At 71.3% G+C, this 115,343-nt stretch carries 96 protein-coding genes, 1 tRNA gene and 1 pseudogene (2 of these 98 only partly in view); 51 read left to right on the top strand and 47 right to left on the bottom strand.

What is annotated here, in order from left to right:
• On the bottom strand, positions 1-745 hold the 5' portion of the coding sequence (gene glmU, locus ACFWJ8_RS07860; RefSeq protein ID WP_378810375.1) for a bifunctional UDP-N-acetylglucosamine diphosphorylase/glucosamine-1-phosphate N-acetyltransferase GlmU. It extends 716 nt beyond the left edge of the window; only the first 745 of its 1,461 coding nucleotides appear in the window; it begins with the start codon at positions 743-745; the stop codon falls past the left edge of the window.
• A gap of 1 nt (position 746) precedes the next feature.
• A tRNA-Gln gene (locus ACFWJ8_RS07855) sits at positions 747-818 on the bottom strand.
• A 117-nt stretch (positions 819-935) separates the two neighbouring features.
• Between ACFWJ8_RS07855 and ACFWJ8_RS07850 the strand changes: the two genes are divergently transcribed.
• Positions 936-1,475: a MarR family winged helix-turn-helix transcriptional regulator gene (locus ACFWJ8_RS07850; RefSeq protein WP_378810374.1), complete on the top strand. Its 540-nt coding sequence runs from the start codon at positions 936-938 to the stop codon at positions 1,473-1,475.
• 24 nt (positions 1,476-1,499) lie between these two features.
• Here the strand turns inward: ACFWJ8_RS07850 and ACFWJ8_RS07845 are convergent, their stop codons facing one another.
• On the bottom strand, positions 1,500-2,123 hold the full coding sequence (locus ACFWJ8_RS07845; protein ID WP_378810372.1) for a TetR/AcrR family transcriptional regulator: 624 nt from the start codon (positions 2,121-2,123) through the stop codon (positions 1,500-1,502).
• 85 nt (positions 2,124-2,208) lie between these two features.
• Between ACFWJ8_RS07845 and ACFWJ8_RS07840 the strand changes: the two genes are divergently transcribed.
• Positions 2,209-2,877 carry a DUF998 domain-containing protein gene (locus tag ACFWJ8_RS07840; protein ID WP_378810370.1) on the top strand — a complete coding sequence of 223 codons (669 nt, stop codon included), beginning with the start codon at positions 2,209-2,211 and terminating at the stop codon, positions 2,875-2,877.
• A gap of 80 nt (positions 2,878-2,957) precedes the next feature.
• Here the strand turns inward: ACFWJ8_RS07840 and ACFWJ8_RS07835 are convergent, their stop codons facing one another.
• Together ACFWJ8_RS07835 and ACFWJ8_RS07830 are read right to left on the bottom strand one after the other, a co-directional pair.
• Complete coding sequence (locus ACFWJ8_RS07835) at positions 2,958-3,440, bottom strand: SRPBCC domain-containing protein (RefSeq protein WP_378810368.1); 483 nt, start codon at positions 3,438-3,440, stop codon at positions 2,958-2,960.
• Entirely contained in the window at positions 3,437-3,769 is a 333-nt protein-coding gene (locus ACFWJ8_RS07830; RefSeq protein WP_378810366.1) for an ArsR/SmtB family transcription factor, read from the bottom strand. The genes ACFWJ8_RS07835 and ACFWJ8_RS07830 overlap by 4 nt, the downstream gene beginning before the upstream one ends.
• A 91-nt stretch (positions 3,770-3,860) precedes the next feature.
• On the opposite strand from ACFWJ8_RS07830, the gene ACFWJ8_RS07825 reads away from it, so the two are divergent.
• The gene (locus ACFWJ8_RS07825; protein ID WP_378810364.1) at positions 3,861-4,421 is read left to right on the top strand and encodes a nitroreductase family protein; all 561 of its coding nucleotides are present in this window, start codon (positions 3,861-3,863) and stop codon (positions 4,419-4,421) included.
• A 3-nt stretch (positions 4,422-4,424) separates the two neighbouring features.
• On the opposite strand, the gene ACFWJ8_RS07820 is transcribed toward ACFWJ8_RS07825, so the two are convergent.
• Positions 4,425-5,057: an HAD family hydrolase gene (locus ACFWJ8_RS07820; RefSeq protein ID WP_378810362.1), complete on the bottom strand. Its 633-nt coding sequence runs from the start codon at positions 5,055-5,057 to the stop codon at positions 4,425-4,427.
• 7 nt (positions 5,058-5,064) lie between these two features.
• Entirely contained in the window at positions 5,065-6,864 is a 1,800-nt protein-coding gene (locus ACFWJ8_RS07815; RefSeq protein ID WP_378810361.1) for an ABC-F family ATP-binding cassette domain-containing protein, read from the bottom strand.
• Positions 6,865-6,983: 119 nt separating this feature from the next.
• Between ACFWJ8_RS07815 and ACFWJ8_RS07810 the strand changes: the two genes are divergently transcribed.
• The 3 genes from ACFWJ8_RS07810 to ACFWJ8_RS07800 are packed head-to-tail and all read left to right on the top strand — an operon-like array spanning position 6,984 to position 9,150.
• Positions 6,984-8,666, top strand: coding sequence for an FAD-dependent oxidoreductase (locus ACFWJ8_RS07810; protein WP_378810360.1), 1,683 nt, complete (start codon positions 6,984-6,986; stop codon positions 8,664-8,666).
• A complete protein-coding gene (locus ACFWJ8_RS07805) occupies positions 8,663-8,953 on the top strand; it encodes a metal-sensitive transcriptional regulator (protein WP_378810358.1) in 291 nt (96 codons plus the stop codon). Before ACFWJ8_RS07810 ends, ACFWJ8_RS07805 begins: the two co-directional genes overlap by 4 nt.
• 32 nt (positions 8,954-8,985) lie before the next feature.
• Entirely contained in the window at positions 8,986-9,150 is a 165-nt protein-coding gene (locus ACFWJ8_RS07800) for a hypothetical protein (protein ID WP_378810357.1), read from the top strand.
• A gap of 6 nt (positions 9,151-9,156) precedes the next feature.
• On the opposite strand, the gene ACFWJ8_RS07795 is transcribed toward ACFWJ8_RS07800, so the two are convergent.
• From ACFWJ8_RS07795 to ACFWJ8_RS07785, 3 genes are read right to left on the bottom strand one after another with little or no spacing between them, the layout of a single operon-like run.
• Positions 9,157-10,533 (bottom strand): GNAT family N-acetyltransferase, encoded by a 1,377-nt coding sequence (locus ACFWJ8_RS07795; RefSeq protein WP_378810355.1) that lies wholly within the window; start codon positions 10,531-10,533, stop codon positions 9,157-9,159.
• A 41-nt stretch (positions 10,534-10,574) separates the two neighbouring features.
• On the bottom strand, positions 10,575-11,504 hold the full coding sequence (locus tag ACFWJ8_RS07790; protein WP_378810353.1) for a 4-(cytidine 5'-diphospho)-2-C-methyl-D-erythritol kinase: 930 nt from the start codon (positions 11,502-11,504) through the stop codon (positions 10,575-10,577).
• Complete coding sequence (locus tag ACFWJ8_RS07785; RefSeq protein ID WP_378810352.1) at positions 11,501-12,568, bottom strand: aldo/keto reductase; 1,068 nt, start codon at positions 12,566-12,568, stop codon at positions 11,501-11,503. Before ACFWJ8_RS07785 ends, ACFWJ8_RS07790 begins: the two co-directional genes overlap by 4 nt.
• A gap of 130 nt (positions 12,569-12,698) precedes the next feature.
• On the opposite strand from ACFWJ8_RS07785, the gene ACFWJ8_RS07780 reads away from it, so the two are divergent.
• Positions 12,699-14,288, top strand: a complete 1,590-nt coding sequence (locus ACFWJ8_RS07780) for a stealth conserved region 3 domain-containing protein (protein WP_378810351.1) — start codon at positions 12,699-12,701, stop codon at positions 14,286-14,288.
• On the opposite strand, the gene ACFWJ8_RS07775 is transcribed toward ACFWJ8_RS07780, so the two are convergent.
• Positions 14,236-15,156, bottom strand: a complete 921-nt coding sequence (locus ACFWJ8_RS07775; RefSeq protein ID WP_378810594.1) for a phosphodiesterase — start codon at positions 15,154-15,156, stop codon at positions 14,236-14,238. The genes ACFWJ8_RS07780 and ACFWJ8_RS07775 overlap by 53 nt on opposite strands.
• Positions 15,157-15,274: 118 nt before the next feature.
• A complete protein-coding gene (gene rsmA, locus ACFWJ8_RS07770; RefSeq protein WP_378810349.1) occupies positions 15,275-16,123 on the bottom strand; it encodes a 16S rRNA (adenine(1518)-N(6)/adenine(1519)-N(6))-dimethyltransferase RsmA in 849 nt (282 codons plus the stop codon).
• Positions 16,124-16,249: 126 nt separating this feature from the next.
• Here rsmA and ACFWJ8_RS07765 point away from each other — a divergent pair, with 126 nt between their 5' ends.
• Positions 16,250-17,713 carry a sugar porter family MFS transporter gene (locus ACFWJ8_RS07765; RefSeq protein WP_378810347.1) on the top strand — a complete coding sequence of 488 codons (1,464 nt, stop codon included), beginning with the start codon at positions 16,250-16,252 and terminating at the stop codon, positions 17,711-17,713.
• Between the two features lie 62 nt (positions 17,714-17,775).
• Positions 17,776-19,071 carry an MFS transporter gene (locus tag ACFWJ8_RS07760; RefSeq protein ID WP_378810345.1) on the top strand — a complete coding sequence of 432 codons (1,296 nt, stop codon included), beginning with the start codon at positions 17,776-17,778 and terminating at the stop codon, positions 19,069-19,071.
• Here ACFWJ8_RS07760 and ACFWJ8_RS07755 read toward each other — a convergent pair.
• The 5 genes from ACFWJ8_RS07755 to ACFWJ8_RS07735 all read right to left on the bottom strand — a co-directional run bounded on the left by ACFWJ8_RS07755 (position 19,068) and on the right by ACFWJ8_RS07735 (position 23,773).
• Entirely contained in the window at positions 19,068-19,619 is a 552-nt protein-coding gene (locus tag ACFWJ8_RS07755; RefSeq protein ID WP_378810344.1) for a GNAT family N-acetyltransferase, read from the bottom strand. The genes ACFWJ8_RS07760 and ACFWJ8_RS07755 overlap by 4 nt on opposite strands.
• Entirely contained in the window at positions 19,616-20,143 is a 528-nt protein-coding gene (locus ACFWJ8_RS07750) for an NUDIX domain-containing protein (protein WP_378810343.1), read from the bottom strand. The genes ACFWJ8_RS07755 and ACFWJ8_RS07750 overlap by 4 nt, the downstream gene beginning before the upstream one ends.
• A gap of 9 nt (positions 20,144-20,152) precedes the next feature.
• On the bottom strand, positions 20,153-21,082 hold the full coding sequence (locus ACFWJ8_RS07745) for a TatD family hydrolase (protein ID WP_378810342.1): 930 nt from the start codon (positions 21,080-21,082) through the stop codon (positions 20,153-20,155).
• Positions 21,082-22,662 (bottom strand): methionine--tRNA ligase, encoded by a 1,581-nt coding sequence (metG, locus tag ACFWJ8_RS07740; RefSeq protein ID WP_378810341.1) that lies wholly within the window; start codon positions 22,660-22,662, stop codon positions 21,082-21,084. The genes ACFWJ8_RS07745 and metG overlap by 1 nt, the downstream gene beginning before the upstream one ends.
• 97 nt (positions 22,663-22,759) lie before the next feature.
• Positions 22,760-23,773 carry a LacI family DNA-binding transcriptional regulator gene (locus tag ACFWJ8_RS07735; RefSeq protein WP_378810340.1) on the bottom strand — a complete coding sequence of 338 codons (1,014 nt, stop codon included), beginning with the start codon at positions 23,771-23,773 and terminating at the stop codon, positions 22,760-22,762.
• Positions 23,774-23,981: 208 nt separating this feature from the next.
• Here ACFWJ8_RS07735 and ACFWJ8_RS07730 point away from each other — a divergent pair, with 208 nt between their 5' ends.
• The 6 genes from ACFWJ8_RS07730 to ACFWJ8_RS07705 all read left to right on the top strand — a co-directional run bounded on the left by ACFWJ8_RS07730 (position 23,982) and on the right by ACFWJ8_RS07705 (position 36,781).
• Complete coding sequence (locus tag ACFWJ8_RS07730; protein WP_378810339.1) at positions 23,982-26,012, top strand: beta-galactosidase; 2,031 nt, start codon at positions 23,982-23,984, stop codon at positions 26,010-26,012.
• Positions 26,013-26,052: 40 nt separating this feature from the next.
• On the top strand, positions 26,053-27,288 hold the full coding sequence (locus ACFWJ8_RS07725) for an extracellular solute-binding protein (protein WP_378810338.1): 1,236 nt from the start codon (positions 26,053-26,055) through the stop codon (positions 27,286-27,288).
• 131 nt (positions 27,289-27,419) lie between these two features.
• On the top strand, positions 27,420-29,039 hold the full coding sequence (locus ACFWJ8_RS07720) for an ABC transporter permease subunit (protein WP_378810336.1): 1,620 nt from the start codon (positions 27,420-27,422) through the stop codon (positions 29,037-29,039).
• Positions 29,039-29,965, top strand: a complete 927-nt coding sequence (locus tag ACFWJ8_RS07715; protein ID WP_378810334.1) for a sugar ABC transporter permease — start codon at positions 29,039-29,041, stop codon at positions 29,963-29,965. Before ACFWJ8_RS07720 ends, ACFWJ8_RS07715 begins: the two co-directional genes overlap by 1 nt.
• A 113-nt stretch (positions 29,966-30,078) precedes the next feature.
• Entirely contained in the window at positions 30,079-32,268 is a 2,190-nt protein-coding gene (locus ACFWJ8_RS07710) for a glycosyl hydrolase 53 family protein (protein ID WP_378810333.1), read from the top strand.
• Between the two features lie 148 nt (positions 32,269-32,416).
• Complete coding sequence (locus ACFWJ8_RS07705; RefSeq protein WP_378810331.1) at positions 32,417-36,781, top strand: hypothetical protein; 4,365 nt, start codon at positions 32,417-32,419, stop codon at positions 36,779-36,781.
• Here ACFWJ8_RS07705 and rsmI read toward each other — a convergent pair.
• Complete coding sequence (gene rsmI, locus ACFWJ8_RS07700) at positions 36,754-37,572, bottom strand: 16S rRNA (cytidine(1402)-2'-O)-methyltransferase (RefSeq protein WP_378810329.1); 819 nt, start codon at positions 37,570-37,572, stop codon at positions 36,754-36,756. The genes ACFWJ8_RS07705 and rsmI overlap by 28 nt on opposite strands.
• A 60-nt stretch (positions 37,573-37,632) precedes the next feature.
• Between rsmI and ACFWJ8_RS07695 the strand changes: the two genes are divergently transcribed.
• Positions 37,633-39,216 (top strand): dolichyl-phosphate-mannose--protein mannosyltransferase, encoded by a 1,584-nt coding sequence (locus tag ACFWJ8_RS07695; protein WP_378810327.1) that lies wholly within the window; start codon positions 37,633-37,635, stop codon positions 39,214-39,216.
• 18 nt (positions 39,217-39,234) lie between these two features.
• On the opposite strand, the gene ACFWJ8_RS07690 is transcribed toward ACFWJ8_RS07695, so the two are convergent.
• On the bottom strand, positions 39,235-41,085 hold the full coding sequence (locus ACFWJ8_RS07690; protein ID WP_378810325.1) for a thioredoxin domain-containing protein: 1,851 nt from the start codon (positions 41,083-41,085) through the stop codon (positions 39,235-39,237).
• A 28-nt stretch (positions 41,086-41,113) separates the two neighbouring features.
• Positions 41,114-41,950: an aldo/keto reductase gene (locus tag ACFWJ8_RS07685; protein ID WP_378810323.1), complete on the bottom strand. Its 837-nt coding sequence runs from the start codon at positions 41,948-41,950 to the stop codon at positions 41,114-41,116.
• 67 nt (positions 41,951-42,017) lie between these two features.
• On the opposite strand from ACFWJ8_RS07685, the gene hrpA reads away from it, so the two are divergent.
• Together hrpA and ACFWJ8_RS07675 are read left to right on the top strand one after the other, a co-directional pair.
• Positions 42,018-45,947 carry an ATP-dependent RNA helicase HrpA gene (hrpA, locus tag ACFWJ8_RS07680; protein ID WP_378810322.1) on the top strand — a complete coding sequence of 1,310 codons (3,930 nt, stop codon included), beginning with the start codon at positions 42,018-42,020 and terminating at the stop codon, positions 45,945-45,947.
• 62 nt (positions 45,948-46,009) lie between these two features.
• Entirely contained in the window at positions 46,010-46,951 is a 942-nt protein-coding gene (locus ACFWJ8_RS07675) for a zinc-binding alcohol dehydrogenase family protein (protein ID WP_378810321.1), read from the top strand.
• Positions 46,952-46,973: 22 nt separating this feature from the next.
• On the opposite strand, the gene ACFWJ8_RS07670 is transcribed toward ACFWJ8_RS07675, so the two are convergent.
• The gene (locus tag ACFWJ8_RS07670; protein WP_378810320.1) at positions 46,974-47,828 is read right to left on the bottom strand and encodes a sulfurtransferase; all 855 of its coding nucleotides are present in this window, start codon (positions 47,826-47,828) and stop codon (positions 46,974-46,976) included.
• Between the two features lie 114 nt (positions 47,829-47,942).
• On the opposite strand from ACFWJ8_RS07670, the gene ACFWJ8_RS07665 reads away from it, so the two are divergent.
• A complete protein-coding gene (locus ACFWJ8_RS07665) occupies positions 47,943-49,349 on the top strand; it encodes an O-acetylhomoserine aminocarboxypropyltransferase/cysteine synthase family protein (protein WP_378810319.1) in 1,407 nt (468 codons plus the stop codon).
• Here the strand turns inward: ACFWJ8_RS07665 and ACFWJ8_RS07660 are convergent.
• Positions 49,322-50,659, bottom strand: coding sequence for a M20/M25/M40 family metallo-hydrolase (locus tag ACFWJ8_RS07660; RefSeq protein WP_378810318.1), 1,338 nt, complete (start codon positions 50,657-50,659; stop codon positions 49,322-49,324). The genes ACFWJ8_RS07665 and ACFWJ8_RS07660 overlap by 28 nt on opposite strands.
• 79 nt (positions 50,660-50,738) lie before the next feature.
• Between ACFWJ8_RS07660 and ACFWJ8_RS07655 the strand changes: the two genes are divergently transcribed.
• From ACFWJ8_RS07655 to ACFWJ8_RS07615, 9 genes are all read left to right on the top strand, one after another.
• A complete protein-coding gene (locus tag ACFWJ8_RS07655) occupies positions 50,739-51,731 on the top strand; it encodes a Gfo/Idh/MocA family protein (protein ID WP_378810317.1) in 993 nt (330 codons plus the stop codon).
• Position 51,732: 1 nt separating this feature from the next.
• On the top strand, positions 51,733-52,611 hold the full coding sequence (locus tag ACFWJ8_RS07650; RefSeq protein ID WP_378810315.1) for an NYN domain-containing protein: 879 nt from the start codon (positions 51,733-51,735) through the stop codon (positions 52,609-52,611).
• 62 nt (positions 52,612-52,673) lie between these two features.
• Positions 52,674-53,909, top strand: coding sequence for an ROK family transcriptional regulator (locus ACFWJ8_RS07645; RefSeq protein ID WP_378810314.1), 1,236 nt, complete (start codon positions 52,674-52,676; stop codon positions 53,907-53,909).
• 9 nt (positions 53,910-53,918) lie between these two features.
• Positions 53,919-55,031 carry a sugar ABC transporter substrate-binding protein gene (locus ACFWJ8_RS07640; RefSeq protein ID WP_378810313.1) on the top strand — a complete coding sequence of 371 codons (1,113 nt, stop codon included), beginning with the start codon at positions 53,919-53,921 and terminating at the stop codon, positions 55,029-55,031.
• A 16-nt stretch (positions 55,032-55,047) separates the two neighbouring features.
• Complete coding sequence (locus tag ACFWJ8_RS07635) at positions 55,048-56,007, top strand: ATP-binding cassette domain-containing protein (RefSeq protein ID WP_378810312.1); 960 nt, start codon at positions 55,048-55,050, stop codon at positions 56,005-56,007.
• The gene (locus ACFWJ8_RS07630; protein ID WP_378810311.1) at positions 56,004-57,251 is read left to right on the top strand and encodes a sugar ABC transporter permease; all 1,248 of its coding nucleotides are present in this window, start codon (positions 56,004-56,006) and stop codon (positions 57,249-57,251) included. The genes ACFWJ8_RS07635 and ACFWJ8_RS07630 overlap by 4 nt, the downstream gene beginning before the upstream one ends.
• A gap of 297 nt (positions 57,252-57,548) precedes the next feature.
• Positions 57,549-58,628, top strand: coding sequence for a sugar ABC transporter substrate-binding protein (locus tag ACFWJ8_RS07625; protein WP_378810310.1), 1,080 nt, complete (start codon positions 57,549-57,551; stop codon positions 58,626-58,628).
• Positions 58,629-58,719: 91 nt separating this feature from the next.
• The gene (locus ACFWJ8_RS07620) at positions 58,720-59,562 is read left to right on the top strand and encodes an ATP-binding cassette domain-containing protein (protein ID WP_378810308.1); all 843 of its coding nucleotides are present in this window, start codon (positions 58,720-58,722) and stop codon (positions 59,560-59,562) included.
• On the top strand, positions 59,559-60,830 hold the full coding sequence (locus tag ACFWJ8_RS07615) for a sugar ABC transporter permease (RefSeq protein WP_378810307.1): 1,272 nt from the start codon (positions 59,559-59,561) through the stop codon (positions 60,828-60,830). Before ACFWJ8_RS07620 ends, ACFWJ8_RS07615 begins: the two co-directional genes overlap by 4 nt.
• Before the next feature lie 66 nt (positions 60,831-60,896).
• Here ACFWJ8_RS07615 and ACFWJ8_RS07610 read toward each other — a convergent pair whose 3' ends face one another.
• From ACFWJ8_RS07610 to ACFWJ8_RS07590, 5 genes are all read right to left on the bottom strand, one after another.
• A complete protein-coding gene (locus ACFWJ8_RS07610) occupies positions 60,897-61,592 on the bottom strand; it encodes an NAD-dependent deacylase (protein WP_378810306.1) in 696 nt (231 codons plus the stop codon).
• Positions 61,593-61,624: 32 nt separating this feature from the next.
• Positions 61,625-63,166: an ATP-dependent DNA ligase gene (locus ACFWJ8_RS07605; protein WP_378810305.1), complete on the bottom strand. Its 1,542-nt coding sequence runs from the start codon at positions 63,164-63,166 to the stop codon at positions 61,625-61,627.
• Positions 63,167-63,199: 33 nt separating this feature from the next.
• Positions 63,200-63,970 carry an LLM class flavin-dependent oxidoreductase gene (locus ACFWJ8_RS07600; protein WP_378810304.1) on the bottom strand — a complete coding sequence of 257 codons (771 nt, stop codon included), beginning with the start codon at positions 63,968-63,970 and terminating at the stop codon, positions 63,200-63,202.
• Entirely contained in the window at positions 63,967-64,842 is an 876-nt protein-coding gene (locus tag ACFWJ8_RS07595) for an LLM class flavin-dependent oxidoreductase (RefSeq protein ID WP_378810302.1), read from the bottom strand. Before ACFWJ8_RS07595 ends, ACFWJ8_RS07600 begins: the two co-directional genes overlap by 4 nt.
• A gap of 82 nt (positions 64,843-64,924) precedes the next feature.
• Positions 64,925-67,492 (bottom strand): ATP-dependent Clp protease ATP-binding subunit, encoded by a 2,568-nt coding sequence (locus ACFWJ8_RS07590; RefSeq protein WP_378810300.1) that lies wholly within the window; start codon positions 67,490-67,492, stop codon positions 64,925-64,927.
• 190 nt (positions 67,493-67,682) lie between these two features.
• Between ACFWJ8_RS07590 and ACFWJ8_RS07585 the strand changes: the two genes are divergently transcribed.
• Positions 67,683-68,051, top strand: a complete 369-nt coding sequence (locus tag ACFWJ8_RS07585; RefSeq protein WP_378810299.1) for a VOC family protein — start codon at positions 67,683-67,685, stop codon at positions 68,049-68,051.
• Positions 68,052-68,107: 56 nt separating this feature from the next.
• On the opposite strand, the gene ACFWJ8_RS07580 is transcribed toward ACFWJ8_RS07585, so the two are convergent.
• Positions 68,108-68,572: a DUF3817 domain-containing protein gene (locus tag ACFWJ8_RS07580; RefSeq protein ID WP_378810298.1), complete on the bottom strand. Its 465-nt coding sequence runs from the start codon at positions 68,570-68,572 to the stop codon at positions 68,108-68,110.
• A gap of 66 nt (positions 68,573-68,638) precedes the next feature.
• Positions 68,639-69,070 (bottom strand): MarR family winged helix-turn-helix transcriptional regulator, encoded by a 432-nt coding sequence (locus tag ACFWJ8_RS07575; protein ID WP_378810297.1) that lies wholly within the window; start codon positions 69,068-69,070, stop codon positions 68,639-68,641.
• 23 nt (positions 69,071-69,093) lie between these two features.
• Here ACFWJ8_RS07575 and ACFWJ8_RS07570 point away from each other — a divergent pair, with 23 nt between their 5' ends.
• The 3 genes from ACFWJ8_RS07570 (at position 69,094) to ACFWJ8_RS07560 (ending at position 72,735) form a co-directional block, all read left to right on the top strand.
• The gene (locus ACFWJ8_RS07570) at positions 69,094-70,203 is read left to right on the top strand and encodes a methyltransferase (RefSeq protein WP_378810296.1); all 1,110 of its coding nucleotides are present in this window, start codon (positions 69,094-69,096) and stop codon (positions 70,201-70,203) included.
• 324 nt (positions 70,204-70,527) lie between these two features.
• The gene (locus ACFWJ8_RS07565) at positions 70,528-72,000 is read left to right on the top strand and encodes an NCS1 family nucleobase:cation symporter-1 (protein ID WP_378810593.1); all 1,473 of its coding nucleotides are present in this window, start codon (positions 70,528-70,530) and stop codon (positions 71,998-72,000) included.
• Between the two features lie 21 nt (positions 72,001-72,021).
• Complete coding sequence (locus tag ACFWJ8_RS07560; RefSeq protein ID WP_378810294.1) at positions 72,022-72,735, top strand: aspartate/glutamate racemase family protein; 714 nt, start codon at positions 72,022-72,024, stop codon at positions 72,733-72,735.
• Between the two features lie 70 nt (positions 72,736-72,805).
• On the opposite strand, the gene ACFWJ8_RS07555 is transcribed toward ACFWJ8_RS07560, so the two are convergent.
• From ACFWJ8_RS07555 to ACFWJ8_RS07540, 4 genes are read right to left on the bottom strand one after another with little or no spacing between them, the layout of a single operon-like run.
• Positions 72,806-73,999, bottom strand: a complete 1,194-nt coding sequence (locus tag ACFWJ8_RS07555) for a glycoside hydrolase family 1 protein (protein WP_378810293.1) — start codon at positions 73,997-73,999, stop codon at positions 72,806-72,808.
• Between the two features lie 52 nt (positions 74,000-74,051).
• Complete coding sequence (locus ACFWJ8_RS07550; RefSeq protein WP_378810292.1) at positions 74,052-74,945, bottom strand: carbohydrate ABC transporter permease; 894 nt, start codon at positions 74,943-74,945, stop codon at positions 74,052-74,054.
• A gap of 1 nt (position 74,946) precedes the next feature.
• Entirely contained in the window at positions 74,947-75,870 is a 924-nt protein-coding gene (locus tag ACFWJ8_RS07545; RefSeq protein ID WP_378810291.1) for a carbohydrate ABC transporter permease, read from the bottom strand.
• The gene (locus ACFWJ8_RS07540; protein WP_378810289.1) at positions 75,867-77,150 is read right to left on the bottom strand and encodes an extracellular solute-binding protein; all 1,284 of its coding nucleotides are present in this window, start codon (positions 77,148-77,150) and stop codon (positions 75,867-75,869) included. Before ACFWJ8_RS07540 ends, ACFWJ8_RS07545 begins: the two co-directional genes overlap by 4 nt.
• A gap of 163 nt (positions 77,151-77,313) precedes the next feature.
• Here ACFWJ8_RS07540 and ACFWJ8_RS07535 point away from each other — a divergent pair, with 163 nt between their 5' ends.
• The 4 genes from ACFWJ8_RS07535 (at position 77,314) to ACFWJ8_RS07520 (ending at position 81,609) form a co-directional block, all read left to right on the top strand.
• Positions 77,314-78,309 carry a LacI family DNA-binding transcriptional regulator gene (locus tag ACFWJ8_RS07535; RefSeq protein WP_378810287.1) on the top strand — a complete coding sequence of 332 codons (996 nt, stop codon included), beginning with the start codon at positions 77,314-77,316 and terminating at the stop codon, positions 78,307-78,309.
• A gap of 142 nt (positions 78,310-78,451) precedes the next feature.
• On the top strand, positions 78,452-79,486 hold the full coding sequence (trpS, locus tag ACFWJ8_RS07530; protein ID WP_378810286.1) for a tryptophan--tRNA ligase: 1,035 nt from the start codon (positions 78,452-78,454) through the stop codon (positions 79,484-79,486).
• A gap of 288 nt (positions 79,487-79,774) precedes the next feature.
• On the top strand, positions 79,775-80,722 hold the full coding sequence (locus ACFWJ8_RS07525; RefSeq protein ID WP_378810285.1) for a hypothetical protein: 948 nt from the start codon (positions 79,775-79,777) through the stop codon (positions 80,720-80,722).
• A 29-nt stretch (positions 80,723-80,751) separates the two neighbouring features.
• Entirely contained in the window at positions 80,752-81,609 is an 858-nt protein-coding gene (locus ACFWJ8_RS07520) for an aldo/keto reductase (RefSeq protein WP_378810284.1), read from the top strand.
• A gap of 121 nt (positions 81,610-81,730) precedes the next feature.
• Here ACFWJ8_RS07520 and nrdF read toward each other — a convergent pair whose 3' ends face one another.
• The 4 genes from nrdF to nrdH are packed head-to-tail and all read right to left on the bottom strand — an operon-like array spanning position 81,731 to position 85,558.
• Positions 81,731-82,705 (bottom strand): class 1b ribonucleoside-diphosphate reductase subunit beta, encoded by a 975-nt coding sequence (gene nrdF / locus ACFWJ8_RS07515; RefSeq protein WP_378810283.1) that lies wholly within the window; start codon positions 82,703-82,705, stop codon positions 81,731-81,733.
• A 30-nt stretch (positions 82,706-82,735) separates the two neighbouring features.
• Positions 82,736-84,868, bottom strand: coding sequence for a class 1b ribonucleoside-diphosphate reductase subunit alpha (gene nrdE, locus ACFWJ8_RS07510; protein WP_378810592.1), 2,133 nt, complete (start codon positions 84,866-84,868; stop codon positions 82,736-82,738).
• Between the two features lie 5 nt (positions 84,869-84,873).
• Positions 84,874-85,320 (bottom strand): class Ib ribonucleoside-diphosphate reductase assembly flavoprotein NrdI, encoded by a 447-nt coding sequence (nrdI, locus tag ACFWJ8_RS07505; RefSeq protein WP_345542822.1) that lies wholly within the window; start codon positions 85,318-85,320, stop codon positions 84,874-84,876.
• 4 nt (positions 85,321-85,324) lie between these two features.
• A complete protein-coding gene (gene nrdH, locus ACFWJ8_RS07500) occupies positions 85,325-85,558 on the bottom strand; it encodes a glutaredoxin-like protein NrdH (RefSeq protein ID WP_141893947.1) in 234 nt (77 codons plus the stop codon).
• A 349-nt stretch (positions 85,559-85,907) separates the two neighbouring features.
• On the opposite strand from nrdH, the gene ACFWJ8_RS07495 reads away from it, so the two are divergent.
• The gene (locus tag ACFWJ8_RS07495) at positions 85,908-87,116 is read left to right on the top strand and encodes an MFS transporter (protein ID WP_378810281.1); all 1,209 of its coding nucleotides are present in this window, start codon (positions 85,908-85,910) and stop codon (positions 87,114-87,116) included.
• Positions 87,117-87,236: 120 nt separating this feature from the next.
• The gene (locus ACFWJ8_RS07490; RefSeq protein ID WP_378810280.1) at positions 87,237-88,118 is read left to right on the top strand and encodes an intradiol ring-cleavage dioxygenase; all 882 of its coding nucleotides are present in this window, start codon (positions 87,237-87,239) and stop codon (positions 88,116-88,118) included.
• A gap of 6 nt (positions 88,119-88,124) precedes the next feature.
• Here the strand turns inward: ACFWJ8_RS07490 and ACFWJ8_RS07485 are convergent, their stop codons facing one another.
• Positions 88,125-88,529 (bottom strand): pilus assembly protein CpaE, encoded by a 405-nt coding sequence (locus ACFWJ8_RS07485; RefSeq protein WP_378810590.1) that lies wholly within the window; start codon positions 88,527-88,529, stop codon positions 88,125-88,127.
• A gap of 86 nt (positions 88,530-88,615) precedes the next feature.
• Here ACFWJ8_RS07485 and ACFWJ8_RS07480 point away from each other — a divergent pair, with 86 nt between their 5' ends.
• From ACFWJ8_RS07480 to ACFWJ8_RS07455, 6 genes are all read left to right on the top strand, one after another.
• Entirely contained in the window at positions 88,616-89,371 is a 756-nt protein-coding gene (locus tag ACFWJ8_RS07480; protein WP_378810278.1) for an alpha/beta fold hydrolase, read from the top strand.
• 27 nt (positions 89,372-89,398) lie between these two features.
• The gene (locus ACFWJ8_RS07475; RefSeq protein WP_378810276.1) at positions 89,399-90,571 is read left to right on the top strand and encodes an acyl-CoA dehydrogenase family protein; all 1,173 of its coding nucleotides are present in this window, start codon (positions 89,399-89,401) and stop codon (positions 90,569-90,571) included.
• A gap of 2 nt (positions 90,572-90,573) precedes the next feature.
• Positions 90,574-91,863: a DUF445 domain-containing protein gene (locus ACFWJ8_RS07470; protein ID WP_378810275.1), complete on the top strand. Its 1,290-nt coding sequence runs from the start codon at positions 90,574-90,576 to the stop codon at positions 91,861-91,863.
• A gap of 93 nt (positions 91,864-91,956) precedes the next feature.
• The gene (locus ACFWJ8_RS07465) at positions 91,957-92,853 is read left to right on the top strand and encodes an agmatinase family protein (RefSeq protein WP_378810274.1); all 897 of its coding nucleotides are present in this window, start codon (positions 91,957-91,959) and stop codon (positions 92,851-92,853) included.
• Entirely contained in the window at positions 92,850-93,320 is a 471-nt protein-coding gene (locus tag ACFWJ8_RS07460) for a SixA phosphatase family protein (RefSeq protein WP_378810272.1), read from the top strand. The genes ACFWJ8_RS07465 and ACFWJ8_RS07460 overlap by 4 nt, the downstream gene beginning before the upstream one ends.
• 164 nt (positions 93,321-93,484) lie before the next feature.
• Entirely contained in the window at positions 93,485-95,854 is a 2,370-nt protein-coding gene (locus tag ACFWJ8_RS07455) for a LamG-like jellyroll fold domain-containing protein (RefSeq protein ID WP_378810271.1), read from the top strand.
• A 53-nt stretch (positions 95,855-95,907) separates the two neighbouring features.
• On the opposite strand, the gene hutI is transcribed toward ACFWJ8_RS07455, so the two are convergent.
• The 3 genes from hutI to hutH are packed head-to-tail and all read right to left on the bottom strand — an operon-like array spanning position 95,908 to position 100,374.
• Complete coding sequence (gene hutI, locus ACFWJ8_RS07450; RefSeq protein WP_378810270.1) at positions 95,908-97,077, bottom strand: imidazolonepropionase; 1,170 nt, start codon at positions 97,075-97,077, stop codon at positions 95,908-95,910.
• Between the two features lie 4 nt (positions 97,078-97,081).
• Positions 97,082-98,785 carry a urocanate hydratase gene (gene hutU, locus ACFWJ8_RS07445; RefSeq protein WP_378810269.1) on the bottom strand — a complete coding sequence of 568 codons (1,704 nt, stop codon included), beginning with the start codon at positions 98,783-98,785 and terminating at the stop codon, positions 97,082-97,084.
• A 2-nt stretch (positions 98,786-98,787) separates the two neighbouring features.
• Positions 98,788-100,374, bottom strand: a complete 1,587-nt coding sequence (gene hutH / locus ACFWJ8_RS07440) for a histidine ammonia-lyase (RefSeq protein WP_378810268.1) — start codon at positions 100,372-100,374, stop codon at positions 98,788-98,790.
• Between the two features lie 79 nt (positions 100,375-100,453).
• Between hutH and ACFWJ8_RS07435 the strand changes: the two genes are divergently transcribed.
• The gene (locus tag ACFWJ8_RS07435; protein WP_378810589.1) at positions 100,454-101,278 is read left to right on the top strand and encodes an IclR family transcriptional regulator; all 825 of its coding nucleotides are present in this window, start codon (positions 100,454-100,456) and stop codon (positions 101,276-101,278) included.
• A 19-nt stretch (positions 101,279-101,297) separates the two neighbouring features.
• On the opposite strand, the gene ACFWJ8_RS07430 is transcribed toward ACFWJ8_RS07435, so the two are convergent.
• Both ACFWJ8_RS07430 and ACFWJ8_RS07425 read right to left on the bottom strand, forming a co-directional pair.
• A complete protein-coding gene (locus tag ACFWJ8_RS07430) occupies positions 101,298-101,813 on the bottom strand; it encodes an ankyrin repeat domain-containing protein (RefSeq protein WP_378810267.1) in 516 nt (171 codons plus the stop codon).
• Positions 101,813-102,286 (bottom strand): YbaK/EbsC family protein, encoded by a 474-nt coding sequence (locus ACFWJ8_RS07425; protein ID WP_378810266.1) that lies wholly within the window; start codon positions 102,284-102,286, stop codon positions 101,813-101,815. The genes ACFWJ8_RS07430 and ACFWJ8_RS07425 overlap by 1 nt, the downstream gene beginning before the upstream one ends.
• A gap of 220 nt (positions 102,287-102,506) precedes the next feature.
• On the opposite strand from ACFWJ8_RS07425, the gene ACFWJ8_RS07420 reads away from it, so the two are divergent.
• The 4 genes from ACFWJ8_RS07420 (at position 102,507) to ACFWJ8_RS07405 (ending at position 108,117) form a co-directional block, all read left to right on the top strand.
• Positions 102,507-103,592, top strand: coding sequence for a Glu/Leu/Phe/Val dehydrogenase dimerization domain-containing protein (locus ACFWJ8_RS07420; RefSeq protein ID WP_378810265.1), 1,086 nt, complete (start codon positions 102,507-102,509; stop codon positions 103,590-103,592).
• Positions 103,593-103,733: 141 nt separating this feature from the next.
• Positions 103,734-105,326 carry an AMP-binding protein gene (locus tag ACFWJ8_RS07415; RefSeq protein WP_378810263.1) on the top strand — a complete coding sequence of 531 codons (1,593 nt, stop codon included), beginning with the start codon at positions 103,734-103,736 and terminating at the stop codon, positions 105,324-105,326.
• A 79-nt stretch (positions 105,327-105,405) separates the two neighbouring features.
• Positions 105,406-106,188 carry a ZIP family metal transporter gene (locus ACFWJ8_RS07410; RefSeq protein ID WP_378810262.1) on the top strand — a complete coding sequence of 261 codons (783 nt, stop codon included), beginning with the start codon at positions 105,406-105,408 and terminating at the stop codon, positions 106,186-106,188.
• A gap of 33 nt (positions 106,189-106,221) precedes the next feature.
• A complete protein-coding gene (locus ACFWJ8_RS07405; protein ID WP_378810261.1) occupies positions 106,222-108,117 on the top strand; it encodes a heavy metal translocating P-type ATPase in 1,896 nt (631 codons plus the stop codon).
• A gap of 102 nt (positions 108,118-108,219) precedes the next feature.
• On the opposite strand, the pseudogene ACFWJ8_RS07400 reads toward ACFWJ8_RS07405, so the two are convergent.
• From ACFWJ8_RS07400 to ACFWJ8_RS07385, 4 genes and pseudogenes are all read right to left on the bottom strand, one after another.
• Positions 108,220-109,398, bottom strand: a pseudogene (locus ACFWJ8_RS07400) (MFS transporter); the annotation flags it as partial.
• Positions 109,395-109,988 (bottom strand): ArsR/SmtB family transcription factor, encoded by a 594-nt coding sequence (locus tag ACFWJ8_RS07395; RefSeq protein WP_378810260.1) that lies wholly within the window; start codon positions 109,986-109,988, stop codon positions 109,395-109,397. The gene ACFWJ8_RS07395 and the pseudogene ACFWJ8_RS07400, both read right to left, overlap by 4 nt.
• A 123-nt stretch (positions 109,989-110,111) precedes the next feature.
• Positions 110,112-112,142 (bottom strand): glycosyl hydrolase family 28-related protein, encoded by a 2,031-nt coding sequence (locus ACFWJ8_RS07390; protein ID WP_378810259.1) that lies wholly within the window; start codon positions 112,140-112,142, stop codon positions 110,112-110,114.
• 234 nt (positions 112,143-112,376) lie between these two features.
• Positions 112,377-113,630, bottom strand: a complete 1,254-nt coding sequence (locus tag ACFWJ8_RS07385; protein WP_378810258.1) for a glutamyl-tRNA reductase — start codon at positions 113,628-113,630, stop codon at positions 112,377-112,379.
• Between the two features lie 17 nt (positions 113,631-113,647).
• On the opposite strand from ACFWJ8_RS07385, the gene hemE reads away from it, so the two are divergent.
• Positions 113,648-114,706, top strand: a complete 1,059-nt coding sequence (gene hemE / locus ACFWJ8_RS07380) for a uroporphyrinogen decarboxylase (protein WP_378810257.1) — start codon at positions 113,648-113,650, stop codon at positions 114,704-114,706.
• Positions 114,699-115,343: the 5' portion of a protoporphyrinogen/coproporphyrinogen oxidase gene (locus tag ACFWJ8_RS07375; RefSeq protein WP_378810256.1), read on the top strand. It continues 573 nt past the right edge of the window; the window shows 645 of its 1,218 coding nt (coding positions 1-645); its start codon is at positions 114,699-114,701; the stop codon falls past the right edge of the window. The genes hemE and ACFWJ8_RS07375 overlap by 8 nt, the downstream gene beginning before the upstream one ends.

Raw genomic sequence — 115,343 nt, 5'->3', positions numbered from 1 at the left:
TGCGGGCGTTCAGCAGGCGCCCGACCTCGGCCAGCTGCGCACGGTCGTTGACGCCGAAGGTGACGGTGACGTCGTCGACGACGGATGCCGCCACCCGGCCGCCCTCCTGCCGCACGAGCCCCGCGACGTCGGTGAGGTACTTCTCGGCCTGCGCGTTGTCGGTGCCGATCGCGGGCAGGTGGGTGCGCAGCGTCTCGGCGCGGAACACGTACATGCCGGCGTTGATCTCGCGGACGGCGCGCTCGGCGGCGTCGGCGTCCTTCTGCTCGACGATGCGGGCGACGTCGCCGTCGGCGTCACGGATGATGCGGCCGTACCCGTTCGCGTCGTCGACGACCGCGGTCATGAGGGTCACGGCGGCGTCGGCGGCGCGATGCGCGGCGACGAACGACGCCAGCGTGTCGGCATCCACCAGGGGGCAGTCGCCCGAGAGGACCAGGACGTCGCCGTCGAAGCCTGCGAGCTGGGCGACCGCGAGCTCGACGGCCCGGCCGGTGCCGGGGATGTCGTCCTGATCGACGACGGACGCCTCGGGGTCGAGGTCGGCGATCGCGGCGGCCACCAGGTCGCGTTCGTGACGCACGACGACGAGCGTGCGCTCGGGGGTCAGCACGGCTGCCGCATGCAGCACGTGCCCGACCAGGGGCCGCCCGCCGATGCGGTGGAGGACCTTCGGGAGCGACGACTTCATGCGGGTGCCCTGCCCGGCAGCGAGGACGATGACGGCGAGCGCGGTATCGGTCATGCTCCGCCGCCAGGATTCGAACCTGAACCTCACAGCTCCAAAGGCTGTCGTGCTGCCGTTACACCACGGCGGAACGCGGCATCCGGTCGCCCGCAGGCCGCCCGTCAAGTCTGCCAGCCCTTCGACAGGCTCAGGAACCGGATGCGTGGTCGCTGAGCTCGTCGAAGCGTCCGCTCGCGATAATGGGGTCATGACGACACGGTCGACGGGCGGCGCACGGGCCGCGACGACGCAGGGCGACGAGGTCGACCGCATCGTCGAAGCGTGGATCACCCAGCGCCCCGACCTCGACTTCTCCCCGCTCGGCGTGCTGTCGCGGGTGGACCGGCTCTCACGCCACCTCGACCGCGCGCGGCGCGACGCGTTCCGGCGCAGCGATCTGGAGCCCTGGGAGTGGGACGTGCTGTCGGCACTGCGCCGCGCCGGCGAGCCGTTCCAGCTGAGCCCCAAGCAGCTTCTGCTGCAGACCCTCGTCTCCAGTGGCACGATGACCAACCGCATCGACCGGCTCGTCGGGCGCCGCCTGGTGCGGCGCGAGTCCGACCCCGCCGACGGCAGGAGCGTGCTCGTGACGCTCACCGACGAGGGCCGGATCCGGGTGGATGCCGCCATCACGCGTCTCGTGGACGCCGAGGCCGTGCTGCTCGAGTCGCTGTCGCGCGCCGACCGCGACCGGCTGGCCGCCCTGCTGCGCAAGCTCAGCCTCGGCTTCGACGCCGCCGGCGCCTAGCCGGTCGGGGCAGGACTCGGCCGGTCAGCGGCGATCGTACGCGGCCAGGAAGACGCGTGCACCCTCCCGCGCGTGTGCCCGAACCGTCGCAGGCCGCGGGACCCGGGTGCCGAACATCCCGCGGTCCATCTCCGCCCCCATGACGAGGAACGCGAAGTGCTCCGCTGCGAGGGTCGGCGATCCGACCTCCAGCAGCCCGCGCGCGGACAGGCGTTCGAATGCGCCCGCGAGGGCTCGCAGCACCGTGTCGGGTGCCCTGCGACGGTATTGCGCGACAAGGTCGGGGAACCGGGCCATCTCTCCGACGAGCAGCCGCCGCAGCGGAAGCACCGGGCCGAGCAGGACGTCTTCGGCGAGGCGCTCAGCCAGTCGCGGAAGCTCCAGCTGCACGTCCTCGAGTTCTTCGATGACCTCCGTCAGCTGATTCGCGAACTGCTCGGCGACGGCGATCGACCGGCCGAGGGCGGCACGGAAGAGGGCCTCTTTGTCGCCGTAGATGTTGTACACGGTCCGCTTGGCGACGCCGGCCCGCTCCGCGACGATCTCGACGCTCACTCCGTCGTAGCCGAACTCCAGGAATGCCGCGATCGCCGCATCCAGGATCAACGCGCGCGAGCGTGCGATCCTCGGGTCTTCCTCTCGAGCCATCCGTCCCCCTCTTGCGGCGCAGCGTCCGATGCATCTACTCTACCCACAAGTGCATTATTGCACTCGGGAGTGCAGGAGTCAGATGATGTCGACAGAACCCTCCAGCTTCGATCGAGGAGCCGCTGTCACCCGCAGCCTGCTGGGCTGGGGCGTCGTCGCCGGGCCGTTCTACGTCGTGGTCGGGGTGACGCTCGCACTGACGCGGCCGGGCTTCCACCTGTCCCAGCACGCGCTGTCGCTTCTGATGCTGGGTGAGTGGGGCTGGATGCAGCGAGTGAATCTCATCCTCACTGCGCTCATGGTGCTCGCCGCGGCATGGGGCTTCCTCCGCGCGATCCGCACCGGTCGCGGGCTCGCCATCGCCGTGCTCGTCGGCGCCTACGGGATCTGCCTCATCCTGAGCGCGATCTTCCCGCCCGACCCGGTTCCCGGCTTCCCGCCGGGGTCGGCGGGCGGCACCGCTTCACTGAGCGGAGTGCTGCACCTCGTCTTCGGAGCCCTCGGCTTCGCAGCCCTGGCCGCGGCCGCGTTCGCGTACGCCGGCTGGTGTCGTGTCATCGGCGCACCGCGACGCGCCGTCGGGGCGACCGTCCTCGGCGTGATCGTCCTCGTCGGCTTCTTCGGCGGAGCGGCGTTCGCGACGATCCCCCTCGGCGTGCTCCTTCTCTGGATCTCGGTGCTCGCCGGGCTCTTGTGGCTCGCCCTCGCATCGATCCACGTCTACGCCTGGTCGCCTCACCCCGTGCGCGCCTAGCGGACGCCCTCGACCGCGTGAGGGTTCCCGATCTCGGCCCGGGTGCCCACGCCGCCGGTGCATGAGCCTCTCACGTACGCTCAGCCCGCGCGGGATTCGGCGAGTACCGCCAGCGCCTCGGTCACGGCGCCCCAGCCGTCGTAGAAGCCCAGCTGCTCGTGACGGTCCCGCGCGGTCGGGTCGGCATGCCGAACGACCACGCGGTACTCGGTGCCGTCGGGATGCGCGTCGAACACGATCTCGGCGGTCATCGCGACGGGCTCGGGCGACGCGGGGTGCCAGCTGCTGTCGATCGCGTTCGAGAACACGAGCCGCGCGCCGTCGTCCACGACGAGGAAGATCGAGTCGGTGTGCGGCACGAACGCCGCGCCGTCGTCGCTCATGCTGGTGACGAACGCGCCGCCCGGACGGACGTCGAGCTTCTCGACGCGCGCGACGGTCGGCGCCGGCACCCACCACTGCGCCAGCTGCGCGGGGTCGGTCCAGGCTCGCCATACGACGTCGCGCGGGGCGCGGATCACGCGGTCGAGGGTGAGGTCGAGACGAGGATCGATGTCGGTCATGACGGCTCCTTGGGTTCGGTGACGAAGGCGGCGAGACGGTCGGTGCGCCCCTCCCACGCATGACGCTGCTCGGCGAGCCAGCCGTCGACCAGCGCCAGCCGGTCGCGGTCGAGTGTGCACATGCGCACACGGCCCGACTTCGCCGTGCGCACCAGCCCGGACGATTCCAGCACCCGCACGTGCTTGAGGAACGACGGCAGCGTGATCGCGAAAGGGCGGGCCAGCTCGCTCACGCTGGCGGGCCCCTCGCCGAGGCGCCGGATCACGGCGCGGCGCGTCGAGTCGGCGAGCGCGACGAAGACCTCGTCGAGCGCCTCATACTTAGCCATGAAGGAAAGTATGAGGCGCACCAATACTTAGCGCAAGGGCAAAGTGTTGAGGAACCGCCCCTGCGTCTCGCCGATGCTCCAGGATGAGACCGTGACCGAACCGCCCACGGACCTGCTGCCCGCCCTCCGGAGCCGCTTCAGCCCGGTGCTGTTCGACACCTCCGCCACGATCTCGCCCGCCCAGCTCGACGTGCTGCTGGATGCCGCCCGCCGAGCCCCGTCCGCGGGCAACTCGCAGCCGTGGATGTTCGTCGCGGGCGTGCGCGGCGACGCCGTGCACGCCCGCATCCTGCCGCACCTGGCGCGGAGCTCGTCCGCGTGGGCGCCCACCGCGTCGCTCCTCGTCGTCAACCTCGCGCACGTCGGCGTCGAGGGCGCACCGGAGTGGGAGTACTCGGAGTTCTCGCGCTACGACCTCGGACAGGCCGTCGCGTACATGAGCGTGCAGGGTCTGTCGATGGGTCTGCACGCCCACCAGTTCCGAGCCTTCGACCGTGCGGGCGTCGCCGCCGAGTTCTCGGTACCGGCGCACTGGGAGGTGACCTCGATGACCGCCTTCGGCGTGGCCGCCCATGCCCCGGGCGAGCTGTCCTCTCCCGGCACGAGCCGCGACCGCGCCGCCCTCGACGAGATCACCTGGGCACGCGCGTAGCCATCAGCCGTCGAGCACCGTCTCCAGTTCGGCGAGCGAGCCGATCCGCACGGCGTCGACGTCGGGCGGCAGCGCCTGATGGCCGCCCTCGAAGTGGACGAAGCGCGTGCCGAGCTCGAGGGCGATCTCGTGATCGTGGTTCGTGTCGCCGATGAGCAGCACGTCGCCGGCCTCATGCCCCGTGGCCCGCAGCCACGACGCGATGACGTCACGCTTGGACGCACGGTGCGGGTCGTCGATGCTGAGGATCGCATCGAACGCGGGCGCGAGTCCGTGGGGCCGCAGCTGCGCCTCGAGCAGGGGCGCCTGCGTCGCCGAGGCGAGCACCTGCGAGACCCCGCGCGACCGCAGCGCGTCGATCGTCTCTCGCGCGCCGGCATGCAGCGCCACGTCCGACACGTCGGCTTCGAGCAGTCGGAGGTACCGGTCGACGGCCGCGCGGTACTCCCCCGGTTCTATGCCGGCATCGGCATAGAACCGCTCCAACGGGAACCGGAACAGCGCACGGTAGGCGCCGGCATCCACGATCCCGGGACGGCCGAAGTCCGCCAGCATCCGGTTCATCACCCGCAGACACCGCGCGACGTCGTCGAGCAGTGTGCCGTTCCAGTCCCAGCACACCGCACGCACCGTCACGGTGGCGTCAGCCGATCTGCTCGGTGAGCTCGAACCAGCGCTCCTCGACCTGGTCGCGCTCCTTCTCCAGGTCGGCGATGCGCGACATCTCGGCCCCGAGACCGACGTAGTCGGACTGGTCATGGTCGGCGAGCGCGGTGCGGGCGCCGGCGATCTGAGCCTCGAGCTTCTCCAGGCGCCGTTCGAGCGCGGAGACCTCCTTCTGTGCGGTCCGCAGCTCGGCGCCCGCGAGCGAGGGAGACGTGGATGCCGCGGCCCCGGCATCCACGGTCCGCTCGTTCTTCTCCGCCAGCGATCGCGCCCGCAGGCGCAGGTACTCGTCGACGCCGCCCGGCAGGTGACGCAGGTGGCCGTCGAGGATCGCGTACTGCTGGTCGGTCACGCGCTCGATGAAGTAGCGGTCGTGCGACACGACGAGCAGTGTGCCGGGCCACGAGTCGAGGAGGTCCTCGATCGCGGCCAGCATGTCGGTGTCGAGGTCGTTCGTGGGCTCGTCGAGGATCAGCACGTTGGGCTGCTCCAGGAGGATCAGCAGCAGCTGCAGGCGGCGCTTCTGCCCACCGGACAGGTCCTTGACCGGGGTCGACAGCTGCGCGCTCTGGAAGCCCATGCTCTCCAGCAGCTGTCCGGGCGTGAGCTCCTGCGCCTTCGAACCGCTGCCGAACGTGTAGGTGGTGCGCAGCCGCGAGATGACGACGCGCACCGGATCGTCGAGGTGCTCCTCGAGCTCGTCGAGACGCTGCGTGAGCGTCGCGACCTTGACCGTCTTGCCGCGCTTGACGCGTCCCGCGGTCGGCTCGACGTCGCCGGCGACCAGGCCCAGCAGGGTCGACTTGCCCGCGCCGTTCACACCGAGGATGCCGGTGCGCTCCCCCGGCGCGATGCGCCACTCGACAGGATGCAGCACCTCGCGGCCGTCGTACGACACCGCGGCGTCGAGCAGGTCGACGACGTCCTTGCCGAGCCGTGAGACGGCGAGTGAGCGCAGCTCGGTCGCGTCGCGGATCTCGGGCACGTCGGCGATCAGCACGTTCGCGGCGTCGATGCGGAACTTCGGCTTCGATGTGCGGGCGGGCGCGCCGCGGCGCAGCCACGCGAGCTCCTTGCGGGCGAGGTTCTGACGACGCTGCTCGATGACGGCCGCCTGACGGTCGCGTTCGACGCGCTGCAGGATGTAGGCCGCGTAGCCGCCCTCGAAGGGCTCGACGATGCGGTCGTGGACCTCCCACGTGGTGTTGCACACCTCGTCGAGGAACCAGCGGTCGTGGGTCACGACCAGCAATCCGCCCTGATTGGCTGGCCAGCGCCGCTTGACATGGTCGGCGAGCCACGCGATCGCCTCGACGTCGAGGTGGTTCGTGGGCTCGTCGAGGAAGATCACGTCGTCGTCGCCGACGAGCAGCGCCGCGAGGGACACGCGGCGGCGCTGGCCGCCCGACAGGCCCGCGATCGGGCCGTCCCACGCGAGATCGCCGAGCAGGCCGGCGATGACGTCGCGCGTGCGCGCGTCGCCCGCCCACTCGTGTTCGGGGCGGTCCCCCACCACCGCCTCGCGGATCGTCAGCGCATCGTCGAGGGTGTCGGACTGGTCGAGCACGCCGACGCGGACGCCGCCGCGCACGGTGACGCGGCCTCCGTCGGGCTCGAGCCGCCCCGCGAGCATCGCGAGCAGACTCGACTTGCCGTCGCCGTTGCGGCCGACGACGCCGATGCGGTCGCCCTCGTCGATGCCGAGCGACACGCGGTCGAAGACGACCTTGGTCGGGAACTCCAGATGCAGGGCCTCGGCCCCCAGAAGATGTGCCATGTCGCCTTCCAGGCTAGGCGACGGCGCGGTGCTGCCCGGTCGCGATTTGTTGATGAATACCCCCTGGGGTATCGTGATGCTCGACGACAGATACCCCAGGGGGTATCGAGAGGAGAGTCATGAGGATCGTGATCGTGGGCGGAGTGGCCGCCGGCATGAGCGCGGCGGCCCGGGCACGTCGGCACGACGAGACCGCGGAGATCGTCGTGCTGGAGCGCGGTTCGGAGGTGTCGTTCGCGAACTGCGGCCTGCCCTACCACGTGAGCGGCGAGATAGCGGATGCCGCCTCCCTCCTCCTCCACACGCCCGCGTCGCTGCGCGCGGCGCTGAACCTCGACGTCCGCACCGAGCACGAGGTGCTCGCGCTCGACACCGGTGCGCAGACCGTGACCGTGCAGACGCCGGACGGCCTCGACACCCTCTCGTACGATGCGCTCGTGCTGGCACCCGGCGCCGTCGCCGCTCGTCCCCCGATCGAGGGCCTCGCCTCACCCCGCGTGCACACGCTGCGCACCGTCGCCGACGCCGTCGGTCTGCGCGAGCGCGTCTCGGGCGGCGACCGCCGCGCCGTGGTGCTGGGCGCCGGGTTCATCGGGCTCGAGGCCGCCGAGGCGCTGCGTCACGCGGGCCTCGACGTGCATCTCGTCGAACGCGCCGACCACGTGCTCCCGCCGCTCGAGCGCGAACTCGCCAGGCTCGTGCGCGACGAGCTCTCCGACCTCGGCATCCGCGTCCACGACGGCGCCGCGGCGACCCGGATCACGCCATCGGGCGACGCCGACATCGTGGAGCTCGACGACGGCACGCGCATCCCCGCCGATCTCATCGTGCTCTCGGTCGGGGTCACGCCCGACACCGGGTTCGCCCGGGCCGCCGGCATCCACACGATCCGCGGCGCCATCGCGGTCGACGAACGCGGACGCACGTCGGCACCGGGTGTGTGGGCCGCAGGCGACGCCACCGCCCGGCCGACCGCCGTCACCGGCGCGGTCGCTCCGGAGGCCCTCGCAGGCCCCGCCAACCGCGCGGGGCGGCTCGTGGCCGACGACATCTTCGGCATCGCCGACGCCCGGCCCGTCCCGGCGTCGCTCGGCACCGCCGTCGTGCGGGTCGGCGCGCTGACGGCGGCGCTCACCGGCGCGAACCGGGACGCGCTCGACGCCGCCGGCATCTCCTACCGCACGCTGCACCTGCACCCGAACCAGCACGCCGGGTACTTCCCGGGCGCGGCGCCGCTGCACCTCATCGTGCACGTCGCGGACGACGGACGCCTGCTGGGCGCGCAGGCCGTCGGCACCGACGGCGTCGACAAGCGGATCGACGTCCTGGCCACGGCCATGCGGGCGGGTCTCGCGGCCGCCGACCTCATCGACCTCGACCTCGCGTACGCGCCGCCCTACGGCCAGGCGAAGGATCCGGTCAACCTCGTCGGCATGGTCGCCGAGAACGTCGCCGCCGGGCGACTGCGCCTCTGGTACGCCGACGACCTCGACACCGTGCGCTCCGACGCGCTCGTCCTCGACGTGCGCTCCGCCACCGAGTTCGCCACCGGAGGCATCGCCGGCTCGCTCAACATCCCGCACACCGAGCTGCGCGACCGGCTCGACGAGGTGCGCGACGCCGCCGACGGACGGCCCGTGCGCGTCCTGTGCGCGGCCGGCGTGCGCTCGAACATCGCGCACCGCATCCTCGCGAACAACGGCTTCGACTCGGCGTCGCTGTCGGGCGGCATCCAGACCCTCCGCCACTGGTACGGTGCCGACGTCGACCGCATCCTCACCCCCGAAGGAGCCTCCGCATGATGATCACCGGCACCCCCGAAGAGCAGGCGGCGACGCGCAAGCGCATCGTCAACCGCCTCAAGCGCGCGCACGGCCAGCTGGCGGGCGTCATCGCCGCCGTCGAGTCCGACGCCTCGTGCCGCGACGTCGTCACCCAGCTGGCGGCGGTCACGAGCGCGCTCGACCGCGCGGGTTTCGCCATCGTGTCGACCGCGATGCGCGACTGCGTCGCCGACCCCGAGGGTGCCGCGAACGCCGAGGGCATCACCACCGACGAGCTCGAGAAGCTCTTCCTTGCGCTGGCGTGACGCCGCGCGAACCCCGACCGGAAGGAATCTCCATGTGCAGACAGGTCACGTGCTCCACGTGCGGCAAGGCGACGTGGGCGGGCTGCGGCCAGCACGTCGAAGAGGCGCTGGCCGGCGTCCCTGCGGCGCAGCGCTGCTCCGGCCATGAGGCCACGGCCACGCGCGGCGGCCTCTTCGGCGTGTTCAAGCGCCGCTGAGCGCCCTCAGTACCAGATGCTCAGCCGCGGCGCCGTGTGCCACCCGAGCACGCGACTCGCGGTCGCGACCGCCTCGGACGTGGATGCCGCGCCCTTCGCGTCCACGGCCACCCGGCCCGCGCGCACCAGCGTCTCGATCGACACTCCGCCGAGATACGTCGCCGACAGTTCGGCGATGCCGAGCGAGACGGTGACGGCCTCGACGGACTCCCCGTCGTCGAGCGCTCGCACGCGCGCGGACCCGTCGGCGGCGGCCTCCAGCAGGTAGCGCCCTGTCGACAGGCCGAGCGCGTCGTCGACGTCGAGCACGAGGCTGCCGGCCGCGCCGTAGCGACGGGTCTCGAGCGCGGCCACGACGTCGATGATCCGCACGTACTGGTGGTCGAACACGCTGACCTTCGCGGCCCGCTGGTCGGCGATCATCCACAGCAGCGGCTCGTCGACGGACAGCTCGTGCGAGCTCACCTCGGCGACGAGATCGAGCTCGAGCAGGAACCGCCACAGCGCCGCGTAGGCGTCGTCGTCAGCCGCGACGAGGTAGTGGACCGAGACCTTCGCCTTCGTGAAGTCGTCGTGGTCGGGATGCACCGCGTAGATCGCGGCGCCGCGCACCTCGCCCGCCACGTCGGTGTACTGCACCGCGCGCTTCTCACCGGCCTTCTCGGCCGTGGGCGTGGTGCCGGCGAAGTTGTCCCAGTGCGACCCCGGGACGTCGATCTCGCCTGCGGTGAGATGCCGGATGCCGTCGTGCAGCACGGGCATCAGCTCCCGGACGCGCTCGCGCGGGATGAAGTCGATGCGCCCGTCGGGTCGCGGTCCGATCCAGCCTGCCCGCTTCGTGTCGATGCGCCAGCCTGCTCGCCGCGCAGCGGGCGCGAAGCCGTAGCGGCCGTAGAGCGTCGACTCGCTGACCGTCAGCATCGCCACCGGGATGCCGGCGGCCTGCGCTGCGCGCAGCTCGCCCTCCAGCATCGCCCGGGCGATGCCGCGGCGACGGTGCGTGGGCGAGACGGTGACGGCCGAGATCGCGCACGACGGGATCAGCGCACCGCCGGGCACCGAGAGGTCGCCGAGCCACGACGCGATCGTCGACACCGGCACCTCGGGCATCGGCCCCGCCGGGTCGTACACCCCCGTGACGCGCCGGTAGCCGCTGCGCTCGCGGATCGACGCGATCTGCTCCGCGCTCCGCTCGCTGTCGAGGAAACCTCGCCCCACCGCCTGCAGCCACGACGCGAACTCGTCCTCGTCGATGGAGACCCGACGGTAGTCGAGGCCGTTCGCGGTCAGCCGCACCCTCGACTGCTCGTCGACCGGCCCGGCGCGGAATGCCGCGCGGTCGGACTCGCCCGCGCCGCCGGACGCCTTCTCGGACGTGGTCATGCGTCTCCTCAGTGTCGGAACAATCGTCTACGCCGGCCGATTCAGGCCGGCACCACCCGTGCACCCGCGACCGGTCCGTGCACGTGGAGCGCCTCGTACCCCGCCGCGGACAGCGTGATCTGCAGCTCCAGCGCAGATTCCGGATCGACGGTCAGGAACGCCAGTGTAGGACCCGACCCCGACACCATGCCCGCGAGGGCGCCGGACTCCTCGCCGAGCTCCAGCGCCTCGCGCAGCTCGGGGCGCAACGACAGCGCGGCGACCTGCAGGTCGTTGCGCATGTGCTCCGCGAGCGCGATCGGATCCCCCGCACGCAGCGCGTGCAGCACGCCCGCCGCCACCTCGGGCACGGCGCCCGAGGCCCCGATGTCGGGGCGCGTGCGCAACTCGTCGAGGTGCGCGTACACCTCGGGCGTCGACAGACCCGCGTCGGACGGCACGACGACCCAGTCGAAGCGTCCCTTGGCCAATGCCGGGCTCAGCTGGTCGCCACGACCGGTGCCGATCGCCGTCCCGCCCATGAGCGCGAACGGCACGTCGGCGCCGAGCCTCGTCGCGAGCTTGTGCAGCTCGGCCGTGCCGAGCTCCGCCCCCCACAGGGCATCGCACGCGACGAGTGCGGCCGCGGCATCGGCGGATCCGCCTCCCATCCCGCCCGCGACCGGGACGTGCTTGACGATGTCGAGGTGCACGCCGCCGGTGTGGCCGATGCGCTGGGCGACCAGCCGCGCCGCGCGCACCGCGAGGTTGCGATCGTCGGCCGGCACGCCCGAGACGTCGACGGTGCCCGAGATCGAGACCGTGAACTCGTCGGAGGGCGAGGCCCACACGTCCTCGAACAGCGAGACGGCCTGATAGGCCGACGCGACATCGTGGTATCCGTCGTCCTGCACGCCGCCGACCTCGAAGAAGAGGTTGAGCTTGCCGGGCGCCCGCACGCGGACGCCCTCGGCGGCGAGAGCCTGACTCACCGGTTCGCCGATTCCGCCCAGAGGTCCACGTCGATGCCGTCCGACAGTGCGTCGATCCGCTCCTGCTCCTCCGTCGTGAAGGCGGGGCCTTCGAGCGCCTTCAGGTTCTCGTCCAGCTGCGCGGGACGCGATGCGCCGATGAGCGCCGACGCGACCACCGGGTCGCGCAGCACCCACTGGATCGCCAGCTGCGCGAGCGACTGCCCGCGCTCCTTCGCGATCACGTCGAGGCCGCGGAGCGTCGCGAGCCCCTTGTCGCTGAGCGGGCCGGCCGGCAGCGATCCGCGCTGCTGGGCGCGGTCGGCGGTGCCGCCACCCAGGTACTTGTCGGTGAGCAGCCCCTGCGCGAGCGGGGTGAACGCGATGGCGCCCATCCCCTCCTGCTTCAGCACGCCGGTCAGGCCGTCCTCGACCCAGCGGTTGAGGATCGAGTACGCCGGCTGGTGGATCACGAGCGGGGTGCCGAGCGAGCGGGCCACCGCCGCGGCCTCGGCCGTGCGCTCCGCGCTGTACGAGGAGATGCCGACGTACAGCGCCTTGCCCTGGCGCACCAGCGTGTCGAGGGCGCCCACGGTCTCTTCGACGGGCACGTCCGGGTCGACGCGATGCGAGTAGAAGATGTCGACGTAGTCGATGCTCATGCGCGTGAGCGACTGCTCGGCGCTCGCGAGGAGGTACTTGCGCGAGCCGCCGTTGCCGTAGGGGCCGTGCCACATGTCGTAGCCGGCCTTCGACGAGATGATGAGCTCGTCGCGGTAGGGCGCGAAGTCCTCGCGCATCATGCGGCCGAAGTTCGTCTCGGCCGTGCCGTAGGGCGGGCCGTAGTTGTTCGCCAGGTCGAAGTGGGTGATGCCGCGGTCGAACGCGTGGCGCAGCAGCGCGCGCTGGTTGTCGAACGGGATGTTGTCGCCGAAGTTCCACCACAGGCCGAGCGACACCGGCGGCAGGGTCAGGCCCGAGGTGCCGACCCGGCGGAAGTCGGCTCCGACGTAACGATCGGCGGCGGCGGAATAGGGGCGGTGGAGGTCTCCGCCGCGGGACAGGTAGCGGTCGTCTTCGGTCACCGGTCCAGGCTATCGGCGCCGAGCGTCCGAGCGCAGGCGCGCGGTGCGAGGGCCGCGAAACGTCACCGTAACGGGACGGGCCTACTGTGACGGCATCGGAGCGAAGATCCGATGCGATGGAGGAGGACTCATGGTGGCACTCACCGCCCTTCCGCAGCCGGTCCACGCGTGGAACGGACTGCTCGAGCGGCCCGACATCGCCTGGGACGGCGGCATCCTGCACATCGTCCATGACGACGTGACGCCGCAGGAGGCGCGCACGGCGGATCTGCTGCTGGTGGCCGATGCGCTCGAGCGCGCCGGCGTGGAGGTCCTCCTCATCCGTCGCGACCACGCTGTGCCGGCGCTCGCCGTGGACGTCGCCGACCGGGTGGCGGCCATGGCCGCACTGGCGGCGCTGTGCGACACCGAACCGGTCTACGTCAAGGCCAAGGGCGCCGCCGCGGAACTGGCGGGCGTCCCCGCCGCCGCACTCGCGGCGATCCCCTCCGCGATCCGGGTCTACCGACCGCGGATCACCCGCACCGGGTCACTGCGCTACGGCGCGGGGCTCGGCGTGGCGATGGAGTTCTGGCGGTTCGGGGACGACCTCGTCGAGGCGCCGCGGGACAATGCCCTCACCCGGCGGCGGACGCCGACGGCCGACATCGCGTACGCCGCCGTGGAGCGGTACGGGCGCAGCTGGCGCACCCTCGAGAGCATGTTCGACCCGCAGCCGCACGAGTTCACCGATGAGGTGGACCTCGTCTTCTCGTGGGTGGACGGCTCCTCGAGCGACTTCCAGCGGGCCCGCGCGGCCCAGCTGGCCGAGTACGTGGTGGGCGACGGCGACGACGGGCCCGCCCGCTACCGCCACGTCGACGAGCTGCGCTACGCGCTGCGCAGCGTCCACATGTATGCGCCCTGGGTGCGCCGCATCTTCATCGCCACCGACTCCCCCGCGCCGTCCTGGCTGCGGGAGCACCCGAAGGTCACCCTCGTGCGCAGCGAGGAGTTCTTCGCCGACCCCTCGGTGCTCCCGACCCACAACTCGCACGCCGTCGAGGCGCAGCTGCACCGCATCCCGGGCCTCGCCGAGCACTTCCTGTACTCCAACGACGACATGTTCTTCGGCCGGATGATCGGGCCCGAGATGTTCTTCACCGCGGCCGGGGTCACGAAGTTCGTCGAATGCGACGTGCGCATCGGAGCCGGCGCGGCGGCGGCGCACCGCAGCGGCCACGACAACGGACTGCGCGTCAACCGGGCGCTGCTGAAGGAGCGCTTCGGGCGGACCATCGTGCGCGACCTCGACCATTGCGCCACGCCCCTGCGCCGGAGTGTCATGGCCGAGCTCGAAGAGACCCTGCCCGACGACTTCGCCCGGACGGCGGCATCCCGCTTCCGCTCGGCCACCGACATCTCGGTCACCAACAGCCTCTACCACTACTTCGCGCTCATGACGGGGCGGGCGGTCCCGACGCGCGAGCCCCGGGTGCGCTACGTCCAGACGACGATGACCGCGGGCATGCGGCGCATGGAGCAGCTCGCTGCGCGCACCGACGTGGACATGTTCTGCCTCAACGACGGCGGCAACGCCGAGGTGCCGGAGGAGCTGCGGGTGCGCAGCCTCCGCTCGGCGCTGGAGCGCATGTTCCCGGTGCGGGCGCCGTGGGAGCGCGTCGAGCTCAGCGCAGCAGAGGAATCGGCTCGGTCGGCGCATCCGTCCGCCCGGCACTGACGGGCACCACGCCCGCCTGGCGCAGGCGACGGCGCGCCTCATCGGGGTCGATGTACTCCAGCGGGTGCGGCGCCTCGACCGGCACGACCGAGTGCACGACGGTGTCGTCATAGACGTGCACGAGGTTGAACGCCTGTGCCCCGTCCTGCGGCCGCGTGCCACCCACGGGCACGGTGAGGTCCTGCGTGTAGCAGGTGGACGACGCGACCGACACGGGGATGCCGGCGAACGTGGCGAACGTCGAGTAGTGCAGGTGGCCGGCGATGATCGCGCGCACGTCGGTGCCGTGGAGCACCGCCGCCAGGCGTCGCTGGTCGCGCAGCTCGACGCTCGCGGCCAGCGGCAGCACCGCCGGCACCGGCGGGTGGTGCATCGCGAGGATCGTGCCCAGCGGCGCGGGAGCCGACAGCACGTCGATGAGCCACTCCAGCTGCGCGTCGCGCAGTTCGCCGTGGTGATGGCCGGGCACCGAGGTGTCGATCGTCACCACGCGCAGGCCGTCGAGCTCGTCGACGCGGTCGATCGGCCGGAGGTCGGATGCCTCGTCGAGCAGCGCGGTGCGGAACGCGCCGCGCTCGTCGTGATTGCCCATGACCCACAGCAGACGCGCGCCCAGGCGCTCGGCGACGGGCTCGACGAGCGCTCGCAGATCCGCGTACGCCCCAGGCTCGCCGAGGTCGACGAGATCCCCGGTGAAGACGATGGCGTCGGGGCGCACACCGCTGGCCTCGATGACGCCGAGCGTCCGCGCCAGCTGGACGGCCCCGTCCACGGCACCGAAGAGGCGGGGCGTCGCGGCCGCACGCAGGTGGGTGTCGCTCAGGTGCAGCAGGATTCGCTCAGGAGCAGGGTGCTCGGCGGGTCGCATGGCGGTCACTCCGGTCCGCCGCGAGGCGAGCTGCCCTGGAACAGGACGGCGGACCCTGAAATGTTACCGGCATGTTTCGTGGGGTCCGGCCCTCACGCGCGTGAACAGCCGCGGAACGTCACTTGACGGCGGCCTGGGCGATGCGCACGTAGTCGTCGACGGTCAGCTGCTCACCGCGCGCGGTCGGCGCGACCCCGGCGCGTTCCAGGACCGCGGATGCCTCGGCCGCCGTGCCGCCGAGCACACCGGCAAGCGCCTGCCTGAGCATCTTGCGACGCTGCTGGAAGGCGGCATCGACGATGCGGAACGTCTTCACGCGCAGCGCCTCGTCCCCGCGCGGCTCGGCGTCGCGGCGGAATCCGACCAGGACGCTGTCGACGTTCGGCACGGGCCAGAACACCTGACGCGACACGGTGCCGGCCAGGCGCCACGGTCCGTACCAGGCGGCCTTGACGCTCGGTGCGCCGTACGTCTTCGAACCGGGCGGGGCGGCGAGCCGCTCGCCGACCTCGGCCTGCACCATGACGACGCCGCGCTCCAGTCCCGGGAAGGTCTCGAGGAAGTGAAGCAGCACGGGCACGCTCACGTTGTACGGCAGGTTGGCGACGAGCACCGCCGGGTCGCCGGGCAGGTCGGTGACCCGCAGCGCGTCCGCGTCGACGACCGTGAGTGCGCCGGCCTCGACGCCGTGCGAGGCCGCGGTCTCGGGCAGCCGCTCGGCGAGACGGTGGTCGATCTCGACGGCGGTGACGGTCGCGCCCGCCTCGAGGATCGCAAGGGTCAGCGACCCGAGTCCGGGCCCCACCTCGACCACGCGATCACCCGGCTGCACCTCGGCGACATGCACGATCTTGCGCACCGTGTTGGCGTCCACGACGAAGTTCTGCCCGAGCTTCTTGGTCGGGGTGACGTCGAGGTCGGCGGCGAGCGCGCGGATCTCGGCCGCGCCGAGCAGTGTCACGGGCATGCCTCCACAGTACCGACGGGATGCCGGAGGTCGCGGCATCCACCGCTCATCCCGTGTGCACCGCACATGCCGACTCGCGCGCGCAAGCCCTCGCACGGGCTCCGGACGACCGATAGCGTGACGGACATGAACACGACCGGCACGATCCCGGCGGACGCCTTCTCGCTCCGCAGCCCCTACGGCCGTCGGGCGATCGGTCTGTCGGTCGCGGCCGCCGTGGGCGGATTCCTGTTCGGCTTCGACTCGTCGGTGATCAACGGCGCCGTCGACTCGATCTCGCAGGACTTCGCGCTCAACGACGTCATCACGGGCTTCGTGGTCGCGATCGCTCTGCTCGGCTGCGCCGTGGGCGCGATCATCGCGGGCAACCTGTCGGACCGCTGGGGGCGCCTGCGGGTGATGTTCCTCGGTGCGATCATGTTCTTCGTCTCCTCCATCGGCGCGGGCCTCGCCTTCTCGGCGTGGGACCTCGCCCTGTGGCGCGTCGTCGGTGGTCTCGGCATCGGCATCGCGTCGGTCGTCGCACCCGCGTACATCGCCGAGATTGCGCCCCGGCAGATCCGCGGCGGACTGGCCTCGCTGCAGCAGCTCGCGATCACCCTCGGCATCTTCGCGGCGCTCCTGTCGGACGCGCTGCTCGCCAACGCCGCCGGCGGCGCCGACGACGTGCTGTGGTTCGGACTCGAGGCCTGGCGCTGGATGTTCCTCGTCGGCGTCATCCCGTCGGCCGTGTACGGCATCCTGTCGTTCACGGTGCCCGAGTCGCCCCGCTACCTGCTCGCGAAGGGCCGTCGCGACGAGGCGCGCGCCATCTTCGCCCGTCTGATGCCGCCGGCCGACCTCGACCAGACGATCCGCGAGCTGCAGAACGCGATCGAGAGCGACCGAAAGAACGCCGGAGTGTCGATCCGCGGACCGGTGCTGGGCCTGCAGCGCATCGTCTGGGTGGGGATCATCCTGTCGGTGTTCCAGCAGTTCGTCGGCATCAACGTGATCTTCTACTACTCGACCAGCCTGTGGCAGTCGGTCGGGTTCGACGAGAGCGACTCGTTCACGATCAGCGTCGTCACGTCGATCACGAACGTGCTGGTCACGCTCATCGCGATCTTCCTGGTCGACCGCGTCGGCCGCAAACCGATCCTGCTGACCGGCTCGGTGATGATGACGGTGTCGCTGGGCCTCATGGCGCTGTCGTTCGTCTTCTCGACGACGGACAGCTCCGGAGCGGTGACGCTGCCTGCCCCGTGGGGGCCGATCGCGCTCGTCGCCGCGAACGTCTTCGTCGTCGGATTCGGCGCATCCTGGGGACCGCTCGTATGGGTGCTGCTCGGCGAGATCTTCCCGAGCCGCATCCGCGGCAAGGCGCTCGGCGTCGCGGCCGCTGCGCAGTGGATCGCGAACTTCCTCATCACGATCTCGTTCCCGGCCATGTCGTCCTGGTCGCTGCCGCTCACGTACGGCATGTACGCGCTGTTCGCGGCGCTCTCGTTCGTCTACGTCGCGTGGCGCGTGCCCGAGACCAAGGGCATGGACATCGAGCAGACGGAGACGCTGTTCGTGCACCGTAAGGATGCCCCGGCCGCGAGCTGACGAGGGCGCCGCGGACGCGGCATCCGCTCCTGCGCGTCCCACCGTTCGCCTAGGATGCTGGGATGCCCTCGCTCGGCGAACTGATCGCACCACGCCGCCTGGGGAGGGACTTCCGCTGGCTGCTCGCCTCGTCCTGGACGAGCAACCTGGGCGACGGCATCGCGCTGTCTGCCGCGCCGCTGCTCATCGCCTCGATGACGTCGTCCCCGCTGCTGGTGGCGTCGGGCGCCATGATGCAGTTCCTGCCGTGGCTGCTGTTCGGCCTGCTCGCCGGGTCCGTCGCCGACCATCACGATCGGCGACGTCTCGTCATGCTCGCCAACGGCATCCGCGCGGTCATCGTCGGCGCGCTCGTCGTGTTCCTCATCTCCGGCCACGCGACGGTGTGGATCGTGCTGGCGACCGCGTTCCTCTACGGGATCGCGGAAGTGTTCGCCGACTCCGCGGGCAGCACGCTGCTGCCCATGATGGTGCGCCCGGCCGATCTCGGCATCGGCAACGCCCGTATGCAGGCCGGCTACCTCGTCGCCAACCAGCTCGCCGGGCCGCCCCTGGGCGCCTTCCTGTTCGCGGTGGGGTCGTTCTGGCCCTTCCTGCTGCAGATCCTGTGCGTCGCCCTCGCGGTGCTGCTGATCTCGCGGATCTCGCGCACGCCGATCCCCCAGCCGGATGCCGCGGCCACCGACACCGGCGCCGTCGGCGCCGACGGCAGGCGGGTCAAGCCGCACCCGATCCGTGAGGGGCTGCACTGGCTGCGTCACAACCCCCCCGTGCGCACCCTGGTGCTGATCATCCTGGTGTTCAACGTGACGTGGGCCGCGCCGTGGAGCATCCTCGTGCTGTACGCGACCGAGCACCTCGGCATGGGCGCCGTCGGGTACGGCGCGCTCACGACGGCAGCCGCGCTCGGCGGCATCGTGGCGGTCGGCAGCTTCGGCTGGCTCGAGAAGCACGTGTCGTTCGCCACCCTCATGCGGGTGTGCCTGTCGCTCGAGGTGCTGATGCACCTGTCGTTCGCGCTCACGACGAACGGCGTCGTCGCCCTCGTCATCATGTTCGGGTTCGGCCTGTACGCGTTCGTGTGGGGCACGATCTCGACCACCGTCCGCCAGCGCCTCGTGCCGATCTCGCTGCAGGGGCGCATCGCCTCGGTCAACATGGTCGGCGTCTTCGGAGGGCTCGTGATCGGCCAGCTGCTGGGCGGCATCATCGCCCAGACGTGGGGGCTCACGGCGCCGTGGTGGTTCGCGTTCGCGGGGTCGGCGGTCACGCTCCTGCTGGTGTGGCGGCCGATCCGCAACATCGCCGCCGCGAAGCCGGTGCTGGAGGACCCCGCGCTGGAGCCCGACGCGGCCTAGGCCCGCTCCGCCGCGTCGAGGTGGGCACGCATCAGCAGGCCCACGCCGCCCTCGAACTCGATGCCCATCAGCCTCGGCGCACGCAGCACCTCGGTGAAGCCCCACCGGCGGTGGAGGTCGATCGAGGCGCCGTTGCGCAGGTTCACGACGTAGAAGGCATCGTCCGCGCGGGCAGCGATCCACTGCAGGCGGGCGTCGGTGAGCGCCGCGCCGATCCCGCGACGCCGCCACGGCGGGTCCACCGTGATGCCGCCGAGGTAGTGGCCGGGCGGAGCCTGGTCGACCGCCTCGACGTGACGATGCGTCTTGGCCCAGCCGGCGATCGAGCGTCGCCCGTCGTCATCCGCCTCGGCGACGAGGATGCAGCGCTGCGGGTCTGCGACGGCCCGCCGGTATCCCTCCGCAGCGCCGACGGAGCCCGCCGCACGGCCCGCCGCGACCTCGAGGCGCAGGATGCCGTCGACGTCGCCCCTCGTCGCCGGACGCAGCGAGACGGCCGCGGGCGTCCGGCCGCCGGCATCCGGCTCGTACGGGGCGAAGCCGGTCACCGCGTCGCCTCGTCGCCGCGGACCGCGGCGACGAGCGCGGGCCACAGCGTGTCGAGGCGGGCCACCCAGGGCTCGGCGAACTCGCCGGCCCGGTAGCGCACCCGGACGTCGTCCAGCGGCACCCATTCGGCGTCCGCGACCTCTTCGGGATCGAGCGTCAGCACCGCCGTGTCGAGGTCGTGCGCCACGTACAGGTCGAGCAGCGCCGACTCCTCGGTGAACCGCCCCACGAACGTCAGCGCGTCGCCCGAGGCCCGCAGTCCCGTCTCCTCCTGCAGCTCACGCACGGCGGCCTCGCGGCTGGTCTCACCGGCGAGCGCACTGCCCGCCGGGAACTCCCAGTCCATCGCCCAGTCCTTCACGGCCGCGCGCTGCGTGATCAGCACGAGCCCGTCGGCGCGCACGACGCACGCCGACGACACGACGTGGAACCGCCCCGTCGGAAAGTCCGGGTCGCCGCGCCGATGCGTGATGCCCTGGGGGATGCCGGCGGCATCCGTCACGTCCCACAGTTCGCCGTCCACGAACCGAACCTAGTCCTCGAAGGCCCCGTAGACCTCGAGGGTGTTCGCGGCGAGCTGCGCGCACAGCTCGTCGACCTCGATGCCGAGCTCGGCGGCCATGAACCGCACCGTCACGGGGATCAGGTACGGCGCGTTCGGACGGCCGCGGTGCGGCGCCGGCGTCAGGAACGGGGCATCCGTCTCGACGAGGATCCGCTCGCGCGGGATCACCGCGAGCGCGTCGCGGAGGTTCTGCGCGTTCTTGAACGTCACGTTGCCCGCGAACGACAGCCAGTAGCCACGCTCCCCCGCGATGCGCGCCATGTCGGCGTCGCCCGAGAAGCAGTGGAACACCGTGCGCTCCGGGGCGCCCACGCGCTCGAGGGTCTCGAGCACGGCGTCGTGCGCGTCGCGGTCGTGGATCTGCATCGCGATGGCGTGCTTCTTCGCCAGGGCGATGTGCGCCTCGAAGCTCTCGTACTGCGCCGGGCGCCCGTCCTCGTCGGTGCGGAAGAAGTCGAGGCCCGTCTCGCCGATCGCCCGCACGCGCGGCTGCGCCGCCAGCTCGTCGATGACCCCGATCGCCTCGTCCAGCCGCCCGGCCGCCGCGTACGCGGGCGCCTCGTTCGGGTGGATCGCGACGGCCGCGAGGACGCGGGGATGGGATGCCGCCGCCCACGCCGACCAGCGGCTCGACTCGATGTCGCCACCGGCCTGCACGACGCCGACCACGCCAACCTCGCCCGCGCGGGTGAGCTGCTCGTCGAGAGTGAGGCCGGTCCCTGAGCCCGTCGAAGGGCCGTCCTCGATCTCGAGGTGTGCGTGGTTGTCGTACACCGGCACCGCGAGGGGCTCGGGCGCGTCGGGATAGGTGACGTCGCGCGAGCCCTTCTCGCGGGTGCGCACGTACTGCGACGGGTCGGCCCCCTCGGCGGGGTACGGCACGGGCGCTTCGGTCATCACGCCGTCTGCTCGACCCGCGGGAACAGCGGCGCGAGGCCGTTGACCGACGTGCCGGGCTTCAGGACGCCCCATGCGCCCGCCTCGCGCAGCGGCTGGTCCTGCAGGCGGCCGACCGCCTCGGCGGCGCCCAGGGCGATCCACAGCTTCTCGGTCGACTCGGGCATCACCGGCGACAGGAGCACCGCGAGGGCGCGCAGGCCCTCGGCGGCCGTGTACAGCACCGTGCCCAGACGGGCGCGCTGCGCCTCGTCCTTGGCGAGCGCCCACGGCTCGTTCGCCGTGATGTACAGGTTCAGCGCGTCGACGATGGTCCAGATCGACGAGATCGCCTCGTCGATGCGGAAGCGCTCGATCGCCGCGTCGGCGGCGGCCTCGGCATCCGCCACCGTCTTCTGGATCGCGAGGTCGCCCTCGAGATACTCGGCAGGCGGCGGCACGATGCCCTCGAAGTACTTCTCGATCATCGCGGTGGTGCGCGACGCGAGGTTGCCGAAGCCGTTGGCGAGCTCCGCCTGGTAGCGGGCCGACAGGTCCTCCCACGAGAACGAGCCGTCCTGGCCGAACGCGATCGCCGACAGGAAGTAGAACCGGTAGGCGTCCGAGCCGAACACGTCCGTGATCTCGGTGGGCGCGATGCCGGTGAGCTTCGACTTCGACATCTTCTCGCCGCCCACGAGCAGCCAGCCGTGCGCGAAGACGCCGCGCGGCACCTCGAGACCCGCCGCCATCAGCATCGCCGGCCAGATGACGGCGTGGAAGCGCAGGATGTCCTTGCCCACGACGTGGTACGCGGGCCAGCGGCGCGCGAACTCCTCCGGGTCTTCGCCGTAGCCGACCGCGGTCGCGTAGTTGAGCAGCGCGTCGACCCACACGTAGATGACGTGCTGCGGATCCCACGGCACCGTGATGCCCCAGTCGAACGCCGAGCGCGAGATCGACAGGTCCTTCAGGCCGTTCTTGACGAACGAGACGACCTCGTTGCGCGCCGAGTCGGGGCGCACGAAGTCGGGCACGGTCGAGTACAGCTCGAGCAGCTTGTCCTGGAACTCGCTGAGCTTGAAGAAGTAGTTCTTCTCCTGCAGCAGCTCCAGCGGCTTGGAGTGGATGGCGCAGACCTTGAGGCCCTCGAACGCGCCGGTGCCGTCGACGATCTCGGACTCGGGCTTGAACTCCTCGCATCCCACGCAGTACAGCGCCTCGTACTCGCCCGCGTAGATGTAGCCGCGGTCGTAGATCGCCTGCACGAACTGCTGCACGCGCTCCTCATGGCGCTGCTGCGTCGTGCGGATGAAGTCGTCGTTGGCCACGTCGAGCGTCGTGAGCAGCGGGAACCAGGCTTCGGTGACGAGCTTGTCGACCCACTCCTGCGGCGTCACGCCGTTGGCGGACGCGGCGCGCATCATCTTCTGGCCGTGCTCGTCGGTGCCCGTGAGCATCCAGGTGTCGTCGCCCGCCTGGCGGTGCCAGCGGGCGAGCGTGTCGACCGCCACGGTCGTGTAGCCGTGGCCGATGTGCGGCACGTCGCTCGGGTAGTAGATCGGCGTCGTGATGTAGAAGGATTGGCGGCCGGAAGTCACCAGGAGAGTCTAGTTCGAGCGGATGCCGCCACCGGCGCTGTGACCGAGGCCCCTGGTTCGCCGGGCCGCGGCTGGCGGAACGTAACAGTCGGCCCGGCTAGGCGCTCGCGCGTACGACGAGAGTCGTGGGGAGCGTGATCGGCTGCGGGCGGCCGCCGTCGATGACCTCCAGCAGCAGCGAAACCATCTCGTCGCTCAGGCGGTCCCACGGCTGGCGCATCGTGGTCAGCGGCGGCTCGTGCGTCGCGGCGAGGCCCGAGTCGTCGAATCCGGCGACCGCGACGTCGTCCGGGACGCGCTTGCCGGCCTTCCGCAGCGCGGTGATGGCACCGGCGGCCATGAGGTCGCTCGCGGCGAAGACCGCGTCGATGTCGGGGGCGCGCTCGAGCAGCTTCGCCATGGCAACCGCGCCGGACTCCTGGCTGTAGTCGCCCGCTTCGACGAGGGCGGGGTCGAAGTCCTCGCCCATCTCCTCCTCGAACCCGACGAGGCGATAGCGCCCGCCCGGGGTGTCGTGGGGCCCGGCGATCATGGCGATGCGCCGGTGCCCGCGCGAGCGCAGGTAGCGCGTCATCGCACGTGCAGAGCCGATCTCGTCGACCGACACGGTGGGGACGTTCGCCTCGTGCCCGAGCGGGATGCCGCAGCACACGGTGGGGACGCCGGCCTCCAGCAGCTGCTCGACGAGCGGGTCGGCCTCGTGGGACGAGATGAGCAGCACACCGTCGACGTGGCCCGCGCCGACGAAGGTGGCCACGCCCGCGCGTTCGGCGGGCGTGCCGGCGACGAGCAGGACGAGCGTCATGGAGCGCTGCGCGAGCGCCTCGGCGGCTCCGCGCAGCAGGAGCGCGAACGTCGGGTCCTGGAAGAGCAGGTGCTGCGGCTCGGTGAGCAGGAACGCGAGAGAGCCCGCGCGACCGGTCGCGAGGCTCCGCGCCGCGTGGTTGGCGGTGTAGCCGGTGCGCCGGATCGCGTCCTCGACGGCGGTGCGCGCATCGGGCGACACCCAGTGCCCGCCGTTGATGACACGCGAGACGGTACCGCGGGACACCCCTGCGGCCGCCGCGACATCGCGGATCGTCGGCTTGCGCCGCGCGGTCGTCTCGTCCACGACGAGTGACTCTACCCCGCCCGGGGCCGCGAGGCGGCCGTCGACACGACGACACCCTGTGACCGGTCACAGTTGGGTAACGGTTGCCGGCCCGGCGGTGCGGTGCGGCATCCACTCGAGCAACACTGTGACCGGTCACAGTCGCTGTGGCCGACCGCCCCGGCCACGGCCCGGGCACGAGCCCTGCACCCGACCCGATGGAGCGTCCATGACCTCGCCCGACCGCTGGCCCGAGATCCGGGGAATCGCCTATGGCGGCGACTACACCCCCGAGCAATGGCCGAAAGAGGTGTGGCGCGAGGACGTCGCCCTCATGCGGGAGGCCGGGGTCAACCTGGTCAGCGTCGGCATCTTCGCGTGGGCCCTCATCGAGACCGACGAGAGGGTGTTCGACTTCGCGTGGCTCGACGAGCTGCTCGACCTGCTGCACGAGAACGGCATCGCGGTCGACCTCGGCACCCCCACCGCGTCGCCGCCCGCATGGTTCTTCGCCCGGCACCCCGACGCGCGCGTCGTCACGCGCGACGGCGTCACGATGGGCTTCGGCGCGCGGGGCATGGCCTCGCACGCGTCGCCCGCGTACCAGGAGGCGATCGTGCGCATCGCCTCTGCCCTGGCCGAGCGGTACGGCGAGCACCCCGCTGTCGTGCTGTGGCACGTGCACAACGAGTACGGCGTGCCCGTGGGCGAGGACTACTCCGAGCAGTCGGTGCGCGCGTTCCGTGGCTGGCTGCAGGACAAGTACGGATCGCTCGAGGGACTCAACGCCGCGTGGGGCACCACCTTCTGGGGCCAGCGCTACGGCGCGTGGGAGCACGTCGGCGCCCCCGCCGCCGCGCCCTCGGTCGTGAATCCCGCGCAGCGCCTCGACTTCGCGCGCTTCACCGACCACCAGCTGCGAGCGTGCTTCATCGCCGAACGCGATGCGATCCGCGCGCACGCGTCGCAGCCGGTCACGACCAACTTCATGGCCAACCAGAGCTGGACCACCGACATGTGGGCGTGGGCGCGCGAGGTCGACATCGTGTCGGACGACCACTACCTCGTCGCGGCCGACCCCGAAGGCGAGATCGGCCTCGCGATCGCCGCGGACCTGTCGCGGTCCGTCGGCGGCGGCAAGCCCTGGATCCTCATGGAGCACTCGACGTCGGCCGTCAACTGGCAGCCTCGCAATGTCGCCAAGCGTCCGGGCGAGCTCGCCCGCAACTCGGTGACCCACCTTGCCCGCGGCGCCGACGCGATCCTGTTCTTCCAGTGGCGCGCGTCACGCTCGGGCGCCGAGAAGTTCCACTCCGCGATGATCCCCCACGCCGGCACCTCGTCGCGCGTGTGGCGCGAGGTGGTCGAGCTCGGCGACGTCCTCGGCCGGCTGGACGAGGTGCGCGGCTCGCGCGTCGCGGCCGACGTCGCCGTGCTGTGGGACTTCGAGTCGTTCTGGGCGCAGGACCTCGAATGGCGCCCATCGGTCGACGTGTCCCACGCCGAGCGCATCCGGTCGTTCTACGAGCGACTGTGGCGCGACGGCATCACGGTGGACTTCGCGCTGCCCAGCCAGGACCTCTCTGGCTACAAGCTCGTCGTCGCTCCCGCGCAGTACATGCTGAGCGCCGCCGACGCCGCGAACCTCACGCGCTACGTCGAAGGCGGCGGCACGCTCGTGGTCTCGTTCTTCTCAGCCGTCGTGGACGAGAACGACGCCGTGCCCGCGGGCGGCTTCGTCGCCCCGCTGCGCGACGCGCTGGGCGTCGTGGTCGAGGAGTTCCTGCCGCTGCGCGAAGGCGCCCGCCACGCCGTGCGCTGGCACGGCGACAGCTCGACCGACGACGCGCCGCTGCTCCTGGCCGATGCGTGGCAGGAGGACGTCGTGCTCGAGGGCGCCGAGGCGCGCGGCACGTACGTCGACGGCCCCGGCGCCGGCGGCGCGGCCGTCACGCGGCACACGCACGGCTCCGGTGTCGGCTGGTACCTCAGCACCCGATTGGATGCCGCCGCCCTGCGCACCGTGATGGCCGAGGTGTACGCCGACGCCGGCGTCGCGCCGGCAGCGCACCCGGAGGGCCTCGAAGTCGTGGTGCGCCGCGGCGACGACGCCGATTTCGCTATCGCGGTCAACCACCGCGACGACCCTGCGGCATTCGCCGCGACGGGCGTCGATCTCATCTCCGGCGCCGCCGTGGACGGCACGCTCACGGTGCCGGGGGGCGGCGTCGCCGTCGTCCGCCTGGCCCGCACCCCCTGACCTGTACCTCCTGCATCACACCACCACCGAAAGGAACACCATGCGCAAGCAGATCGCATTCGGAGCGCTGGCGCTCACGGCAGCGGTCGTCCTCGCCGGCTGCGCCGGCGGCTCAGCCGGCAGCGGCGACGACGACAGCAGTGCCGACGGCAAGGGCGCCGAGCTCGTCATCTGGACAGACGAGGAGCGCCAGGCGGCCGTCAAGGACGCGGCCAAGGCCTTCGAGGACGAGACCGGCGCGACCGTCAAGATCGTCAAGAAGAACTTCGAGGACCTCCGCAACGACTTCATCGCACAGGTGCCGACGGGCAAGGGCCCGGACATCACCGTCGGCGCGCACGACTGGCTCGGCGCGCTCGTCGCGGCCGGCGTCGTCGACACGATCGACCTCGGCGACAAGACGTCGGAGTTCGAGCCCGTCGCCCTCGAGGCGATGACCTACGACGGCCAGCTGTACGCCCTCCCGTACTCGCTGGAGACGATCGCCCTCGTCCAGAACGCCGACCTGGTCGGCAGCGAGGCGCCGGCGACGTGGGACGAGATGATCCAGAAGGGCCTCGCGGCAGGCACCGAGCGTCCGTTCGTCATCAACACCAACGGCGAGACCGGCGACGGCTACACGATGTACGGCTTCCAGACGTCGTTCGGCGCCCCCGTCTTCGTGCAGGACGACTCGGGGTCCTACACGACCCAGGTCGGCATGGGCGGCGCAGCCGGCGAGGCATTCGCGCAGTGGCTCGGCGCCAACGGCAAGAACGGCACCGGCTACATCTCCACGACCGTCGACTACGACATCAACAACGAGCTCTTCAACTCGGGCAAGGCGCCGTACACGATCCAGGGCCCCTGGGCGATCAGCGCGTACCCCGACGTGAAGAACATCGTCGTGAGCCCGATCCCGTCGGCGGGCGGCCAGCCCGCTGCCCCGTTCGTGGGTGTGCAGGGCTTCTACCTGAGCTCGCAGTCGAAGAACAAGCTGCTCGCGCAGTCGTTCCTCGTCGACTACCTCGGCACCGAGGAGGCGCAGCGCGCCCTGTACGAGGCGGACCCGCGCATTCCGGCGTGGTCGACGCTGGCCACCGAGGTCGCCTCCGACCCGATCATCGCGGGCTTCCTCGCCTCGGCGCAGAACGGCGTGCCGATGCCGAGCATCCCCGAGATGGGCTCGGTGTGGGACCTGTGGAATGCCGCGCAGTCGCAGATCATCAACGGCGCCGACCCCGTGTCGACGTGGAACCAGATGGTCACCGACGTCGAGACCGCGGTCAAGGGCTGAGCCCCCTGATCCGCAGGACCGCCGGCTGACCCGACAGCCGGCCCCCGCTCCGGGAGGCGGGCGAGTGCCTCTCCCCGCCTCCCGGACTCCATTTCCGCCTCCGCACGACTTCCTTCGACAGGAGCACCCCCATGACGGTGGACGCACCTCCCTCACCGCCGGCGACGGTCGACGCCCCGCCCCGCGAATCGCACGCGCGCCGCTGGCGCGGTCCCGGCTGGGGCTTCGTCGTGAAGCTCGTGCTGATGGCGCTGGTCAATGCCTTCGGCGTCATGACGCTGCTGAGCGCCTTCCGCGCCGAATCCTGGGTCGTCTTCTGCGGCATGCTGGTGCTCCTGCTGGCCGCCGACATCGTCTACTTCACGCGGCGCGCGCTGCCGCTGAAGTACCTGGTACCGGGCCTGGTGTTCCTGCTGGTGTTCCAGGTGTTCATCTTCGGCTACACCGCCTACATCGCCTTCACGAACTACGGCACCGGCCACGCAGGCACGCAGGGGCAGGCCGTCGAGGCGGCCCTCATCCAGGGCGAGCGGCGCGTCGAGGACTCCCCCACCTACCCGCTCTCGGTGCTCCAGCGCGGCGATCAGCTGGGCTTCGCGATCGTCGGCGACGACGGCGACGTGCTCGCGGGCACCGCCGACGAGCCGCTCGACGAGGTGCGCGGCGCCGAGATCGGCCAGGCCGGGACCCCCTCCGAAGTCCCCGGGTGGACCGTGATCCCCAAGGCGACCGTGATCACCGACGCCGATCTGCAGGCGCAGATCGCGGCGCTGCGCGTACCGGTCTCGGACGACCCCAATGACGGCTCGATCCGCACGCGCGACGGCTCGACGGGTGCCGTGTACGAATCGACGCTCGTGTGGGATGCCGACGCCCAGACGATCACCGACACCACCACGGGCACCGTCTACACAGCCGACGACAGCGGCTCGTTCGTCGCCGCGGACGGGTCGACGCTGCCCGCCGGCTGGTATGTCAACGTGGGCTTCGCGAACTTCGTGCGCATCTTCACCGACCCGGCACTGGCCGGCACACTGCTCTCCGTCACCGTGTGGACGTTCGTGTTCGCGACGCTGTCGGTGCTGCTGCCCTTCGCCCTGGGCCTGGTGCTCGCGCTCATCTACAACGACGCCCGCATCAAGGGCCGCCGGTTCCTGCGGACGCTGTACATCCTCCCCTACGCCTTCCCCGCGTTCATGTCGGCGCTGCTGTTCCGCGGCATGTTCAACGCCGAGTTCGGCATCATCAACGACCTCTTCTTCTTCGGGGCGCACATCAACTGGCTGGGTGACCCGTGGCTCGCACGGGCCGCGGTCATCTGGGTGAACCTGTGGCTCACCTACCCGTACTACTTCCTGGTGTGCACGGGCGCCTTGCAGGCGCTGCCGAAGGACACGCTCGAGGCGGCCTCCATCGACGGTGCAGGGCGTGCCCGGCAGCTGCGCTCGATCATCCTGCCTCTCGTGCTCGTCGCGACCGCGCCGCTGCTGATCTCGTCGTTCGCGTTCAGCTTCAACAACTTCACGGTCATCTACATGTTCAACAACGGCGGGCCGTCGATCCCCGGCGCACCGTACGCCCTCGGCGCCACCGACATCCTGATCTCCGCGATCTACGACATCTCGGGGGTCTCCGGCGGCGCCGCCGACTACGGCCTCGCGAGCGCGCTGTCGATCCTCGTGTTCGCGGTGGTCGGGGGCATCTCGGCGATCGCATTCCGCCAGACCCGCAAGCTCGAGGAGTTCCAGTGATGTCCACCAACACGGCTGTCTCCGTCACTCCTGCCTCCACGGCTCCGGCCGCCGCCGGCCCCGACCCGCGAAGCGGCGCCCGCCGCCGCCGCTGGCTGCGGGAGGTCGGCTGGAAGTACCTGCTCGCCGTCGTGGTGATCTTCTACGCCGTGTTCCCGCTGGTCTACGTGCTGTCGGCCTCGCTCAACCCGCACGGAACGCTGGCGGCGAGCAATGCCCTCTTCAGCGTCATCGACCTGTCGAACTTCTTCGCGCTGGGTCAGACGCAGTTCTGGACCTGGGCGGGCAACACGCTGCTGATCGGCGGCATCTCGTCGGTGGGCGCCGTCCTCATGGGAGCCGCGGCCGCGTACGCGTTCTCGCGCTTCCGCTTCTCGGGGCGGCGTGCGGGACTCACCGGGCTGCTCATCATCCAGATGTTCCCGCAGGCGCTCGCCTTCGTCGCGATCTTCCTGATGCTGCTGACCCTCGGCGAGGTCGTGCCTGCGCTGGGCCTCAACTCCAAGATCGCGCTCATCTGCGTGTACCTGGGCGGTGCACTGGGCGTCAACACCTTCCTGATGTACGGCTTCTTCAACACCGTGCCGATCGAGATCGACGAATCCGCCAAGATCGACGGTGCGACGCATGCGCAGATCTTCTGGCGGCTGATCATGCCGCTCGTGACGCCGATCCTCGCGGTGGTCGCGCTGCTCGCCTTCATCGCCGCGTTCGGCGACTACATCATCGCCAAGATCGTCCTCGTCTCGGAGGAGAACTGGACGCTCGCGGTGGGCATGTACCAGTGGGTCTCGAACCAGCTGGCCTCGAACTGGGGGCTGTTCGCGGCGGGAGCGGTCATCGCCGCGATCCCCGTCCTCGTCCTGTTCCTGTCGCTGCAGCGGTACATCGTCGGGGGCCTCACCGCAGGATCCGTCAAGGGCTGAGCCCGCCGCAGCCGGGGCGCCCGGCATCCATCACCTCGTCGGCCCTGTGCCGACGACACCCCGCAGCGTCGCGGGAACCTCCGGCGACGCTGCCTCACGAGAGGAATGCGCACGTGCACCGATGGATTTCGAGGACCCGCAGGGCGGTGCTCGGCGCGGGTCTCGCGGCGACACTGGCCGTCGGTGCGACAGCGCCCGCCGCGTGGGGGGCCACGGGCGACGATCCCGTGGACGCCGGCATCTTCGTCGACAGGGTCGACGGCCTGGCCGCGGACTTCGCGATGGGGGTCGACGTCTCGACCGTCCTGTCGCTGGAGTCGAGCGGGGTGGTGTTCCGGGATGCCGCCGGCCGGCCGGCCGACGTGTTCGACGTGCTCGCCGACAACGGCGTGAACTCGGTGCGCATCCGGGTGTGGAACGACCCGTACGACGAGGCCGGCCGAGGCTACGGCGGCGGGACCGTGGACGTCGATCGCGCCGTCGAGATCGGACGACGCGCGACCGCCGCGGGCCTGGACGTCCTCGTCGACTTCCACTACTCCGACTTCTGGGCCGACCCTGCGCGCCAGCTCGCCCCGAAGGCGTGGGCGACACTCGACGACGCCGCGACCCTAGTCGCCCTGCACGACTTCACCGCCGATGCACTGCAGCGCTTCGAGGATGCAGGGGTCGACGTCCGGATGGTGCAGATCGGCAACGAGACGAACAACGCAGTGGCGGGGCACACGCGCGCGGGCCGGGCGATCGACGCGCAGTTCGCCGCGTTGGTGGCCGCCGGCAGCGCCGCCGTCCGCGAGGTGCTCCCCGACGCGCTGGTCGCCGTGCACTTCACGAACCCCGAGACGCCCGGACGCTACGCCGAGTACGCCGCGGGACTCGCGCAGTACGGCGTCGACTACGACGTCTTCGCGAGCTCTTACTACCCGTACTGGCACGGCACGCTCGACAACCTCACCGCAGTGCTGTCGCAGGTGGCTTCGACGTACGGCAAGGAGGTCATGGTCGCCGAGACCAGCTGGGCCCGCACCCTCGAGGACGGCGACGGCTACCCGAACGTGATCGGCGCCGGCGGCACCACGAGCCAGTACCCGGTGAGCGTGCAGGGTCAGGCCTGGGAGCTGCGCGACGTGATCGCGGCGGTCGCGGCCGTCGGCGACGCGGGTGTGGGCGTGTACTACTGGGAGCCGGCCTGGCTGCCGGTGGGACCGCCCGACCAGGTCGCTGCAAACCGCGTGCTGTGGGAGCAGTTCGGCTCGGGCTGGGCGTCGAGCGCGGCGAGCGGCTACGACCCCCTCCACGTCGGCGACTCGTACGGCGGATCCGCATGGGACAACCAGTCGCTCTTCGCGTGGGATGGCACGCCGCTGGAGTCGCTGCGCACCTTCGCGTATGTCCGCACCGGGGCCGTCGCGCCCCGCGAGGTCGTGTCGGTGGAGGACGTGACGCGCACGGTCGTCGACGGCGCCCCCGTCGCCCTGCCCTCGACGATCGTGGTCGCGTACAACGACCGCACCGTCGAGCAGCAGGCGGTGACCTGGAGCACCGCGGTCGACTGGATCCGAGGGCCCGGGCACTACGCGATCCCGGGACGCTCGGCATCCGGTCTCGCCGTCACGGCCGACGTGACCGTGGAGGCGGTGAACCACGTCGTCAACGGCGGGTTCGAGAACGCCGATATGAGCGCCTGGACGCTGACCGACCCGGCCGCGCGCCAGGAGACCGCTGACGCCGCAACGGGCGGCCACGCGGTCACGTTCTGGAGCGGCTGGGCGTATCGGACGTCGGCGTCGCAGACCGTGACCGGCGTGCCCGCGGGCACCTACGTGCTGCAGGCGACGACGCAGGGGACGAACAGTCCATCGGCGGACGCCCGCACGCTGACCGCCCGTACCTCGGCCGGCACGTGGAGTGCACCGCTGGAGTTCGCGGTGTGGAACGACTTCCACACCGCGACGGTCCCCGGCATCGTCGTCGGCGCCGACGGCGTGGTCGAGATATCGGCGGACTTCTCGCTGTCGGCCGGGGCGTGGGGCGTGCTCGACGACGTGCGGCTGATCGACGCCGCAGCGGCGGGCGCGGCACAGCCAGTGGACAAGACCGCCGTCGAGCGGGCGCTCGCGACCGCGGCGGCGATGGATCGGGCGCGATACACGGCGGCATCGCTGGCGCAGCTGGACGAGGCCATGGCAGTCGGCGAGGTCGTCCGCGCGGCTTCGCGAGCCACGACGCGCGACGTCAAGGATGCGGCAAAGCTCATCGACAAGGCCGTCCACCAGCTGAAGGCCGTGAAGAAGAAGGGCTAGCCCGTCACGTCCCCGGCGCCGGAACGCTCTCACCGGAAAGCGCCGACCCCTCGCCTTGGGGTGCAGGGCTCGGCTAGGGTCTGGAATCGCAACGCGCACGGGGGGTCCGCGGGGTCGCGGAGGTGCGCACGCAGTCGGGAGGATGTCGATGCGCAGTTCTCGTGTGTGGTCAGCGCTCGTGGTCGGAGTCATCATCGGTGCCCTCGTCGCGCCCTTCGGGCCGGCGGGCACGGCGACGGCAGCGACTCTGCAGCCCTCCGGGCTCGTGACGGGATTCCAGATCGACGGCGACAAGACCGGGGGTGCCCCACCCGCCACCTTCGACTGGAACTCCTTCCTCAGCGCACCGGCACCCGACGGCAGCTTCACCTTCACCCCCACCGGCGCCTACACCACCGCGGCGGGCCTGCCCTCGACCGGCGTGCTCAACGCGACCTTCGCCTGGGACAACGGAACCCTCGGCGCCGCCTGCTCCGGGCAGGATGCCAGCGGGTCGCCGGGCAGCCAGACGCCCAACACCATCCCCTGGGCGCCCGGCCCCGCCAACGTCAACGACAAGGGCAACCTGTGCAGCACCGCCTCGGCGTACGAGGTGGTCACCGACGCCACAGGCCGTCGCCACGCGATCCTCTACAACTATTGGACCCGCCTGGTCGGCAACGGCGACATGAGCGCCCTGCAGCTGCTCGAGGGTCCGGCGGCGGGCCGCTGCGACGACGTGCTGGTCGAGTTCGACTACGCGTCCAGCTCGAGCACGATGACCGCGGTCTTCCGGCGGTGGGCCCCGACCGCGAACGACGGCTGCGCGAATCCGAACGGCGCCGGCCAGTGGCTGCCGACGGGGCAGGCCGTCGACTTCTCGTGGGCGGTCGGCGTGCGCACGGAGGGGCCGCTCCCCGTCGGCAACCAGCCGCAGGCGACCTTCGGCGAGTTCGCCGTCGACCTGACGACCGCCGGCCTGTTCAACCCCGACACGTGCACCACCTTCGCGGTGTCCACGATGCTGTCGCGCACGGGCAACGACTTCACCGCCCAGACCGAGGACTACCACGCGGCGGACGACCCGCTGACGCTCTCCAACTGCGGATCCCTGACCGTCACGAAGGATGTCGTGCCCGCCGGGTACCAGAGCGCCGACCGGTTCCCGTACCTCGTCGACCGCACGAGCGGCGGCATCGTGCTCCCGGACGCCGACGCGACGCAGATCTCGGACGACCTCGGCATCGGCGAGACCGACTCGTTCTCGAACGTGCTCGCGGCCGCCGACTACCGCCTGGCCGAGACGGTCGCGCCGCCCTGGACCCTGCAGTCGATCGTGTGCACCACGAGACTGCCCGGGACGAATCAGCCGGTCGTGCGCGTTCTCAGCAGCCTGGCCGACACCTTCGCGGTCTACCCAGACACGACGACCGACTGCGTCCTCACGAACGCGACGTCCACGGTCACCGTGACGAAGCAGACCCTTCCGGACGGCTCACCGCAGCAGTTCGACTTCACGATCGGCGGCAACCCGGCCACGCTGTCCGACGGCGAGAGCGCCACGTTCGCGTTCGCACCGGGATCGACGGTCGAGATCCTCGAGACCTTCGTCGACGGCTGGGTCCGCCAACCCGACATCGTATGCACCGACGGCGGCGCGGTGATAAACGAGCCCGACGGTTACGCGCAGGTGACCACCGTCGCGGGGGCGGACGTGCAGTGCACATTCACGAACACGCAGCTCGGCAACATCTCGATCAGCAAGGAAGCCATCGGCACCGACCCGAACACCGCATTCGAGTTCACCGGGACGTGGCCCGGCGGCGAGAGCTTCTCGATCAACACCGAGGTCGGCGACGGTACGAACTACTACCAGAACTTCACCGGGATCCTGCCTGGGCACTACACGGTGTCCGAAACGGGCGACCGTCATGACACGCTCATCGGCTCGCTGATCTGCACGATCGGCGGCGTCGACACGGTGTTCCCGCCCGGGACGACGAGCGCCGAGTTCGACCTCGCGCCCGGTGACACCGTCACCTGCTACTTCGTCAACGTCGTGCCCGGCCACATCCTGGTGGTGAAGGAGACCGATCCGTTCGAGTACAACCAGGACTTCCCGTTCGCCTTCACGCCGGCCGACCAGAGCATCGACCCCCAGCAGTTCACCCTCAACCCGCTCCCGGGTCAGGCCACGTGGGACAGCCCGAACCTGCCAGGAGGCACCTACGACATCAGCGAGAACCTCGCCGGCGTCGACGGATGGACTCTGACCGACATCACGTGCGACGTGTCGGACGGCGGAACCTCGTCGATCGACCTCGACACGCTCACCGCCACGGTCGAACTCCCGGACGCCGGCATCGCCCAGTGCGTCTTCCACAACACCGCCGATGCGGCCTCGCTCGAGTTGGCGAAGACGGCGCTCGGCGTCGCAGACGGGACCCCGTGGTCGTTCGACTTCCTTCTGACGGACACCTTGAGCGGTGCGTCTCGAACCGTGACGGTGACATCCGACGCGCCATCGGCCGGGCTGTCCGATCTCGTGCCCGGCACGCCCTACAGCCTGACCGAGGTCGCGCAGACGGGCTGGGCGGGAACGCTCGAATGCAGCGTGACGGACGATGACCCCGAGACCGCCGGGTGGCAGTTCACGCTCACTCCGGGCGCCGGGGTGGGCTGCACCGCGGAGAACGCCGCGACGCCGGCATCCGTCTCGGTCACCAAGTCGGTGGACGGGGTGACCGACGACTACGAGTGGTCGTTCCCGTTCGCCCTCACCCCCACCGACGGCGTCACGCCGGCGGGCGGCATCCAGTCGCTCACGGGGACCGGCAACGCCTCCGACACGGCGGTCTGGACGGGACTGCTGCCCGGCGAGACCTACACGATCGCCGAACAGTCGGTACCGGGATGGATCCCCGGGGAGCTCGTCTGTGCGGGCGTCGAGGACACGAACGCGGACCCGCTCGCCGTCACGTTCGTCGCGCAGCCTGCGCAGGCCCTCGAGTGCGCGATCACGAACCAGCCTGCGCCGATCGACATCACCATCGCGAAGACCGCGCTCGGCGGCGACGGCACGTTCCAGTTCGTGCTCACGCCCATCGACCCTCCGGCCGAGGCGGTCGTCGGATCGACGGCCACGCAAGGAGGCCAGGGGACCGTCACGTTCGACGGACTGACCCCGCGCGGGCTCTATTCGCTCGCCGAACTCGACATGGACGGCTGGATCGAGGGCGCGCTGGAGTGCACCGTCACCCACGCCGACGGCGAGTCGGAGGCGCTGGACGTAACAGGCTTCCGCGTCGAGCCCGGGGACCAGATCGGCTGCGCCGTCGAGAACCTCGCGGTCGGGCGGATCGTGGTGGTCAAGAACGTCGATGGGACCGACGGCGTCTTCGACTTCACCGGAACTTGGCTCGACTCCGGCGAGTTCACGATCGACACGACGGAAGGCACCGGGTCGGCGACGTTCGACGACGTCGTCCCCGGCTCGTACGAGGTGTCGGAGACAGCGCCCGACGGCTACGACAACACCGAGCTGGTGTGCGTCGACGGCGACGCCGAAGGCACCGCGTCGGTCGTCGACGACCTCGTCGGGACCGTCAACGTCGACCCGGGCGAGACGGTGGTCTGCACGTTCACGAATACGCAGTGGGGCTCGCTGATCATCGACAAGTCCACGCTGCCTGCGGGCTCGCCGCAGGAGTTCGGGTTCGAGTGGGGTCCCGACGGCGAGGAGTTCGCCCTCACCGATGCGGCCGACCCGTATTCGACAGGGCTCATCGCCCCCGGTTCGTACACCGTGACCGAGACGAGCGAGCTCGAGCGCTGGCTGCTCGACGACATCGAGTGCATCGGGTCCGACACCGACCCCGTGACCGAGGGCGCGTCGGTGACGATCGGCGTCCCGCTGCAGACGACCGTCTACTGCACGTTCGTCAACGCCTTCCTCGCCCCGCTCGAGATCGCCAAGGCTGTCACCTCCGGGCCCACGAAGAGCGCCGACGGAACGGTCGCGATCTCGTACGAGATCACGGTCACCAACCCGGGCGCTCTCGCCGACACCTACGACCTCGACGACGAGCTGCGCTTCGGCGACGGCGTCGCCGTGGTGACGGCCGCCGTCACGTCCGCCGACGGCGTCCCGGTCAACGCAGGATGGGACGGCGTGTCCGACACTGTGGTGGCCACCGCCGTGACGATCGATCCGGGGATCACGCACACGTTCGAGGTGTCAGCCACCGCGCGGGTCGCCACGACCGTCACGGCCGAGCAGGCCGACTGCACCACGACCTCCGACGCCGAAGGCACGGGGCTGCTCAACGCCGCCACCGTGACCTTCACGGGCGGGGATGCCTCGGCCACGGCGTGCGCGCCGGCACCGCTGCCGCCTGTGCCCCCGCTTCCTCCGCTGCCGCCGACAGGCATGACCCTCGGCGGTCTGTGGCTCGGCGTCGCGCTCCTCGGCAGCGGAGTCGCGCTCGCGACCGTGCGGCGCAGGCGCTATCCGCGCACGGCCAGCGAGGCCTGATACAGCTCGCGGCTGGAGTGTCCGGTGAGTCCGGACACTTCGGCCGCGGCATCCTTCAGCCGCATCCCGTCCCGCACGAGTTCGAGCACCTGCGTCACCGCGTCGGGGAACGCGACACCTCGCGCGGGTGCGCCCGCCACGACGATCACAAGCTCGCCGCGGACGCCCGCCTCGGCCCACGAGACGAGCTCCGCGAGCGTGCCGCGAGCCACCTCCTCGTGGAGCTTCGTCAGCTCACGGCACACCGCCGCACGGCGGTCCGCCCCGAACTCCGCGGCCATGTCGGACAGCGAGGCCGCCACGCGGGACGGCGCCTCGAAGAACACCATGGTGCGAGGCTCGGCCGCGAGCGCCCGCAAAGTCGACGTCCGCTCCCCCGACTTGCGCGGCAGGAACCCCTCGAAGCTGAACCGGTCGGTGGGCAGGCCCGACACCGCGAGAGCGGTCACCACCGCGCTCGGGCCGGGGATCGCCGTGACCACGACGCCGGCCTCGGCGGCCGCGGCCACGACGCCGTAGCCGGGATCGCTCACCGTCGGCATGCCGGCGTCGCTGAGCACGAGGACGTCCTGGTCGCGCGCGAGCTCGACGAGCTCGGGCGCGCGGTCCTTCTCGTTGTGGTCGTGCAGGGCGATCAGCCGCGGCCGATTGGCGATGCCGAGGGCCGCCAGCAGCCGCTGCGTCGTGCGCGTGTCCTCCGCGGCTACGACAGTGGCCGCTTCGAGCGCCTCGACGAGGCGGCGGGACGCGTCCCCGAGGTTGCCGATGGGGGTGGCCGCGAGGATGATCACGTCCTCAAGCCTAGACTCGGCTCCCAGCTTCGCCAGAGGCCGCCGCCTAGACTGGGCCGGGTGACGGATGCCCCGCGGCTCGAGGCCGACCAGCCTGCCGCGTCCCTTCTGCCGCCCCCGCGCCCCAGCCTGTACGACCGGTTCACGGCGCGCGTGGCCGCGGATCCCCGGGCGCAGCGCCTCTACCGCTGGCTCGGACCCGCCCTCGTGGTGCTGCTCGCGGCCGTGCTGCGGCTGTGGAACCTCGGCGCGGCGCACGACCTGATGAACCAGTTCGACGAGACGTACTACGTCAAGGACGCGTGGTCGATGCTGCACCTCGGGTACGAGGGATCGTGGCCGTCCGACGCGAACGCGAGCTTCCTTGCGGGCGACCCGAACGTCTTCACGGCGAACCCCTCGTTCGTGGTGCATCCGCCGCTCGGCAAATGGATCATCGGACTCGGCATGCTCGTGTTCGGCCCCGACTCCGGCTGGGGCTGGCGCATCACCACGGCCCTCCTGGGCACCGCGTCGGTGCTGCTGCTGATGCTGATCGCCAAGCGCCTGACGCGCTCGACGACCTTCGCCGTCGTCGCGGGACTCCTCATGGCCGTCGACGGCCTTGCGATCTCGATGAGCCGCATCGCCCTGCTCGACACGTCGCTCACGTTCTTCGTGCTGCTCGCGTTCCTCTTCGTGCTGCGCGACCGAGAACACACGATGGCCCGCATCGCGGCGACCGTCGCCGCCCGCCACGACGGCGACGAGCCGCCGTCGTGGGGACCTCTCCTGTGGAACCGCCCGTGGATCATCGCGGCCGGGGCGGCGCTGGGTGCCGCGAGTGCCGTGAAGTGGTCGGGCGCCTGGGTGCTCGCCGGGCTCGGGGTGTACCTCGTCGTGACCGATGCGCTCGCCCGCCGCCGTGCGGGCGTGCTGTTCTGGCCGACGGATGCCGTGCGCCAGGGCCTCGCGACCTTCGTGCTCTTCGTGCCCGTGGCCGTCGTCGTCTACGTGGCCTCGTGGACGGGGTGGCTCGTCACCGACGGCGGCTACGACCGCGACTCGGGCGGCAACGCACTGGAGAGCCTGTGGCTGTACCACGAGGCGATGTATCGGTCGTCATCGCAGATCACCGCCGGCCACACGTACGCCAGCCCGGCGTGGCAATGGCCGCTCCTGCTGCGTCCGACGGGCGTGTACTGGCACCACGACGCGCTGGGCGTGAACGGCTGCGACGCCGCGAACGGGTGCGCGCAGGTGATCTCGACGATCCCGAACCCGCTGATCTGGTACGCGGGGGTGGCCGCCGTGCTCTACCTCGCCTACCGGTTCGTGGTGGTGCGCGACTGGCGGTACGCCCTCGTGCTCACGGGCGTCGCCGTGACCTACGTGCCGTGGCTGTTCCTCCCGACGCGCACCGTGTTCCAGTTCTACACGGTGCTCATCCTGCCCTTCATGCTGCTGGCGCTGACGTTCGCCCTGAAGGACATCGCCGGCCCACCGGGCGCCCCGGTGCACCGGCGGCTGACCGGCCAGCGGCTCGTGCTCGTGTTCCTCGGCGTCGCGCTCGCACTGTCGGCGTTCTGGTACCCGGTGATCTCGGCGATGAACGTCACGTACGACTTCTGGCACCTGCACGCATGGATGACGAGCTGGATCTGACGCGCCTCGCGCGCCCGCTCAGCGGGTGAGGGCGGCGGGGTCGGTGACCGGCAGCCGGCACGCGAAGTCCCGGCAGTCGTATGCCGTCGGCAGGCCGTCGCGCAGGCGCTTGTCGGCGAACAGCCCGAACCCCGACGCGGCCCACGCGTGCGCCTGCTCCGGCGTCACGACGGCGACGACGTCGGCCGGGATGGCCCGCGCCGCGGTGGCGAGGCCGGCCGCCGCATCCGGCGTCACGACGACGAGCTGGCGCGGCGCGACGACGAGCGTCGCGGCGACCCGCAGCAGCGCGCCGTAGGCGAGCGGCTGAGCCAGGGCCGCGCGCGCGTGAGCGGTGACGAGCCGCTCGGCCCGGTCACGGTATGACGATCCGGCGCCGAGCAGCCACAGCGCGGCGGCCGCGCCGGCGAGGGCGGCGGGACCGGACGGCTCGTCGGCGTCGGAGGCGTCGTCGGGCGCGCCGATGCCCTGCTGCGCGAGCACCGGGTCGCCGCCGCCCGGAGCCGTCGCCGCAGCATCGGCGTCGACGCACGCGTCGACGAGCTCCCGTGCACGCACCGCGTACGCGACCTCGCCGGTGGCGACGGCCAAGGCCGTGAGCCCGCCCGCGAGCTGGCCGTAGTCGGCGAGCGTGCCCGGCGAGCGCGACGGCACCTCGTCGAGCGAGGCGCGCACCAGCCGCCCGTCCGCGGCGATGTTCGTCTCGAGGACGGCGTCGGCGGCCCATCGTGCGGCCTCGATCCACGTCGGCTCGCCGAGGGCGGAGCCGGCACGGGCCAGCGCGCCGATCGCGAGTCCGTTCCAGCCGGTCACCACCTTGCCGTCGACAGCCGGGGTTTCGAGGCCGGCACGGCCGCCGGCATCCCTCGCGTAGTAGCCGCCCTCGCTGCGCGCGCCGTCGATCCACGACTCGGAGTCCTGCGCAGCCCCGAAGCCGCCGCCGGGCTGCTGCAGCACGTCGACGAGGAATCCCGCGATCCCGCGGACGACCTCGGGCCGCGCCGGCGTCGCGTCGAGGGCGACCTCGAGCAGCTGGGCGTTGTCGGTGAGCATGCGCTCGTAGTGCGGCACGGTCCAGTCGGGGCGCGTCGCGTAACGGAAGAACCCGCCCTCGACGGGGTCACGCAGCGAGGAGCCCGCCATCGCCGCGAGGGCCCGATCGGCGACGGCGGATGCCCCGGCCGCTCCTTCACGCACGACCCGCGCCTGCAGGAACCGGAGCGCGGTCGCGACGGGGAACTTCGGCGCGGCGACCGCCGGGTCGCCGAACCCGCCGTGGCGCGGGTCCTCGCGTGCGGCGAGCGTCTCGGCAGCGGCACGCAGGTCGTCGGCGGTCGGCGTCCGCATCGCGCCGTCGGGCGTCGCAGCCCTCGCCTCGGCGAGGGCTGCCGCGATCGCATCGGCGGTCTGGTCGATCTCGCCGCGGCGCTCGTTCCACGCCTCGTCGACCGCGGCCAGCACCTGCCGGAAGGCCGGCATGCCCGCACGGGGCACGGGCGGGAAGTACGTTCCGGCGTAGAACGGGCGCCCTTCGGGGGTCGCGAACACCGTGAGCGGCCAGCCGAGGTTCGGCGTGAACGCCGCCGCGGCCGCCATATAGGCGGCGTCGACCTCGGGATGCTCCTCGCGGTCGACCTTGACCGCCACGAACCCGGCGTCGAGCTCGGCGGCGGTCGCGGCATCCTCGAACGACTCCCGTGCCATGACGTGGCACCAGTGGCACGTCGAGTAGCCGATCGACACCATGACGGGCACGTCCCGCCGCCGCGCCTCGGCGAACGCCTCCTCGCCCCACGGGTACCACGCGACCGGATTGCCCGCATGGGCTCTCAGGTACGGGCTCGTGGCGTCCGCGAGGCGAGGGTTCACGGCATCCGCTCCGGCAGCGGGACCGGGGTCAGTTGACCTCGTCCGGGTGTGCGCTGACGCGTCCCGAGCCGTCGCCCGTGTCCATCGCGTCGATGGCGGCGATCTCGTCGGCGGTCAGTTCGAAGTCGAAGACGTCGAGGTTCTCCTGCAGGCGCTCGCGGCGCACCGACTTCGGGAAGACGATGTACCCCTTCTGCAGGTGCCACCGCAGAACGGCCTGCGCAGGCGTCTTGCCGTGGGCCGCGGCGGCCGCGGCGACGGGCTCGGCGCCGAACAGGTCGTACTTGCCCTGGCCGAGGGGTCCCCACGACTCGATCCGCACATCGTGTGCGGCGGCCCAGTCGGTGATGTCGCGCTGCTGGTACGCCGGGTGCAGCTCGATCTGGTTCACGGCCGGCACGACGCCGGTCGCGGCGACGATGCGCTCCAGGTGCGGCACGAGGTGGTTCGAGACGCCGATGCTGCGGGCGAGGCCCTCACCGCGCAGCTCGACGAGCTTCTCCCACGCGTGTACGTAGTTGTCATGCGCCGGCGCGGGCCAGTGCACGAGGTACAGGTCGACCTGGTCGAGTCCGAGCTTCTCGAGGCTCTCGGCGAGCGCGGCGTTCGGCTCGTCGCCGGCCTGCCGGTCGTTCCAGAGCTTGGTGGTGATGAAGAGGTCGCCGCGCGCGATGCCGCTCGCCGCGATCGCCGCTCCCACGCCCTCTTCGTTGCCGTAGATCGCCGCGGTGTCGATGTGGCGGTAGCCGACCTCGAGCGCTTCGCTCACGGCCCGCTCGGTGTCTGCCGGCGGCACCCGGAACACGCCGTAGCCGAGCTGCGGGATCTGGAAGCCGTCGTTGAGGGTCACGCTGGGGACTGTCATGCGTCCAGCCTAGGCTCCTGCACCAGGGCACGGACGGGTCGTCCGCGAGGCGATACGATCGAAGGCTATGTCTGTGCCCGCACCCGTCATCTCGTACCCGCCGGAGCTTCCCGTCAGCGCGGCGCGCGACGAGATCGCACGCGCGATCCGCGACCACCAGGTGGTCATCGTCGCGGGCGCGACCGGCTCGGGCAAGACCACCCAGCTGCCCAAGATCGCGCTCGAGCTCGGGCGCACGCGCATCGCGCACACGCAGCCGCGCCGGCTCGCGGCACGGACGATCGCCGAGCGCGTGGCCGAAGAGCTCCAGGTGCCGCTGGGCACGACCGTGGGCTACAAGGTGCGGTTCACCGACAAGGTGTCGGCCGACACGAGCATCGCGCTCATGACCGACGGCATCCTGCTCAATGAGATCCACCGCGACCGGCTGCTGCGCCGCTACGACACGATCATCGTCGACGAGGCGCACGAGCGGTCGCTCAACGTCGACTTCCTGCTCGGCTACCTGCGGCGCATCCTCACGAAGCGGCCGGACCTCAGGGTCATCATCACGAGCGCCACGATCGACCCCGAGAGCTTCGCGAAGCATTTCGCCGAGCCCGACGGCACCCCCGCGCCGATCATCGAGGTGTCCGGCCGCACGTACCCCGTCGAGATCCGGTACCGCGCGCCGGAGAAGCCCGCGAAGGGCGAGGAGGAGTCCGACGACGTCGACGGCATCACGTCGGCCCTGCGCGAGCTCGACCGGGAGCCCGCCGGCGATGTCCTTGTGTTCCTGCCGGGCGAGGCCGAGATCCGCGACGCCGCCGACGCCGTCCGGGGCCTGTACGCGCGGGATGCCGCCCCGACGGAGGTCCTGCCGCTGTACGGCCGCCTGTCGGCGGCCGAGCAGCACCGCGTCTTCGAGCCGTCGCAGGTCGCGGGCGTCCGCCGGCGCGTCATCCTGGCGACCAACGTCGCCGAGACGAGCCTCACCGTGCCCGGCATCCGCTACGTCGTCGACACCGGCACCGCACGCATCTCGCGCTACAGCAATCGCAGCAAGGTGCAGCGCCTGCCGATCGAGCCGGTGTCGCAGGCGTCGGCGCAGCAGCGGTCGGGGCGTGCCGGGCGCACCAGCCCGGGCGTCGCGATCCGCCTGTACGCCGAGGACGACTTCGTCGCACGGCCCGAGTTCACCGAGCCGGAGATCCTCCGCACGAGCCTCGCGTCGGTGATCCTGCAGATGCTCTCGCTCGGGTTCGGCGACATCTCGTCGTTCCCGTTCCTCACGCCCCCGGACTCGCGCGGCGTCAAGGCGGCGTTCGATCTGCTCGTGGAACTCGGCGCCGTGAAGACCGGCCGCGAGCACCACACGCTCACCGACCTCGGCCGCGAGATCTCGCGGCTGCCGATCGACCCGAGGTTCGCGCGGATGCTGATCGAGGCGCGACGCACGGGTGTGCTGCGCGACGTGCTCGCGATCGTCGCGGGACTGTCGATCCAGGACGTGCGCGAGCGTCCGGAGGAGCGGCGCGAGGAGGCCGACCGCTTCCACGCGCGCTTCACCGACCCGACGAGCGACTTCCTCAGCCTCCTGAACCTGTGGAACCACCTGCAGGAGAAGCAGGCGGAGCTCGGCTCCAGCGCGTTCCGCCGCCTCTGCCGCGCCGAGCACCTCAACTACGTGCGCGTGCGGGAGTGGGCAGACGTCCACCGTCAGCTCAGCACGCTCGTCGGGGCGCCGCGCTCCTCGACGCGGGCGGCGTCCGAGGGCGGCACCGCCGACCCCGACGACGTGCACAAGGCGATCCTCGCCGGCCTGCTCTCGCAGCTCGGCGTGCTCGACGAGCGCACCGCCGCGCGCACCGCGAACCGCGGTTCGTCCGGCGGCGAATCCAAGCGCCGCGCAGCGCCGGCGGAGTACCTGGGCTCGCGCGGAACCCGCTTCGCGATCTTCCCCGGCTCGGGACTGCGCAAACAGCGCCCGCAGGCGGTGATGGCCGCAGAGGTCGTCGAGACCAGCCGGCTGTTCGCCCGCACGGTCGCGGCGATCGACCCGGAGTGGGCCGAACCCCTGGCGGGAGACCTCGCCAAGCGGTCGCTGAGCGAACCGCACTGGTCCAAGACGACGGGCGCTGCGGCCGCATACGAGAAGGTCACGCTGTTCGGCCTGGAGATCGTGCCGAAGCGCCGCGTGCAGCTCGCCCGCTTCGACCGCCCGTTCGCGCGGGAGCTGTTCGTGCGCCACGCGCTCGTCGAGGGCGAGTGGGACTCGTCGCACCTCGACAAGCGCCTCACCGCCTTCGAACGGCGCAACCTCGAGCTGCGACGCCGGCTGGAGAAGATCGAGGAGCGAGAGCGCCGCCGCGACATCCTCGTCGGCGACGAGGCCGTGTTCCGCTTCTACGACGCCCGCCTGCCGCAGGACGTCTTCGACGCCCGCTCGTTCGAGGCGTGGTGGAGGGATGCCGCGACCCGCACCCCGCGGCTGCTCGACATGACCGAGGCCGACCTCGTGGACGAGGCCTCACGCGGCGACGAACGCGACTTCCCCGCCCGGTGGCATCAGGGTGACCAGGTGCTCTCGCTCGCCTACCGGTTCGAGCCCGGCGCCCCGGACGACGGCGTGACCGCGGTCGTGCCGCTGGCGCTCCTCGCCCAGCTGCGCCCTGACGGTTTCGACTGGCAGGTGCCGGGCATGCGCGACGAGCTCATCACGGCGCTCCTGCGCGCGCTCCCCAAGTCGATCCGGCGGCACGTCGTGCCCGCGGCCGACTGGGCGGCGACCTTCGCCGCCGACCTCGCCGGCCTCGGGCCCGAGGCGCACGGGGGCCTGCCGCCGACGGCGCTGCGCGACGCCCTCGCGGCCCGCATCCAGCGCATCGCGAACCAGCCCGTCACCGCGGCCGACTTCGAACTCGAGCGCGTGCCCGGATACCTGCAGGTGTCGTTCCGCGCCGTCGACGAGCGCGGTCGCACGGTCGGCTCCGACCGCGACCTCGCGACGCTGCAGGCCCGCCTGGCCGACCGGGCCCGCGCGTCCGTGTCACGGTCGCTGAACGCACCGGCGCGGCCCGCGAACGCCCCCGCCGGACCCGCGCGTCAGGCTCCCGTCGGTGCGCCCGCCGGCCCGGCGTTCACGGAGCGCACCGGACTCACCGACTGGACGTTCGACGACCTGCCCGAGGTCGTCGACACGAAGGTCGCCGGCGGTGTCGTACGCGGCTATCCCGCGATCGTCGACGAGGGCGCCTCGGTCGCGCTGCGCATCGAGGCGACGCCCGAGGCCGCGGCCCGCGCCACCCGCGCCGGCGTGCGCCGGCTCGTGCTGCTCGCGGTGCCCTCGCCGGTCGCCTACGTGCTCGACCACCTCACGTCGCCCGAGAAGCTCGCGCTGGCGGCATCCCCGTATCCCTCCGCCAAGGCGCTCGTCGAGGACTGCCGCTCGGCGGTGGCCGATGCCGTGATCGCGCGCACCACGCCCGGCGGCGCGACGGGGATCGTGCGGACGAAGGCCGGGTTCGAGGCCGTGCGCGATGCGCTGTCGGCGGTGGTGGTCGACGAGCTGTTCCAGACGGTGTCGCTGACCGCCCGCATCCTCACCGCCGCCCGTGAGGTCGAACGCCGCATGCGCGACGCGAACTCGCTGACGCTTCTCGGGGCGCTGGGCGACGTCAAGGCGCAGCTGGCCGGGCTCGTCTTCCCGGGCTTCGTGTCGCGCACCGGCACGGCGCGACTCGCACACCTGCCGCGATACCTGCGCGGCGCGCTCGACCGGGTCACGGCGCTGCCCGACAACCCCGGACGCGACCGCCAGCGGATGACCGAGTTCGAACGCGCAGCGGCCGTGTACGCCGAGGCAGGCGGGACCATCCCGCCGGATGCGGACGCGCCGACGGCGATCGTGCACACGCGCTGGCTGCTCGAGGAATATCGGGTGAGCCTGTTCGCGCAGGGGCTCGGAACGGCCGAGCCGGTGTCGCTGCAGCGCATCGGCAAGGCCCTGCGCGAGTAGCCCGCACACGTCACGAAGCGTCACACGGGAATGATCGGCGACGCCGGAGGGATTCACACGACATGACCAGAGCGATCGCGTACACCGAGTTCGGGGGCCCGGAGGTCCTGCACGAGATCGAGGTGCCCGACGTCGCGCCCGGTCCCGGAGAGGTCGCGATCCGCGTCGAGGCGGCGGGTGTCAACCCCATCGACGCGAAGCTGCGCGCGGGCCTTCGCGCATCGGCGGCCATCGTCGAGCCCCGACGGGTGGGTTCGGACGGCGCCGGCGTCGTCACCGCAGTGGGCGACGGGGTCGACGGCTTCCGTGTGGGCGATGCCGTCGTGTTCGGCGCGGCGCACGGCGCCTACGCCGACGAGGTCGCCGTACGTGCCGAGAACGTGCACCCGCGCCCCGCCGACGTCAGCGCGGCCGAGGGCGCCGCGCTCGGCATCCCGGTCGGCACCGCGTATCAGACGCTGCGGTCGCTCGCCGTGGCCACCGGCGACACGCTGCTCGTCCACGGTGGATCGGGGGCCGTGGGGCAGGCCGTCGTCCAGTTCGCGGTGCTGTGGGGCGCGACGGTGATCGCAACCTCCTCCCCCGCCCGGTTCGAGCGGCTGCGCCGGCTCGGTGCGACGCCGGTCGAGTACGGCGACGGCCTCGCGGACCGCGTGCGCGCCGCCGCACCGCAGGGCATCACGGTCGCGATCGACGCCGCCGGCACCGACGAAGCCCTGCACACGTCGTTGGAGCTCGTGCCCGACCACCGCCGCATCGCCACGCTCGTACGGGGAGCGGATGCCGCGGGCCTCGGCATCCGCGCGTTCTCGGGCGGCTCGCCCGAGCCCCTGACCCCGCAGCAGCAGCTCTGGCGCGCCGAGGCGGATCCGGTCGTGCTCGCCCTGCTCGCCGCGGGGGCGTTCTCGGTCGAGCTCGGCCCCGAGTTCGCGCTGGCGGACGCCGCACAGGCGCACGCGGCCCTTGCCGCGGGCGTCTCGGGCAAGATCACGCTGATCCCCTGAACGCGGCGCCCGCCGCGTTCGGTCAGACCGTGCCCGTGACCTCCGCCGGCGCAGCCCCGGTGGCGACCGGGCGCCCCGGGGAATTCGACCACTGGCTCCACGAACCCGGATACAGCGCCAGCTCCAGTCCTGCCAGTTCGGCGGCGAACGCCGCCTGCGCGGCCGTGACACCCGAGCCGCAGTAGGCCGCCGCTGCGACGCCCGGCACGATGCCCGCCCCGGCGAACAGGTCGGCCAGGGTCGCGGCATCCCGGAACCGCTCGCCGTCCATGTACTCGGACGTGGGGAGGTTCACCGCGCCCGGGATGTGACCGGCGATCGGGTCGATGGGCTCGACCTCGCCGCGGTAGCGCTCCGCCGCACGCACGTCGACGAGCACTCCTGACGACGGGTACGCCGCGGCGTCGTCGATCGACAGCACCGGCTCCGCGATCTCGTGCACGACGGCGTCACCGGGCGCAGGCTCCACCGCTCCGGGCTCCAGGGCGAGCCCGGCGTCGATCCAGCCACGCAGCCCCCCGTCGAGCAGGCGCACGTCGGCGATGCCGGATCGTGTGAGCACCCACCACGCCCGCGACGCGCCGAGGGCGCGCGCGTCGTCGTACACGACGACCGTGTCGCCCGCTCCGACGCCCCAGCGCCGCACCGCATCCTGCAGGTCGTCGAGGGCCGGGAGGGGATGCCGTCCCTCGTGCGCCGCCCCGTGACGCGAGAGCTCGGACTCGAGGTCGACGTACACGGCGCCGGGCACATGGCCCGCGGCGTGGTCGGCGCTGCCGTCGGGCTTGTCGAGCCGGTAGCGGACGTCGAGGACGCGCACGGGCGCGCCGGCGCCGAGGAGGAGGTCGAGTTCTGCGGGGGTGATGAGCTGCGCCACCCGTCCATTCTGTCCCGCGCGCGACTACTACCCGCGCGGAGGCCGCGGGCCGGGCGCCGCAACAGTACGACATACGAACGGTGCGCACGGGCGCCGCGGCCGACAATGGTTCCCATGCCTGAAGCGACCCCTCCCGCCGCCGCCCCCTCTCGTCAGACGAGGTCGGGGTCGTTCGCGACGGCGCAGGTGCAGGCCGGCTACGTGTCGGGCCTCGCCGAGAACACGGCGGTGCCCTCGATCCACCAGTCCAACGGCTTCGAGTTCGGGTCGCTGAGCGAGGCGCGGGACCTGTTCGCGCTGCGCAAGGACGGCAACATCTACAGCCGCGCCGCCAACCCGACCGTGCTCGTGTTCGAGCGCCGCGTCGCCGAGCTCGAGGGCGGGATCGGCGCCGCGGGCGTGGCCTCCGGTCAGGCGGCCGTCGCCGTCGCCCTGCTCGCCCTCGCCAAGCAGGGCGAGCACATCGTCGCAGCGCGCCAGCTCTACGGCGGCACCGTAGACCTGCTGCAGGACACGTTCGCCGACTGGGGCATCGAGGTCACGTTCGTCGACCAGGACGACGCGGCCGCATGGGAGGCCGCCGTGCGACCCACGACGCGCGCGCTGTTCGCCGAGTCGATCTCGAACCCGATCGCCCAGGTGCTCGACCTCGGCGCGGTGGCCGCCGTCGCGAAGCGCGCGGGTGTGCCGCTCGTGATCGACAACACCGTCGCCTCCCCCTACCTGCAGCGCGCGAGGAACTTCGGAGCCGACATCGTCGTGCACTCGGCGACCAAGTTCATCGGCGGGCACGGCACGTCGCTCGGCGGCGTCGTGGTCGACCTCGGCACATTCGACTTCACCGCCGACCCCGGCCGCTGGCCGCAGCTGACGCAGACCTACCCTCGCGTGCCCGACGGCAGCCTGGTCGAGCGCTTCGGCGACACCGGTTCGCCGTACATCGCCCTCGTGAAGACCAAGTACGTGCACGACCTCGGGCCGTCGCTGTCGGCGTTCAACGCCTTCCAGCTGCTGCAGGGCCTGGAGACCCTCGACCTCCGCATGGAGCGGCACACGGCGAGCGCGCTCGCGGTGGCGCGGTTCCTCGAGACGCACCCCGCCGTCGCGCGCGTGCACCACCCGGGGCTGGAGTCGAGCCCGTGGCACGCCAACGCCCGGGCCTACCTGCCCGACGGCACGAGCTCGGTGTTCGCATTCGACCTGCACGCCACCGGCGACGCCGAGGCCGACTTCCGCCTGGTCGAGGACGTCATCTCGCGCCTGCGGGTGATCCGCCTCGTCGCGAACATCGGCGACGCGCGCAGCCTGGTGGCCCACCCCGCGTCGATGACCCACAGCCACATGTCGCCCGCGCAGCTGGCCGAGGCGTACATCACGCCGACGACCGTGCGCCTGTCGATCGGCCTGGAGGACCCGCGCGACATCGTCGACGATCTGCGCCGCGCGCTCGACGGCGTGACCGCCGCCACCGCCGACGAGGTCGGCGCCGACCGTCAGCTCGCCGAGACCAGCTCGCGGTAGAACCCGATCCCGCGCAGCCACACGTCGACGCGGATGCGCTCGTTGTGCGCGTGCAGGGCGTCGCGCTCGGCGCGCGTCAGGTGGAACGGCGTGAAGCGGTACACGTGGTCGGCGATCGCGGTGAACCACCGGCTGTCGCTGGCTCCCAGCTGCAGGTAGGGCAGCGTCACGACGTCGTCCCCGAGGGATGCCGTCATCGCGGCCGCGAGGCGCCGCCACTCGTCGCCGCGCCACGGCGACACGGGCGACGGATCCGAGCCGTGCGCGAGCGTCACCTCGACCTCGGGGTCGGCGACGACGCGCCGTACGCGCTCGGTCGCCCCCGCGACGGTGTCACCGGTCAGCAGCCGGATGTTGACGGCCGCCGTGGCCGTCGTCGCGAGCACATTGTCGCCGGGCGCTCCCCGCAGCCTGGTGGCGACGGCGGTGGTGCGCACGGTCGCGTTCATCTCCGGCCCGAGCCGCGACAGCACGCTCGCCACGAGCGGGCCGGTCACCGCAAGACTGCGGAACAGCGTCCGCAGCGGCTGCGGCGCGTACGGGGCCACGGTCGACAGCATCGCCCGGACGGGCGACGCGAGCCTGGTCGGGAAGGGATGCCGGTGCAGCCGGTCGACCGCGCGGGCGAGGCGCGCCGTGGCCGGGTACGACGGCGGCGTCGACGCGTGACCGCCGCCCTCACGGGCGGTCAGCTCCAGCGTCATGACGCCGCGCTCTGCGACGCCGACCATCGCGGTGGGGACGCTCACGCCGGGGATCACACCGTCGACCACGGCGCCGCCCTCGTCGAGCACGAGCCCCGGGCGGACCCCCCGCTCACGCAGCAGCGCGACGATCGCCTGCGCACCGCCGCCCGCGGTCTCCTCGTTGTGCCCGAACGACAGGTACACGTCGCGGGCGGGGGTGAACCCCTCGGCGGCGAGCTGCTCGACGGCTTCGAGGATCGCGACGAGCGAGCCCTTGTCGTCGATCGCCCCGCGCGCGTGGATGACGGCATCCGCCCCCTCGCCGACGATGTCGGCGGCGAACGGGTCATGGTCCCATTCTTCGGGGACGACGGGCACGACGTCGATGTGCGCCATGAGCACGAGCGGATCGCCCGCGCCCGCCCCTGCCCACCGGTAGAGCAAGGAGTGCTGGGCGACCGTCTCGCGGGTGAGCGTCGCGTGCAGCGCGGGGTACAGCCGCTCCACGGCCGCCGTGAAGTCGTCGAACGCGGCCCAGTCGGTCTCGGGCTCGTCGGCGTGCGACACCGTGGGGATGCGCAGCAGCTCGCGGAAGCGCTCGACGGAGGCGGGGACGTCGGTCATCCGTCGATGATACGCACGCGGCATCGCCGCACCGCCTCGCGCTCCCGCCGGAACCCGCAGTCCCACTAGCCTCGGACTCATGACTTCACAGGCATCCCTCCGCTGGGGCATCCTCGGCCCCGGCGGCATCGCGCGCGCCTTCACCAGCGACCTGCGCACGGCCGGGCTCGACGTCGTCGCGGTCGGTTCGCGACGCCTCGAGTCGGCGCAGGCGTTCGCCGCCGACTTCGACATCCCGCACGCGCACGGCTCGTACGAGGAGCTCGTCGCCGACCCGGACGTCGACATCGTCTACGTCGCGACCCCGCACCCCATGCACGCCGCGAACGCGCTGCTCGCCCTCGAGGCCGGCAAGCACGTCCTCGTCGAGAAGCCGTTCACGCTCACCGCCGCCGAGGCCGAGGCGGTGCGTGACGCCGCCGCGGCCCGCGGTCTGCTCGCGATGGAGGCCATGTGGACGCGGTACCTCCCCCACATGATCCGCATCCGCGAGATCGTGGCCTCCGGCGTGCTCGGCGAGCTGCGGGCGGTCACCGCCGACCACACCCAGCTCATCTCGAGCGACCCCGCGCACCGGCTCAACGCCCTCGAGCTCGGCGGCGGGGCCCTCCTCGATCTCGGCGTCTATCCCGTCTCGTTCGCGTGGGACATCCTGGGCGAGCCGCTCTCGATCGTGGCCACGGCACGGCTCGGCGAGACCGGCGCCGACACCGAGGTCGCCACGATCATGGCGCACGCCTCGGGCGCCCTGTCGACCACGCTGTCCGCGTCCCGCGCGGCCGGCCCCAACACCGCGTCGGTCATCGGCACCGAGGCGCGCATCGACATCGACCGCGTCTGGTACTCGCCGACCTCGTTCCGCGTCGTGGCGCCGGACGGCCACGTCATCGAGGAGTACCGCTCCGAGATCGACGGCCGCGGCATGCAGTACCAGGCACTTGCGGCCGAGCGCATCATCGCCGCGGGCCGCACCGACTCGGACGAACTGCCCATCGACGAGAGCGTCGCGATCATGGCGACGCTCGACGAGATCCGCGCCCTCGTGGGCGTCCGCTACCCCGGAGAGGACTGACATGGCCGATCTGCAGGGGGCACGCGTCGCGGTCTACCTCGACTTCGACAACATCGTGATGTCGTGGTACGACCGCGTGCACGGCAAGAACTCCTACTCGCGCGACCGGCAGAAGATCGCCGCCGACCCGTCCGACCCCGAGATCGCCGAGCGCCTGACCGCGGCGACCATCGACGTCGGCGCGATCATCGACTACGCGACGTCGTTCGGCACGCTCGTACTCACGCGCGCGTACGCGGACTGGTCGTCGCCGGTGAACGCGGAGTACCGCTCGCAGCTCGTCGCCCGCGCGGTCGACCTCGTCCAGCTGTTCCCCGCCGCCGCGTACGCGAAGAACGGCGCCGACATCCGCCTCGCGGTCGACGCCGTCGAGGACATGTTCCGCCTCCCCGACCTGACGCACGTGGTGATCGTGGCGGGCGATTCGGACTACGTGCCGCTCGCGCAGCGCTGCAAGCGGCTCGGGCGCTTCGTCGTCGGCGTCGGCGTCGCCGGGTCGACGGCCAAGTCGCTGGCCGCGGCGTGCGACCAGTTCGACTCGTACGACGCGCTCCCCGGCGTGGCCGCGCCTCCGGCGGGGAAGAAGGATGCCGCGCCCGCGGGCTCGTCGCGCGGCGGGCGCCGCGCCAAGAAGGCCCCGGCCGACCCGATCGAGAGCCTCCTCGAGCGCGCGCTCCGCCTGGAGAGCGACAAGGAGGGCGTCGAATGGCAGCACGCGTCGGCGGTCAAGAGCCTCATCAAGCGCCTCGACCCGTCGTTCAGCGAGAAGGGCCTCGGACACAAGAGCTTCTCGGAGTTCGTGAAGGCGCATCCCGATGTGGCAGAGGTCGACGAGTCGGGCAACATCGTCCTCATCCGGCTGGCGCCGTCGCGACGCTGACCCAGGTCACGGTTCGCCGCCGATCCGGCCGCCGAAACACCCCCTCCGGTACAGTGTGACCCGTGGCACGCCGTAACGCCCCGCCGGGCTCGCAGACCTCGCTGCGCGAGGCCAATCGCGCGCGCGTCGTCGAGTCCCTCAAGCGCCACGGCCGCCTCACGCAGATCGAGCTCGCCGGGAGCACGGGGCTCTCCCCGGCGACGGTGTCGAACATCGTCAAAGAGCTCACGGCGTCGGGACTGCTGCACACGTCGTTCACGACCAGCAGCGGACGCCGCGCGACGCTCGTGTCGCTCGCGCGCCGGCTGGGCCTGGTCGCAGGAGTGCACTACAGCTCGCGGCACCTGCACATCGCCATCGCCGACACCGCGCGCACGATCGTGACGCAGTCGTCGCTGCCCCTCCCGCTCGACCACCGTCACGACTCCGAGCTCGACCGCCTCGCGCTGCTCCTCGGCGACATGATGGAGTCGCTCGGCAGCTCGCTCTCGGACCTCCTCGCCGTCGGCCTCGCGCTGCCCGCGCCCATCGATCCGCGCACCGGCATGGTCTCGACCCCGGGCCTGCTGCGCGGCTGGGAGGGTGTCGACGTGGCGGAGTCGCTCTCGGTCCGCATCGGCCGCCCCGTCTACGTCGACAGCGAGGCCAACCTCGGCGGGCTCGCAGAAGCGCGCGAGGGCAACGGCCGGGCCGCGGCATCCAGCGTCTTCATCCGCGTCGGCCACACGATCAGCGCAGGTCTCGTCGTCGACGGCGACCTGTTCCGCGGCGTCAACGGCAAGGCCGGGCAGATCGGGCACGTCACCCTCGACGAGAACGGGCCGATCTGCCGCTGCAGCAACCGCGGGTGCCTGGAGACCTACGCCGGCGGACCGGCGCTGCTGTCGCTGTTCCCGCCGAGCGAGGGCATGCACCGCCTGGGCGACCTGCTGCAGGCGGCCGAGGCCGGCGACGGCAGTGCGCGGCGCGTCATCGCCGACGCCGGGCGCCACATCGGCATCGCCGCCGCCAGCCTGTGCAACCTGTTCGATCCGGAGCTCATCGTCGTGGGCGGCGAGCTCGGCCAGGCCGGCGAGATCCTGATGGCGCCGATGCGGCACTCGCTCGAGCGCACGGCGCTCCCCTCGGCCGACGGACTCCCCGAGATCGTCGGCGCCTCCTTCGGCGAATGGGCCGAGACGCGCGGCGCCATCGCCATCGCCCTCGACCATGTGACGGTCCTCGACAGCGGGGCGGGTCTCGACGGCATGTCGGGCGACGGTCTTCCCGGTGCATCGTCCCTGCCCATCACGGCTTAGGCTCATCCGATGCCCTTCCCGCGACTGCTCCGGCCGCGACGGCGCCCGGCGCCCTCGCACCGCGGCCTGCGGCGTGCCGTCGGGGCGGCATCCACGATCCTTCTCGGCGCGGCGATGCTCGCGGCGTGCACGGCGGCGCCGGCGCCGAAGGGCACGCCCGACGACTCGACCATCGCACTGCTGCTGCCCGATGCGAAGACCGCCCGCTACGAGACCTTCGACCGGCCCCTGTTCGAGGAGCGCGTCGACGAGCTCGGCGACTACAAGGTGCTCTACGCCAACGCCGACCAGGACGCGGCGAAGCAGCAGCAGCAGGCGGAGTCGGCGCTCACGGCGGGCGCCGGCGTGCTGGTGCTCGACCCGGTCGACGCCAACGCCGCCGTCAGCATCGTCACGTCGGCGAACGCGCGCGGCGTGCCCGTCATCTCGTACGACCGGCTCATCGCCGGCGGCGACCTCGCCTACTACGTGTCGTTCGACAACGAGAAGGTCGGCGTGCTGCAGGCCAGCGCGTTCGTCGACGGCGTGCAGGACCGCGGCGAGGGCAGCGGCATCCTCATGGTCAACGGCTCGCCCACCGACAGCAACGCCGCCCTGTTCAAGGACGGCGCGCACAGCATCATCGACAGCAGCGGACTGCACGTGCTCGCCGAGTACGACACCCCCGGCTGGAACCCCGAGAAGGCGCAGGAGTGGGTGTCGGGGCAGATCGCGCTGCACCGCGACCAGATCGCCGGCGTCTACGCGGCCAACGACGCCACCGCCGGCGGAGCGGTGGCCGCGCTGCGCGTGGCGAACGTGACCCCCTGGCCGATCGTCACGGGGCAGGACGCCGAGCTCTCGGCGATCCAGCGCCTGCTCACCGGTGACCAGTACATGACCGTGTACAAGGCCATCAAGCCGCAGGCGCGGCTGGCGGCCGAGGTCGCCGTCAAGCTGCTGCATGACGAACCCGTCACGGCACCCATGGAGATCCAGGGCACGCCGTCGACGCTGCTCGACCCCGTCGCCGTCACCGTCGACAACATCATGCAGACCGTCGTCGCCGACGGATTCTGGACCGTGGACGACATCTGCACGCCGGCCTACGCCGATGCATGCGAAGCCGCGGGCATCGAGTAGGGTCCGAAGGATGTCGATGACGCACCCGCGAACCGGACGATCGCGCGAACGCGTGCTCACGATGCGCGGCATCGGCAAGCGCTTCGGTGCCGTCAAGGCGCTCACCGACGTCGACTTCTGGGTCAACGAGGGAGAGGTCGTCGCGCTCGTCGGCGACAACGGGGCGGGCAAGTCGACGCTCGTCAAGGTGCTCGCGGGGGTGCATCCCCCCGATGCCGGCACGATCGAGTTCGACGGCGAGCCCGTCGACATCGACTCCCCCGCCGACGCGCAGGACCTCGGGATCGAGACGATCTTCCAGGACCTCGCCCTGTGCGACAACCTCGACGTGGTCGCGAACCTGTGGCTCGGCCGCGAGCTGCGCGACGGCGCCACACTCGACGAGGTCGACATGGAGCAGCGCACCTGGACGCTGCTGCGGGAGCTCTCGGCCAAGATCCCGTCCGTGCGGGTGCCCGTCGCCTCGCTGTCGGGCGGTCAGCGTCAGACCGTCGCGATCGCCCGATCCCTCATCGGCGAGCCGCGCGTCGTGATCCTCGACGAGCCGACGGCGGCATTGGGCGTCGCGCAGACCGCCGAGGTGCTCAACCTCATCGAACGGCTGCGCGAACGCGGCCACGGCGTGATCCTCATCAGCCACAACATGGCCGACGTGCTCGCCGTCGCCGACCGCGTGGTCGTACTGCGTCTCGGCCGCAACAACGGCGTGTACAACGTCGCCGACGTCACCAGCGAGACGCTCATCGCCGCCATCACCGGGGCCGTCGACCACTCGGGTGCCCGCTGGACGCCGCCCGCGACCACGCCTCCGGCCCCCGCCGCACCCGGCCGCGTGCGAGCGGCCTCCGGAGGCGACCCGGCACCGGCCCCCGCGCCCGCCGACGAAGCGCCCATCGACGAGGACACCGGCGGCACCGTGATCCGGATGCCGCGCACCGGCTCCCGCCGGCTCCCCCGCGAGGACGGACGCCGGTGAGCGCGCGCGGCGACGAGCGGCTCGCCGACCAGGCCCCGGACGAGCGGCTGCTCAGCGGCAGCGGCCTGCGCAGCCTGCTCGAGGGGTTCGTGTCGCGCATCCGGGGCGGCGACCTCGGCGCCCTGCCGGTCGTGCTCGGCATCGTCGTCATCTGGACGGTGTTCGGGGTGCTCAACCCGTTCTTCCTCTACGCCGAGAACCTCGTCAACCTCACGATGCAGTGCGCCGCGATCGGCACGATCGCGCTCGGTGTCGTGGTCGTGCTGCTGGTCGGCGAGATCGACCTGTCGGTCGGCTCGGTGTCGGGGCTCGCGGCCGCGGTGCTCGCCGTCACGTTCGTGCAGATGCAGTGGAACCTCGTGCTCGCCCTCGTCGCCGCCCTCGCGATCGGGTGCCTGGTGGGACTCCTCTACGGCTACCTGTTCACGCGCTTCGGGCTGCCGAGCTTCGTCATCACGCTCGCCGGACTGCTCGGCTTCCTCGGACTGCAGCTGTGGGTCCTCGGCGAGACGGGCTCGATCGCGATCCCGTTCGACTCGTGGATCGTGATGTTCGCGCAGCAGCTGTTCCTGCCGCCGTGGGCGGCCTACGCCCTCGCGGTCGCCGCCGTGGGCGTCTACGCGTGGTCGCGGGTGCGACATGCGCAGCGGCGCGCAGCCGCCAACCTCGTGAGCCAGAGCTATGCCGCCATCGCGGTGCGCAGCGGGGTGCTGCTGGCGTTCCTCGTGGCGGCGATCTGGTACCTCTCGCTCGACCGCGGGGTCGGCGTCATGTTCCTGTTCTTCCTCGCCCTCGTCGTCGTGATGAACTTCCTCCTGACGCGCACGCGGTGGGGCCGCTCGGTGTACGCGGTCGGCGGCTCCGTCGAGGCGGCCCGCCGGGCCGGCATCCGCGTCGACCGGATCTACCTGTCGGTGTTCGCGCTGTGCTCGACGCTCGCCGCGGCCGGCGGCATCCTGGCGGCCGCGCGCCTCGCGTCGGCGAATCAGAGCTCGGGCACCGGCGACGTCAACCTCAACGCGATCGCCGCCGCCGTCATCGGCGGGACCAGCCTGTTCGGCGGCCGCGGATCGGCCTTCTCGGCCCTCGTCGGCATCGTCGTGATCCAGTCGATCTCGTCGGGCCTGACGCTGCTCAGCCTCGACTCCTCGGTGCAGTTCATGGTCACCGGAGTCGTGCTCGTCCTCGCCGTGATCGTCGACTCACTGTCGCGCCGCACGCGAGCCGCGACGGGTCGCGCGTGAATCGTACGACCCGCCGCTGACTTCACTTGACGAACACGGTGGGCGGCGGCATCCGCTGCCCCCTTCGGTCACCTGCGCAAAAAGACCGGAATGGATGCCAAACAGCGCGCATTCTGCACGGTAAGCGCTCTCCTTCCGGAGCGCGAAGAGCCGCCGACGCCGACATTGTCGACGCGTTGCCAAAGCGTTACGTTCAAGACTTGACGATAAGAATCGTCATGATCGATGATCACTTTCAGCGATGAACACAGGGACGATCCTGGGTCACCCGCTCGCTTCAATGACGAAAGGCGCAAGATGAAGAAGTCTTCACTCCTGGCCGCAGCCGCCCTCGCGGGCGTCGCGGTCATGGCTCTCGCTGGCTGTTCGAGCAGCAGCAACGACGGCAACGGAGGCAGCACCGACGCCGGTGCCGACGCCGAGGGCCGCGCGTGTGTCATCCTCCCCGACGCGGCGTCCTCGCCCCGCTGGGAGAACTTCGACAAGAAGTACCTCGAAGAGGGCCTCAGCGATGCCGGCTTCGAGACCGACATCCAGAACGCCCAGGGTGACGTCAACAAGTACTCGACGATCGCCGACCAGCAGCTCACCAAGGGCTGCGGCGTCATGCTGCTCGTCGACTACCAGGGCGCGGCCGAGGCCGTCGCCGAGAAGGCCAAGGCCGAAGGCATCCCCGTGATCGCCTACGACCGCCCCTTCACCGGTGCCGACTACTACGTGTCGTTCGACAACGTGAAGGTCGGCGAGCTCGAGGGCCAGACCGTCCTCGACGGCCTCAAGACCGCCGGCAAGGACCCGGCGACCGCGGTCGTCGTGTACATGGGCGGCGACCCGACCGACGGCAACGCCGCGATGTTCCACGACGGCGCCGTCTCGGTCATGGAGGCCGCAGGCATCAAGCCGGCCGCCGAGCCGACCGGTGTGTGGGACCAGGCCAAGTCGCAGACCAACTTCGAGCAGGCGCTGACCTCGCTCGGCGGCAAGGTCGACGGCGTGTGGGTCGCGAACGACACGAACGCGGCCGGCGTCATCAAGGTCCTGCAGGACAACAACCTGACGGGCGTCGCGGTCTCCGGCCAGGACGCCAACGTCGCGGGCCTGCAGAACATCCTGCTCGGCTGGCAGACCGCCACGGTCTACAAGCCGGTCAAGGACGAGGCCACCGCCGCGGTCGACACCGCCGTGGCACTGCTGAAGGGCGACAAGCCCTCCGCCAGCGCCAAGCTGGACGACGGCACGCCGTACATCCAGGTCACGCCGATCCTCGTCGGCCCTGACAAGGTCAAGGACGTCGTCGCTGCCGGCGACGCTTCGTACGACGACGTCTGCACCGCCGAGGTCAAGGCGAAGTGCGACGAGTACGGGGTCACCAAGTAAGGTCCGCTCGCACGACGAGGGCGTCGCGTCCACCTGGCGCGACGCCCTCGCATGCACCGAGCACCCCTCCGAGACCCGCAAGGAAGCGAGCATGTCAGACACCATTTCCCCACCCGTCGTCGATGTCCCCGTCGGCACCGACGGGGAGCCGATCATCCAGCTGGTCGGAATCAAGAAGTCCTTCGGCCCCGTGAGCGTCCTCAAGGGCGTCGACCTCGTGGTCCGCCCGGGCAAGGTCACCGCCCTCGTCGGCGACAACGGCGCCGGCAAGTCCACGCTCATCAAGGGCCTTGCCGGGGTGCAGCCGTACGACGAGGGCGAAGTCCTCATCGACGGCGAGCACCGCGACCTGCACGCGCCCCGCGATGCGGCGCACCTCGGCATCGAGGTCGTCTACCAGGACCTCGCGCTGTGCGACAACCTCGACATCGTCCAGAACATGTTCCTCGGCCGCGAGGAGCTCTCGTTCGGCACGTTCGACGAGGGACGCATGGAGAAGGAGGCGTCCGACACGCTGCGATCGCTGTCGGTGCGCACCGTCAAGTCCGTGCGGCAGAAGGTCTCGAGCCTGTCGGGTGGTCAGCGCCAGACGGTCGCGATCGCGCGCGCCGTGCTGAAGAAGGCCCGCGTCGTCATCCTCGACGAGCCCACCGCCGCACTCGGCGTCGCGCAGACCGAGCAGGTGCTCAACCTCGTGAAGCGCCTCTCCGAGCAGGGCGTCGCCGTGGTGCTCATCAGCCACAACCTCGCAGACGTGTTCGCGGTGGCCGACGACATCGCCGTGCTCTACCTCGGCCAGATGGTCGCGCAGATCCCGACGTCCGAGACCACGCGCGACGACATCGTCGGCTACATCACCGGCACCAAGGCGCCGCAGGGCGGCGTCGGCATCATCGACACATCGACGATTCGCACCGAAGGAGGCGCGGAATGACCAGCAGCGTGACCCGGACCGAGGCCTCGCCCGATCCCGTCGCCGGCGACCTCATCGGCAGCGGCGTCGAGGGCGGCCTCGGCGACCAGCTGTCGGCGTGGTGGCAGCGCGTGCGCGGCGGCGACATGGGGGCCCTCCCCGCGGTCGGCGGCCTCGTGGTGCTCGGCATCCTGTTCTCGATCCTGAGTCCGTACTTCCTCACCGAGCGCAACTTCGCCAACCTGATGAACCAGGCGGCGACGCTCGTGGTGCTCGGCATCGCGCTCGTGTTCGTCCTCCTCCTCGGCGAGATCGACCTGTCTGCCGGTGTGACCGGCGGTGTCGGCATGGCGCTGTTCGTGGTGCTCAACTCGCAGTTCCACGTGGCTTGGCCGCTGGCCCTGCTCGTCGGGTTCGGCTTCGGCATCCTGACGGGTGCCCTCATCGGCTTCTTCGTGGCACGGGTCGGCATCCCGTCGTTCGTCGTGACGCTGGGTCTGTTCCTGGGCTTCCAGGGACTGGCGCTCGTCGTCATCGGCACGGGCGGTCAGTTCCGCCTCGAGGTGCCCGAGCTCATCGCGCTGCAGAACGGCAATCTGCCGGTGTGGGGCGGCTGGGTGATGCTGGCGATCATGCTGCTGATCTCCGGCGGCACGGCCTTCTGGGACCGAGCGCGCCGCCGGCGCGCCGGCGTTCCGAACCGGGCGCTGTCGCTGGTGTTCATCAAGCTCGCCACGATCGCCGTCGGCGGCGGCGTGGTGGTCTACTTCCTCAACCAGAACCGCGGCCAGTCGGTCGTCGAGGTGGCCGGCGTCCCGATCGTCGTCCCCATCGTGCTGACGCTGCTGTGGCTGGGCACGTTCCTGCTCGACCGCACGAAGTTCGGCCGCTACCTGTACGCGATCGGCGGCAACGCCGAGGCGGCTCGCCGGTCGGGCGTCAAGGTCCGCTGGATCAAGTGGTGGGCGTTCGTGATCTGTTCCGCGCTCGCGGTGTTCTCGGGTCTGCTGAGCGTCGCGCGCGTCGGCGCGGTGGACGCCACCGTCGGCCGTGACATCGTGCTGTCGGGCGTCGCGGCGGCCGTGGTCGGTGGTGTCAGCCTCTTCGGCGGCCGCGGCCGGCTGGTCCACGCCGCGATCGGTGCACTCGTGATCGCGACGATCACGAACGGCCTCGGCCTGCTGAACCTGCCCGCCGGCATCAACCTGCTGGTCACCGGCGGCGTGCTGATCCTCGCGGCGACCGTCGACGCCCTGTCGCGTCTGCGCTCAGGCGGCGGCAGGGTATAGCTGAGCAGATCGCGAAGAGCGCCGGGTGGATGCCTCCACCCGGCGCTCTTCCGTCTGTCCGGGCTGTCACCCGCGTCGTGCGAGCAGCTCGTCGACCCACGCCGGCACGAGGTCGCCGGCACGACCGGCGCGCGCGTCGTCGAACGGCACGGCGGGGTCGCTCGGCTCGAGGTTGAGCTCCACCGTGCGCGCTCCGAACGCGGCGGCGAGCGCCACGTAGCCGGCGGCCGGGTAGACCTCGCCCGACGTGCCGATCGACACGAACACGTCGCACGCGACGACCGCCTCTTCGATGCGGTCGAGTCCGTACGGCATCTCTCCGAACCACACGACGTCGGGCCGCAGCATCCGCTCCCCGCACTCGGGGCACGCGGGGCGGTCGATCAGGTCGCCGTCCCACGTCGGCCGAGCGCCGCACGCGAGGCAGCGGGCGCGGCGCAGCTCGCCGTGCATGTGGACGAGGTTCCGGCTGCCGGCCCGCTCGTGCAGGTCGTCGACGTTCTGCGTCACGACGAGCAGGTGATCGCCGATCGCGCCTTCGAGCCGGGCGAGCGCGCGGTGCGCTGCGTTGGGGGCGACGGATGCCACCGCCCGGCGCCGTGCGTCGTAGAAGGCGAGCACGGTGTCGGGGTCGCGCTCGAACCCCTCGGGCGTCGCGACGTCCTCGATGCGGTGCCCCTCCCACAGCCCGTCCGCTCCCCGGAAGGTGGGCACTCCGCTCTCAGCCGAGATGCCGGCGCCGGTGAGCACGACGATGCGCATGCGCCCAGTCTGGCGCACGGCGGACGCCGGGCTCAGCCCCGCAGCAGCGTGCGCAGGGTCTGGATCGTGTCGGCCTCTTCGGGACGCTTGTCGGGCCGGTACCCCTTCACCCGTGCGAAGCGCAGTGCCACACCGCCCGGATACCGCGACGACCGCTGTACACCGTCGATCGCGATCTCGACGACGGTCACCGGCTGCACGTGCAGGGCGTACGCCGAGCGATGCGTCTCGATCGTCGGGAAGTGCTCGGTCTGCCAGCGCAGGGTCGCATCGGTGAGCCCCTTGAACGTCTTGCCGACCATGACGAAGCCACCGGGTGCGCCGAACTCCCCCGTCGGGTCGAGCGCACCGAGATGCAGGTTCGAGAGCAGGCCGGTGCGCCGCCCCGATCCCGGCTCCACCGCGAGCACGACGAGGTCGTAGGTCAGGACGGGCTTGACCTTGAGCCAGCTCTTGCCGCGGCGCCCGGCCGCGTACGGCGCGTCGAGCGCCTTGACCATGACGCCTTCGTGTCCGGCGGCGAGCGCCTCGCGTGAGAAGTCCGCCGCCCGTGCCGGGTCGTCGGTGACGATCCCCGGCATACGGGCGTCCCCGGCGACGCGCGCGAGGGCGTCGAGCCGGGCCGACAGCGGCTCGTCGAGCAGGTCGCGGCCGTCGAGGTGCAGGATGTCGAAGAACCACGGACGCAGCACCGCGGCGGCCTCGGTCTCGGAGCCGAAGCGCGCCATGGTGTCCTGGAAGGGCCGGGGGCCGCCGTCCTCGTCGAGGGTGAGCGTCTCGCCGTCGAGGATCAGCTGCTCCGCCGGCAGGGCGCGCACGGCGTCGACGATCTCGGGCACGCGGTGGGTGATCTCGGCGAGGCTGCGGGTGTAGACGTGCACCTCGTCGCCGTCACGATGCACCTGGATGCGGGCCCCGTCGAGCTTGTACTCGATGGATGCCGCCACCCGCCGCCCGTCCGTCACCAGTCCTTCGAGGGCCTCGGCCGTGCTCGCAGCGGTCGAGGCGAGCATCGGCATGACGGGACGCCCGACCCGGAGTCCGACCGCGTCGAGCTGTTCGGCGGTGCCGGTCAGCGCCAGCAGCGCGGTCTCGCCGAGATCGCCCGAGAGCATGGCGGCGCGTCGGACGGCGGTCGGTGCGCGGTCGGCGGCCTTCGCGACCGCGTCGAGCAGGACGCCCTCGAGCGCCCCGGTGCGCAGCTCGCCCAGCATGATGCGGACGAGGAGGTCCCACTCCCCCGGCGTGGCGCGGCGCGCGAGCGCCTCGAGCTCCGCGGAGCGCACGGCGACGGATCCGGGTCCGTCGGCGCGCGCGAGGGTGTCGAGGGCGGCATCCACCTCCGACAGGGTGAGGGACGGCTCCTCCGCGTGCGGCGCTTCGAGACTGGTGACGCTCCGCCAGCCGACCCCGAGGCGCCCCTGCCGAGGGGCGGCGAGCAGGAACCCGATCGCCGGCACGACCTCAGCCGGGTCGAGCCGACGCAGCACGTCCGCGAGCGCGGCGACCTTGGCCAGACGCGACGAGGTCGCGGCGACGGCATCCGTCACCGCCACGAGCTCCTGCAGCAGCATGGGGGGATTCTCGCACCGGCCGCCGACAACGCCCTAGTGCGCGGCCGCCGCGGCCTCGACGAACGCCAGGTAGTCCGCCGCGTCGTCGCCGGGGACGATCGCCCGCAGCACGACCTCGTCGACGGCGGCGCGGTACTCCGCGAGGCCCGCGGCGAAGCCGTCCGGGCGCAGCACCGTGTCGCGGGCGGCGATGCCCAGGCGCGCGAAGTTCGCGGCGTACGAGGGATAGCCCGCGTAGCGCTCGGCCTCGACGTCGAGCCGGCCGACGGCCGCGACGTCGGCTGCCGCGCGCACGTACAGGGCGACGTGGGCGGCTGCGGCCGTCTCGTGCGCCTCACGAGCCTGGGCGCGGGCCGCGTCGGGCGTCAGCCAGCTGAGCAGCACGCCGTCCGAGACGGTCGCTCCGAGCCGGCGCATCTTCGGTCCGAGCGCTCCGACCACCACGCGGGCCTCGGATCCCGCGCGCAGGGCGCTCGCGGCATCCGCCACGCGTACGAGCGCACCGACGGCGCCGCCCGAGCCCGAGCCGATGCCCAGGACGAGGCGTTCCTCGGGCAGTCCGAGCGCGGCGACGCGCGCCGAGATCTCGGCGGCGGAACGCCGATCGGCCGGCAGCACGCCGGTCGCGAGGACCAGTCGTTCGGTCACGGCGGCCGCGGCGGCCAGCACCTCCAGCGCGTCGGCTCCCGGAGTGTCGTTGACCCAGAGCGCGTGGAATCCCGCCCGCTCCACCGTCGGCGCGATGCGCGCGGCGACGTCGGCGCCGGCGGCCGCGGCGATCCCGATCGAGACCGACGCGGTCATGCGCCCGCCGCCACGAGGCGAGCGACCTCGCCGGCCCCGTCGTAGAACTCGCCGAGGTCGACGCGCGACGACGGCTGCAGGATCACCTCGTCGACGCCGGCGGCGAAGAACGCGCGGGCGCCCTCCGCCACCTGCGCGGGTGTGCCCCACAGCGCCCGCGCGCCCGGGTCGGCGTGGTCGTCGCCGACGTCGGCCAGCGCTCGCGCCTCCGCGTCGGCGCCGAACGCCGCGACCACGAACGCCACGGTGTCGTGCGATCCGGTGCGGTCGGCGGCCTCGCGTCCCGCACGGATCGAGGCGATGCGCTCGGCCAGCTCCTCGACGGTGTGGCGAGAGTCGAGCACCGAGCCGTCGGCGACCTCGCCGCTCAGGCGCACGGTCTTGGGTCCCTCCGCGGCCGCGTAGATCCGCGGCGCGACGGCGGGCGGGTAGTCCAGCGCGACGTCGTCGAGCGTGACATAGCGGCCGTCGACGGTCACCCGCTCACCCGCGAGCAGTGCCCGCAGCGCGGGCACGTACTCCCGCATGAGGGTCAGCGGCGACGCGACGCGCGCGCCCACCTGCCCCATCCACGGCAGCACGCCGTGCCCGACACCCGGCAGCAGACGCCCCGGGAACAGCCGCTCCAGGGTCGCGATCTCCATCGCGGTCGCCGCGACGTTGCGCAGCGGCATGGGCGCGATGCCGATCCCGACCTTGAGGTTCTCGGTCCACGCGAGCGCCGCGCCGGCGGTGGCGAAGGACGACTGTTTGAAGCAGTCCTCCCACACCCACAGCTCCGGCACACCCGCCCGCTCCGCCGCGATCACGGCGTCGTGGAACTCGTCGGGAGTGTGGGTGTACGGGTTGAAGATCGCACCGATGCGGGTCATGCCCCCACTCTGGCAGGAGCGACCGACACCCGCGACGCGGACGTCGCGGGTGTCGGTCGGGTTGGCATCGGTCCGGCCGGGATCAGGCCGCGGCGGCGTAGGGCGCGGCCGCGAGCACCGTCAGGGCGCCGGCTGAGGCATCCACCGTCACGCTCCCGCCGTCGACGAGGGCACCGGTCACGAACAGGTCCGCGATGCGGTCGTCGACCTCGCGCTGGATCAGCCGGCGCAGCGGCCGGGCGCCGTACTCGGGCTCGTAGCCGTGTTCGGCGAGCCAGGCGATGGCGCCGTCGGTGACGACCAGGCCGACGTCGCGCTTGGCGAGGCGGGCGTCGGATGCGCCGAGCAGCAGTCGCACGATGCTCTGCAGCTGCGGCTTCTCGAGCTTGCGGAACAGGACGATCTCGTCGATGCGGTTGAGGAACTCGGGCCGCATCGCCTCGCGCAGCTTCGCGAACACGCGGTCGCGCAGGTCCTTCTCGGAGCCGAACCCGGTCGAGCCGCCGCCGTCGGCGAGGAACCCGATCGCTCCGCCGCGCGACGCGAGGAACTCCGAGCCCAGGTTGGACGTCATGACGACCACCGTGTTGCGGAAGTCGACCGTGCGACCCTGGCCGTCGGTGAGACGACCGTCGTCGAGCACCTGCAGCAGCAGGTTGAACACGTCGGGGTGCGCCTTCTCGATCTCGTCGAACAGCACGATCGAGTAGGGGTTGCGCCGCACGCGCTCGGTGAGCTGCCCGGCCTCGTCGTAGCCGACGTATCCGGGGGGGGCGCCGACCAGGCGCGACACGGTGTGCCGCTCGCCGAATTCGCTCATGTCGAAGCGGATGACCGCGCCCTCGTCGTCGAACAGCGACGCGGCGAGGGCCTTGGCCAGCTCGGTCTTGCCGACACCGGTGGGTCCGAGGAACAGGAACGATCCGACCGGCCGGCGGGCGTCGCCCATGCCGGTGCGGTTGCGGCGCACGGCCTTGGCGACCGCCGTGACCGCGTCGTCCTGTCCGATGACGCGATCGTGCAGCTCGTCCTCGAGCGAGGCGAGACGCTCGCGCTCGGTCTCGGTGAGACGGTTCACCGGGATGCCGGTCGCCCTGCTGATCACGGCAGCGATCTCCGGCTCGTCGACGATCGCCGCGGTCGTGGCCCCTGAGCCCGTCGAAGGGCCGGCCGCGGTCGCCCGCGCCAGGCGCTCCTGCACGTCGGCGATCTGGTCGCGGATCTGCGAGGCCTCCTCGTAGTGCTCGGCCGAGACGGCGGCGTTCTTGTCGGCCTCGAGGGTCGCGAGGCGCTCGACGAGTCCGCTGACGTCGACCTTGGCGCCCAGGCTCAGCCGCAGGCGCGCGCCGGCCTGGTCGATGAGGTCGATCGCCTTGTCGGGCAGCACGCGCTCGGTGAGGTAGCGGTCGCTCAGCTCGACGGCGGCGCGCAGCGCCTCGTCGGTGTAGACGATGCCGTGGTGCTCCTCGTACGCGGGCTTGAGCCCCCGGAGGATCAGGACGGCGTCCTCGATCGAGGGCTCGCCGACGCGCACGGGCTGGAAGCGGCGCTCGAGCGCCGGGTCCTTCTCGATGACGCGATACTCCTTGAGCGTGGTCGCGCCGACCAGGTGCAGCTCGCCGCGCGCGAGGCGGGGCTTGAGGATGTTGCCGGCGTCCATGCCGCCGTCACCGGCACCGCCGGCGCCCACCACGGTGTGCACCTCGTCGATGAAGACGATGAGCTCGCCGCGGCGGGCGGAGATCTCGTCCATCGTCTTGGTCAGGCGCTCCTCGAAGTCGCCGCGGTAGCGGGTGCCGGCCAGCATCGCCGGCAGGTCGAGCGCGACGACGCGCTTGCCGAGCAGCTGCTCGGGCACGGCGCCGTCCACGATCGCCTGGGCGAGCCCCTCGACGATCGCGGTCTTGCCGACACCGGCCTCGCCCACGAGCACCGGGTTGTTCTTGGTGCGGCGGCTGAGGATCTCGATCGTCTGCTCGATCTCGTCGGCGCGGCCGATGACCGGGTCGAGCTCGCCCGCGACGGCGCGCGCCGTCAGGTCGGTGCCGTACGTGTCGAGCATCGGGGAGGTGGATGCCGCGGCATCCTGCTCCGCGTCCGCCGACGGGACTGCCGACGGGGCGACCGTCTCGCGCGCGCCCTGCGTGAGGGCCTCGGCCGTCACGCCGGCGCGCGCCAGCACCTGGCCGGCGGGGGTGTCCTGTGCGAGCACGAGCGCGAAGAACAGGTGCTCGGGGTCGACGTAGGTCGAGCCGGACGAGCGTGCGACCTGGAAGGCGTGGAACAGCGCCCGCTGCACGGACGGTGTGATCACGGCGCCGTCGATGTCGGCGGGACGGGATGCCGCCGGCAGGCGCTCCTCGGTGGCACGGACGATCGCGTCCGAATCGGCGCCGATGCCGCGGATCGCCTCACGGGCGGGCGCCTCGGCGGCGAGGATGCGCAGCACGTGCAGGGCGTCCAGCTCGCGCTGACCATGGTCGAGCGCGTACTTGCCGGCACGCTGGAGCAGCTCCTGGGTGCGCGCGCCGAGGAAGCGGCTGAGGTCGATCGAACGCTCCGCGCGGGCGCGCTCGCCGGCGAGGTAGCGCGCGAGGAAGTCGTCGAACGCGCTGCCGTCGCCGGCCTGGGAGCTGAAGTCTTCGGGCATTCCATCTCTCCTGAAACTTGAGTGGACGGGCATCAAGTTTTGAACTTGACACAAGCAATGTCAAGTTCAACGGGAGGGATCCGCAGGTATTCCCCAGCGAGCGGAACAGTTCGACACCCGCGCGGATGTCGGGCCCCGGGCGTAGCGTCGGGCACGGAGGGGACCCACGTCAGCGAAGAGAGGGAGAACCATGGATTGGAAGATCGAGCTCATCTTCGTGCCGGTCACCGACGTCGACCGCGCGAAGGAGTTCTACGAACGGATCGGGTGGAACGTCGACCACGACCAGACGCCGTTCGACGGCCTGCGGTTCGTACAGGTGACGCCGCCTGGCTCGGCGTGCTCGATAGCCTTCGGCACGGGCCTCGGCGACACGCTGGAACCCGGGCAGCAGAAGACCGTCCAGCTCGTCGTGACCGACGCCGACGAGGCCCTGGCGCACCTGCGCGGCGTCGACGTCGACGCGCGTGGCGTCGACGAGCAGGCGTGGGGACGCTTCGTGCAGTTCGACGACCCCGACGGCAACACCTGGACGCTGCAGCAGCTGCCGCCTCGGTGAACGGCGGCGGCCGGCATCCGATCCGCGAGATCGGAGGCCGGCCGCCAGGTCGTCCGTCAGTCGCGGCCGCCGGGCGGGCCGATGATGAGCAGCGCCGCGAACAGCGCGACGACGGCGAGGGCGATGAGCGCGCCGAGCACCCACGGGCGGCGCAAGAACCAGCGCATGAGCCGGTCGTACCAGCGGCCGTCACGCGGGTCATCCGTCTGCTCCAGACGCCAGGCGCCGGCGAGCCTGCCGGTGCGCTGCAGCCAGATCTCGGCCGGGATGGTCGCGTACGGGATCACGGCGCTGACGAGGGCGGCCACAGTGGGCCCGACGCGCCAGCGGTTGTTCAGCGCGACGAGGATCGCGGTCGCGCCGTACGACAAGAAGATGAAGCCGTGGATGCCGCCGCCGATCGTGACGCCGAGGGCCCATCCGGTGGTGGCGCGGAGGACGAGACCGGTGATCAGCAGCGTCCACGAGATGACCTCGGCGATCGCCAGCGCGCGGAACAGGGTGTGGGGGGTTCGGAACACACCTTCAGACTAACTGAAAGAGTTTCAGGCTTTCTGAAGGTTTGCCGAACGAGGAGGCGTCCGGCCTCACCCGTGATCGAGACCGAACGGCTCCTCATGCAGGCCCTTGAGTGCCGCGGCGAGCTCCGGCGCCCCCGACGCGAGTCCGGCGTCGAGCGCGGCCAGCCGCTGCTCCGCAGCCCGCAGCACGTCTCCCCCGCGGTCGGTGACCCGCAGATCGGACGCCGCGCCGGCGTGCGCCGTCGCGTCGGCGACGAGTCCATCGGCCACGAGGGACTGCACGGCGGTGTGCGCCGACTGCACGGTGACCTGCGATCGCCGCGCGAGCTCGCTGAACGAGATGCCCGGCGTGGAGCGGATGTGCGCCAGCAGACCGTACTTGCGCGTGGTCAGCCCGAGGTCCTTCAACTGTGCGCCGAGGTGCGCGTCCCACACGCTCGCCACGGTGAGAAGCGAGATGACAGGACTGAAAGGACGCTCGGACGGCACGCGCTTCATGCTAGCCCCGCTACCGTGGGACGGTGACGTTCCCGCTCGACAGCCTGCGCCGCTGGCCCGATGTCGAGGCGCCGGATCTCGTCGCGGTGGACGCCGCCGACCGGCTGATCCTCGACGAGTCGGCCGCCGCGCGCGCCGAGGTGCCCGAGGGGCGACTGGTCGTGATCGGCGACGCCTACGGTGCGCTCACGCTGGGCGCAGCGGCTGCCGGAGCGCACGGCATCCGGGTTCACCAGGACCCGCTCACCGGTGAGCGAGCGCTCCACGCCAACGCCGAGCGGCTCGGATCCGCCGACGCGTTCACCTCGATGCCGTTGGATGCGGAGCTCGTCGAGGGCGCCGACGTCGTGCTGCTGCGACTGCCCCGCGCCCTCGACGCACTGCGCGACATCGCAGGGCTGATCGCCGCCCACGCGTCGCGCGACGTCGCGGTCTTCGCCGGCGGGCGGCTCAAGCACATGACGCTCGCGATGAACGAGGTGCTCGGCGCAGACTTCGCCCGACTGGACGTCACGCACGCGCGCCAGAAGTCCCGCGTGCTCGTCGCGCGCGAGCCCGGGGCGGGGCGGGACCCCGTTCCGGCCCGCGAGACACACGCCGGCCTCGTGGTCTGCGCGTACGGCGGCGCGTTCGCAGGCGCCGCGATCGACATCGGCACGAGGCTCCTGCTCGAGCACCTGCCCGAGACGATCGCGACCGACGGCGCCGTCATCGACCTCGCGTGCGGCACGGGGGTGGTGGCGACGACCCTGGCTCTGCGGCATCCTGCCCTCCACGTCGTGGCCTGCGACCAGTCGGCGGCGGCGGTCGCCTCGGCGCGCGCGACAGCGGAGGCGAACGGCGTCCGCGACCGCGTCGAGGTCGTGCGCGACGACATGCTGGGCGCCCAGCCCGACCGATGCGCAGCGTTCATCGCCCTGAACCCGCCGTTCCACTCGGGCGCCGCCGTGCACGAAGGGATCGCTCCGCGCATGTTCGCGGAGGCGGCCCGCGTCCTGCGCCCGGGCGGCGAGCTGTGGACCGTCTGGAACTCCGGCCTGCGCTACCGGCCCGCGCTGGAGCGGCTGGTCGGCCCGACGAGGCAGATCGCCCGCAACGCGAAGTTCACCGTCGCCGCCTCGACGCGCCGCTGACCCGCGCGCAGGCACAGGTCCCGGGTGACCGGGGGGCCGACGCGAGATGCCGGCACCCCCGGTAGCCACAAGCTCGGGACTCGCGGCAGGGGCTGCCGGACCGGGGCTCCGGCGTCCTCCCCCTGACTGAGAGACGTCGCACGGGCGCGCTTATTACGCGACTCCTGCGTTTCCACGATGTGGATATTGATTCTTTCCTTGTGGAATTTCTGTCTTCGTTCCTACACTGGTCGGACGCCGCGACATCGATGTCGCGCGGAATCGATGGAGAACCACGTGTCGGATCAGATCACGAAAGAGCACGCCGCTCACACCGCCATCTCGATGACCGGGACCGTCCACGAGATCCCGGAGTCGACGAGCCCCCGGCTCTACAACCGTGACCTCGCCCCCAGCAAGCGCGCCGGGCGCAGCTGGACCGCGTACAGCATCTTCACGCTCTGGGCCAACGATGTGCACAGCCTCGGCAACTACGCCTTCGCGATCGGCCTCTTCGCGCTCGGCCTCGGCGGATGGCAGCTGCTGGCGGCCCTCGCCATCGGCGCGCTGTTCCTCTTCCTCCTCCTGACACTGTCGGGCTTCATGGGTGAGAAGACCGGCGTGCCCTTCCCCGTGATGAGCCGCATATCCTTCGGCATCTACGGCGCCCAGATCCCCGCCCTCATCCGCGGCGGGGTCGCGATCGCCTGGTTCGGCGTGCAGACGTTCCTCGCGTCGCTCGTGCTCCGCGTGGCGCTGATCGCCGTGTTCCCAGGGCTGCAGCCACTCGACGAGAACAGCATCCTGGGTCTGTCGACCCTCGGCTGGATCACGTTCGTCGCGCTGTGGATCGTTCAGGTCATCATCGTCAGCTACGGCATGGAGATGATCCGCAAGTACGAGGCGTTCGCCGGGCCGATCATCCTCGTCACCTTCCTGGCGCTCGCGATCTGGATGCTCGCCGAGGCCGGCTTCACGATCTCGTGGGAGACGGAGGGCGCCTTCACCGGCGCCGAGATGTGGGGCCACATCTTCGGCGGCGCGGCCCTGTGGATCGCCATCTACGGCACGTTCGTACTGAACTTCTGCGACTTCACGCGCGGCGCCACCTCGAAGCGGGCGATCGTCCGCGGCAACTTCTGGGGCATCCCCGCGAACATGCTGCTGTTCGGCGCGATCGTGGTCACCCTCGCCGGGGCGCAGTACGCGATCGACGGCCGCATCATCGAGTCGCCCGCCGACATCGTCGCGGCGATCCCGAACACAGCGCTCCTCGTGCTGGCGTCACTGGCGCTCATCGTGCTCACCATCGCCGTGAACCTCATGGCGAACTTCGTCGCCCCGACCTACGCACTGACCAACCTGTTCCCGAGGCACCTGAACTTCCGACGAGCGGCCCTCATCTCGGCCGTGATCGGTCTCGTGATCCTGCCGTGGAACCTGTACAACTCGCCGGTCGTGATCGTGTACTTCCTCGGCGGTCTGGGCGCGCTGCTCGGCCCCCTGTTCGGCATCATCATGGTCGACTACTGGATCATCCGGAAGCAGAAGGTCAACGTGCCCGACCTGTACCGCGAGAACGCGACGGGCGACTACTTCTACCGCCGCGGATTCAACCCCCGTGCGGTGTGGGCCCTCGTGATCTCGGGCGGACTCGCGCTGCTGGTCGCGTTCCTGCCGGCCCTGTCGGCCCTCGCGGACTTCGCGTGGTTCTTCGGGGCGGGATTCGGTGCGATCGCCTACTTCCTGCTGGCGGACCGCCACCGTCCCTTCGTCGACGCCGACGGCGAGGACATCGCTGTCGCCGTCAAGCACTGACCCCGACCGGAGAGCGAGCGCATGCGCATCCTGACCGTCAACGTGAACACCACGCCGTCCATGACGGACGGCATCGCCGAGGCCGCCCGCCGGGCCGCCTCACCCGGCACCGAGATCATCGGTCTGACGCCGCGGTTCGGCGCCGAGTCGTGCGAGGGCAACGTGGAGAGCTACCTCGCCGCCGTCGCCGTGATGGATGCCGTGCGCTCGTACGCCGAGCCGTTCGACGCCGTCATCCAGGCCGGCTACGGCGAGCACGGCCGCGAGGGCCTGCAGGAGCTCCTCGACGTGCCCGTCGTCGACATCACCGAGGCTGCCGCGTCGACGGCGATGTTCCTCGGCAGGTCGTACTCGGTCGTCACGACGCTCGACCGCGCCGTGCCCCTCATCGAGGACCGCCTGATCCTCGGCGGGCTGTTCGACCGCTGCGCGTCCGTGCGCTCGTCGGGCCTCGGGGTGCTCGAGCTCGAGTCGGACCCCGAACGGGCCGTCGCCGCGATCGTCGAGGAGTCCCGCCGCGCGGTCACCGAGGACCGCGCCGAGGTCATCGTGCTGGGCTGCGGCGGGATGGCCGAGCTCGAACCGCGCGTGCGCGAGCAGTGCGGCGTGCCGGTCGTCGACGGTGTTCAGGCCGCCGTCAAGATCGCGGAGTCGCTCGTGTCGCTCGGACTGCAGACCTCGAAGGTCCGCACGTACGCCCCGCCGCGCCCCAAGCGGGTCACCTGGCATCCCTGAGCCGCATCGCCGGACAAGAACAGAGATGGTGGATGCCGCAGGCCGCGGCATCCACCATCTCTTCGTCGTCTCAGGCGGCGGGGATGACGTTCCGCTGCGCGAGGTCGCCGAGCCACCCGAGGCTCGGCTTGGGCGTGCGCGCGAAGGTCTCGTGGTCGACCGCGATCAGCCCGAACGTGGGGCGGAACGAACCCCACTCGTAGTTGTCGAGGAGCGACCAATGCAGGTACCCCCGCACGTCGCAGCCGTCGGCCATCGCCGCGGCCATGCCGGCCAGCGCGCCGGTGGTGTAGTCGATGCGCCGGGTGTCGTCGGAGGTCGCCATGCCGTTCTCGGTGACGATCATCGGGACGCCGCCGGTGACCTCGCGGGTGTGGCGGAGGGCGTGACCCAGCGCCTCGGGGTAGTACTCCCATCCCGTGAGCGTGCGCTCGGTGCCCTCGGGCCACTCCTGCGGGCCGTAGCCCAGCTCGTCGTCCGTGGGGCCGATGATGGTCCGCAGGTACGACTGCACGCCGATGAAGTCGTCGTCGCGCGACTGCTCGAGGAAGAAGTCCTCGCGCCAGTACTGCCATTCGTCGCGCTGCTTCTCCCACCCGGGCACGGCCTGGAACACCTGGTTCGCCACGGTCCAGCCGGAGCGGATGCCGCCGACCCCGCGCAGCACCTCGGTCGAGGCGTGGTGCGCGTCGGCGATCGCCTGCGCGACGAACGGCGACGGGCCGGGGAAGTTGACGCCGTTCTCGGTGTCGATGCGCGCCTCGGTCTGGTTGACCATCATGTTCGGCTCGTTGATCGTGACGACGAGGTCCACGTCGTCGAGGATCGTCGCGGCGATCTCGGTGAAGCGCCGGAAGCGATCGGTGCTCTGCTCGGCGTACCAGCCGCCGGAGTGGTCCCACCAGCGCGGGAACGTGAAGTGGTGCAGCGTGACGATCGGCTGCACGCCGTGGTCGCGGCACGTGTCGATCATGCGCCGGTAGTGCGCGAGCTGCGCGCGCGAGACCACGCCCTCCTCGGGCTCGATGCGCGACCACTCCAGTGAGAACCGGTACGCGGTGAGGCCTGCGTCGGCCAGCAGCGCGATGTCCTCCGGGTAGCGGTGGTAGGAGTCGCACGCGTCACCGGACGGTTCCGGGATCTGCGTGCCCGGCGCGTACTCGTTCTCCCAGTGTCCGGTGTTGACGTTGCCGCCCTCGATCTGGTGACCGGCGGTGGCCGCTCCCCAGATGAACCCCTCGGGTGCGGCGATGACACTGCTCATGAATGCTGATTCCCTTCTGTCGGATGGTTGGTGTCGGCGGCGGGGATCCGGGTCACTTGATCCCCGTCAGGGCGATGCCCTGGATGAAGTGGCGCTGCATCGCGATGAACAGGACGAGCACCGGGATGACGATGAGGAAGGAGCCCGCCATCTGCAGCCCGAAGTCCGATCCGTGACCGCCGGCCTCTGCCGAGAACAGCGCCAGCGACACCGGCAGGGTGTACATCGAGTCGTCCTGCGAGATGATCAGCGGCCACAGGAAGCTGTTCCACGACCCCATGAAGGTGAAGATCGCGAGGGTCGCCAACGGCGCCTTGCACAGCGGCAGCACGATCTGGAAGAACGTGCGGAACTCCCCCGCGCCGTCGATGCGGGCCGCATCCAGCAGCGAGTCCGGGATCTCGAGCATAAACTGCCGCATCAGGAAGACGCCGAACGCGCCCACCATGCCCGGCAGGATCAGGCCCCAGTAGGTGTTGACCATGCCGAGGTTGGCGACCAGCACGAACTGCGGGATCAGCGTCACGATGCCGGGGACGAACAGCGTGGCCAGCACGACGACGATGATGACGTTCTTGCCGGGGAACTTCATCTTCGCCAGCGCCCAGCCGACCATCGACGAGAACAGCAGCGTCGTGGCGACCGTCACCGCCGCGAGGAACACCGAGTTGAAGAACGGCCGCAGGATGTCGAACTCGAACAGCCACGCACGGAAGTTGTCGAGCGTGGGATGCTGCGGCCACCACGTGATCGGGCGCTGCATGATCTCGGCCTTCGTCTTGAAGGCGCCGAGCACCATCCACACGAACGGCAGGACCGTTGCGGCCAGGCCGACCGAGAGCACGACCAGCACGGCGAGGTTGCCCCACCGGATGGGCTTGCGCGGGCTGCGCGCGGACGTTGACACGGCCTCCGTGTCAGCGGGTCTTTCGAGTGTGGTGGTCATGTCAGGTCCTCTGGCGGAAGAAGCGGAACTGGATGAGCGCGAGGATGCCGACGAGCGCGAACAGCACGTACGCGCCGGCTGCGCCGACCGAGTAGTTGCCGTACTTGAACTGGTTGTAGACCTGGAGGGCGATCGACGTGGTCGACTCCAGCGGGCCGCCGTTGGTCATGACGAACGGCTCGTCGAAGAACTGCATGTAGCCGGTCGTCACGAGGATCGTGTTCAGCAGGATCGTCGGCATCATCATCGGGATGGTGATGCGGAAGAACTTCTGGACCGCGTTCGCGCCGTCGATCGACGCGGCCTCGTTCACGTCGGCGGGGATGCCCTGCAGTCCGGCGAGGAAGATCACCATGGAGGCGCCGATGTTGCGCCAGATCGCCATGATCGTGATCGCCAGCAGTGCGGTGTTCGGGTCGCTGAGCCAGTTCGGCCCCGTGATCCCGACCGAGGCGAGGATCGTGTTGATGACGCCCGTGTTCTGGTACATGATGCGCCACACGACAGCCACCGCGACGATCGTCGTGATGACCGGCGTGTAGTACCCGACGCGGAAGAAGGTGGCGACCTTGCGGCTCACGGAGTTGAGGAGCACAGCCAGCACCAGGGCGATGAACAGCGTGGCCGGCACGCCGACCACGACGAACATCAGGGTGTTGAACAGCGCGCGCTGGAACGACGGGTCGGTGAGGACCGCGACGAAGTTGTCGAACCCGACGAAGTTGACGTTGAACGGGTTGCGGATGTCACGCGCCCGCAGGTCGGTGAACGACATCGCCAGCGAGCTGACGAGCGGGATCAGACCGAAGACCCCGAATGTCAGGACGAACGGCGCGACGAAGACCCACGCGATGAGGGCCGAGCGGCGCCGCTGCGCGGCCAGGGAAGAGACCTTCTTCCCCGGCCGCGCCTGCACGGATGTCACCACCCGAAGCCGATCTTGTCGGCCTCGGCCTGGATCTCCTTCGCGGCATCGGCGCTCGTGATCTCGCCACGGGCGACCTGCTCGGAGTACTTGCTGATGAGGTCCGAGATCTGCGACCACGCCGGGTAGTTCGGCGTGGCGACCGTGTTCTCCAGCTGCTCGGTGAGCGTCTTGGTCACCGGGTTGTCCTGGATCGGGGCGTACTGGCCCGCCGCGACGTTGGCCGGGAGCTCGCCCTGCAGGTCGTACCACGCCTCCTGCTGGTCCTGCTCGCCGATCCACGACAGCAGCGACCAGGCCGCCGACTTGTTGTCCGACGCCGAGAAGACGCCGAGGTTGCCGCCGCCGATGTACTGGTCGTTGTTGCCGCCGGGGCCCTCGGGCGAGACGGTGTAGCCGACCGAGTCCATCGTGAAGCCCTCGGGAGCGGTGCCCTTGTCGATCTCCTCCTGGTAGATGTCGAGCATCCACGGGCCCGAGATGAACATCGGCGTGCCGCCGTTCTCGAACGTCGCGTCGGAGTCGCCGAGCGGCGCCTCACCGCGCTGGAAGTAGCCGCCGTAGTAGTCGAGGGCCTCGACGAACTCGGGGGTGTCGATCGTCCACTTGTCACCGTCGGTCATCGAGCCGCCCGCCTGCGCGTCGAACGGCACGATGACCTGGGCCGGCTGCTCGGTGGGCTTGGGCAGGCTCAGGCCGAACGTGCCCCCGGGACGCGAGGCGAACGCCGCGGCCATCGCCTGGGTCTCTTCCCACGTCGTCGGTGCCGACAGGCCGAGGTCGGCGGCGATGTCCGCACGGTAGAACAGGAAGCGCGTCTCGACGTACCACGGCATCGCATACAGGCCGTCCTCGCCCGTCACCGAGTCGACCGCGGCCGGGTAGAAGTCGCTCTCGTCGTAGACCCCGTCCGGCACGCTGTCGAATGCGCCCATGCCGATGACGGTCGCCGTCTGGTCGGAGCCGGTCATGATGATGTCCGGCCCCTTGCCGGCGGCTGTCGCCGTCTGCGCCTTCGTGATGACCTGATCCCACGGGACGTCCGTGATCTTGACGCTCGCGTCGGGGTTGGCCTTCACCCAGTCCTTCGTGAGCTTCTCGAGGTTGTCGGCGTGTCCGCCTGCCGTCCAGATCTCGACGGTGCCAGTCGCCTTGCCCTCTTCGGCCGGCGCGACCGACGATCCCTCGGCGGCGCCGTCCGCGCTGCGACCGCAACCGGACAGGACCAGGACCGCGCCGAGCGCCATCGCCGTGATCGCCGTGACTCGCATCCCTTGCATGCTCACTCCTTCGTGTGATTTCGAAACGAAAGCTCGAAATTTCGTGCCTCAGGGTGAGACTATAGAGCGAAAGTCCGGCACGAGTCCAGCGCAGCCCGCGAAATGGGCCAGCGATCGTTACTGTTTGCCGCTAGCATTTTCCGAAAGTTGATCCGGAGGAACCATGGCAGTCCAGCTCGCCCAGATCGCGACCGAGGCAGGGGTGTCCATCCCGACGGTGTCGAAGGTGCTCAACTCGCGCCCCGACGTGTCGCGCGCGACGCGCGACCGTGTCGCCGCGGTCCTGGAGCGCCACGGCTACGAGATCCGGATGCGGCCGCGCATGGCGACGGGGTTCCTCGACATCCGTGTGGTCAACCTCGATCGGGCATGGTCGGAGGCCGTCGTCCGCGGCGCAGCCGAGGCGGCGAAGGGGCACGGCAAGGACCTCGTCCTCGCCGTCGAACCGGATCCCGAGGACTGCGACGAATGGGTCATGCACGCGCTGGAACGCGGCTCGGACGGCGTGCTGAGCGTCGTGGCCGTGCCGAGCCCGGAGGCGCGGCAGCAGCTCGCCGAGGCCGGCATCCCGCTCGTCGTCGTCGACCCCCTGCACCGGACACCCGAGGGCACGTACTCGATCGCGGCGACGAACTTCCAGGGCGCGTTCGACGCCGCCCAGCACCTCCTGCAGCTCGGGCATCGCCGCATCGCGACCATCACCGGCCCCCTCGACCAGGACAACGGCATCGCCCGGCTCGCCGGCTTCCAGGCCGCGATGCAGCAGGCCGGCGTGCCCGCCGACGATGACCTCATCATCCGGACCCACTACGGCGTCGACCAGGGCTACGACGCGACGCGCCTGCTCCTCACCCGTGACGTCCGGCCGACCGCCATCTTCGCCGCGAGCGACGACACGGCCCTGGGCGCCATCCGCGCTCTCCGCGAGCACGACCTGCGCATCCCCGACGACATGTCGATCGTCGGCTTCGACGACCTCCCGCACTCGTCGTGGATCGACCCTCCGCTCACGACCATCCGCCAGCCTCTCGCGCAGATGGGCAGCGCGGCGGTCGACGTGATCGTCCGCGTCCGTGCCGGACAGCTTCCGGCCGCACGCACCGAGCTGTCGACGACGCTGGTGGTCCGCTCATCGACCGCGCCGCTGCGCGGGGCGTAGGCTGTGCGCATGCGTTTCACCGTCTCCGCCTGGTGGTGGCTGCAGCAGCAGCAGCCGTAACGCACTCACGCGCGGGCTGCACGGCAGCCCGCGTCCTGTGACCCTCGCATCCGTGCAGCTCCCCGATCACCGGAGCACACGAATGGACTCTTTCACCGCGACCGCGGCGCGCATGCCCGCCCTGCACGCCGACATCGCCGAGCACCCCGAGCACTACCGCATCCTCACCGGGGAGCGCCCCACCGGCCGCCTGCACCTCGGGCACCACTTCGGGACGATCCGGGAACGGGTGCGCCTGCAGGGGCTCGGCGTCGAGACGTTCGTCATCCTCGCCGACTATCAGGTCATCACCGACCGGGACGTCGCCGGCAACGTGCGCGACCACGTGTACGGCGCCGTCCTCGACTATCTCGCCGCCGGACTCGATCCGCACCGGACGACGATCTTCACGCACTCTTCGATTCCGGCGCTCAATCAGCTGCTGCTGCCGTTCCTCAGTCTCGTCACGGAGGCCGAGCTCCACCGCAACCCGACGGTCAAGGCGGAGGCGGCGGCGTCCGGGCGCGCGCTCAGCGGCCTGCTCCTCACCTACCCCGTGCACCAGGCGGCCGACATCCTCTTCTGCAAGGGGAACCTCGTGCCGGTGGGCAAGGACAACCTGCCGCACGTGGAGGCGGCCCGGACGATCGCGCGCCGCTTCAACGACCGGTACGGCGCAGTCTTCCCCGAGCCGGCCGCGCTGGTGAGCGATGCGCCGGAGCTTCCCGGGCTCGATGGACGCAAGATGTCCAAGAGCTACGGCAACGCCATCGCGCTCGGCATGACCGAGGACGAGACCGCCGCGGCCATCAAGCGGGCGCGGACGGACTCCGAGCGCACGATCACGTACGACCCGGTGAATCGCCCCGGCGTCGCGGGTCTGCTGGCCACCGCGGCCGTGGTGCAGGGGCGTGCCCCCGAAGAGGTCGCCGCCGAGGTCGGCGCGGCGGGCAGCGGCGCGCTCAAGAAGCTCACGACCGAGGCCGTCAACGAGTACCTGCGTCCCCACCGCGCACGTCGCGCATCGCTCACCGCGGCCGACGCGGCAGCGGTGCTCCGCGAGGGCAATGCCCGGGCGAACGCCGTCGCCGAGGCCACGCTCGACGAGGTGCGCGAGGCGATGGGGATGACCTACTGAGATGACGGATGCCGCGAGCCGCGGCATCCGTCATCTCCACGTCCCCGGAACACGGGGCTGGCGGCTTGATCGGCCTTCGCGGAAGGCTCTTTCGCAGCCGACGCCGTGGGGCTACCGTGACGGTGGATGGGGTTCGGTTTCCGGGACTGGGGTTGCGGGATGAACGAACACGGGCGGCCCTCGGCCGCGTCTTGGCGGCTGCCTACTGCGCTGCTCATCGCGGTCGCACTCGCTGTGACGGGATGTGCCTCGGCAGGCGAGCCGGCGCCGACCTCGTCCGGGTCGGCTTTGGGCGACGCCCACGTCGCACCGGTATCGGACGCCGACACGCTCGCCGCGTACGACTGGGGTGCGATCACCGTCCCGGCCTCATCGTGCGACCCCGACGCGACCGGCGACATCACGTTGGTGGACGGCAAGGGTGAGCTGGTGGGCGACGAGTTCCACACCTACTCCGTCGTCGCCCAGCTCCCGCCCGACATCGGCGAGCTGGCCGAGGGCACCGCCGCCGTGCTGCGCCTCACCTGCTATCTGGAGGGCGCGAATGCGGTCCCGCCGCTTCCCTTCGCGATCTTCGCGGTGGGTGACGACGGTCCCGAGCTCATCGGGTTGCTGCACAACACGGACCTCGGGGTCTCAGCGTCCGGCTCGGCCCTCGTGGTCGATGCCCTCGAAGTCGTGGATGGGCAGATCGTCGTCACCGGCACGTACCTCACCGATCAGGACGCGCACTGCTGCCCGAGCGGCGTCGGATGGACATGGATCGCCGTCGTCCACGGCAGGGTGGTCACGCAGGGGCACATCTCCGACGGCGCGCCACCCGCCGAGTTGCCCGACCGAGGAGCGCGCACCGAGGGCGACCTCATCATCTACGACCCGCCCGTCGAGGTGAAGGAGCAGTCCGACCTCGTGCTGCTCGAGGGCGCACCGGAAGACTTCAAGGACTTCATCTGGACCCAGAAGCAGCAGAACGACGGGCCAGGCTGCGACAGCGTGATCACGGTGAGCAGGCTGCACCTCGGAGGGTTCGCCAGCGGTGGCGTGGGCTGCGATCCGCCGATGGGCGGGGCCGCGCTGCTCTGGATCGAGCGCGACGGGGTGTGGTCGGTCCTCCTCACGCACCAGGACACGCCTCCCTGCGACGTGCTCACGGCGGCGCGGTTCCCGGCCGGCGTTCTCGGCGACGCGCCGGAGTGCGCGGACGCGCAGTGGCAGCCGGTGCCCTATGCCCCGTGAGATCAGCCGCCACGCGGAAGGAGGATGAGATGGTGACGAGCGTCACGCTCTCGAACGGACACCGGATGCCGCAGCTCGGCCTCGGCGTGTACCTCGTGTCGGATCCCGCGGTGTGCGAGGCGAGCGTGAGGTCGGCGCTCGGGGCCGGGTATCGGCTCGTCGACACCGCGTTCGTGTATCGCAACGAGCGGGCCGTGGGTCGCGGCATCCGCTCGTCCGGCGTGCCGCGCGACGAGGTGTTCCTCACGACGAAGCTCTGGCCGTCCACCTATGGCTACGACAGGGCCACGTCCGCCATCGCCGGGTCGCTCGAGAGACTCGATTGCGGCCCCATCGACCTGCTGCTGCTGCACCAGCCCGTCGGCGACGTGCTGGGTGCTTGGCGTGCGATGGAGGAGGCCGTCGACGCGGGCACCGTCCGGGCCATCGGGGTGAGCAACTTCACGGTGGCCGATCTGGAGAAGCTGCTCCCGAAGGCCCGGATCGCCCCCGTCGTGGATCAGGTCGAACTGCATCCGCACTGGCAGCAGCCCGAGCTGTTGCCCTACCTGAGCCGGCACGGGATCGTCGCGGAGGCCTGGTACCCGCTCGGCCACGGATCCGCGAAACTCCTGAACGAGCCGCCCGTCGTGGCCGCGGCATCCGCACACGGCAAGTCCGCGGTGCAGGTCATCCTGCGCTGGCACCTCCAGCGCGGGTTCGTGGCGATCCCGAAGTCGACCGACCCCGCGCACATCGCCGCGAACATCGACGTGTTCGACTTCGAATTGACTGCGGCCGAGATGGCCGGCATCGACGCGCTCGGCAAGGACAGGCCGATGTTCCGGATGCCTCGCTGGCTCATGTCGGCCGTCATGCCGATGGCGCGTCCACGCCCGCTGCCCTAGGGCCGAGAGGCGACCCCTGCGCCACTCGGACGAGGAGGAACGAGCAAAGGCCCGGACCCGCAGAATCCTGCGGGTCCGGGCCTTTCAGCAGCGCTGAGGGACTCGGCGTGGTCCGGAACTCCTAGAAGTCCCAGTCCTCGTCTTCCGTCGCCTCGGCCTTGCCGATGACGTACGACGAGCCCGACCCCGAGAAGAAGTCGTGGTTCTCGTCGGCGTTCGGCGATAGGGCCGACAGGATCGCCGGGTTCACGTCGGTGACGGTCGAGGGGAACATCGCCTCGTAGCCCAGGTTCATCAGGGCCTTGTTGGCGTTGTAGTGCAGGAACTTCTTGACGTCCTCGGTGAGGCCGACGCCGTCATAGAGGTCCTGCGTGTACTGCACCTCGTTGTCGTACAGCTCGTAGAGCAGCGAGAACGTGTAGTCCTTGATCTCGTCGCGCTTGGCCTGGTCGATGGTCTCCAGCCCGCGCTGGAACTTGTACCCGATGTAGTACCCGTGCACGGCCTCGTCACGGATGATGAGGCGGATGAGGTCTGCCGTGTTCGTCAGCTTGGCGCGCGACGACCAGTGCATCGGCAGGTAGAAGCCCGAGTAGAACAGGAACGACTCCAGCAGGGTCGAGGCGACCTTGCGCTTGAGGGGCTCGTCGCCGCGGTAGTACTCCATGACGATCTGAGCCTTCTTCTGAAGGTTCGGGTTCTCGATCGACCAGCGGAACGCCTCGTCGATCTCCTTCGTCGAGCACAGCGTCGAGAAGATCGACGAGTACGACTTGGCGTGCACCGACTCCATGAACGCGATGTTCGTGTAGACGGCCTCCTCGTGCGGCGTGATCGCGTCGGGGATGAGCGACACCGCGCCCACCGTGCCCTGGATCGTGTCGAGCAGGGTCAGGCCCGTGAACACGCGCATCGTGAGGGTCTGCTCCTGCGGGGTCAGCGTGTTCCACGACTGGATGTCGTTCGACAGCGGCACCTTCTCGGGCAGCCAGAAGTTGTTCACGAGGCGGTTCCACACCTCGAGGTCCTTGTCGTCCTGGATGCGGTTCCAGTTGATCGCCTGGACGTGGTCCAGGAGCTGAAGCTTCTCGCTCATTCTCGTTCTCTCAAATCCCGGGTCGGCGCGTCACAGGGTGCAGGAGACGCACTCGGTCATGTCCGTGCCCTCGAGGGCCATCTGCCGCAGGCGGATGTAGTAGATCGTCTTGATGCCCTTGCGCCAGGCGTAGATCTGGGCCTTGTTGATGTCGCGCGTGGTCGCGGTGTCCTTGAAGAACAGCGTGAGCGACAGACCCTGGTCGACGTGCTGGGTGGCGGCGGCGTAGGTGTCGATGACCTTCTCGTAGCCGATCTCGTACGCGTCCTGGTAGTACTCCAGGTTGTCGTTCGTCATGAACGCCGCCGGGTAGTAGACGCGGCCGAGCTTGCCTTCCTTGCGGATCTCGATCTTCGCCGCGATCGGGTGGATCGACGACGTCGAGTTGTTGATGTACGAGATCGAGCCGGTCGGCGGCACGGCCTGCAGGTTCTGGTTGTAGATGCCGTGCTGCTGGATCGAGGCCTTCAGCGCGCGCCAGTCGTCCTGCGTGGGGATGTGGTGGCCGGCGAACATCTCCTTGACCTTGTCGGTCGCGGGGACCCACTCCTGCTCGATGTACTTGTCGAAGAACTCGCCCGACGCATACGTCGAGTCCGCGAAGCCGTCGAAGGTCTCGCCGCGCTCGATCGCGATCTTGTTCGACGCGGTGAGTGCGTGGAACAGCACCGAGTAGAAGTAGATGTTCGTGAAGTCGACGCCCTCTTCCGAGCCGTAGTAGACGTGCTCACGGGCGAGGTAGCCGTGCAGGTTCATCTGGCCGAGGCCGATCGCGTGCGAGCGGTCGTTGCCGTCCTCGATCGAACGGACCGAGGCGATGTGGCTCTGCTGGCTCACCGCGGTGAGGGCGCGGATGCTGGTGTCGACGGTGCGTGCGAGGTCTCCGCCGTCCATCGCCAGGGCGATGTTGAGCGAGCCCAGGTTGCACGAGATGTCCTTGCCGATCTGGTCGTACGACAGGTCCTCGTTGAACGTGGTGGGCGTGTTGACCTGCAGGATCTCGGAGCACAGGTTGGACATGTTGATCCGGCCCTTGATCGGGTTGGCCTTGTTCACCGTGTCCTCGAACATGATGTACGGGTAGCCCGACTCGAACTGGATCTCGGCGAGGGTCTGGAAGAACTCGCGCGCGTTGATCTTCGTCTTCTTGATGCGCGAGTCGTTGACCATCTCGCGGTACTTCTCCGAGACCGAGATGTCGCCGAACGGCACGCCGTACACGCGCTCGACGTCGTACGGCGAGAAGAGGTACATGTCTTCGCCGTTCTTGGCGAGCTCGAACGTGATGTCGGGCACGACGACGCCCAGCGAGAGCGTCTTGATGCGGATCTTCTCGTCGGCGTTCTCACGCTTGGTGTCGAGGAACCGCATGATGTCGGGGTGGTGCGCGTTGAGGTACACCGCACCGGCGCCCTGACGCGCGCCCAGCTGGTTCGCGTACGAGAACGAGTCTTCGAGGAGCTTCATCACGGGGATGATGCCGCTCGACTGGTTCTCGATCTGCTTGATGGGTGCACCCGACTCGCGGATGTTCGACAGCAGCAGCGCCACGCCGCCGCCGCGCTTGCTCAGCTGCAGGGCGGAGTTGATGCCGCGGGCGATCGACTCCATGTTGTCTTCGATGCGGAGCAGGAAGCACGAGACGAGCTCGCCGCGCTGTGCCTTGCCGGCGTTGAGGAACGTGGGGGTGGCGGGCTGGAAACGACCCGAGATGATCTCTTCGACGAGCGCGGTGGCGAGCTTCTCGTCGCCGTCGGCGAGCGCGAGGGCCGTCATCACGACGCGGTCCTCGAAGCGCTCGAGGTAGCGCTTGCCGTCGAAGGTCTTGAGCGTGTAGCTCGTGTAGTACTTGAACGCTCCGAGGAAGGTCTCGAACCGGAACTTCTTGGAGTACGCGAGGTCGTTGAGCTTCTGGATGTACTCGAACGAGTACTTGTCGAGGACGGCGCCCTCGTAGTACTCCTTCTCGACGAGGTAGTCCAGACGTTCCTTGAGCGAGTGGAAGAACACGGTGTTCTGGTTCACGTGCTGCAGGAAGTACTCCCGCGCCGCGCGCTTGTCGGCGTCGAACTGGATCTGCCCGTTCGCGTCGTACAGGTTCAGCATCGCGTTGAGGGCGTGGTAGTCCATGCCCTCGAAGCGCGCCTCCGTCTTGAAGTCCATCTGCGTCAGAGTTCCCACCATCGTTCCAATCCCGCGCTCACGCGTTCCACATCTTCAGGCGTGCCGAATACCTCTAGCCGGTACAAGTGCGGCACGTGACACTTGCGGCTGATGATGTCGCCGGCGATGCAGAAGTGCTCGCCGAAGTTGGTGTTCCCCGCGGAGATGACTCCGCGGATGAGGCCGCGGTTTCGCTCATCGTTGAGGAACCGGATGACCTGCTTGGGAACAGCGCCCTTCTCGACCCCCCTGCCCTGGCCTCCGCCATAGGTGGGTGTCACGAGGACGTACGGCTCGTCGACCACGAGCGCCGGATCCGTCGAATGGAGCGGAATCCGGACCGCCCGTGCGCCGAGCTTCTCGATGAAACGCGCGGTGTTGCCCGACACGCTCGAGAAGTAGACCAGCAGCGGTGCGCTCGTCGCGACGCGCTGCGCCACGAGAGCAGACATGATGTCAGCTCAGACGCGCGGCGAGCTCGTCGATCTTGTCGGGGCGGAAGCCCGACCAGTGGTCCTCATCGGTGATGACGACCGGCGCCTGGAGGTACCCCAGCGCCTTGACCTGCTCGAGGGCCGTGGGGTCCTCGGAGAGGTCGTGGACTTCGTACTCGATGCCCTTCGAGTCGAGGGCTCGGTAGGTCGCCGTGCACTGCACGCACGCGGGCTTGGTGTAGACCGTGATCGCCATGTCGATTCTGCTCTCCTCGTCACTTCTCCGGCAGTCCCCCCGCCGGGAGACCAATACTACATATGGGTACCGACATCCGTAAGCACCACAAGGGCTAGTAGTTACATCGGTGTGATTTTCCACCGTTCTCCCCATGTACAACACAGGTTCTCCACGGATTCATCCACAGCCCGGAGGCTCTCGAAAACGCCGGGATCACGGGGGTTTCAGGAGCCACGGCCGCTTCCCTCCACAGCCGCGACGGTAGCCCCGGGGTCCGACATCGGATTTGGCTGTGGAGAGCGTCCCCGGCGTGTCGCGCACCCCGTCGGCGTGTCGTGGTGCGACGACGGTGGCGTAACGTTGTCTGGTGGCCGGCTACGGGGATCTTCTGCGCACTCCTGGCGTCCTGCGCATGATCTCGGCGCAGCTGGTCGCGCGCTTCCCCAACGGGATGATCAGCCTCGTGATCCTCCTCCACATCGAGGGGATCACCGGCTCGTACGGCGCCGCCGGCATCGTTCTGGCGGCCGTGTCGATCGGGCAGGCCATCGCCGGCCCGGTGACGAGCCGCTGGATGGGCCGCTGGGGCATGCGCCGCGTCCTGACGCTCACGACGCTCGTGTCGGCGGCATCCCTTCTCGGCATCGCGTTCCTCGTCTCGCCCGTGCCGGTGTACGTCGTGCTCGGCTTCATCGCCGGCATGTCGACGCCGCCGATCGTGTCGGCGGTCCGCACGATCTACCCCAAGCTGGTCAACTCGAAGCAGCTGACCGGCCTGTACTCGCTCGACGCGTCGCTGCAGGAGATCATCTGGATCCTCGCGCCGGTGCTCATCACGTTCGTCGCGACGCAGGCGGGGACGGTCGTCGGCCTCGTGCTGGTCGTGGTCATCCTGCTGTCGGGCTGCGCGTGGTTCATCCTGTCGCCCGAGGTCGGGCGCGTGCGCATCCCCCGCAGCAAGCGGTCGCTGGGCAAGGTGCTCGCGCGCCCGCCGATCCTGCTCGCGACGGTCATCGGGTTCCTGCTCATCGGCTCGTTCTCGGCCGTCGAGGCGAGCGTCGTCGCGACGTTCTCGCACGGCGGCGTCGAGGCCGGCCTCGTGCTGGCGGTGTTCTCGGTCGGCAGCCTCGCCGGCGGTCTCGCCTTCGGGCACCTGCCGATGGGGCGCTGGGCGATGGTGCGCCGGCTGGCGGTGGTGGCGTTCGGCCTCGTGCTCACGACGCTGTGGGTCAACGTGTGGTGGATCTCCGCGACGCTGTTCGTCGCAGGCATCGGCATCGCCCCGGCGCTGGGCGTGCTGTCGGCGATGACCACCGCGAGCGTCAAGTTCAGCGACACCGCCGAGGCGTTCGGCTGGGTCGGCACCGGACAGCTGATCGGCGCCGCCGTGGGCTCGGCGGTGGCAGGATTCCTCATCGACGGCCCCGGCGGCGTCACCGCGGCCTACGCGTCGGCGGCGGCGTTCTGCGCGCTCGCACTGCTGGTGGCCCTCGTCTTCGTCCGCCATCAGCCCGACCTGCGCGAGCGCGGCGCGAGCCCCATCCCCGATACCGAGCCGGTCCAGACCATCGGCTGAGCCTGTCGAAGCCTGAGCCTGTCGAAGCCTGAGCCTGCCGAAGCCTGAGCCTGCCGAAGCCTGAGCCGGTCGACACCCTTCCCATAGACGCCGCATAGGCGCGAGTGCTCTCCTCGAGGCATGCGCACCGACGACACGGAATGGCTCGACGCCGACGGCAACCCCATCGACGAGGATCACCGCGGCCTCGTCTACGACATCCGCACCCTCATCGATCGCCGCCGCGCGCTGGGAATCTTCGGCGGCGTGGCGCTGACGAGCCTGCTGACGGCGTGCGGCGTGACGAGCGACGGGGATGCCTCGGCCACGCCCGCCTCGTCGGGCGCGGCATCCCCCACTCCGACGCCGTCGTCTTCGGCCACCACCGCCGCCGGCCCGCTCGACGAGGTCCCCGACGAGACGGCCGGCCCCTACCCCGCAGACGGCTCGAACGGCGTCGACGTGCTCGACGACTCGGGCATCGTGCGCAGCGACATCCGGTCGAGCTTCGGGTCGTCGTCGACGGTCGCCGCGGGCGTGCCGCTCACGATCGCCCTCACGGTGCGCGACGCGGCGACCGGCGCCGCGCTGGCGGGGCACGGCGTATACCTGTGGCACTGCGACCGCGACGGCAACTATTCGCTGTACAGCCGCGGGGTCGAGGACGAGAACTACCTGCGCGGCGTGCAGGAGACCGATGCGAACGGCACCGTGACCTTCACGTCGATCTACCCGGCCTGCTACTCGGGCCGCTGGCCGCACATCCACTTCGAGGTGTACGAGGACGTCGCGACCGCGGTCGCCACCGGGCCGATCGTGAAGACCAGCCAGATCGCCCTGCCGGCCGAGACCAACGACGCCGTCTATGCGACGAGCGGGTACGAGCAGAGCGTGCGCAATGCGAGCCAGGTGTCGCTCAGCAGCGACATGGTCTTCAGCGATGACGGCGGCATCCACCAGCTCGCGACGACGGCGGGATCCGCCGCCGACGGGTACACCGCGTCGCTCACGGTCGGCGTGTAGGACGGTTCACGCGAGGCGCCGCAGCAGCTCGAGGAGGGCGAGCGCGTAGGCGTCCGCGGGCTCGGGATGCTCGAATACCTTGCGGTCCCCGGCCACGACGATCTCGACCTCGTGGGTGTCGGGAAGTCGCCGCAGCGACCGGAACGCACCGCGCAGCAGTTCGCGCAGCTGGTGCTCGTGCGGCAGCCACAGGGCGTCCTCGAGCGCGACCGAGTCGAGCGCCCACTCCGTCGTGCCGTTGAAGGCCAGGATGCGGCCGGTCGGGTACTCCCGGGGCTCGATGGTCATCTCGCTGACGGTGAAGACGTCGGCCTCGAACTCGGGTTCGTCGAGCTGGAACCGGTCGCCCGAGCGCGGGTGCCACACCAGCCCCGCGTCGCGCAGGGCCATCGCCAGTTCCGTCGAGATCACGCCAACCTCCGTGTCCATCCTGCCGTGCGTGACGCCCGGTGGCGCCCACCGCGGGGCGCTTCGCCGCGGACTCGTAGGCTGAGCGCATGCCTGCCCCCGTCTCGCTCCCCCGCCTGTCGTGGGGCTCGGCCGTCGCCGAGCGCCGCGCGCTGCTCGTGCACGGCCTCGGTTCGACCGGCGCCCTGATGTGGCGCTACGGCGTGGCGCTGGCCGACACCGGCTGGCGCGCAGAGGCCGTCGACCTCCGCGGCCACGGCGCGGCCCCGCGGGCGCTGGACTACACCCTGGCGGCCTACGGTGCAGACATCGCCGCGACCCGGCCCGCGGGCGGCGGCGCGTGGGACCTCGTGATCGGCCACTCCCTGGGCGGAGCGGCATCCGTCCTCGCCGCCGCCGGCGACCCGGAGTGGGCGCGCCGGCTCGTGCTCGTCGACCCGGCGATCGCGCTGCGGGCCGACGACCGCGCGGGCATCGGCGCGGGCCTCACCGCGTCGTTCGACGACCCGACGCAGGAGGCGGTGCGCCGCACTCACCCGCACTGGCACCCGCAGGACGTCGAGCTGAAGGCCCAGGCCTCGCAGGTGACGAGCCGCTGGGCGGTGGAGCAGACGACCGCGCAGAACCCGGAATGGGACGTGACGGATGCCGCCCTGCGCGTCGCCGTGCCGGTCGAGGTGATCGCGGCCGGCGTCGGCTCGATCTTCCGCGACACGCCGGTCGAGGCGGCGGTGGCGGGCAACCCGCGCTTCCGGCCGGCCGTCGTGATCGCGGGCGCAGGCCACTCCCCGCACCGCGACGACCCGGACGCGACGATCGCAGCGCTCCTCCCCCTCCTCGCCTGAGCCGCCGGGCGGGGGAAGAATGGCGGGGTGACGCTCTTCGATCCGACACAGCTCCTCCCCGACGACCTGCTCGAGCGCTTCCGCGCCCGCGCCGCCGTCCACGACCGCGAGAACACGTTCCCGGACGACGACCTCGCCGACCTGAAGGCGGCCGGGTACCTCGCGATTCTCGTGCCGGAAGAGCTCGGCGGCTCGGGGCTGGGCCTGGCCGAGGCATCCCTTCTGCAGCAGCGGCTCGCGGGCGCGGCGCCCGCCACCGCCCTCGCGATCAACATGCACCTGGTGTGGACGGGTGTGGCCAAGGTGCTCGCCGACCGCGGCAGCGACGCGCTGCGGTTCGTGCAGGAGGGCGCGGCGGCCGGCGAGGTGTTCGCGTTCGGCATCAGCGAGGCGGGGAACGACCTCGTGCTGTTCGGGAGCGGGACGGATGCCGCACCACTCCCCGACGGCGGCTACGCGTTCACCGGCACCAAGATCTTCACGTCGCTCTCACCGGTGTGGACGCAGCTGGGGCTGCACGGCCTCGACACGTCCTCGGACGACGCGCCCCGTATGGTCTACGCCTTCGTGCCGCGGTCGGAGGTGCAGACCGGGCGGGTCGTCGTGCGCGACGACTGGGACACCCTCGGCATGCGGGGCACGCAGTCGCGCACCACCGAGCTGCGCGACGCGGTGGCGCCCGCCGATCGGGTCGTGCGGCGCCTGGCCCCCGGCCCGAACCCCGACCCGCTCGTCTTCGGGATCTTCAGCGTGTTCGAGCTGCTGCTCGCCTCGGTGTACACGGGCATGGCCCGGCGGGCGCTGGAGCTGGCGGTCGCGACGGCCGCCAAGCGCACGTCCAAGCGCACCGGCAAGGCGTACAGCCAGGACCCCGACATCCGCTGGCGCATCGCCGACATGGCACTCGCGTACGACGCGCTGCCGCCGCAGATCGACGCTCTCGCGCGCGACGTCGACGACCTCGCCGACCACGGCGCGCAGTGGTTCGCGCTGCTCGCCGGCGTGAAGCACCGGGCGGTGACGGCCGCGAAGTCGATCGTCGACGAGGCGGTCCTCGTGGCAGGCGGCTCGTCGTACTTCTCGGGCAACGAGCTCGGCCGCCTCTACCGCGACGTGCTCGCCGGGCTGTTCCATCCCTCCGACCCCGAGTCGGCGCATTCGACGGTCGCGACGGCCTGGCTCGGTCCGGTCGAGGACTGAGCATGGCACCCACGCCGACGCAGCTGCTCAGCCCCGCCGACCAGGAACGCCGCCGCGCCCTGCGGCACATGAAGGCGGTGGCCCTCGGGGCGCTGCTGTTCATGGCCGCCCTGTTCGCGGTCTCGTTCGCCTTCCAGCAGGAGGTGCCGGCGCTCGCGTACCTGCGTGCGGCGGGCGAGGGCGGCATGGTCGGCGCCCTGGCGGACTGGTTCGCGGTGACAGCGCTGTTCCGGCATCCACTGGGCATCCCGATCCCCCACACCGCGATCATCCCGAGCCGCAAGGACGAGATCGGCCGAACCCTGGGCGAGTTCGTCGAGACCGAGTTCCTGCGGGGCGACGTCGTGCGCACGAAGCTCGTCGAGACGCCCATCGCAGCGCGCCTGGGCGAATGGCTGAGCGCCCCTTCGACAGGCTCAGGGACCTCGCACGCGGAGCGCGTCGCGGCCGAGGCGTCGGTGATGGCCTCGAGCGTGCTGCGCGCCCTCAGCGACGACGACGTGCGCGACGTCATCGAAGAGCTCGCGCGCGAGCACCTCATCGCGCCCGAGTGGGGCCCGCCGCTCGGCGAATGGCTGCAGCGTATCGTCGACGCGGGCGCGCACCGCGGCGCCGTCGACCTCGCCGCCGACAGCATCGCCGCGTGGCTCGCCGCCAACCACCGCGCGTTCACCGGACTCGTCTCGCGCCGCCTGCCGTCGTGGGTGCCCTCGGTGGCGCACCGGTTCGTCGACGACACCGTCTACAACGAGGCGGTCAAGTTCGTCGGCGCCGTGCAGCGCGACCCCCGGCATCCCGCCCGCCTCGCGATCGACGGATACCTGGAGCGCCTCGCGGCGAACCTGCAGCACGACCCGGCGACGATCGGGCGCTTCGAGGACGCCAAGCTCGCCGTGTTCGACAGCCCGCGCGTGCGCGAGCTCGCCGGCGAGGCGTGGACGACGGCCAAGACGGGCCTGCTGCGCTCGCTCGCCGATCCCGCGAGCGGGCTGCGGCGCCGCGGCGTGACCGCCCTCGTCGAGATCGGGGAGCGCATGACGACGGATGCCGCGCTGCAGAGCCGCGTCGACGAGTGGGTCACCGACGGCGCCGTGTTCCTCGTGGACCGCTACCGTCACGACATCGCGTCGATCATCACCGACACCGTCGAGCGATGGGACCCCGCCGAGACCACCGAGAAGATCGAGCTCATGGTCGGCCGCGACCTGCAGTACATCCGCCTCAACGGCACGATCGTGGGCGCGCTCGCCGGCGTCGCGATCTTCACGGTCGCGCACGCGCTGCTCGGCTAACGCTGGACGCTCCGTGCGGTCGCCGCGGATCTCCGGGAGAGCACGCCGGAGGGATGCCGGGCACGGCCGCTCTGCGGCGAGTAGCGTCGAGTCGTGGCGCTTCTTCATGATGACCTCTGGCCGCGCGCCGGCGCGTGGCCGCCCGCCGACGACGGATCGTGGGATGCCGCGATCCTCGGCGTCCCGGCCTTCCGCACCTCGATCTCGCCGACGGGGGCGCACGCCACCCCGGGCGCGATCCGGGAGGCGCTGCGCCGGTACAGCCCGACCCTGCTCGGGCCGCCGTCCGTCGATCTCGACGAGGTGCTGCGCATCGCCGACGCGGGCGACGTCGACGAGCCGGACGGACCGGAGGGCGAGGCAGCCGTCCGCGCCGCGGTGCGGACGCTGCGCCGACGGACCGACCTCGTCATCGCCCTCGGCGGCGACAACTCGCTCACCTACGCGGTGACGCAGGGGGCGGCGGCGACCGGCCTCATCACGATCGACGCGCACTTCGACCTGCGCGACGGCGTCTCGAACGGATCACCGGTCCGCCGGCTCGTCGAGGACGGCCTCGACGGCCGCCGCATCGTGCAGCTCGGCATCGCCGACTTCGCGAACTCTGCCGCCTACGCGCAGCGCGCCGCCGACTTCGGGATCACGGTGATCACGATGGACGAGGTGCGTCGCCGCGGCGCCGCCGACGTCATGGCGGAGGCGCTGGCCATCGCGGGCGCCGACGGCGGGGCGTTCCACCTCGACATCGACGTCGACGTGTGCGACCGGTCGGTGGCCCCGGGATGCCCGGCCTCCGTGCCGGGTGGCCTCGCCGCGTGGGAGCTGCGGGCGCTCGTCCGCGCGGCGGCCGCCGACCCCCGGCTGCACAGCGCCGACCTCGCCGAGGTCGACGCCACCGCCGACGCCCCGGACGGGCGCACCGTGCGCCTGGCCGCGCTCTGCGTCCTCGAGCTGCTCGCAGGCCTCGCCGCGCGCCGGAGCGCCTCATGATCCGCCTCGCGCTGGTGCGCCACGCCAAGTCGGACTGGGGCGACCCGGGCCTGGCCGACCACGACCGGCCCCTCAACGATCGCGGGATGAGGGACGCCCCGGTCATGGCGGCCCGGCTGGCGGCATCCGGATTCCGCCCCGACGTGATCCTGTCGAGCACGGCGCTGCGCGCACGCACGACCGCCGAGGCCTTCGCGGCCGAGCTCGGCGTCGCGGTGTCGCTCGACCCTGAGCTCTACGGCGCGCCCGCGGCGACGCTGCTGGCCGCGGCGGCCGACACCGGCGCGAGCGCCGTGATGGTCGTCGCGCACGACCCGGGGATGACGGTGCTCGCCGGGCGGCTGTCGGGCGACGGCATCGGCCACATGCCGACATGCGCCGTGGCGACGTTCGCGTGGAGCCAGGACGATTGGGACGTCGCGACCGCGCTCGACCCCGACGACTGGACGTTCGACACGCCTCGCTGAGCCGCGCCCTTCGGTTCGCAGGCCTGTGACGTGAGATCTGCTTCTACATCGTTGTACTCGAGCTCTACATCGTTGTAGATTGCCCTCGACGGACGACCTGCCGCACCTCGCCGTCGAGTGCGGCATCCGTCGACTCCCCCGTCCGACGTCGAACAGGAGACCCGATGACATCACCCCAGGCCGCGCTCGCCCTGACCACAGCCGGAGTGCTGATGGCGGGCATGCTCACGGCGCCCCCCGCATGGGCGAAGCCGCCGACCGACCCGCCCGCCCCGGTGTTCGACGACGTCACCGTCCACGACCCGTCGATCGTCACATCGGGCGACGACATCTGGGTGTTCGGATCGCACGGCGCCTCCGCGCACACGCAAGACCTCATGTCGTGGACGCAGAACACGGTCGACCTCTCGCAGAACCCCGACAACGCGCTGTTCGACGACGTCTACACCGACCTCGCCGAGACCTTCGAGTGGGCGCAGACCTCGACGCTGTGGGCGGCCGACGTCATCCAACTGCCCGACGGCAGGTTCGCGATGTACTACAACGCGTGCGAGGGCTCGTCGCCGCGCTCGGCGCTCGGGCTCGCGACCTCCGACGCCGTCGACGGCCCGTACGAGAACCAGGGCGTCCTGCTCAAAAGCGGCATGCAGGGCGAATCCGAGAACGCTGGCGAGGTCTACGACGCGCGCGTGCATCCGAACACCGTCGACCCCGACGCCTTCTACGACGCCGACGGTCAGCTGTTCATGGTCTACGGCTCATACTCGGGCGGCATCTTCCTGCTCAAGATGGATGCCGCGACCGGCGAGCCGCTGCCCGGTCAGGGTTACGGCACCCATCTCGTGGGCGGCAACCACAGCCGCATCGAGGCACCGACGATCCAATACGACGACGAGACCGGCTACTACTACCTGTACCTGTCGTTCGGCGGGCTCGGTGTGACGGGCGGCTACGACGTGCGCGTCGCCCGTTCGAAGGACGTCGAAGGCCCCTACCTGGACGCCGAGGGCAACGACATGCGCGACGTGAAGGCCGATCCGACGCTGCCGCTGTTCGACGACGCCTCGATCCAGCCGTACGGGGTCAAGCTCATGGGCGGCCACCTGTTCGGGCGCGAGCTCGGCGATCCCGGCACGGGCATCGGCACCGGCTACGTCTCGCCCGGCCACACGTCGTGGTACCAGGACCCCGCCACCGGCCGCATGTTCATGGTGTTCCACGCCCGCTTCCCCGGCACCGGCGACCTGCACGAGGTGCGTGTGCACCAGATGTGGATGAACGCCGACGGCTGGCCCGTCGTCTCACCGATGCGCTACGCGGGCGAGACAGCCGGCAAGGTGAAGCGCGACGACGTCGTCGGCACGTGGCAGCTGGTCGACATGGGCAAGGAGATCACCGCGACAGCGGCAGCGTCATCCGACATCACGCTCGGCAAGACCGGTCGCATCACCGGCGCGGTCGACGGGGACTGGAAGCTCACCGGGCAGCACACCGCGACCCTCACCGTCGGCGGCGAGGTCTACCGGGGCGTGTTCGCGCCGGTGTGGGACCCCGACCTGCAGGCTTGGTCGACCGGCGTCACCGCCGTGTCGGACAGGGGCGTGACCTTGTGGGGAGGCAAGAGCGTGGAGGTCTCCGGCCGGGCAGCGGTCGACGCCGTCGCCGCCGAACTGTCACTCGGCGACACGTCGGGCGTCACGGTCGACCTCGACCTGCCGACGTCAGGCACCGGCGGCACGACGATCGCGTGGGCCTCCTCCGACCCCGCCGTGCTCGCGGCGGACGGCTCTGTGACCCGGCCGGGCATCGGCGAACCGGACGCCCGCGTGACGCTCACCGCGACGATCGCCAACGGAGAGGCGTCGGCATCCGCGCCGTTCCCGGTCACCGTGCTCGCCCGCACGCCGGGCGTGCTCGCAGGCGCCTGGTCTTTCGACGGCTCGCTCGCCGACACGGCGGGGGCGTTCGCCGCGGCGACGCCCACAGGCGCACGCATCGACGCCGCTGCCGCGGCCCCCGCAGCGTACGTCGCCGACGGCGTCGACGGGAAGGCGCTGCACCTCGACGGGACGGCGGGTGTGCGGCTGCCGGACGGGCTCGTGCAGGGATCCACATACTCGGTCAGCCTGTGGCTGCGACCGTCGGCGCTCACCGCGTACACGACGGCCTTCTTCGCCGCCGCGAACGCGAACTCGTGGGTGAGCCTCGTCCCGCGCGGACACGACGGCGTCGGCGGCTCGACCATGCTGTGGTCGGGGTCGCAGTGGTACGACGCCGGCACCGGTCAGAGCCTTCCGCTCGGGGAGTGGTCCCACGTCGCATTCGTCGTCGACGGCGGCGCGGCCTCGGTCTACGTCGACGGGGCGCTGCGCTTCCAGGGCACCGGGTTCCCCGACGTGCTCTCCGGCGCCGGCAACGTCTTCGCGCTCGGCGTCAACTGGTGGGACACCCCGTTCCAGGGCGACGTGGACGAGCTGACGGTGTGGCGCTCCGCCCTCTCGTCCGACGACGTCGCCGAGCTCGCCGGCCGCTGAGCGGACCCGGGATGCCGCAGGCCCGGGTCGAGCGACGACCCGGGCCCGTGGCGTCACAGCGGAGTGCCGCCGAGCCACACCGTGTGCACGAGGGGCACGCCGGGGCGATAGGCGAGGTGCACGCGCGTCGGGGCGTCGAGCATCACGAGGTCGGCACGTGCGCCGGGCTCGAGAACGCCGACGTCGGAGCGCCGCAGCGCTCGCGCGCCGCCGGCGGTCGCCGCCCACACCGCCTCGGCGGGCGTCATGCCCATCTCGCGCACGGCGAGCGCGATCATGAGCGGCATCGAGCTCGTGAAGCTCGAGCCCGGGTTGCAGTCGCTCGCGAGCGCCACGATGACGCCGGCGTCGATGAGGCGCCGGGCGTCGGGGTACGGCTGGCGCGTTGAGAACTCGACCCCCGGCAGCAGGGTCGCGACGGTCGCCGAGCCGGCGAGGGCCGCGACGTCGTCGTCCGACAGGTAGGTGCAGTGGTCGACGGAGGCCGCCCCCATCGCCACGGCCAGTCGCACGCCGTCGCCCGGACCGAGCTGGTTGCCGTGCACGCGCGGCAGCAGGCCGTGCACGACCCCGGCCGCGAGGATGCGTCGCGACTCGTCCGGTGTGAAGGCGCCGCGTTCGCAGAACACGTCGATCCACCGGGCGTGCGGCGCGCACGCCCGCAGCATCTCGTCGCACACCAGGTCGACGTACTCGTCGCGGCGGTCGGCGTACTCGGCGGGCACGACGTGCGCACCGAGGTACGTGACCTCGGGCGTGGCCTCGGCCGCGATCCGCGCCAGGCGTGCCTCGTCGGCGACGGTGAGCCCGTAGCCGGTCTTCACTTCGAACGTCGTCGTGCCCTGGGCGTGCAGCTCGTGCGTGAAGGCCCTCAGCCGAGACCGGAGCTCCTCGTCCGTCGCTGCTCGCGTGGCGGCGACCGTCCGTCTTATGCCGCCGGCCGCATACGGCGTGCCGGTCATGCGGGCCTCGAACTCGTCGGCGCGGTCGCCGCCGAACACGAGATGCGTGTGGCTGTCGACGAACCCGGGGATGACGGCTCGGGCGCCGGCATCCACTGTCCTCAGTCCGTCGGCGTGCGGCGCTTCAGACGCCGCGCCGACCCACGCGACCCGGTCGCCCTCGAGCAGCACTGCCGCGTCGCGCACGGTGCCGAGCGCGTCACCGGGCCGACCGACGTTGGTGGTCAGCTCGCCGATGTTGGTGATGAGGGTCGCGGTCACGCCGTCAGTCTCCCAGCATCGGCACCTGCAGGCCGCGCTCGCGGGCGACCTCCTTGGCCCGGTCGTACCCGGCGTCGACGTGGCGCATGACGCCCGTGCCGGGGTCGTTCGTGAGCACGCGCTCCAGCTTCTCGGCGGCGAGCGCCGTGCCGTCGGCCACCGTGACCTGGCCGGCGTGGATCGAACGACCGATGCCGACGCCGCCGCCGTGGTGCAGCGACACCCACGCCGCCCCGGACGCCGTGTTGAGCAGGGCGTTCAGCAGCGGCCAGTCCGCGATCGCGTCGGAGCCGTCGGCCATCGCCTCGGTCTCGCGGTACGGGCTCGCGACCGAGCCGGCATCGAGGTGGTCGCGGCCGATGACGATCGGGCCGGACAGCTCGCCCGAGGCGACCATCTCGTTGAACTTCAGCCCCGCGAGGTGTCGCTCCTTGTAGCCGAGCCAGCAGATGCGCGCGGGGAGACCCTCGAAGTGCACAGCGTCGCCCGCCTTGTCGAGCCAGCGCACGAGTCCCGCATTGTCGGGGAAGAGGGCCTTGACGGCCTCGTCGGTCTTGCGGATGTCTTCGGGGTCGCCCGAGAGCGCCACCCAGCGGAAGGGTCCGCGACCCTCGGCGAACTGCGGGCGGATGTAGGCCGGCACGAAGCCCGGGAACGAGAACGCCCGGTCGAAGCCGCCCAGCTGCGCCTCGGCGCGGATCGAGTTGCCGTAGTCGAACACCTCGGCTCCGGCATCCTGGAATCCGACCATCGCGGCCACGTGCTTGGCCATCGAACCGCGGGCGCGGGCGGTGAAGCCCTCGGGATCGCGGGCGGCTTCGGCCTTCCAGTCCTCGAACGCGATGCCCACCGGCAGGTACGCGAGCGGGTCGTGCGCGCTGGTCTGGTCCGTGACGATGTCGACCGAGAGCTCGCCGGCGCGGTGGCGCAGCAGCACGTCGCCGAACACCTCGGCGGCGTTGCCCACGACACCGACCGAGAGCGCCTCGCCGGCCGCCTTCGCGGCCACCACGCGGGCGAGCGCGGCGTCGAGGTCGGTCGTGTACGCGTCGAGGTAGCCGTGCTCGACGCGGCGGGCCAGGCGCGACTCGTCGACGTCGACGATGAGCACCGCTCCCCCGTTGAGCGTGACCGCGAGCGGCTGCGCGCCGCCCATTCCGCCGGCACCGCCGGTGAGGGTCAGCGTGCCCGACAGGTCGTCGCGCCCGAGCGACCGCGCGACGGCCGCGAACGTCTCGTACGTGCCCTGCAGGATGCCCTGCGTGCCGATGTAGATCCACGAACCGGCGGTCATCTGGCCGTACATCGTGAGGCCGAGCGCCTCGAGGCGGCGGAACTCGGGCCACGTCGCCCAGTCGCCGACGAGGTTCGAGTTGGCGATCAGCACGCGCGGCGCCCACTCGTGCGTGCGGAACACGCCGACCGGCTTGCCCGACTGCACCAGCAGCGTCTCGTCGGGTTCGAGCTCGTCGAGGGTGCGCACGATCGCGTCGAACGCCTCCCAGCTGCGAGCGGCCCGACCGGTGCCCCCGTAGACGACGAGGTCTTCGGGGTGCTCGGCGACCTCGGGGTCGAGGTTGTTCATGAGCATGCGCTTGGCCGCCTCGGCGCCCCAGCTCTTGGCCGTGCGCTCGGGGCCGCGCGGGGCGCGGACGGCGCGCTCTCCGAGGCCGCGGGGGCCCTCGGTGGTGATGTCGGTGGTGGTCATCGTCACTCCTTCGTGGTGGTCTGCAGTGCCGCCCGCGCGACGGCGCCGGAGGCGACGAGCGCGGTCACGGCCTCCATCTCGGGCGACAGGAAGCGGTCGGGGCCGGGCCCGCCGGCGACGGTGCGGACGAGGTCGCGCACGGCGCCGGTCGCGGCACCGGGCTGCAGCGGCGCGCGCAGGTCGAGGGCGCGCGCGCCGGTGAGCACCTCGATCGCGAGCACGCGGGCGAGCCCGTCGAGCGCGCGACGGAGCTTGCGGGCGGCCGCCCAGCCCATCGAGACGTGGTCCTCCTGCATCGCCGACGAGGGGATGGAGTCGACGGATGCCGGCACGGCCAGGCGCTTGAGCTCCGAGACGATCCCCGCGGCGGCGTACTGCGCGATCATGAGGCCCGAGTCGACGCCCACCTCGTCGGCGAGGAACGGCGGCAGGCCGTTGCTGCGTGCCCGGTCCAGTGCACGGTCGGTGCGGCGCTCCGAGATCGAGGCGACGTCGGCGACGGCGATCGCGAGGAAGTCCAGCACGTACGCGACGGGCGCGCCGTGGAAGTTGCCGTTGGACTCGACACGCCCGTCGTCGGTGATGACCGGGTTGTCGACGGCCGCGGCGAGCTCGCGCGACGCGATGAGCGCGGCGTGGTCCGCGGTGTCGCGCGCGGCGCCGTGCACCTGCGGCGAGCAGCGCAGCGAGTAGGCGTCCTGCACGCGCGTGCAGACGGCGGGGTCGCGGTGCGACGCGACGATCGGCGACCCGGCGAGCACGGCACGCAGGTTCGCGGCCGACACGGCCTGCCCCACCTGCGGGCGCAGCGCCTGCAGATCGGCGGCGAACACGGCGTCGGTGCCCAGCTGGGACTCGACCGACATGCCCGCGGCGACGTCGGCGGTGTCCAGCAGCACCGACAGGTCGTGCAGCGCGAGCAAGAGCATCCCGAGCATGCCGTCGGTGCCGTTGATGAGGGCGAGTCCCTCCTTCTCGCGCAGCACGAGCGGAGCGATGGATGCCGCACCCAGCGCATCGGCGGCATCCATCTCCACCGCTTCTTCCGGTTGCTGACCCTGTCGAAGCACGCGCACCGTGCCCTCGCCCATCGCGGCGAGCGCGACGTGCGACAGCGGCGCGAGGTCGCCCGAGCAGCCGAGCGAGCCGTACTCGCGCACGATCGGCGTGATGCCCGCGTCGAGCATCGCGGCGTAGGTCTCGACGACGACCGGCCGCACGCCGGTGTGCCCCGTCGCGAGCGTCTGGAGCCGGAGGAGCATGAGGGCGCGGACGACCTCGCGCTCGACCTCGGGGCCTGTGCCGGCGGCGTGCGAGCGGATGAGGCTCGCCTGCAGCTGCAGGCGGCGCTCGGGCGCGATGAAGGTGGTGGCGAGCGCGCCGAAGCCGGTCGAGATGCCGTAGTGGGGCTCGGGGTCGTCGGCCAGGCCTTCGACGAGCGCGCGGGCGGCGGCGACGCGGGCGAGCGCCTCCGGTGCGATCTCGACGCGCGCGCCGTGGCGGGCGACGGCGACGACGTCCTCCGGGCGCAGGGGTGCGGCGCCGACGGTGACGCGAAGCCCCACCGTGTCGAAAAGCTCAGTGGTCATGCCTCGATTCCACACCGCGGGGATGCCGCGCGACAGCGGGTCGTGGCATCCTGTGTCTGTGATCCCAGACGACTCGGCGATGGCCGACAGGCCGCAGGTGCCGGCCGCGGACCACACCCTGCGGATCCTGTCGTTCCTGGCACGGCAGCGCGGACCCGCCCCCGCCCGCACGATCGCGACCGCCCTCGGCATCCCGCGGTCGACCGTCTACCACCTCCTCGCGACGCTGCAGGAGCACCAGTTCGTCGTGCACCTGCCCGAGGACCGCCGGTGGGGCCTCGGGATTGCGGCATTCGAGCTCGCCGGGGGCTACTCGCGACAGGAGCCGCTCGCGCGCCTCGGCCGCCCCGTGCTCGCCGACCTCGCCGACCGCGCCGGCGAGAGCGCACATCTCGCCGTCATGCACGGCCGCGACGTGCTCTACATCGTCGAGGAGCGCGCGCCGCGGCGTCCGGCTCTCGTCACGGACGTGGGCGTGCGACTGCCCGCGCACCTGACCGCGACCGGGCGCGCGATGCTTGCGGCGCTCCCCCGCGAGCAGGTGCGGGCGCTGTTCCCGGATGCCGCGGCGTTCGCCGATCGCACCGGCCGCGGACCGCAGCGTCCCGGCGAGCTGCGCGAGCTGCTGCGCGCCGTGCGCACGCGTGGCTTCGCCGAGGAGGACGGCGAGGTCACGCTGGGCCTCCGCTCGGTCGGCGTCGTGGTGCGCGACCACACGGGATGGCCCGCGGCTGCGATCGCGCTCACGTGGCCGGCCGACGCCGAGCCGCCATCCGGCGCGGCCGAGTCCGACCCGCGCGCCGCCGAGCCCGACGCGCACGCGGCCGGGCTCGCCGCCCGTGCGGGCGCCGCGGCCGCCGAGCTGGAGCGCCGCATCGGCCGCGCCCGGCCGGCGCAGCCCTAGCGGCGACGGCGACGCGGGATCAGAGGTGCGCGTCCAGCAGCGCGACGATCTCGTCGTAGCCGCGGCCCGCGGCGAGCTCGCGCGGGGTGGTGCCGTCCCCGTCGGCGAGGGCGGGGTCGGCGCCGCCGTCGAGCAGCAGCTCGACGATGCGCTGGTGCGCCGGCCCGCCGTCGCTCAGCACGATGGCCTCGATGAGCGCGGTCCAGCCCAGCCGGTTGACGTGGTCGAGGTCGGACCCGGCCTCGATCAGCAGCGCCACCGTCGAGACGTGCCCGCGCTCGCTCGCCGGGATCACCGCGATGCCGCCGTAGCGGTTGGTGACGGTGAGGTCGCCGCCCGCCGCGAGCGCGGCGCGCACGACCTCGTCGTAGCCGTTCGCCCCGGCGTAGAGCAGCACCGAGTCGAGCAGGTCGTCGCGCACGTTCACGTCGGCGCCCTCGGCGATGAGCGCGAGCGCGGCCCCGGTGTCGCCGCGCTTGAGCGCCGCCACCGCCTCCAGCCCGGACTGCTCCGCGGCGTCGACTGCCGCCGCCATCAGTCGACCTTCGCGACCGTGCCGCCGGTGAGGCGCACGAGCTCGTCGTAGGTCAGCGGGAAGACGGTGTGCGGCGTGCCGCCCGCCGCCCAGATCTCGGGGTACTGCGCGAGGTCCTCGTCCACGACCGTCGTGAGGGGTGCGGGGTGACCGGCCGGTGCGACGCCGCCGATCGCCTGTCCGGTCGCCTCGCGAACCTGGTCGGGGTTCGCGCGCTGGATACTCCCGCGTCCGAGCCGCTCGGCGAGCGCGACGGTGTCGACGCGGTGGGCGCCGCTCGTCATGACCAGGAGCGGCTCGCCGTCGCTCAGGAAGACGAGGCTGTTGGCGATCGCGCCGACCTCGACGCCGAGCGCCTCGGCGGCGAGGACGGCGGTGGAGGCGGCATCCGGGAGCACCACGATGTCGCCGGCGATGCCGGCGGCACGGAGGGCGTCGTGGACGAGCAGGCTGCGGGTGGGGAGGGCGGTCACGGCGACAGCCTAACGAGCGGCGCATCCTGCGGCTGCCTGCACATCGAGTGCGCACGATTGCGTGCAGTCTGCACACTCGCCGACGGTGCAGTTGAACATTCCGCCGCCTCGGTGTGGAATGGAGGTGGATGCCGCGAGGCTGCGTCATCCGCTGCGGTGCGCCACCCGCACCCGCAGCACCCACCAGCGGCCCACGAAGCCCGCCGAAGGAAGCAACGCAATGACGCACACGGTCACCTCCCTGCCCCTGCCCGATTTCTCGCACGAACGGGTGGAGGTGATCACGGGGCGACGGAGCGGCCTGTTCATCGCCGTGGCGCTGCATTCCTCTGTGCTCGGATCGGCGCTCGGCGGAGCACGGCTGTGGACGTACCCGCACTGGAGCGACGCGCTCGGCGACGCGCTGCGCCTGTCGGCGGCCATGACCCTCAAGAACGCCGCCGCCGGTCTCGACGCGGGTGGCGGCAAGTCCGTCATCGCCCTGCCGCCGGGGACGGTGCTCGACGACGCCCGCCGCCGCGCCGCCTTCCTCGACCTCGGCGACGCCGTCGAGTCGCTGCACGGCCTGTACCGCACCGCCGAGGACGTGGGCTCGACGACGGACGACATGCTCGTCGTGAGCGAGCGCACCGAGCACGTCGTGGGACTTCCCGACGCCGTGGGCGGGTCGGGCGAACCGGCGGGACCGACGAGCCTCGGGGTCTACGAGTCGCTGCGCGCGACGCTGGAGCGCGTGACCGGCGAGGCCGACGTCGCCGGTCGCCGTATCACGATCTCGGGCCTCGGCCAGGTGGGCAGCCGCCTCGCGGTGCGCCTGTCGGCCGAGGGCGCGCACCTCACCGTGACCGATGTCAACCCGGCCAAGCGCGACCTGGCCGTCGAGCTCGGCGCCGCCTGGACCGACCCGGGCGGCGAGCACCTTGTGCCGGCCGACGTCTTCGTGCCGGCGGGGATCGGCGGGCTCCTCACCGACGACGTGATCGACGCGCTCGACGCCAAGGCGGTGTGCGGTCCGGCCAACAACCCCCTCGCCGATCACAGCGGCGCGACGCGGCTCGCCGGTCGCGGCATCCTCTACGCCCCCGACTTCGTGGTGAACGCGGGCGGCGTCATCTACCTCGACCTCGAGGCCAAGCAGCTGGGCACGCGTGCCGAGATCATGGGCCGGGTCGCGCAGATCGGCGACACCGTGCGCCGCATCTTCGACGAGGCCGAGGCACGCGGCGTGACCCCGCTGGAGGCCGCGGAGGGCCTTGCCGCCGAGCGCCTCGCCGCGGGCGGTCGCCAGCCGGCCCTGACGCACTGAGGCCTGCGGGCCGCCGCCCGGCGCGGCGGCCCGCTCCTCACGCCTGACACTGCGTTCCACAGTCAACGGAATCCGGTTCCAGTTTCATCATGCGAAGTGGCATGATGGGCGCAACCGTGCCGTGCGATCAAAGGAGATCCGGTGTTCACCAGTACCCACCCCGATGTCGAGATCCCCGAACTCAGCGTCTACGACTACCTGTTCTCGACGCTGACGGACGAGGATCTGGGCCGCGTCGCCCTCATCGACCCGGCCACGGGGGCCGAGACCACCTACGGCGCGCTGCGTGCGCAGATCGATCTGTTCGCAGGCGCCCTCGCCGCGCGCGGTGTCGGCCTCGACACGGTCGTGGGCCTGCTGTGCCCGAACGTGCCGGCCTTCGCCACGGTGTTCCACGGGATCCTGCGCGCCGGCGCGACCGTGACCACGATCAACTCGCTGTACACGGCCGGCGAGATCGAGAAGCAGCTGAAGGATGCCGGGGCCACCTGGCTCGTGACGGTCAGCCCCCTCCTCCCCCAGGCCGCGACCGCAGCCGAGGCGGTCGGCATCCCCCACGAGCGCGTGATCGTGCTGGACGGCGCGGCCGGCCACCCGAATCTGCGTGAGCTGCTGACCGAAGGGGCACCCGCTCCCGAGGTGTCGTTCGACCCGGCCACGCACGTCGCGGTGCTGCCGTACTCGTCGGGAACGACCGGCATCCCCAAGGGCGTCATGCTGTCGCACCGCAACCTCGTCGCGAACGTCGCGCAGTGCGTGCCCAACATGAACCTCGACAGCTCGGACCGGGTCCTCGCGGTGCTGCCGTTCTTCCACATCTACGGCATGACCGTGCTGCTCAACCTCGCGCTGCGCCGGCGGGCGAGCCTCGTGACGATGCCGAAGTTCGACCTCGTCGAGTTCCTCACCAACATCCAGAAGTACCAGTGCACGTACTTGTACATCGCCCCGCCGATCGCGGTCGCGCTGGCCAAGCACCCGGTCGTCGACCAGTTCGACATCTCCAGCGTGCACACGGTGTTCTCGGGAGCGGCGCCGCTCGACGGCGAGACGGCCGAGATCGCAGGCAAGCGCATCCACGCCCGCATGCTGCAGGGCTACGGCATGAGCGAGCTGAGCCCGGTCTCGCACGCGATGTACTACCAGCGTCACGACGAGCCGGTCAGCTCCGTCGGCGGCATGCTGCCGAACACGGTCAACAAGCTCGTCGACACCGAGACCGGCGAGGAGATCACCGAGCTCGGCCCCGACGGCGTGACTCGGCCGGGCGAGCTGTGGGTCAAGGGCCCGAACGTCATGCTGGGCTACCTCAACAAGCCCGACGCGACGGCCGAGACACTCGACGCCGACGGCTTCCTCCACACCGGCGACGTCGCCGTCTACCACGAGGGCGGCTACTTCTCGATCGTCGACCGCGTGAAGGAGCTCATCAAGTACAAGGGCTACCAGATCGCCCCCGCCGAGCTCGAGGCGCTGCTCCTGAGCCACCCGAAGGTGATGGATGCCGCCGTCATCGGCGTCCTCGACGACGACAAGCAGGAGATCCCGAAGGCCTTCATCGTGGCCGCCCCCGACTCGGGGCTCACCGAGGACGAGGTGATGGCGTTCGTCGCCGAGCAGGTCGCCCCGCACAAGAAGGTGCGCCGCGTCGAGTTCATCGAGGCGATCCCCAAGTCCACGGCCGGCAAGATCCTCCGCAAGGACCTGCGCGCCCGCGAGACCGCCACCGTCTGACACCCGCGATCGCGGCGGGATGCCCCGGCGAATGCGTTTCGCCGGGGGCATCACTCACGTCCGCCGCTAGGTTGGCGCCATGGAAGGGCTCTGGCTCGCTGCGCTGAGCGGCATCATCGGCGGCGGGACGCTGCTCGTGGGCGCGGGGGTGGCGTGGTTCGTCGACATCCCGCAGCGGGTCGTCGCGGGCATCATGGCGCTCGGTGCGGGTGTGCTGATCTCCACGCTCGCGTTCGAGCTCGTCGAGGAGGCGGCGGCCGACGGCGGGCTCGTGCCGACGACCGTCGGGTTCCTGGGCGGCGCGATCCTGTACATCGTCGCCGACCAGCTCGTCTCGAGGCCGAAGAGGCGCACGCCGGTCGCCGGGGTCGACGGCGACGGCAGCGCGAGCATCGTGGCACGGCGCGCGGGCAGCGCCGGCGTCGCCAGCGGAGCGGGGCTCGTGATCGCGATCGGGGCGCTCATCGACGGCATCCCGGAGTCGATCGTGATGGGGCTTTCGGTGCTCCAGGGCGGGATCAGCATCCCGATCGTGGCCGCGATCGCGATCAGCAACTTTCCCGAGGGCCTGGGGTCGACCGCTGCGCTCAAGCGCGGCGGCAGCAGCGGACGGTTCGTGGCGATGCTGTGGATCGGCATCGCCCTGATCACCGTGGTCGCCTCGATGCTCGGGTTCGCGGCCTTCCAGACGGCGTCGGCGAACCTGATCGCGCTCATCACGACGATCGCCGCGGGCGGCCTGCTCGCGATGGTCTGCAACACGATGATCCCCGAGGCGTTCGACGAGCAGCATGCGCTCACCGGGCTGTGGGCGACCATCGGGTTCCTCGGCGCGTTCCTGCTGCACGAGCTCGCCGGCTGACCGGTTCGCGCGAGCTGTGCCAGTGTGTGTGGCATGAGGTTCCTGCGCTGGTTCGTCCGGTTCCCCGTCGTGTGGTTCACGATCATCGTGCTCGTCGCGGTGCTGACGCTGGACGCTTCGGGCTTCGTGCGCACCGCGAAGTGGATCGCGATCGTGTACGTGAGCGTGGTCATCGTGTGGACGATCGTCGGCATGGTCCGCGACGTCATGCGCGGCCACGTCGGGCTCGACGTGCTGGCAGTGGTCGCCATGATCGCGACGATCGCGGTCGGCGAGTACGTGGCGTCCCTGGTCATCGTCCTGATGCTGTCGGGCGGCGAGGCGCTGGAGGACTACGCCAGTCGTCGCGCCAAGCGGGAACTCACGTCGCTGCTGGACCGCTCGCCGCAGGTGGCGCACGTGCTGGTGCATCCGCAGGCCGACAGCGACGAGGTGCAGGACGCGGATGCCGCCGACGTGCGCGTCGGCGACGTGCTGCTCGTCCGGCCCGCCGAGATCGTGCCGGTCGACGGCACGCTGCTGAGCGACGACGGCTCGTTCGACGAGTCGTCGCTGACCGGCGAGAGCCTTCCGGTGAGCCGTTCGGCGGGCGACGAGGTGCTGTCCGGGTCGGTCAACGGCTCGCGTGCCGTGCGGATCCGCGCGCTGCGCCGCAGCGCCGACAGCCAGTACCAGCAGATCGTCGAGCTCGTGAAGCAGGCGCAGGAGGACCGGGCTCCGACCGTCCGCCTCGCCGACCGGTTCGCGATCCCGTTCACGGCGGTGTCGCTCGTGATCGCCGGCGCCGCCTGGGCGATCTCGGGCGATCCGGCGCGCTTCGCCGAGGTGCTGGTGCTCGCGACGCCGTGTCCGCTCCTCATCGCCGCGCCGGTGGCGTTCCTCGGCGGCCTGTCGCGGGCGGCGAAGGCCGGCATCATCGTCAAGGGCGGCGCCGTCATCGAGCAGCTCGCGCGCGTGCGGTCGGCCGCGTTCGACAAGACCGGAACGCTCACCGAGGGTCGACCCGACCTCGTCGCGGTGGAGCCGGCACCGGGCTTCGACGAGGAGGAGCTGCTCACGCTGGCCGCGTCGGCCGAGCAGTACTCCAGCCATGTGCTCGCCGACGGGATCCGTCGCGCGGCCGCGGGGCGCGGCATCCACCTGCTCGCCGCCGCCGAGGCGCACGAGGTGGCGACGAACGGGGTGACGGCGCAGATCGACGGACGCACGGTCGTCGTCGGCAAGCCCGCGTACGTCGCCTCGATCGCGCCCGACACCGAGCGGCGGAGCATCCGCGAGGGCGAGGCGGCCGCGTACGTCGCGGTCGACGGCCGGTTCGCCGGCACGCTTGTGCTGGCCGATGATCCGCGTCCCGAGTCCCGGGCGGTCGTGTCGTGGCTGCGCGACACCGGCGTCGAGCGGATCGCCATGCTCACCGGCGACGCGCAGGCGACGGCGGATGCCGTGGCCCGGGGCGTCGGGATCACCGACGTGCACGCCGAGCTGCTGCCGCCCGAAAAGGTGCACCTGGCCGCGCAGATGCGTCCGCGCCCGGTCATGATGGTCGGCGACGGCGTCAACGACGCGCCCGTGCTGGCGGCCGCCGACATCGGGGTCGCGATGGGCGCAAAGGGATCGACGGCCGCCGGCGAGGCCGCCGATGCCGTGGTGCTCAAGGACTCGCTCGTCGGCATCGCCGACGCCGTCTCGATCGGGCGCCACACGCTGCGCGTCGCCTACACCGCGATCTGGATCGGCATCGCGCTGAGCATCGGGCTGATGCTCATCGCGACGACCGGCGTCATCCCGGCGGTGGCGGGCGCCCTGATCCAGGAGGGCGTGGACCTCGCGACGATCCTCTACGCGCTGCGGGCGCTGACGGGTCCGGCGACGGGGCTGGTGGTGCCCGCCGCGAAGCCGCACGAGCGGGCGGCCGTCGACGCCGTCTGACGGGGAAGACGAGGATGCCGTCGCCCGGCCGGGCGACGGCATACACCCCTCACAAACCCTGGGGGGCACGACGGGCGCGGCGCGACGGGCGAGCAGCGCGGTCGCGGCGCCGAGCACCACGGCGGCGACCGAGACCCAGATCAGGATCCGGAAGTCGACGACCGCCAGCAGACCGGCGCCGACGATCGAGGCGAGCGTCTGCGGCAGGTTGACCACGACGTTCGCGGCGGCGCCGGTGCGGCCCTGGAGGGCGTCGGGCGTGAGCCGCTGGCGCAGCGTCGCGAACGCCACGACCGTGGGCGGGATGCCCATGCCCAGCACGAACATGCCGGCACCGCCGGCCACGACCGAGCCGAACGCGAACGGCACGCTCCCCGCCGCGACGAGCAGCAGGCCGAGGGCAGCCGTGCGTCCTTCGCCCCACCGGGTGACGAGGGTGGCCGACAGCAGGCCGCCGAGCACGGCGCCTGCCCCCTGGATCGGCACGAGCACGCCGATCGCGGCGGGGTCGGCCTGCATGGCGTCGAGGGCGGGGAACACGACGATGTTGAGGAGCCCGGTCGCGCCGAAACCGATCGCCACCGCGATCGTGACGACGCGCAGGCTCTGCGGCGCGAACAGGTGCTCGAATCCGGCCGCGAGCTCGCGGAAGTAGCCGCGCCCTGGTTCCCGCTCGGGAGCCGCCGTTCCCACGGGGAGGCCGGCGACGATCACCGCCGCCACCGCGAAGCAGCCGGCGGTCAGCACGATGACTGCGGGCGCGCCGAGCCACACGTACAGGGCGGTGCCGATGAGCGGCGACACCAGTCGCAGCGCGTTGTCGATGGTCGACAGGAGCCCGTTGCCCGAGGCGAGCTGGTCATCGCGCAGCATGGCCCGGATGATGCCCGACTGGGCCGAGGCGGTGACATAGCCGGCCGCACTGTAGACGACGACCACCGCGTACACGAGCCACAGCTGCTCGACCCCCGACACGAACAACAGCGAGAGCAGCACCGGGACCAGCGCGACGTTGTTGATCACGAGAAGCCGGCGGCGCGGCATCCGGTCCGCCAGCATGCCGATGAACGGCGCGAGGATCGCGGGGACGCCCAGCGCCACGAACACGAAGCCGGCGGCGACGTCGGAGCCGGTGAGCTCCTTCACCCACACCGCGATCATCAGGTACAGGGCGCTGTCGCCGAGGTTGGTGGCGACCCATGCACCGGCCAGCCGCGGGAAGCCCGGCGCCGACCACGCGACCGGAAGGCGGATGCCGCGCCGCGCGGCCGCGCCGGTCATCGGCCCGCCTCCTGGTCCGAGTCGGCGAGGGGCTCGGGGTTCACCACGGCGAAGAAGCGCGAGAACCGCGCACCCTCAGGGCGTTTGGACGGGTCGGCATGGCGCCCGGCGAAGCGCTCCGTGATGTCCTGCACGTCACGGCTCAACTGGGCGAGCTCTTCAGCGGTGGCCCAGAACGACGACCGCGTGAACGTCGTCGCCTGCAGCCATTCGTCGCTCTCGCGGTCGATGCGAGAGAACCAGTCCATCGCCCGCAGGTACTCGGACTCGAGTCCGAGGGATGCGACGGCCTGCACCGCGAGCAGGGAGCCCGGGACGTCCGGGTCGGGACGCATGTCGAAGTCCGCCGTCTTCACGCGCCACGGCTTCTCGCGGCCGCGGCGGTCCGCGCGCTCGATGTAGCCGTACTTCTCGAGCGTGCGCAGGTGGAACGAGCAGCTGGCGGGCGACTCCCCCAGCGCCGCCGCGCACTCGGTCGCGGTCGCCTCACCGACGTCGGCCAGGTGGTCCAGCAGCGCGATCCGCACCGGGTGCGCCAATGCACGGATCCGTTCCGGATCCGTGATCCGCTCGCGTCGTTCAGGTGCCATGCGTCACAGCGTAGATTCTAAAGACTTCTTTCGCAAGACTTCTTCAGAATGACTCGCCGCAGAAGGGTGGATGCCGCCACCCGGCCGGGTGGCGGCATCCCTCATTCCCTCACGGGCGCCGGATCAGGGCCACGGCGACGGTGCCGGCGGCGCCACCACCGGCGGCCGGTCGTTGCACGTGATGGTGTTCGGCAGCTCCCACGCCGCCAGCCACGGACCCGTCGTGCCGCCGCCGTCGTTGCCGCCGAGGTCGGTCACCGAGAACTCCGAGCCGGAGGGCGGGAACCCGAACGATCCGCAGTTGTTGATGCCCACGGCGCCGACGCTGCGCGCATCCACGTTCTGGAACGACGCCCCGCCCTTGACCCGTGCGCTCAGCACCGACGTGCCCGTGCCGTCGACCTGCACATCGGCGAAGGACACGTCGGTCATCGAGTAGAGGTCCTTCACGCCCCACTCCGAGACCAGCATGATCGCGTTGTACGTACTGTCGAGGTAGTGATCCCCGGTGACGTGGATGCCCGAGATCGAGCCTTCCAGGGCGTACACCCACAGGGAGCCGAGCCCGATGTTCCAGTTGAGCTCGCGCGTCCCCGCGCGCACCGTCGTGTTGTCGCGGAACGTCAGCGTCCCCGCGAACGGGTGCGCGCCGAACCGCGAGCCGGCGTGCAGAGCGCTCCCCTCGCGGATCGTGTCGGCGACGAGGTTGCCGGCGACGGTGTTGTCGGTGCCGCCGTAGATCGCGATGCCGTTCGCGAGGTTCGGCGTCTGGACCGTGTTGCGCTCGAACGTGTTGCGGGCGTTCGTGAGCGTCGTGCCGCCCTTGGACTCCGCCCACATCGCCAGGCCGTCGTCGCCGGAGTTGCGCACGAAGTTGTGCCGTGCGACCGAGTCCGTCACGCCGATGTGGAAGTTCAGCGCATCGGCGATCTGGTCGACGATGATGTTGCGCTCCACCGTGACGTTCGACATCGGCCCGTCGAACCACATGCCCACCTTGGTGTGCTGGATGTACAGGTCCGAGAACGACGAGTCGTGGAACGCCCCGCCGATCGCGTTGACCTGGTCGGTGTCGATGCGCTCGCGCACGTCGCCCACGATCGAGAAGCCCGACAGGTGGACGTCGGTGCTGCCTCCGTCTGCGGCATCCTTGCCGTAGAAGCCCACGCCGGTGTGCGTGGAGCCGTCCGGCGCGGGCTCCGAGAGCGCGACCTGCGATCCCTTGATGATCGTGTACCAGTTGCCCGCGCCCTCGATCGTGACGTCGTCGACCTCGATGTGGCGGTCGACGCGGTAGGTCCCCGGCGGGATGTAGACCGTGAGCTTCGTCTTCTTCGCGAAGGCGATGGCCTTGTCGATGGCCGGGGCCGAGTCCTTGCGACCCGTCGGGTCGGCACCGAACGCCAGCACGTTCGACGCCTTGAGCTTCACGGAGGGCTTGCCGACGAGCTCGGTGTCGATGAGGTCGATCACGGTCCACGCGACGCCCGCGGGCGCGGTCAGCCGGACCTTGTCGCCGGCCTTGTACGTCTTGAGCAGGAGCAGTCGCTCCTCGTCGTAGAACTTCATCGGGCGGAAGGGCTTGGCCGGCTCGTAGCCGGGCTGGTCGAACTGCGGCACGCACGCGCACTCCGCGAGCCACCAGTCCGGATGCAGCAGCCCCGCGTTCGGGTCGTTGGTGAACGGGTACTGGTTGTAGAGGTACGAGTACTGCGACGTCATCTGCAGCGACGTCGTCTGCGAGCCCACCTTGACCGCCAGCGGCGCTGTGAGCCCCCCGCCGGCGGGCGCGTCGGGGATGCTGTAGCGCACGGTGAGCGCATTGGTCGCGGCCGGCAGCGTGAACTCCACGTACTGCCCGGGTGCCAGGCGGACCGCCGAGCGTCCCGAGGCCTCGGCCTCGATCGTGTACGCCTCACGGCCCGCTCCGATCACGGTGCCGTTCGTGACGGCGTTCTCGGCCTCCTGCTCCAGGAACGAGACGTCGGCGCCGCGTCCGGCAACGAGCGCCGGATCGAGCGCCGCGCGCGTCACGACGGGCGCGGGCGTGTTCCAGCCGGGTGGCGCCGCGACGGCGGCCTGCGCCGTCACCGCCATTCCCACGGTGAGAGATGCCGCGGCCACAGCCGCGACGAGGGTTCGGGATCGTGTCATCGTCGACTCGCTTCATCCGGGGTGGGACGGGCGGCGATGCCCGCTCGCGCTCAATCTAGAGGCGCAGCGCGGGAGTTCTCAAGCGATTGTCGCCTTCTTGCAAAACTCTGCAGACATCTTGCGCGCATTGCGCAGACTTGCGCGCCACGGGACGTGGCATCCCATCCGGCGGAACGGATGCCGTCACGGTCCACGCCGCACGTGGGCCTGAGCCGACCGGCCTGGCGTCGACCGCTACGCGGTGGCCCAGAGGTCGTCGTCGTCCTCGGCCGCTGCGGCGGGGGCTTCGACCGTGAGGCCGTGGAGCAGGCCGAGCGCGTCGCGGACGTCGTCGATGCGTCCCTCCACGGCGAGCTCGCGCATGCGCACCGACGGCTTGTGCAGCAGCACGCCCGCGAGGTGCCGCAGCGCCGCCTCGACGTCGTCGCCGGCGCCGCGCGCGCGGGCGCGGGCGATCTCGTCGTCGACGACCTTGAGCACCTCGCCGCGCAGCGCGGTGATCGCGGGACCCACCTCGCGGTCGGCCGCGAACTCCGTCGCGGCGTCGCCCACGATGGCGCGGGCGTCGGCGTGGGCGCTGAACTCCTCGAGCGGCGCGTGCAGGCGGATCGTCTCGAGGTCGAGCAGCTCGACCCCGTCGACCTCTCCGACCGCCGGATCCACGTTGCGGGGCAGACCGAGGTCGATCACGAGCACGCGACGACCCGACACGAACGCGTCGGCGTGCACGACCGCATCGGCGGTGCACGTGATCACCACGTCGGCCTGCGCGGCCGCAGCGGCGAAGTCGGCGACCGGCAGCAGCCCGCGCTGCACGGCGAAGCCCTCGGCGCGGCCGGAGGGCGAGAAGACGTGGATGTCGCCGGCTCCGCGGGCACGCAGCGCGTCGACCGTGCGGGCGGCGTAGCGCCCGGTGCCGACGAGCACGATGCGCGCGGCCGACCAGTCGGCGACGCGGCTGGAGGCGAGCTCGAGGGCGAGGCGCACGAGCGAGCGGTGGGCGCCGCGCAGCTGCGTGCGATTGCGCACGCCACGGCTGGTGTGGGTGGCCTTCTGGAACAGCCGCTCCAGCTCTCCGCTGGTCAGGCCGTCGGCACGGGCGGCGTCGAGCGCCCGCCGCACCTGGCCCGAGATCTCGTCCTCGCCGACGACGACGGACTCCAGCCCGCTGGTCACGGCGAACAGGTGGGCTGCGGCATCGGCCCCCTGGTGCACGGCGACGGACGCACGCAGCAGTTCCGGCGACACGTCGGACGCCTCGGCCATCGCCTCGACGACCGACTCGACAGCGACGGCCTCGCCGCCGGTGAGCGGCTCGTCGATGTCGAGATAGGCCTCGAAACGGCTGCACGTGGCGAGCACGACAGCCCCGGCCACGAAGATCTCGCGCTCGACGAGGGCACGCGTCGCCGTGGGCGCCCCCACGGAGAGACGCTCCAGGGTGTCGAGGCTCGCGTTCCGATGGTTCGCGGTCAGACAGAGGAGCACGACTCTAATCTTAACGTGTGACGTTGCATGACTCTCACCCTTCCGTCCTTCAGAGAAACGATCCCCCCGCGCTGATACGCGCGTACCGCGGCGAACGCCCCGCGGTGACGCCCGTCTGGTTCATGCGGCAGGCGGGTCGTTCGCTGCCGGAGTACCGCGAGCTGCGCGTGGGGACCGACATGCTCGACGCGTGCCTGAACCCCGAGCTGGCCAGCGAGATCACGCTCCAGCCGGTGCGCCGTCACGGCGTCGACGCGGGCATCTTCTTCAGCGACATCGTGATCCCGGTGCGCCTGGCGGGTGTCGACGTGCGCATCGTCGCCGGCCGCGGCCCGGTGCTCGAGAACCCGGTGCGCACCGCCGCCGACATCGCGTCGCTGCCCCCTCTCGACCCGGAGTCGCTCGCCCCGATCCGTGACGCCGTCGCGCTCACGGTCGCCGAACTCGGCACCACGCCGCTCATCGGGTTCGCGGGTGCGCCGTACACGCTCGCGTCGTATCTCGTCGAGGGCGGCCCGTCGAAGGAGCAGCTCAAGACCCGCGCGCTCATGCACTCCGACCCCGACGCCTGGGCCGCGCTGCTCACGTGGTGCGCACGCATCACCGGGGCGTTCCTGCGCGCCCAGCTCGAGGCCGGCGCGTCGGCGGGCCAGCTGTTCGACTCGTGGGCGGGCTCGCTGAGCCTCGCCGACTACTCCGACCACGTCGCCCCGTTCTCGTCGCTGGCGTTGGACGCCGTGCGCGACCTCGACGTGCCCCTCGTGCACTTCGGCGTCGGCACGGGCGAGCTCCTCGCGCGGATGCGCGACGTCGGCGTCGACGCGGTCGGCGTGGACTGGCGTCTGCCCCTCGACGAGGCCGTGCGCCGCGTCGGCCGGGAGGTCACCGTGCAGGGCAACATCGACCCCGCACTGCTGCGCGCGCCGTGGCCCGTGCTGGAGGCGCACATCGTCGACGTGCTCGAGCGCGGCAAGGCGGCCCGGGCCCATGTGCTCAACCTCGGACACGGCGTGCCGCCGGACACCGACCCCGCCGTCCTCACGCGCATCGTGGAGTTCGTGCACGCGCATGCCTGAGCGCTCCGACCGCTACTCGGTCGTCGGCGGCGGTGTCGGCGGGCTCGTCGTGGCCCGCCGGCTGGCGGCCGCCGGTGCCCGGGTGACCGTGTTCGAGGCATCCGATCATCTGGGCGGCACCGTCGCCCGTCACGAGGTCGCGGGACTCGGACTGGATGCCGCGGCCGAGAGCTTCGCCGTCCGCGGCGGCACCGTCGCAGCGCTGCTCGGAGAGCTCGGCCTGCAGGACGACATCGTCGCGCCGGCGCCCGGCCCTGCCTGGCTGCAGCCGGTCGCCGGAGACGCGGTGCCGCTGCCGGCGACCGCGCTCCTCGGCATCCCGGCGGACCCGCTGGCGGACGACGTCGTGCGCGTGGTCGGACACGAGGCCGCCGCGCGCGCGGTCGAGCTCGACGCCCGCCCCGTGGGCGCCCTGCCCGACACCCTCGGCGCACTCGTGCGCGAGCGCCTGGGTGACGGCGTGCTCGATCGCCTCGTCGCGCCGGTCGTGCACGGCGTGCACTCGCAGCACCCCGACGAGCTCCCCGTCACCCGCGCCCACCCGGGCCTCGCCGACGCCGTGCGCGCCGCCGGATCCTTGAGCGGCGCCGTCGTGCGCCTGCGCGCCGCCGCTCCCCCGGGTGCGGCCGTCGCCGGC

Source organism: Microbacterium sp. NPDC058389 (genome assembly GCF_042722305.1).
Classification (GTDB): Bacteria; Actinomycetota; Actinomycetes; order Actinomycetales; family Microbacteriaceae; genus Microbacterium.
The sequence above is the reverse complement of the archived record's forward strand: the minus strand, read 5'-3'. Positions and strand labels throughout refer to the sequence as shown.

Coding starts and splice junctions, on each gene's coding strand:
- ACFWJ8_RS07610 (WP_378810306.1), bottom strand. CDS start 61,592: ATGCGCATCGTCGTGCTCACCGGCGCCGGCATCTCGGCTGAGAGCGGA.
- rsmA (WP_378810349.1), bottom strand. CDS start 16,123: ATGCCCGTGACACTGCTCGGCGCGGCCGAGATCCGCGCGCTCGCCGCC.
- ACFWJ8_RS07705 (WP_378810331.1), top strand. CDS start 32,417: ATGCGCAGTTCTCGTGTGTGGTCAGCGCTCGTGGTCGGAGTCATCATC.
- ACFWJ8_RS07600 (WP_378810304.1), bottom strand. CDS start 63,970: ATGACCGCGTCGGTCTCGATCGGGATCGCCGCGGCCGCCGGCGCCGAC.
- ACFWJ8_RS07775 (WP_378810594.1), bottom strand. CDS start 15,156: ATGCGACCCGCCGAGCACCCTGCTCCTGAGCGAATCCTGCTGCACCTG.
- ACFWJ8_RS07830 (WP_378810366.1), bottom strand. CDS start 3,769: ATGGCTAAGTATGAGGCGCTCGACGAGGTCTTCGTCGCGCTCGCCGAC.
- ACFWJ8_RS07730 (WP_378810339.1), top strand. CDS start 23,982: ATGACCTCGCCCGACCGCTGGCCCGAGATCCGGGGAATCGCCTATGGC.
- ACFWJ8_RS07845 (WP_378810372.1), bottom strand. CDS start 2,123: ATGGCTCGAGAGGAAGACCCGAGGATCGCACGCTCGCGCGCGTTGATC.
- ACFWJ8_RS07605 (WP_378810305.1), bottom strand. CDS start 63,166: ATGCTGCTGCAGGAGCTCGTGGCGGTGACGGATGCCGTCGCCGCGACC.
- ACFWJ8_RS07815 (WP_378810361.1), bottom strand. CDS start 6,864: ATGGCACATCTTCTGGGGGCCGAGGCCCTGCATCTGGAGTTCCCGACC.
- ACFWJ8_RS07470 (WP_378810275.1), top strand. CDS start 90,574: ATGGCACCCACGCCGACGCAGCTGCTCAGCCCCGCCGACCAGGAACGC.
- ACFWJ8_RS07760 (WP_378810345.1), top strand. CDS start 17,776: ATGCCCTCGCTCGGCGAACTGATCGCACCACGCCGCCTGGGGAGGGAC.
- ACFWJ8_RS07650 (WP_378810315.1), top strand. CDS start 51,733: ATGGCCGATCTGCAGGGGGCACGCGTCGCGGTCTACCTCGACTTCGAC.
- ACFWJ8_RS07685 (WP_378810323.1), bottom strand. CDS start 41,950: ATGACAGTCCCCAGCGTGACCCTCAACGACGGCTTCCAGATCCCGCAG.
- ACFWJ8_RS07715 (WP_378810334.1), top strand. CDS start 29,039: ATGTCCACCAACACGGCTGTCTCCGTCACTCCTGCCTCCACGGCTCCG.
- ACFWJ8_RS07625 (WP_378810310.1), top strand. CDS start 57,549: ATGAAGAAGTCTTCACTCCTGGCCGCAGCCGCCCTCGCGGGCGTCGCG.
- ACFWJ8_RS07655 (WP_378810317.1), top strand. CDS start 50,739: ATGACTTCACAGGCATCCCTCCGCTGGGGCATCCTCGGCCCCGGCGGC.
- ACFWJ8_RS07850 (WP_378810374.1), top strand. CDS start 936: ATGACGACACGGTCGACGGGCGGCGCACGGGCCGCGACGACGCAGGGC.
- ACFWJ8_RS07620 (WP_378810308.1), top strand. CDS start 58,720: ATGTCAGACACCATTTCCCCACCCGTCGTCGATGTCCCCGTCGGCACC.
- ACFWJ8_RS07595 (WP_378810302.1), bottom strand. CDS start 64,842: ATGACCCGCATCGGTGCGATCTTCAACCCGTACACCCACACTCCCGAC.
- nrdE (WP_378810592.1), bottom strand. CDS start 84,868: ATGGACTTCAAGACGGAGGCGCGCTTCGAGGGCATGGACTACCACGCC.
- ACFWJ8_RS07725 (WP_378810338.1), top strand. CDS start 26,053: ATGCGCAAGCAGATCGCATTCGGAGCGCTGGCGCTCACGGCAGCGGTC.
- ACFWJ8_RS07765 (WP_378810347.1), top strand. CDS start 16,250: ATGAACACGACCGGCACGATCCCGGCGGACGCCTTCTCGCTCCGCAGC.
- ACFWJ8_RS07435 (WP_378810589.1), top strand. CDS start 100,454: ATGGCCGACAGGCCGCAGGTGCCGGCCGCGGACCACACCCTGCGGATC.
- ACFWJ8_RS07800 (WP_378810357.1), top strand. CDS start 8,986: ATGTGCAGACAGGTCACGTGCTCCACGTGCGGCAAGGCGACGTGGGCG.
- ACFWJ8_RS07660 (WP_378810318.1), bottom strand. CDS start 50,659: ATGACCGACGTCCCCGCCTCCGTCGAGCGCTTCCGCGAGCTGCTGCGC.
- ACFWJ8_RS07835 (WP_378810368.1), bottom strand. CDS start 3,440: ATGACCGACATCGATCCTCGTCTCGACCTCACCCTCGACCGCGTGATC.
- ACFWJ8_RS07555 (WP_378810293.1), bottom strand. CDS start 73,999: ATGAGCAGTGTCATCGCCGCACCCGAGGGGTTCATCTGGGGAGCGGCC.
- ACFWJ8_RS07550 (WP_378810292.1), bottom strand. CDS start 74,945: ATGACCACCACACTCGAAAGACCCGCTGACACGGAGGCCGTGTCAACG.
- ACFWJ8_RS07640 (WP_378810313.1), top strand. CDS start 53,919: ATGCCCTTCCCGCGACTGCTCCGGCCGCGACGGCGCCCGGCGCCCTCG.
- nrdF (WP_378810283.1), bottom strand. CDS start 82,705: ATGAGCGAGAAGCTTCAGCTCCTGGACCACGTCCAGGCGATCAACTGG.
- trpS (WP_378810286.1), top strand. CDS start 78,452: ATGGACTCTTTCACCGCGACCGCGGCGCGCATGCCCGCCCTGCACGCC.
- ACFWJ8_RS07520 (WP_378810284.1), top strand. CDS start 80,752: ATGGTGACGAGCGTCACGCTCTCGAACGGACACCGGATGCCGCAGCTC.
- ACFWJ8_RS07780 (WP_378810351.1), top strand. CDS start 12,699: ATGGTGGCACTCACCGCCCTTCCGCAGCCGGTCCACGCGTGGAACGGA.
- ACFWJ8_RS07810 (WP_378810360.1), top strand. CDS start 6,984: ATGAGGATCGTGATCGTGGGCGGAGTGGCCGCCGGCATGAGCGCGGCG.
- ACFWJ8_RS07590 (WP_378810300.1), bottom strand. CDS start 67,492: ATGCCCGAAGACTTCAGCTCCCAGGCCGGCGACGGCAGCGCGTTCGAC.
- ACFWJ8_RS07840 (WP_378810370.1), top strand. CDS start 2,209: ATGTCGACAGAACCCTCCAGCTTCGATCGAGGAGCCGCTGTCACCCGC.
- nrdH (WP_141893947.1), bottom strand. CDS start 85,558: ATGGCGATCACGGTCTACACCAAGCCCGCGTGCGTGCAGTGCACGGCG.
- ACFWJ8_RS07395 (WP_378810260.1), bottom strand. CDS start 109,988: ATGGCACCTGAACGACGCGAGCGGATCACGGATCCGGAACGGATCCGT.
- ACFWJ8_RS07565 (WP_378810593.1), top strand. CDS start 70,528: ATGACCGGGACCGTCCACGAGATCCCGGAGTCGACGAGCCCCCGGCTC.
- ACFWJ8_RS07405 (WP_378810261.1), top strand. CDS start 106,222: ATGAGGTTCCTGCGCTGGTTCGTCCGGTTCCCCGTCGTGTGGTTCACG.
- hrpA (WP_378810322.1), top strand. CDS start 42,018: ATGTCTGTGCCCGCACCCGTCATCTCGTACCCGCCGGAGCTTCCCGTC.
- ACFWJ8_RS07480 (WP_378810278.1), top strand. CDS start 88,616: ATGCCTGCCCCCGTCTCGCTCCCCCGCCTGTCGTGGGGCTCGGCCGTC.
- ACFWJ8_RS07540 (WP_378810289.1), bottom strand. CDS start 77,150: ATGCAAGGGATGCGAGTCACGGCGATCACGGCGATGGCGCTCGGCGCG.
- ACFWJ8_RS07575 (WP_378810297.1), bottom strand. CDS start 69,070: ATGAAGCGCGTGCCGTCCGAGCGTCCTTTCAGTCCTGTCATCTCGCTT.
- ACFWJ8_RS07460 (WP_378810272.1), top strand. CDS start 92,850: ATGATCCGCCTCGCGCTGGTGCGCCACGCCAAGTCGGACTGGGGCGAC.
- ACFWJ8_RS07390 (WP_378810259.1), bottom strand. CDS start 112,142: ATGACACGATCCCGAACCCTCGTCGCGGCTGTGGCCGCGGCATCTCTC.
- ACFWJ8_RS07615 (WP_378810307.1), top strand. CDS start 59,559: ATGACCAGCAGCGTGACCCGGACCGAGGCCTCGCCCGATCCCGTCGCC.
- ACFWJ8_RS07490 (WP_378810280.1), top strand. CDS start 87,237: ATGCGCACCGACGACACGGAATGGCTCGACGCCGACGGCAACCCCATC.
- ACFWJ8_RS07720 (WP_378810336.1), top strand. CDS start 27,420: ATGACGGTGGACGCACCTCCCTCACCGCCGGCGACGGTCGACGCCCCG.
- ACFWJ8_RS07430 (WP_378810267.1), bottom strand. CDS start 101,813: ATGGCGGCGGCAGTCGACGCCGCGGAGCAGTCCGGGCTGGAGGCGGTG.
- ACFWJ8_RS07635 (WP_378810312.1), top strand. CDS start 55,048: ATGACGCACCCGCGAACCGGACGATCGCGCGAACGCGTGCTCACGATG.
- ACFWJ8_RS07560 (WP_378810294.1), top strand. CDS start 72,022: ATGCGCATCCTGACCGTCAACGTGAACACCACGCCGTCCATGACGGAC.
- ACFWJ8_RS07745 (WP_378810342.1), bottom strand. CDS start 21,082: ATGACCGAAGCGCCCGTGCCGTACCCCGCCGAGGGGGCCGACCCGTCG.
- ACFWJ8_RS07665 (WP_378810319.1), top strand. CDS start 47,943: ATGCCTGAAGCGACCCCTCCCGCCGCCGCCCCCTCTCGTCAGACGAGG.
- hutH (WP_378810268.1), bottom strand. CDS start 100,374: ATGACCACTGAGCTTTTCGACACGGTGGGGCTTCGCGTCACCGTCGGC.
- ACFWJ8_RS07410 (WP_378810262.1), top strand. CDS start 105,406: ATGGAAGGGCTCTGGCTCGCTGCGCTGAGCGGCATCATCGGCGGCGGG.
- ACFWJ8_RS07795 (WP_378810355.1), bottom strand. CDS start 10,533: ATGACCACGTCCGAGAAGGCGTCCGGCGGCGCGGGCGAGTCCGACCGC.
- ACFWJ8_RS07805 (WP_378810358.1), top strand. CDS start 8,663: ATGATGATCACCGGCACCCCCGAAGAGCAGGCGGCGACGCGCAAGCGC.
- ACFWJ8_RS07675 (WP_378810321.1), top strand. CDS start 46,010: ATGACCAGAGCGATCGCGTACACCGAGTTCGGGGGCCCGGAGGTCCTG.
- ACFWJ8_RS07535 (WP_378810287.1), top strand. CDS start 77,314: ATGGCAGTCCAGCTCGCCCAGATCGCGACCGAGGCAGGGGTGTCCATC.
- ACFWJ8_RS07585 (WP_378810299.1), top strand. CDS start 67,683: ATGGATTGGAAGATCGAGCTCATCTTCGTGCCGGTCACCGACGTCGAC.
- ACFWJ8_RS07455 (WP_378810271.1), top strand. CDS start 93,485: ATGACATCACCCCAGGCCGCGCTCGCCCTGACCACAGCCGGAGTGCTG.
- nrdI (WP_345542822.1), bottom strand. CDS start 85,320: ATGTCTGCTCTCGTGGCGCAGCGCGTCGCGACGAGCGCACCGCTGCTG.
- hutU (WP_378810269.1), bottom strand. CDS start 98,785: ATGACCACCACCGACATCACCACCGAGGGCCCCCGCGGCCTCGGAGAG.
- ACFWJ8_RS07420 (WP_378810265.1), top strand. CDS start 102,507: ATGACGCACACGGTCACCTCCCTGCCCCTGCCCGATTTCTCGCACGAA.